A 111,993-nucleotide genomic window follows, 5' to 3' on the forward strand; every position below is an offset into this window, starting at 1 on the left:
CTGCTCAAGGAGGCAGGCCAGGAGAAGCTCGAGCTCACCCTGACGATCCCGAACTTCTACGGAACGACCGTGCCGAAGGTGCTGATCTCCGACTTCGCGAAGGTCGGCGTCACTCTCGACGTGAACTCCGTCGAGTTCCCCGCCTGGCTCGAGGACGTCTACACGAACCACGACTACGACCTCAGCTTCGTGCTGCACGTCGAGCCGCGCGACTTCGGCAACTTCGCGAACCCCGACTACTACTTCGGCTACGACAACGCCAAGGTGCAGGACCTCTACGCCCAGGCGCTGAAGGAGGTCGACGCCGACAAGTCCGCGAAGCTCCTCGAGCAGGCCGCTCGCATCGTGTCCGAGGACCACGCCGCCGACTGGCTCTACAACGGCGCCACCATCACCGCCGTGAGCCCGCAGGTCTCGGGCTTCCCGAAGGACTCGATCAACTCGCGCATCGACCTCAGCGGCGTGACCGTCGCGACCGAGAAGTGACGGCGGCCTCCGCTCCGTGATCCGCTATGCGCTCGTCCGAGGAGCCCTGCTCATCGCAGGGCTCCTCGTGTCGAGCGTGCTCATCTTCCTGACGCTGCGGGTCTTCCCCGGCGACGTCGCCCAGCTCATCGCCGGCACCCAGGCATCGCCCGCCGAGGTCGAGGCCCTGCGTGAGTCTCTGGGCCTCAACCGCCCGCTGCCGGCCCAGTACGTCGAGTGGATCGGCGGCATCCTCCGCGGCGATCTCGGCACGTCGCTGCTCTCCGGCGCCTCCGTGGGCGAGGAGCTGGCACTCAAGGCCCAGGTCACGGTCCCCCTCGGCCTCATGGCCCTGTCCATCGCCGTCCTGATCGCCCTGCCGTTCGGCGTGCTCTCCGCGCTGCAGCGAGGCCGCCGCGGCGGCACCGCCCTGAGCGTCGGGGCGCAGGCGCTGGCCGCGGTCCCCGTGGTCTGGGCGGGCATGATGCTCATCGTCGTGTTCTCGGTGTGGCTGGGGTGGCTGCCCCCTCAGGGCTTCCCCCGCACCGGCTGGTCGACCCCCGGCAAGGCGATCGAGTCACTGCTCCTCCCCGCGCTCACGATCGGCATCGTCGAGGGCGCGATGCTCATGAGGTTCGTCCGCAGCGCCACCCTCCAGGCCGCGGGGCAGGATTTCGTCCGCACCGCGGCAGCCAAGGGCCTCACCCGCACGCGCGCCCTGATTCAGCACGGCATCCCTGCTGTCGGCCTCTCCATCATCACGGTCCTCGGCCTGCAGGTCGCCGGCATCATCGTGGGCTCCGTCGTCATCGAGCAGCTGTTCACCCTCCCCGGGATCGGGCGGATGCTCGTCGCCGACGTCGGCACTCGGGATCTGGTGAAGGTGCAGAGCGAGCTGCTCGTGCTCACCGGCTTCGTGCTGGTCGTCGGCTTCCTCGTCGACCTCGCCCACCGTGCGATCGATCCTCGGCAGCGGGAGGCCGCATGACCCCGCAGTGGCTCCGCAGACTCTGGAGAACCTCCACGGGACGCTTCGGGCTCGTCGTCGTGGCCGTCGTCGCGCTCCTCGCGCTCGTCTCGCTGTTCTGGACGCCTTTCGACCCCCAGGCCTCGGAGATCAGAGACCGATGGATGCCACCGGGTTGGCCGCACCTGCTCGGCACAGACGACACGGGGCGGGACATCCTGAGCCTGATCATGGCCGGGGCGCGCACGACGGTGTTCGTGAGCGTCGGCGCCGGACTCGTGGCGACGTTCGTGGGCGTCGCCCTCGCGGCCCTCGGCGCGCTCACCGCGCGCTGGCTCCGCGAGACCGTCGCCGTCTTCGTCGACATCCTCATCGCCTTCCCCGTGCTGCTGATCGCGATGATGATCTCGTCGGTGTGGGGCGGCTCGCTGTGGGTCGTGATCTGGTCGGTGGGCATCGGCTTCGGGGTCAACATCGCCCGCGTCACCCGCCCGGAGCTGCGCCGTGTGCAGCAGAGCGACTTCGTGCTCGCGGCCAGAGCATCCGGGCTCACGACGGGGCAGAACCTCGTGCGGCACCTGCTGCCGAGCGTCGCTCCCGTGTTCATCGTGCAGCTGTCGTGGTCGATGGCCGTCGCCGTGCTCGCCGAGGCGGGGCTGTCGTATCTCGGCTTCGGCGCCTCCGTCGTCGAGCCGAGCTGGGGCATCCTGCTGTCCGACCTGCAGCGCTACATCGGCGTGCATCCGCTCTCGGTCATCTGGCCGGGTCTCGCGATCACCATCACCGTGCTGGCGCTGAACCTCCTGGGCGACGGGCTCCGCGAGGCCACCGATCCGACGCTGCGTCACCGCGCGGCCGAGGTCCACACCCCGGCGGTGGTCGCATGAGCCTGAGCGTCGACGGCCTCGTCGTCGAGATCGATGGTCGCCGCGTCGTCGACGGCGTGTCCTTCGAGGTCCCCGACGGATCGCGTCTGGGGCTGATCGGCGAATCCGGCTCGGGCAAGTCGCTCACCGCCCTGGCGATCCTCGGTCTGCTCCCCGACGGGGCGACGGCATCGGGCAGCATCCGCTGGAACGGCGTCGAGCTGATCGGGATGCCCGACAGGGACCTCGCACGGCTTCGCGGGGATGAGGTCGGCATCGTCTTCCAGGAGCCGCGCACCGCTCTCAACCCCATCCGCACCGTCGGACGGCAGATCGCCGAGTCGATCCGCATCCACGAGCGCATCGGTCGCCGCGAGGCCAGGGAGCGTGCGATCGCCGAGGCGGCCCGAGTGCGGCTGCCCGATCCGGAGACGATCGTCGACCGCTATCCGCACCAGCTCTCCGGAGGGCAGCGCCAGCGCGTCGCGATCGCGATGGCCCTCGCCTGCCGACCGCGTCTGCTGATCGCCGACGAACCCACCACCGCCCTGGACGTCACCATCCAGGCCGAGATCCTCTCCCTCCTCCTCGACCTCGTCGAGGAGGAAGGCATGTCGTTGGTCTTCATCACGCACGACCTCGCGGTCCTCGCACAGGTCGCCGTCGACGGCGTGGTGCTCGAACACGGCCGCGTGGTGGAGTCCGCCCCGGTGGCGACCCTGCTCAGCGCACCGCGCTCGCCGATCACGCAGGGGCTGCTGCGCGATGCGACCGCGACGCTCTGGCGACCGGACGGAGCAGCATCGTGAGCCTCATCGAAGCACGCGCGCTCCGCCGCGACTTCGTGGTGCCGAAGAGGTCCGCGTTCGAACGCACGCGCACCCAGACGGCGCTCCAGCCCACCGACCTCGACGTCGTGGAAGGTTCCTCCGTCGGCATCATCGGGGAGTCCGGCTCCGGCAAGTCCACCCTGATCCGCCTGCTGCTCGGCCTCGATCGCGCCACGTCGGGCACGGTCGCCGTCGACGGACGCGCCGTGGATGCCACGGCATCCGCCACCTCGCTGCACTGGCTGCGGCGACAGACCGGGCTCGTCTTCCAGGACCCCTACGCGTCCCTCGACCCGCGGATGACCGCAGGGCGCATCATCGGCGAGCCGCTGTGGGCTCTCGGCATCGAGGGCGACCGCCGCGCGAGGGTGCACGAGGTGCTGGAGCAGGTGGGGCTCGAAACCGACATGGCCGACCGGTACCCGCACGAGTTCTCCGGAGGCCAGCGTCAGCGCATCGCCCTGGCACGCGCGATCGTCCACCGCCCGCGCATCCTCGTGGGAGACGAGCCGCTGTCGGCGCTCGACGTGACCGTGCGCGCGCAGATCCTCGAGCTCCTCGTCGAACTCCGGCGCACGACGTCGCTGACGCTCATCACTGTCTCGCACGACATCGGCGTCGTGCAGAACCTGTGCGACACGGTCGTCGTCATGAAGGACGGAGCCGTCGTCGAGCGCGGCACCACGGCGGAGGTGCTGCTGTCGCCGACGCAGGAGTACACCAGGACCCTACTGGCGGCCATACCGGTGATCCCGCACCCCGACCGCTGACCGGCGCTGCGCCGCTGCTCAGCGTCCGAACAGACGCCGTCGCCCCGTCGGCGTGAGCGCCTTCTTCATGTACACCGTGCCCAGATCGCGGCCGAACTTGTGACCGACCCGCCCCATCCGTCCGGCTTCGACGAAGCCGAGCTTCGCGTGCAGCCTGATCGACGCCTCCGCCTTGCTGTCGCTGATCACGGCGACCATCTCACGGATGCCGAGCTGCTGGCAGGCGTCGATCAGCGCCTGCAGGAGCACACCGCCGAGCCCCTTGCCGCCCGCCCCAGGGCCGAGGTAGATCGAGTCCTCGACGGTGTAGCGGTAGGCGTTCTTGCCCGCCCAGGGCTGAGCGAGGGCGTACCCGAGGACCACGCCCGACGGCGACACCGCGACGAGGAACGGCAGCCCGAGCCTCGTCAGCATGGCGAACTTCTCGCGCCAGTACGGGATGGAGCTGCGCCGCTCGTCGAGAGTGACGACCGAGTTGCTCACGAAGTGGTTGTAGATCTCCCTGACGTGCGGGAGATCCGAGGCGCGTGCGGGGCGGATCGAGTACGAGAACACTTCGGGGGCCGGAGTCGGACGCAGGTGGCGCGGCAGCACGCGTCTGCGGTCACCCGGTTCGAACTGCATGCGCTCAGCCTAGAGGCTGCTCTCCGTCGACGCGCCAGTCGACGGCATCCGCCCCCTGCTCCTCCAGCAGGGCATTCGCACGGGAGAACGGGCGGGAGCCGAAGAAGCCCCGGCTCGCCGACAACGGAGACGGGTGCGCCGACGCGATCACCGGCGTGCTGCCGAGGAGCGGCTGCAGGTTAGCGGCGTCCCGTCCCCAGAGGATCGCGACGAGCGGGCGGTCCCTGGCGACGAGAGCGCGGATGGCGAGCTCTGTGACCTTCTCCCAGCCCCAGCCCCGATGGGATGCGGCGAGGCCCGGCCGCACGGTGAGCACCCTGTTCAGCAGCAGCACGCCCTGATCGCTCCAGGCCGTGAGGTCGCCGTGCGGGGCCGGCGGGATGCCGAGGTCGCTCTCGCGCTCCTTGTAGATGTTGCCGAGGCTCCTGGGCAGCGGACGGACGTCGCGGTCGACCGCGAAGGAGAGCCCGATGGGATGTCCGGGGGTCGGGTAGGGGTCCTGACCCGTGATGAGCACGCGCACCTCGCTCAGCGGGCGGCGGAAGGCGCGCAGCACGTTCGCCCCCGCGGGGAGGTATCCGTGGCCGGCGGCCTGCTCCGCGCGCAGCCGCTCCCCCAGCTCCGTGATCACGTCCTGCGCGGGCGACAGCGCCTCGGCCCAGCCAGAGTCGATCTCGCCGTCGACGGCGAGCTGCGCGAGGGTCCGCCCCGGCATCAGTCGTCCGTGCGCACGCGCAGCGGGCCGCGTGCGAGCAGGTGGTTCGCAGACTGGGCCACGGGGCGCATCGTGATGAGGTCGAGGTTGACGTGCCCAGGAGCATCGAGCGCGTAGGCGATCACGTCGGCGACGTCGCTCGCGGCGAGCGGCGAGACGACTCCGGAGTAGACGGCCTCCGCGGCGACGGCGTCACCGCCGAGACGGTTCAGCGCGAACTCCTCGGTCTGCACCATGCCCGGCGCCACCTCGGAGACGCGGATCGGCTCGCCGTTCAGCTCCAGGCGCAGCGCGTGCACCAGCATCGCCTCCGCTGCCTTCGCGGCGTTGTAGCCGCCTCCGCCGGCATAGGCGAGCTGCGCCGCCGTCGACGTGACGAACACCGTGTCGGCGTGCCCGTCGGCCGCAGCGGCTCGCCGCAGGAGCGGCAGCAGACCCTTGACCAGGCGCTGGGTGGACAGCACGTTCGCGTCGTACATCCACTGCCAGTCCTCGGTCGAGGCGTCCTCGATGCGGTTGGTGCCCCTGGCGCCGCCCGCGACCTGCACGAGGGCATGCACGGGGCCGCTCGCCTCGACATCCGCGACGAGCGCGGCCACGGCATCCGCATCGGTGAGGTCGCACGGGATCACCTGCGCACCGGTCTCCGCGGCGAGCGCCGCCAGCCGGTCAGCGCGTCGCGCCACGCCGACGACGTCCCAGCCCCGAGCGCGGAGCACACGCACCGTCGCCTCGCCGATCCCCGAACTCGCACCCGTCACCACTGCACGTCTGCCTGTCATGCCTCCACCGTATCCGGGTCGCGCGGATCGCGCGGCAGGACCCTCAGACCGTGTCTCCCTGCCGTCACTGAGCACCGGGAGGGGAGGACGCTCCCCTGCCCTCTTCCACGGCGGCGCCGATCTGCGGCAGTCCGATGATGGATGCAGTCTCCACCCGAGGGCCACCGGGGTGTTACGTCACATTTCCCCGTCCTTGTTGACAACGGCCGATATTCCGTACTGTCTCAGCAACGGCATTCGCCACAGACCTCTTCAACAGTTCCAGGGGGAACACATGTCCGCACCCGAGACCTGGCGTTTCGAGACCAAGCAGATCCACTCCGGCGCCGCACCCGACCCCGTCACCAAGGCCCGGGCCACGCCGATCTACCAGACCACGTCCTACGTGTTCGACAGCGCGGACCACGCAGCCAACCTCTTCGCCCTGGCCGAGTTCGGCAACATCTACACCCGCATCCAGAACCCGACCCAGGACGTCCTGGAGCAGCGCCTCGCGGCCCTCGAAGGGGGCACCGGCGCCCTCGTGCTCTCCAGCGGCCAGGCGGCGTCGACCTTCGCCATCCTGAACATCGCCGAGGCGGGCGACCACTTCGTCGCCTCCAGCTCGATCTACGGCGGCACCTACAACCTCTTCAAGTACACGCTCGCCAAGCTCGGCATCGAGGTCACCTTCGTCGAGAACCAGGACGACCCCGAGGAGTGGCGTCGCGCTGTCCGCCCGAACACCAAGCTGTTCTTCGCGGAGACGATCGGCAACCCGCAGATCAACATCCTCGACATCCGCGCCGTCGCCGACATCGCGCACGAGAGCGGAGTGCCGCTGATCGTCGACAACACGATCGCCACGCCGTACCTGATCCGCCCGTTCGAGCACGGTGCGGACATCGTCATCCACTCGGTGACGAAGTTCCTCGGCGGCCACGGCACCACCATCGGCGGCGTCATCGTCGACGGCGGCAAGTTCGAGTGGTCGAAGAACGTCGAGAAGTTCCCCGGCCTCACGGTTCCCGACCCCTCGTACCACGGTGCGAGCTACACGGCCGCGGTCGGCGACGCCCTCGCCTACATCATCAAGGCCCGTGTGCAACTGCTCCGCGACCTCGGCTCGGCCATCGCCCCGCAGAGCGCCTGGAACCTCATCCAGGGCGTCGAGACGCTGTCGCTGCGCATCGAGCGCCACGTGCAGAACGCACAGGAGATCGCCGAGTGGCTCGACAACCGCGATGACGTCGCGACCGTCAACTACTCGGGGCTGCCGTCGTCGCCCTGGTACGCCAAGGCGAACGAGTACGCCCCCAAGGGCGTCGGCGCCGTGCTCTCCTTCGAGCTGAAGGGCGGCGTGGAGGCCGGTCGCGAGTTCGTGAACAGCCTGTCCCTGTTCAGCCACCTCGCCAACATCGGCGACGTGCGCTCGCTCGTCATCCACCCCGCATCGACCACGCACGCGCAGCTCACCCCCGAGCAGCAGCTCACCGCAGGCGTCACGCCGGGTCTGGTGCGCCTGTCGGTCGGCATCGAGAACATCGACGACCTGAAGGCCGATCTCGACCAGGCCCTCGCCGCGGCTCGCCGCGTGTCGGAGGCCGCACGCGCCTGATCGCCTCCGCAGACGCAGAGATGCCCCGGGCTTCGGCTCGGGGCATCTCTGCGCGCGGCCGCGCCGACGTCTGCTCGGCGGGCGCACAGGCGGGCCCGACGAGAATGGAAGGCCCTGCCGTGAGGAGCACATGATCGACGCCGACACCCGGACCGCCGTGGTCCGGAGACCCCGGACGCGGGCCGCGCGGCCCCTCGCCGTCGCCGGCTTCCTCCTGCTCGTCGCCGTCGTGTGCACGTGGATTCCCGGGCCGATCGGCACGGCCGGAGCCGCCGCGCTGCCGTGGCTCGGCGCGGCGCTGCTCGTCGTGGCGGTGCTGGCGCTGCTGCTCGCCCGCCGTGTGCTCCTCGTCCTGCTCGTCCCCGTCGTCGTCTGGGCCATGGCGATGGCGCCCGCCCTTCCCTCCGTCGGGGCCGCCGGCACTCCCGCCCTCACCATCGTGAGCCAGAACGTCCGTGCGCACTCCGGCGGCGCCGCGGCATCCGCCGACGAGCTCGCCGACACCGGCGCCGACGTGATCGCACTGGTCGAGCTCGACGGCGACAGCCTCGCCGTCGCCGAGGGCGCGCTCGCCGAACGCTATCCGCACTCCTACGCGGTGGGCACCGTGGGGATCTGGAGCAGGTATCCGCTCGCGGATGCCGAACCCCTCACCCTCGGTCTCGGATGGAAGCGGGCGATCAGGGTCACGGTCGAGGCTCCGGATGCCGCCACCGAGGTCTACGTGCTGCACGCTGCGTCCGTGCGACCGGGGCATCAGGACGCCCGCGACACCATGCTGTCGGGGCTGGCGGCGACCGTCGCTGCGGACTCTGCAGAATCCCTCGTCGTCGTCGGCGACTTCAACGCGGCGTCGACGGATCCCGCACTGAACCCCCTGCGGGGAGAGCTGGACTGGGTGCGACCCACCGATGCGAGCCTGGGGCTGACCTGGCCCGCCGCCTTCCCCCTCACCCGCATCGATCAGGTCTTCACCCGGGGACTGAGCACGATCTCGTCCACGACACTCCCGGCCGGCAACAGCGATCACCTCGCCACGAAGACCGTTCTCGGCCGTTAGCCGCGATTCTTCCGCGTAACCTTCGCCGCGGGGCCCGCCGCCCGGGCGAGAATGGAACCATGGACTGGCAGACGACCTCTGAGGACACGGTGCCGTCGGCGCCGGTGACGGAGGCCGACGTCCGCCTTCTGCGCGCGCGCCCCCCGGCGACCGGGGCCTGGCGCGACGGCGACGCGATCGGCGGACGCAGGTTCGCGTCCTTCGGCGCGTTCGGCACGGAGAGCGGCGTGGAGCTGCCCGGCATCCGACTCGCCTTCGAGACCTGGGGCGAGCTGAACGCCGCGCGCAGCAACGCGATCCTCGTGCTGCACGCCCTCACCGGAGACAGCCACCTCCGCGGCGACGCGGGGGCAGGGCATCCGACCGCCGGCTGGTGGGAGGACATCGTCGGTCCCGGCGCCCCCCTCGACACCGACGAGTGGTTCGTGATCGCTCCCAACATGCTCGGCGGATGCCAGGGCTCGACGGGCCCGGCGAGCATCGCCCCCGACGGCTACGAATGGGCCTCGCGGTTCCCGTACCTGACGATCCGCGACCAGGTGGCGGCGCAGGTGCGCCTCGCCGACGCGTTCGGCATCGACACCTGGGCTGCGGTCATCGGCGGCTCGATGGGCGGGATGCACGCGCTCGAATGGGCGATCTCCCACCCCGAGCGCGTCGATCGCCTCGCCGTGCTCTCCTCCCCTCCAGTCACCACAGCCGACCAGATCGCACTGAACACGGTCCAGCTCGAGACCGTGCGGATTGATCCGCGGTTCCAGGGCGGCGAGTACTACGACCTCGCAGACGGCGACGGCCCGCACAGGGGCCTCGCCCTCGCCCGCCGCATGGCTCTGCTGAACTACCGCAGCCCGATCGAGCTCAACCAGCGCTTCCAGCGCTCGTGGCAGTCCGACGTGTCGCCGCTCGGCCACGGCGGACGTTTCGCCGTGGAGTCGTACCTCGACTTCCACGGCAACAAGTTCACGCGCCGCTTCGACGCGAACAGCTACATCACGCTCGTCGAGGCCATGAACTCGCACGACGTCGGTCGCGACCGCGGCGGTGTCGAGGAGGCTCTCCGCACGGTCACCGCGACGACGCTCGTCCTCGGGATCGACAGCGACCGGCTGTTCCCCGTCGACGGGCAGCACCGCATCGCCCGCAGCATCCCGAACACGCTCGACGGGAACGACGCCGTCGTGCTCACCAGCGACTTCGGCCACGACGGCTTCCTCATCGAGACGGATGCCGTCGGCCGCCACCTACGACGGCTGCTCGGCAGTTAGGGTCCAGGGCAGCGTCCTGGTCTCGAGGGCGAGCCCGTCCCACCGGAACGCCGACCCCTCGATCCGGGTGCGGTAGAACGCGACCTCCGCGGTCGTGATCGCCTCCGTGGCTCGTGCGAACCCGAGCAGCCCGTGGAGCGTCATCCACGTCGGAGGGAACAGCGACCACTCCCCCGCGCCGTGCCGCGCGAGCGCGTCCGCCGGTCGCACCCAGGCCACGTCCGCGACCTCGGCGGCAGAGGGCCGCACCGCATCGTCGAGGGACGTGGCGAGGAAGAACCAGGTGCGGAAGCGCTTCGGGGCCTCGGCGGGCGGCGTCCAGCACGAGAGCGCCGTCAGATCGTCGATGACGACCCCGACCTCCTCGAACGCCTCGCGGGCGGCCGCCCTGCGCGCGTCCTCCTGCTCCGTCGCGCCGGGTGCCCGATCAGATGCCTCGACCGCTCCACCGGGGAACACCCACGCACCGGCGAACGAGCCGCGGTCAGGGCGGCGCATGAGCAGCGTCTCCGGACCGGCATCGGTGTCGCGCAGCAGCACGACGGTGCCGGCGACGGGAAGGTCTTCGGGGGCGTCCACCCCCACACTCTACGACCGGACGATCGCCGTCTTCCGCGACTCCACGCGGAAGGAGAGCAGTGCGATCAGCAGTCCGGCCACCGCGAGCGCCGCGCCGGTCCAAGACGGCGCGGTGAAGCCCCAGCCCGCGGCGATCACGAGGCCACCGAGGAACGCCCCCATGCTGTTGCCGATGTTGAGCGCCGAGTGGTTGAGCGCCGCGGCGATCGACTGGTTGTCTTCGGCGACGTCCATCAGGCGGGTCTGGATCGTCGGAGCGAGGACCGAGGACACGAACCCGACGACGAAGACGAGCACGGCGAGAGACACGATCCAGAACGAGAGCGCGGCGAGCAGCGCGAACACGGCCGCCATGATCGCGAGTCCGAACAGCAGGGTGCGCCGGAGGTCGATGTCGGCGAGGTGGCCCCCGACGATGTTGCCCCCGGTCATGCCGAGCCCCATCAGGACGAGCACGATGGGCACGACCCACTCCGGCGAACCGGCGACCTCCGTGACGAGCGGGGCGATGTAGCTGTAGACCGCGAAGAATCCGCCGAAGCCGATGGCGCCGACGCCGAGGGCGAACCACACCTGAGGGATGCGGAACACCCGCAGCTCGGAGCGCATCGTGCGCCCCGGCTCGCCCGGGTGCTCCGGCACGAAGAACGAGATGCACAGCGTCGCGAGGGCGAAGACCAGGGCGACCACGCCGAACGCGGCGCGCCAGCCCCACTGCTGGCCGAGGAAGGTCCCGAGCGGCACGCCCACGACGTTCGCGACCGTGAGGCCGGTCAGGATGAAGGCGACGCCCTTGGCCCTGTTGCCCGGGCCCATGACGTCGGCCGCCACGAGAGCGCCGATGCCGAAATAGGCTCCGTGCGGGAGGCCTGCGAGGAAGCGCGAGGCCCCGACGAGCTCGAACGTCGGCAGCACCACGGTGAGGGCGTTGAAGACGGTGAGGGCCAGGGCGAGGCCGATCATGACACGGTGCCGAGGGAAGCGGGCCACGAACCCGGCGATCGTCGGCGCGCCCACCACCACCCCGAGCGCGTAGAGCGAGATCAGCCAGCCGGCCTGGCTCAGCGCGTCCTCCGGGCTCGATGCCCACAGGGTCGGCAGAAGGTCGCCGGCGATGTCAGGGAGCAGGCCCATCACGACGAACTCGGTCATGCCGATGCCGAAACTGCCGATGGCGAGAGAGAGGAGCGCCCTCTTCGCCGCACCCCTCGTGTCAGTCGAGGGATTCACCCGTAAAGACTACCGGTCGGGCGCGATCACTCGGGCAGCCAGCCGCGATAGATGAGCTCCGCGCCGTCGTGGCCGCGAGCGGCGTCCCACAGATCCAGCCAGCGGCGCCTCGTCCCTGCGGGCCCCCACGGAGCGGGACGCAGCTCGCTCGGGATCAGCGGGTCGTCTCGGAGCGCGAGCTCCAGCGCATCAGCCAGGCGGAGCTGGCGGGCGACCGGCGACAACCCCGGAGGCAGGGCCAGGATCGCGCGATCGAGCTCCGCGTACGCGGCGAGGGTGGGCTGCGCCGGCCACAGCGACTCCACGATCTCCTGCGGATCCGTGATCCCCCTCATCGTGAGGTCGCCGGATGCGGCTGTCACGAGATACGGACCGGCGCCGGCCGGAAGGAACGCGGTCAGGTCGTGCGGCGTCACGTACAGGCCCGTCGAGAAGGGAGCGGCCCCGAGACTCACGACGTCCCTGCGGAACGCGTCGCGGATCGCACGGTGCGACTCCGGCGCGCTGATGCCGAGGAGCCGCCAGAATCCGTCCCAGGGCGCCTCTCCCGCGTCCTGGGCGAAGGCCAGCCGGACCGCGATCCGGTCGATGTCCAGCCGTGCTCGTCCGGACTCCGTGAGCTCGACGACTCCCGCACGTCCGCGACCGCGCTGCTCGACCTCGCCGGCGGAGATGAGGCGCCTGAGCGCCAGCCTCACGGGCTGGTCCTCGATCCCCAGCTCGTTGGCGGTGGCGTAGATCAGAGCGAGGTCGACCTCGCCGGCGAACGGCAGGTGCGCTTCGATCAGGGTGCGCGGCGAGATCTGGTCGGTCATGAAGACAGCTCCTTGGTCAGCACCGTGTATCGATCGAAACCGTACACGAACCCCAGCAGCCCCAGAGCGCCCGACTCGATCGGCACGAAGCCGCGACGCATGTACAGCGCGCGGGCGCGGGGGTTGCTGTCGACCACCGACAGCCGCACGGACGTCGCACCCCTGTTCCGGGCATGACGCTCTGCGGCATCGAGAAGCGAGGTGCCGATGCCTGCACCGCGCTGGTCGGCGTCGACGCAGATCCCGTCGAGCACGAGCGATCCAGGATGCTCTTCGCGAGCGAGCACGCTGAGGACGAGGGCCGCACGCAGCGCTCCCCCGGTCGAGAGGTGGCCGCGCAGGGACTTCATGCTCAGGTCCACGGCGCCGGTGCCATCCGCGTGGAAGCCGCACACGCCGACGACGCCTCCCTCGGATCGCGCGACGAGCATCCGATCTGAGCGCATCGCCGCGCGGATCACGCGGAGCCCCACGGCATCGTCACCGAAGGCGGGACGCAGCTTCCTCCGGAACGCCTCCCAATACAGCGCGCCGATGCGCTCCCGCTCGGACTCGTCGAATCCGAGGTCGATCTGCACAGCGTTCATGGTTCAGTTCTATCAGATAGGCTACGTTCGTGCGTAATTCGAACTCTTGGCGAAAGCCCGTCATCATCGTCGGCATCGCCCTCGCCGTGGTGCTCGCCGCCGCGGGTGGGGTGCTCCTCGGAAACGACTACCGTTTCACCCAGACCGCAGTGCAGATCCCGACCCCCGACGGTCAGCTCGACGGCGTGCTCACCATGCCGCGCACCGACTCGCCCCGAGGCCTCGTCGTCATGGTGCACGGAGACAGCGCCGTGGACGCGACGCAGGATGGCCTGTACTCACCCTGGTTCGAGGGCGCGGCCGACGCAGGATTCGCAACCCTGTCCTGGAGCAAACCGGGAGTCGGCGGATCGACCGGCGACTGGCTGGACCAGTCGATGGACGATCGCGCCGCCGAGGTGAGCGTCGCCATCGACTGGGCCCTGGGCCAGACCGGCATCCCGACCGAGCGGATCATCCTGTGGGGAGCCAGCCAGGCGGGGTGGGTCATGCCGAAGGTCGTCGCCACGCGCGACGACATCGACGGCGTGGTGGCCGCGGGGACGGCGATCAACTGGCTCACGCAGGGCCGATTCAACCTCCTCGCCGACCTCGACCACGAGAACGCGACCGAAGCAGCCCGCGCGCAGGCCGTCGCCGAGAGCGATGCCGTGCGTGGGCTCCTCGACCGCGGCGCCTCGTACGAGGAGTATCGCGAGATCACCACCGACGATCCGCCGATGACCGCCGCGCGATGGGCGTTCGTCGCCCGCAACATGCACGCCGATGCCACCGCGGACCTCCGCGCCTCCGCGGTGCGGGAGATCCCGATCCTCCTCCTCATCGGCGAGCATGACCGCAACGTCGACGTCGATGAGACCGAGCGCGTCTACCGCGACGTCTTCGGCTCGGCCTTGAGCGTGCGTCGGGTCGACTCGGCGCACTCCCTGGCGCGTCCGGTCGTCGAAGACAGCGCGCTCGTCGGAGCGCTGATCGGCACGGTGTGGCCGAGGGCTCTCCTCGCTCCGGGCGTGATCGACGCCTACACGGACTATCTCCGCGCCATCGACTGAGATTCCGAGACCGCTCGGGGCACTGCGTCTGGCGGGCTGCTATTCGGCGGACTCGTCGATCGCCGCCTCCAGGCGCTCGATCTTGGCGTCGAGCTCGCCGGAGTAGCCGGGGCGGATGTCCGCCTTCAGCACGAGCGAGACGCGGGAGCCGAACGGCATCACCGCCTCGGTGGCGCGCTTCACGACATCCATCACGGAGTCCCAGTCCGGGCCCTCGATCTCGGTGAACATGCTCGTGGTGCGGTGCGGGAGTCCCGACTCGCGGACGACGCGGACGGCGGCGGCGACCGCGTCGTGCACCGACGCGTCGTCGCGTTCGGATCCTCCGGACGGTGTGCCGCTCGGGGCGACGGAGAAGGCGATGAGCATGTTCACTCCCTGGTGTTCGATGTGAGGCGGGCCGGCACCCGCAGCAGCGCGCGGATGCCGAGGACGAGGAGGACGACGAGGAGGACGTTGCGCAGCGACAGCACGATGACGGGCAGCAGCTCTGCGCGCAGCAGGGCGTCGTAGTTCAGCGGGTACACGAGGCAGGTCAGCAACGCGAGAGTCAGCACGACCCCCGCTGGGGCCTTCGCTCTGACGCGATCGAGCACGAGCCAGAGGATGACCGGCGCGAGCAGCCAGGTCTGGAACTGCGGAGACCCCACCTTGTTCATCACGATCAGCGTCGTCGCCAGCGACAGCGCGAGCGGCGGGAACAGCCGGGAGAAATCCGCCCCGCGTATGGCCTTGACGGCGCCGATCGCGGCGATGACGAGGACGACGAGCGCCATCAGCGGGGTGAGCGCGGCGCCGACGGCATCCGCCCCCTGCGCCGAGATCTGGAACGTGAGGATGTCGTAGCTGTACTCGATGCGCGCCGATCCGGCGACGGCGAGCCAGAGGAACGGCGTCGCCGCCACCGCCTCGATCTGCAGGCCGCGGCCCGTCTGCTCGGTGAGGAACCCGAGGATCTCCTGCCCGGCGCCGAGCAGGTACAGCGCGACGATCACCGCGGCGGTGACGGATGCTGCGGCGAGGAGCATCCGCACCCGCGCCCTGAACGCCACGACGGCCGCGAGCAGCAGGGCTCCCGGCCAGATCTTGATCCACGCGCCGACCGTCAGCAGCGCGGCGGCGAGCGCGGGGCGACGGGTGAGCCAGAGCCCGGCGATCACCACGAGCGGCACGGTCACGGCATCGATGCGGTACAGCGCGATGGGGCCGAGAAGGAGCAGGGCCAGGATCCAGAACCACGCGGCGATGCGGCGCGGTCGTGCCGGAGAGCGCCCGAGCAGCACGCCGAAGGCGATCGCGTCGAGGGCCGTCACCATCGCCGCCCACGCGAGGAGATAGGCGCTCGATGCGCCGAGAGCCGGGATGAGCGGCAGCGACAGCGCCTTGGCCAGCAGCATGGGCAGGAGCGCGAGCTGCGGATACACCCAGGTCTCCGTGACGCCCACGATCGGTCCACCCGACAGGGCGGATGCCGCCCACGGCTCGTACACGAGCACCACGTCGCCCATGGGCTGGCTCGGGTACACCCAGCCCACGACGACCGTGAACAGGTGCACGAGCAGGAAGGCCGTCCAGAGCCCGACCAGCCGGACGTCCCCGGAGCGATTCACGAGAGCAGGTCCCCGATCGCACGAGGAAGCGCGGCGGCGACGTCCAGGGCGACGATCGGGTGCCCCTGACCGGCCACCTCCGTGCCGATGACTCCCGCGGCGAGCCTGCCCGCGCGGCCGTGCAGCCAGGCGCCGGCGGCGGCGATCTCCGCGACCGGAGCCTCAGGACACGCGGCGAGCAGTGCGCCGATGACCCCCGCGAGGACGTCGCCGGTGCCCGCCGTGGCGAGCCAGCCGGTGCTCTCGCGGACGCTCAGGACGACCCCGTCGCGATCGGCGACGAGCGTGCGGGCGCCTTTGAGCAGCACGGTGCCACCGAGCGCCGCGGCGACCTCGGCGGCCGCCGATTCAGGGCTCTGATCTGCCGGGCGCAGCCGCAGACTCTCCCGAAGACGCGCGAACTCCCCCGCGTGCGGGGTGACCACGAAGGGCGCCGCCGCGCCGAGAGCGAGATCGAGAGCACCCGCGTCGACCACGACGGGCGCGGCGTCCGCGAGGATCTCCCGCAGCGCGGTCGTCTCCTCCTCGGTGCGCAGAGCGGCATCGGTGCCGGACCCGATCACCCACGCGCCCACGCGCGAACGACCGGCATCCTGGGCGATCACCGTCTCCGGGCGGCGCGCGAGCACGGCATCCGCCGCCCGGCCCGAACCGACGTACCGCACGAAGCCGGCCCCCGCCCGCCACGCAGCCTCGACGCCCAGCACGGCCGCGCCAGGGTAGGCGTCCGACCCCGTGCGCAGGGCGACGACGCCGCGCGAGTACTTGTCGTCGGCGTCCGAGGGCGCCCTCAGGAAGCGCGCGGTATCGCTCCGCGACCACTCTCGGACATCGACCATGACTCCACGTTAGTGCGACGACCCTCGGTACCTCCCGCAGCGGCTAGCGTCGGAGGAGTGAGCATCCTCTTCTCTCCCCTGAGCGTCCGATCCGTCACCCTCCGCAACCGGCTCTGGGTCTCACCCATGTGCATGTACAGCGCGGTCGACGGCGTCGTGCAGGAGTGGCACCACACGCACCTCGCCCAGTTCGCGTCCGGCGGGGCCGGACTCATCATCGCCGAGGCGACGTCGGTCGTCCCCGAGGGTCGGATCTCGCCGCGCGACGCCGGCCTGTGGAACGACGAGCAGCGCGATGCGTGGGCGCCGATCGTGCAGGCGATCCACGACCGCGGCGCCGCCGCCGGAATCCAGCTCGCCCACGCCGGACGCAAGGCGTCGACGTGGTGGCCGTGGGCCGCGGAGCGCGGTTCGGTGCCCGCCGCGGAGGGAGGCTGGACCACTGTCGCGCCCTCCGCGGTGGCCTTCGACGGCTTCGCCGAGCCCCGCGCTCTGGATGGCGCCGGGATCGACGCGGTGGTCGAGGCCTTCGCGGCATCCGCTCGTCGCGCGCTCGACGCCGGGTTCGACGTGCTCGAGATCCACGGCGCGCACGGCTACCTGCTGCACCAGTTCCTCTCCCCCCTCTCGAACCTCCGGGAGGACGAGTACGGCGGCTCGCTGGAGAACAGGGCCAGACTACTGCTCCGCGTCATCGACGCCGTCCGCGCCGAGGCGGGGGCCGACGTGCCCGTGTTCGTGCGGATCTCGGCGACCGACCACGCCGACGGAGGCTTCACCGCCGAGGAGGCGACGACCGTCGGCACGTGGTCCTCCGAGCACGGCGCCGACCTCATCGACGTCTCCAGCGGCGGGCTCGTCGCTCATCAGCGGATCGACGTCTTCCCCGGCTACCAGGTCGCGCTGGCCGAGACCGTGCGCCGAGGCGGGAGGGTCCCCGTCTCGGCGGTCGGACTGATCACCGCGGCCGAGCAGGCGGAGCAGGTGCTCGTCGACGGTGCGGCCGATGCGATCTTCGCCGGCCGGGAGTGGCTGCGCGATCCGCACTTCGGGCTCCGCGCCGCGCACGAGCTCGACGCGCAGACGACCTGGCCGCCGCAGTACGAGCGCGCCCGCTGGCGCTGAGCCCCGGAGGGCGCGCGGTCAGTGACCGCGCACCCTCCTGGTCGCGTCCTGGACCTCGCCGACGAGTTCCTCGAGGATGTCCTCGAGGAACAGCACGGCGGTGGTCTCGCCCTCCGCGTTCCGCACCTTCGCCAGGTGGCGTCCGGCGCGGCGCATCACGGCGAGCGCATCCTCGAGATCCGTGTCCTCCTGCACCGGCACCATGTGGTGGATGCGCTTCGCCGGCAGCGGCTCGGCCATCCTCACCTCGGCGTTCGGCCCCTCGGACGCACGCAGGATGTCCTTGAGATGGACGTACCCGATCGGGGTGTCCTCGGCGTCGACGATCACGTAGCGGGAGAACCCGTAGCGGGCGACCGCCTTCTCGATGTCGTCGGGCGTCGTCGACTGCGGCAGCGTCACCAGATCGCTCAGCGGCACGGCGACGTCACGCGCCTTCTTGTCGGTGAACTCAACGGCGGCCGCCACGGTGCCCGCCGAGTCGGCCAGCACGCCCTCGCGGCGGGACTGGTCGACGATCGTCGCCACCTCGCCCAGGGTGAACGTCGATGCGGCTTCGTTCTTCGGCTCCACACGGAACAGCCGCAGCACGCCGTTCGCGGCGGCGTTGAGCACCCAGATGACCGGCATGAAGATCTTCGACACCCAGACCAGCGGCGGGGCGAGCAGCAGCACGGCGCGGTCCGGCAGCGAGAACGCGAGGTTCTTCGGCACCATCTCGCCGAACACCACGTGCAGGAACGACACGATCAGCAGCGTGATCGTGAAGGACACGGCGTCGACGACGGCATCCGTCCACCCGAACGCGTGCAGCGGAGCAGCGAGCAGATGGTGGATCGCCGGCTCGGAGACGTTAAGGATCAGCAGCGAGCAGATCGTGATGCCGAGCTGGGACGTCGCGAGCATGAGCGTCGCGTGCTCCATCGCGTACAGCGCCGTCTTGGCCGAGCGGGAGCCCTGCTCCGCGCGCGGCTCGATCTGCGAACGACGAGCCGAGATGACGGCGAACTCGGCGCCGACGAAGAAAGCGTTGCCGATGAGCAGCACCACGAGCCAGACGATTCCCGCCCAATCGCTCATCGGGTCACCTCCTCATCCGCGTCCTCGGATCTCGGGACGTAGCGGATGCGGTCGACACGGCGACCGTCCATGCGCACGACCTGGAGCACACCCGATTCGAGAGGCACCTCGTCGCCCACCGCGGGCACGCGCTCGAGGACGCTCATGACGTAGCCGGCGACGGTGTCGTAGACATCGCCCTCCGGCACCTCGACGCCCGCACGGCTGCGCAGCTCGTCCGGTCGCAGTTCGCCGGGGAACGTCACGCCGTCCCGTCCGACGATGACGCCCGCGCGGGTGCGATCGTGCTCGTCGGACACCTCGCCGACGATCTCCTCGATGAGGTCCTCGAGGGTGACCAGACCCGCCGTGCCGCCGTACTCGTCGACGACGACGGCGAGCTGATAGCCGCGGGCCCGCAGCTCGGAGATGAGGCCGTCGATGTGCACCGTCTCCGGCACGCGCAGCGGCTCGGTGGCGAGCGCGCCCACCGGCACCTCGGAGCGTCGGTCGCGCGGCACCGAGATGGCGGCCTTCAGGTGGACCACGCCGGTGATGTCGTCGAGGTCGTCGTCGTACACGGGGAAGCGGCTGTGCCCGGTGCGCCGAGCGAGCTGGATGACGTCATCGGCCGAATCGCCCGCGGCGATCGCGTGCATGCTGGGTCGTGCCGTCATGACGTCGGCGGCGGTGAGCCGCGCGAAGGTCAGAGTGCGGTCGAGCAGCGTCGCGGTGTCCTCTTCGAGCAGACCGGCCATGGCGGAACGGCGGACGAGCGAGGAGAGCTCCTCGGCGGTCCTGGCGCCGGAGAGCTCCTCCTTGGGCTCGACGCCCATGCTGCGCAGCACGCCGTTCGCGCTCCCGTTGAGCACGACCACGGCCGGCTTGAACACGGTCGTGAACGCCACCTGGAAGGGGATGACCATCTTCGCCGTCGCCAGCGGCAGCGCGAGGGCGAAGTTCTTGGGGACCAGCTCGCCGAGGATCATCGACAGCGAGGTCGCCACGACCATCGCCACGACGGTCGAGATCGGCGCGATCGCCGCCTCCGGGATGCTCCACGCGACGAAGGTCGGACGCAGGAGGTTCGACAGCGCAGGCTCCATCGTGTATCCGGTCAGGAGCGTCGTCAGCGTGATGCCGAGCTGCGCCGCCGACAGGTGCGTCGACGTGTGCCTGAGCGCACGGATCGTGAGGGAGAGCCGGGTCTCGCCGCGAGCCTGACGCGCTTCGAGTTCGGCACGGTCGAGGTTGACCAGCGCGAACTCGCTCGCGACGAACAGGCCGGTCCCGACTGTGAGCAGGAGCCCCACGCCCAACAGGATGTAATCCATCAGAGGTTCCTCTCGCTATCGAGAGGCGGGCGGTGGGGCGATGTACTGCAACTGGGAGGGTCGTCCATGGTGAGCACGATTGTACAGAATCCGGCTGAGGGTCAGGCGCGCCCGTGACGGCCCTCTTGTCTGAGGCTCTCGCGCCGACTCTCTTGCCTCCGGCGCACGGCATCCCCGTCCGACGCCTTCCTCGTCGCGCTGTTCCTCTCTGCAGGAGCAGTCCTTCCGCAGATTGCGCTGCTCTTCGCTGCACATGCGGCAGAAGCTTCGGCGGCGCGTGCAGAGAAGAGCAGCGCAATCTGAGCGTGGCATCGGGTCATGAACGATGTGGGGCGCGCGGTCGCGGCAGCGTGGACGGAAGCCCGTCGCCTGTGAGGATGTCGTAGAGCAGCGCCGGATCCCGGTGGGCCGGAGTCCGCCATCTCGACAGCGCCGACACCTGCCTGCGCAGCGCGTCCGCTCGATCCTTCTCCTCCAGCAGCGCCTGCCGTGGCGTCCGTCCTTCGAGGATGTTCGGTTCGAAGTACTTGCCGGTTCCGTCGAACTCTGCGGCGTGATCGAACTGTTCGAAGTAGTAGTCGGGTCGAGCGGTTCCCCCTCCGGGAAGCCGGAACACCTTCTGCAGGACAGGCGCCGGGAATCCCAGCCGGTCGAGCAGCACCCGCCCCTCTGATTCCCGAACGGAGTCCGAAAGGTGCGTGCCGAACTCGACCGCTCCGGGGACACGAGCGAAACCACGGCGCCAGTTGCCGTCGATCAGCCCGTGCAGTTCCTCCATCCGTGCGAGTGGACCTCCGACTCGCCGCGCCCACAACGCCTGGTCGACAGCGATCACCCCTGAGGTGAAGTCGGACGACGCGGCGAGATCGAGCGCGGTCTGCGCGGGCGAGGTCACCAGATGCCCGCGCCATTCGAGGAGTTCCACTCCGTCAAAGCCGAGCGCGAATCGGCGGACGGCACCCGAGGATCGACCGCCGGTCGTCTTCGGGATGCGCACCGTCACCGCGACCGGCCAGGGACCGATGCGATCCATGCCGTGCACCGCCGCCGCGGAGCTGTGGGTAATGACGAGGGGCGAGCGTGCCCGATCAGCCACCTCGAACACTCGCACCAGATGCCGGTCCATCGCAGTGAGAGCGTTCCACTCGTCCTGTCGCGCGTAGCTTCCTGCGACGACCCGATGGAATCTGCCGCTGGCGACCGCGGTGCGAAGCCGCCGGTCGTTGGCCTGCCCCACTCCCTGTTCGCGGAGTCGATGTATCGGAATCGGATGCTCTGTGCGCGGTGTCATCATCGAAGGCTGTCATGCGGAGAACCGCGATCGGAATCTTCCACAGGCATCTCGGTTCGGACTCCGCACACGCTCGATTGTGAGCGAACAGTGCGCTGCCGGCATCCGCGGACCCCCGCAACTTCGCGCTGCTCCTTCCCACACGCGCTGCCCCTTGCCGCCCACGTTCTCTTCACCGCACACGCTGCCCTTCGCCGCACACGCTGTCTTTCGCCGCACGCGCTGCCCTTCGCTGTACGCGCTGCCGCAGTGTCTGTAGCGCGTTCAGCGAAGGACCGCGCGACCGCCGAAACGAGAGCACGTACGCCGACAGGGCAGCACCTACGCCGAAAGGGCAGCGCGAGCATCGAAGCGTCAGCGCGCCCGGTGCAAGACCTCACACGACCGAGTGCGGCTCGGGCGCAGCACCCCGCGCGACGGGGGTTCTCGCGGCGCGACTACCAGCTGACGGGCAGGGCCTTGCCCTCTTCGTAGCCGGCCGCCGACTGAAGACCCACGAGCGCGCGGTCATGGAACTCCGGCACAGACGACGCACCGGCGTAGGTGAACGAGGAGCGGACGCCGGAGGTGATCATGTCGAGCAGATCCTCGACGCCCGGACGCAGCGGGTCGAGGTAGATCTTCGACGAGGAGATGCCCTCGGCGAAGAGCTCCTTGCGCGCGCGCTCATAGGCGTCCAGCCGACCGAATCGGGCCTGGACGGCCTTGGTCGACGCCATGCCCCAGGACTCCTTGAAGATCCGTCCGTCCGCATCGTGCTGCAGCTCACCCGGCGCCTCGATCGTGCCGGCGAACCAGGAGCCGACCATGACCGATGCGGCCCCCGCGGCGAGCGCCAGCGCCACATCGCGCGGGTATCGCACTCCCCCGTCGGCCCAGACATGGGCGCCGAGCGACCGCGCTGCTTCCGCGGTCTCGAGCACGGCGGAGAACTGCGGACGCCCGACGGCGGTCATCATGCGCGTCGTGCACATCGCGCCGGGGCCGACCCCGACCTTCAGGATCGTCGCTCCGGCGTCGACCAGGTCGCGCACGCCGTCGGCGGTGACGATGTTGCCGGCGACGATCGGCAGTCCGAGGTCGAGCGACGACACCTCGCGCAGCGCGCGCAGCATCCCCTCCTGGTGCCCGTGCGCGGTGTCGACGACGAGCACGTCCACACCGGCCGCGGCCAGCGCACGGGCCTTGGACGCCACGTCGCCGTTGATGCCGACGGCCGCGGCGACCGCGAGACGGCCGTCCGCGTCGAGGGCGGGGCGGTACAGGGTCGACCGCAGCGCGCTGCGAGCGCTGAGGGTGCCGACCAGGTGTCCGTGGCGGACGATCGTCACCATCTCGACACCGGCATCGGTGATCACGTCGAACGCGTGCCGCTCGGAGCCGATGTCGTCCGCGTCGAGCGAGGGCGTGCCCGTGTGCACGAGATCCCCGAGCTGAGCATCCGTCAGCGCGGTCGCAAGGCGTGCGGCGGGCAGGATGCCGAGGATCTGCTCGACCGTGTAGGGGGCCGTCCCCTTCGCCACGACGATGCCGTGCCCCGCGGTCGCGGGGAGCAGTCGGAGCGCCTCGGAGACGGATGCCGTCGGCGGGAGCACGAGGGGCGTGTCCCAGAGCACCGGCTGGTCCTTGACGTCGCGGATCGCGGCATCCAGATCCTGCAGCGGCATGTCCTGCGGAAGCACCCCGAGCCCACCGCGTCGCGCGAGCACCGCGGCGAGCCGCGGCCCCGTCACGGAGTTCATGTTCGAGGCGACCAGCGGCAGCGTCGCCGGGGTGCCGTCGTTCGGGGCGAGATCGACCTGCAGACGGCTCGTCACGCCGGATCGGCGCGGCACGAGGAACACGTCCGAATAGGTCAGATCGACGGTGGGCTGCTTGCCTGCGAACTCCATGACTCCACGGTACCGAGATCATCGGCATCTTGGCGCGCCGCGACGACGAATCCCCGGGGGAAACACGTTAGGCTTGTGGGTCGAGAGTGTGCAGACCCGGGCGCATCCTGCGTCCTTGTGAGCACACGTTGAGATTCAGCGATGAAAGAGGGCGATCGAGCGTGTCGAACCAGGTGACCGGCGTCGGGGGCGACGGGGGGTTCGGAGCCAATTCCTGGCTCGTCGAAGAGCTCTACGAGCAGTTCAAGGTGAACCGCGACTCCGTCGACAAGGAGTGGTGGCCGATCCTGGAGAAGTACCAGTCGGATGCCGCGACCGGCACCGCCGCAGTCGCACCTCCTCAGCCCGCTCAGCCCGCGCACCCCGTGACGGCTCCGATCCCCGTCATCGGAGCGCAGCCCGTCGCACGCACCACGGCCAAGCCCGCAGCAGCCGCCCCGATCCCCGCCCAGGCGCCGAAGCCCGAGGCGAAGGAGGCGGCAGCCGACGCGGCCGAAGAGGACAAGGTCACCCCGCTGCGCGGACTACCCAAGACCCTCGCCGCGAACATGGACGAGTCGCTCACGGTTCCGACCGCCACCAGCGTCCGCACCGTTCCCGCGAAGCTGATGATCGACAACCGCATCGTCATCAACAACCACATGGCTCGCACCCGCGGCGGCAAGATCAGCTTCACGCACCTCATCGGCTGGGCGCTCATCCGCACGCTCGACGAGTTCCGCAGCCAGAACGTCTTCTACGCCGAGATCGACGGCAAGCCCTCGGTCGTCGCCCCCGCGCACGTCAACCTCGGCATCGCGATCGACCTCCCCAAGCCCGACGGCACCCGCGCCCTCATGGTGCCGAGCATCAAGCGCGCCGACACGATGACGTTCAGCGAGTACCTCGTCGCGTACGAGGACCTCGTCACCCGCGCTCGCAACAACAAGCTCACCGCCGCCGACTTCCAGGGCACGACGGTCTCGCTCACGAACCCCGGCGGCATCGGCACCGTGCACTCCGTGCCGCGTCTGATGAAGGGCCAGGGCTGCATCATCGGCGCCGGCGCGCTCGAGTACCCGGCCGAGTTCCAGGGCGCGAGCGACAAGACGCTGAACGAGCTGGCGATCGGCAAGACGATCACCCTCACCAGCACCTACGACCACCGCGTGATCCAGGGTGCCGGATCCGGCGAGTTCCTGAAGAAGGTGCACGAGCTGCTCATCGGGCAGCGCGGCTTCTACGACGACATCTTCGCCGCCCTGCGCATCCCCTACGCGCCGATCCGCTGGAACGCCGACATCGCGGTGGACCTCGCCGAGCGCGTCGACAAGCAGGCTCGCGTGCAGGAGCTCATCAACTCGTTCCGCGTCCGCGGACACCTGATGGCCGACATCGACCCCCTCGAGTACGTGCAGCGCTCGCACCCCGACCTCGAGATCGAGAACCACGGTCTCACCTTCTGGGACCTCGACCGCGAGTTCGTCACCGGCGGATTCGGCGGACGTCGCATCGCGAAGCTGCGCGACATCCTCGGCGTGCTGCGCGACTCGTACTGCCGCACGCTGGGCATCGAGTACATGCACATCCAGGACCCGGAGCAGCGCCGCTGGTTCCAGGAGAAGGTGGAGGTCAAGTACCAGAAGCCCGGTCACGACGAGCAGCTCCGCGTCCTCCGCAAGCTCAACGAGGCCGAGGCGTTCGAGACCTTCCTGCAGACCAAGTTCGTCGGCCAGAAGCGCTTCTCCCTCGAGGGCGGCGAGTCCCTCGTCCCCCTGCTCGACGAGATCCTCCAGGGCGCCGCGAACGCGGGACTCGAGGGTGCAGCGATCGGCATGGCCCACCGCGGCCGCCTGAACGTCCTCACCAACATCGCCGGCAAGACCTACGGCCAAGTGTTCCAGGAGTTCGAGGGACACCAGACCCCGGGCAACCAGCGCGGCTCCGGCGACGTGAAGTACCACCTCGGCACCGAGGGCACCTTCATCGCCGAGGACGGCGCTCAGCTGCCCGTCTACCTCGCGGCGAACCCCTCGCACCTGGAGACCGTGGACGGAGTGCTCGAGGGCATCACCCGCGCGAAGCAGGACCGCAAGCCCATCGGCACCTTCACCTGGCTGCCGATCCTCGTGCACGGCGACGCCGCGTTCGCCGGACAGGGCGTCGTCGTCGAGACGCTGCAGATGTCGCAGCTGCGCGGCTACCGCACGGGCGGCACCATCCACGTCGTCGTGAACAACCAGGTCGGCTTCACCACGACACCGAACGACGGCCGCACGTCGGTGTACTCCACCGACGTCGCCAAGACGATCCAGGCGCCGGTCTTCCACGTGAACGGCGACGACCCCGAGGCCGTCATCCACGTCGCACAGCTGGCGTTCGAGTACCGCGAGCGGTTCCACCGCGACGTCGTCATCGACCTGGTCTGCTACCGCCGCCGCGGCCACAACGAGGGAGACGACCCCTCGATGACGCAGCCGCTGATGACCGACCTCATCCAGGCGAAGCGCTCGGTGCGCAAGCTCTACACCGAGTCCCTCGTCGGACGCGGCGACATCACCGAGGAGGAGTACGACCAGGCGAAGGCCGACTTCCAGAACCGTCTGGAGATCGCGTTCGCCGAGACGCACGCCGCCGAGACCGGTGCGACCCCGATCGCCCCCGACCTGCTGCCCGTCGACGAGCAGATCGGCGCGCCCGAGGTCACCGGCGTCGCGAAGGAGGTCATCCAGCTCATCGGCGATGCCTTCGTGAACAAGCCCGAGGGCTTCACGGTGCACCCGAAGATCCAGCAGCTGCTCGACAAGCGTCTCGACATGAGCCGCAACGGCGGCATCGACTGGGGCTTCGGCGAACTGCTCGCCTTCGGCTCCCTGCTCGTGGAGGGCACTCCGGTGCGTCTCGCTGGTCAGGACTCCCGTCGCGGCACGTTCGTGCAGCGCCACGCGACCTTGCACGACCGCGCGAACGGCCAGGAGTGGCTGCCGCTGTCGAACCTCTCCGACGCCCAGGGCCGCTTCTTCGTCTACGACTCGCTGCTCAGCGAGTACGCCGCCCTCGGCTTCGAGTACGGCTACTCCGTCGAGGCGCCCGAGGCGCTCGTGCTGTGGGAGGCGCAGTTCGGCGACTTCGTCAACGGCGCCCAGTCCGTCATCGACGAGTACATCTCCGCCGCGGAGCAGAAGTGGGGCCAGCAGTCCAGTGTGACCCTGCTGCTCCCGCACGGCTACGAGGGCCAGGGACCCGACCACTCGTCGGCGCGCATCGAGCGCTTCCTGCAGCTGTGCGCGCAGGAGAACATGATCGTAGCCCGCCCGTCGACCCCCGCCTCGCACTTCCACCTGCTGCGCCGTCAGGCCTACGCACGTCCGCGCAAGCCGCTGATCGTGTTCACGCCGAAGGCGATGCTGCGTCTGCGCGGCGCCACCAGCCCCGTCGAGGCGTTCACCAGCGGGCGCTTCGAGCCGGTCATCGACGACGACCGCGGTCTCGACCGCAGTGCTGTCAAGCGGGTGCTCGTGCACTCGGGCAAGGTCCACTGGGACCTCCGCGCCGACCTCGAGAAGAACCCGAACCCGGAGGTCGCGCTCGTCCGTCTCGAGCAGCTGTACCCGACCCCGATCGACGAGCTGAAGGCGATCACCGACTCCTACCCGAACGCCGAGCTGGTGTGGGTGCAGGAGGAGCCGGAGAACCAGGGAGCCTGGCCGTTCCTGGCTCTGGCCTTCGCCGACGTCCCCGGAGACCGCACGTTCCGCCCGGTCGCCCGCGCGGCGTCGGCCTCCCCCGCGACCGGCTCGTCGAAGGTCCACGCGGCCGAGCAGGCGACACTGATCCGCGAGGCGCTCACCGTCTGAGCATGTGAGAAGGGCGCCCCGACGTCGGTCGGGGCGCCCTTTCGCGTCTCTCTCCGGATTCAGCGGAGGGATGCCGTAGCCGGCATCCGCTGCGCGAAGCGCTCGTCCGTGCTGAGTCCGGTGCTCGCCCGTGCGAGTGCTGCGGCATCCGCTCCCGCGTCGCCGAGGGCGAGCAGGGCGGCTCCGAGCACCGGCGGGGCGTCGACGATCGACAGTCTCGCGAACGGGACCCGCGCGGCGAGCCCTTCGGTGATGCCCGCCAGCAGGAGCGGGTCGCGCGCTCTCGCGACGCCTCCGCCGAAGACGACGGGGACGTCGGCATCGAGGAGTCCGAGCCGGTCGATGCACGCGGCCACGTACGCGACGACCTCCTCCGCTTGACGCTGCACGACGGAGCGGGCCACGGCGTCGCCGGTGTGAGCGGCCTGGAAGATGAGCGGCGCCAGTCGGGCGAAGCCCTCGTCGGCCCGGCGGCCGAGGTGGACGTCCTCGATCAGCGCGCTCACGCTCGGCGCATCGACCGCGTCGAGCAGCAGCGGAAGCAGCGCGGTCGCGGGCCCGCGTCCGTCTTCGGCGCGTGCCGCATGCCACACCACGGCGTCGCCCAGCTCGCTCCCGCCGCCCCAGTCGCCGGACAGCGGGCCCAGCGCGGGGAACCGCACCGCGGCGCCGTCCGCCCGCACCCCGATCGCGTTCATACCCGTCCCGCAGATCACCGCGACCGCGTCGCCCGAGTCGGTGCCCGCCCTCAACAGGGCGTGCAGGTCGTTCTCGGCGATGACCGAGCCCGCCGCCCAAGGCAGAGGGGCGATCGCCGACCGGAAGGCCTCGATCTCATCGGTCAGGTCGAGCCCGGAGAGGTACAGGCCGACATGGACGAGCCGCTGCGGATCTCGATCGCCGAGGGCCTTCACGACGAGCTCGTCGATGATCCTCACGGACTCGTGGAGGCCTTCGAGCTGCGGACTCGAGCCGTGGCCGCGCTCCCAGGCGATCACGGCGCCGGACACGTCGAGCAGCACGACATCCGTCTTGGAGCCTCCTCCGTCGACGGCGAGGACCAGATCGGATGCCGCGGTCACGCCCACTCCAGGAACCGGGAGTTCGCCGCCAGCAGCAGATCGGTGAGCTTCTCCGCTCTGTCGTGCTGCAGGACCAGCGGGTGCGCGCGCATCGCGCGGAGCACTCGATCGCGGCCCCCGTGGACCGCGGCGTCGAGGGCGAGGCGCTCGTACCCCGCGACGGCGCTGATCAGTCCGCTGATGTCGTCGGGAAGCGGGGCGACCGGCTCGGCGACGAATCGTCCCTCGATGTGCCTGGCTGGCACCTCGATCACATGGTCGTCGGGGAGGAAGGGCAGCACGCCGTCGTTCCGGAGATTGACGACCCTCGGCAGCTCGGTGCCACCGCGGATCGCGATGAGCAGCTCGATCGCCGCCTCCGAGTAGAACGCGCCGCCGCGCTTCTCCAGGATCTCGGGCTTGGTGTCGACGGCGTCGTCGGCGTAGATGCCCAGCAGCTCCTGTTCGATCGCGCGCACCTCCTGCGCCCTGGTGGACGCGTGCAGCTGTTCGTGCAGCACCTCGTCGTGCGCGTAGTAGTAGCGCAGATAGTACGAGGGGATGACGCCGAGCTGCGAGAGCAGCGCGGGTGCGAGCTCGACGTCCTCTGCGAGCTCGCCCAGACGCGTCTCGAGCGCATTCGGCAGCATGTCGACGCCGTCGACGAACACTCCGCGCTCCCAGGTGAGGTGGTTCAGCCCGACGTGCGCGAGAGCGACACGGTCGGGGGCGACCCCGGCCTCCGAGGCGAAACGGCGCTGGAAGCCGATGGCCACGTTGCACAGACCGACGGCGCGGTGCCCCGCCTGGAGCAGCGCACGGGTGACGATGCCCACCGGGTTCGTGAAGTCGACGATCCAGGCGTCGGGCTTCGCGTGCGTGCGGACGACCTCGGCGATCCGCAGCACGATCGGAACCGTGCGCAGCGCCTTCGCGAGTCCCCCGGGGCCTGTCGTCTCCTGGCCGATGCAGTCCACGTCGTGCGGCCAGGACTCGTCCTGCTCACGGGCATCCTGGCCCCCGACGCGCAGCTGGATCAGCACGGCATCCGCGTCGGACACGCCCGCGACGAGGTCGTCCGTCGTCGTGAGGCGGGCAGGGTGTCCTCCTCGGAGCAGCATGCGACGTGACATGCCTCCGACGAGCTCGAGCCTCGTGCGGTCGGTGTCGACGAGCACGAGCTCCTCGATGGGCAGTTCCCTCTGAAGTCGGATGAAGCCGTCGATCAGCTCCGGGGTGTAAGTCGATCCACCGCCGACGATGGCGAGTTTCATCTGCTCTCCTTGTGCTTTCTTCTGTGCGCCCGTGCGGGTCACTGTGTGGGGATTCGGTCTTCGAGCCGGCTGCGGATCTGCTCGACGAGCAGACGCCGGGCTCCGGCGAGAACGGCGCTGTCGCCGGTCGTGCTGAGTCGGACGGAGGGAGTCGGCCGCTCCTCGCTGAGGACGATCTCGCCGACGAGCTCGGCGAGGCGATCCCCGCCCGCGAGCGAGGTCGGACCGCCCAGCACGACGAGCTGCGGATCGAGCACAGCGAGCACGGGCTCGATGGTCACGGCTATGCGCGCGGCGATCTCCCGCAGTGCCCGCTCGTCCGCTGCGATCGCGGCGACGCCCTGCGGATAGCGTGCCGTCGACGGCGCTCCGGCGAGGTTCATGACGTACGCGGAGCCGAGCAGGGCTGTGGTCACGGCACCCGGCTCCCCTGGTCTGCCGGCCACGGTCAGGTAGCCGATCTCACCGGCTCCGCCATGAGCGCCCCGATGGATGGAGCCACCGAGGTCGACCCCGATGCCGAGTCCGACGCCGATCCAGAGGAGAGCGAAGCTGCCGGCATCCTGAGCGACCCCGAAGGCCCGCTCGGCCATGGTGGCGAGATTGACGTCGTTCTCCAGGGTCGCCGACACGCCGAGGCTCGATTCGATCCGTTCTCGGGACCCCTCCGACGGCCAGCCGGGCAGCGTATCGGTCAGGGACAGCGTGTCGGAGCCGCTGCTGACGGCGGCCTGCAGTCCGACGGTCACGGCCTCGACCGTGCTCCGTTCGGCGCCGGACGCCGCGCACGCCGCCTCGATGGCCCGGCCGACATCGCTCTCCGGCGACCGCTCCACGCCGTGGACCGGCAGCTCGATGATCGGATGCGGTGTGCCGAGGGCATCGACGAGAACGGCCTGGATGCCGTCGTCGAGCATGTTGACGGCGACTCCGTTGATCCGGTCGTTGCGGACGCCCCAGCTCACGGCGCTCGGACCTCTGCTGCCGGCGACCTCGCCGACCGGGGCGACGAGGTCGGCGCGCTCCAGACGGGCGATCATCTGCGTCGCCGTCGGCTTCGACATGCCCGAGAGCTCTCCGAGGCGCGTGCGTGTGAGCGCGCCGTGCTCGAGGAACAGACGAAGGGCTTCTCGGTCGTTCCTGGTGCGCAACCAGGACGAGGTGCCCGGGTCGATCTGTGACATGGATGCTCCTTTCGCTGATCGGGATGGTCGTTCGGGTCGCCGGATCCGCCTCCCCGCTCGTGCGGGGTGGCAGGCCGTGCGAACGGTGTTAGTGGATGCCGAGCTCGGCGCGGACCTCGTCGCGGAGCCGACCGAGGTTGTCGGGTTCGGGGGCGGCGGCGAGGAGGGTGCGGGTGTACTCGTGCTGAGGGTGCAGGATCACGTCGTCCGCGGGACCGCGTTCCACGACATCTCCCTTGTAGAGCACCATGATCTCGTCGCTGAAGTGGCGGGCCGTCGCGAGGTCGTGCGTGATGTACAGCACGCCGAGGTTCTCCTCCCGCTGCAGATCCGCGAGCAGGTTGAGGACTCCGAGCCGGATCGACACGTCCAGCATGCTCACCGGCTCATCCGCGACGATGAACCGGGCGCCGGGGGCGAGGGCGCGGGCGATCGCGACGCGCTGCCGCTGCCCGCCCGACAGCTCGTGCGGGCGCCGCTCCACGTAGTCCGCGGCGGGCGACAGGCGCACGCGATCCAGCAGCCCGAGCACACGCTCCCGCACCTGCGCCGACGACAGACCGGGGTGGTGCAGCCGGATCGGCCGCTCCAGGTGGTGACCGATCGTGTGGAACGGGTTCAACGATGCGAACGGATCCTGGAACACCATCTGCACGTCCGACCGGTACGCGGCCAGAGCCCGTCCCCTGGTGGGCGTCTCGACCCCGTCGATCAGGATGCTCCCCGACGTCGGCGTCTCCAGCTTCATCAGCATCCGCGCGATCGTGGACTTCCCCGATCCCGACTCCCCCACCAGAGCGACGGTCCGCCCGGCCTCGACGGTGAACGACACGTCCTTCACCGCGTGGAGGACGGTCGAGCGGAACCCCGATCGCAGATGGAAGTCCTTGCTGAGATTCCGCGCCTCCAGCGACGCCACCGCTTCCCCGCTCATCGGACACCCTCCTGGCTCGCGCCTGTGCGCACGAAGTCCCCGCGCTCACCCGTCAGCGACGGGAAGCTCGACAGCAGCCGCTTCGTGTACTCGTGCTGCGGAGACCGGTAGATGTCCTCCGCGGTCCCCTCCTCCACGATCTGCCCCTGCAGCATCACCGCGATCCGATCGCTGATCTCGATCAGCATCGGCAGGTCGTGCGTGATGAAGATCACCGCGAACCCCAGCCGCTCGCGCAGCCGCATGATCTCCCGGATGATGCCCCGCTGCACGACCACGTCCAGCGCCGTCGTCGGCTCGTCCATGATCATCACCTGCGGGTCCAGCGCCAGAGCCATCGCGATCATCATGCGCTGCCGCATGCCGCCGCTCAGCTCGTGCGGAAAGGAGGTCAGACGCGCGGGATCCACACCCACCAGGGTGAGCAGCTCCTCCGCGCGCGCCTGCTTGTCCCGCCGCGCCATCCCCGGGCGATGCGTGTCGAAGATGTCGAAGATCTGCGCCCGCACGTCGATCACCGGGTTCAGGGAGTTCATCGCGCCCTGGAACACCATCGAGATCTTGTCCCACCGGAACGCCCTGAGCCCCTCCCCGTCGAGTGCCACGATGTCGATGTCGCGACCGTCGCGGTCGTGGAACACGATCTCGCCGCTCGTCATCAGCGCCGGAGCCTTCAGCAGCCGGTTCAGTCCGTACGCGAGAGTGGTCTTGCCACACCCCGACTCCCCCGCGAGCCCCAGGATCTCCCCGCGGTTCAGCGTGAGCGACACATCCCGCACCGCCCGCACCGGCGGATCGACCTCGTACTCGATCGACACGTTGCGCGCCGACAGCACCGGAACACTCATGCGACAGCTCCCTCTCCGCCGATGCCGCGGCCGGAACGGCGTGCGCGGCGCTGACGCCGCGCAGCGGCCGGGGCCAGTCGCAGCTTCGGGTTCACGATCTCGTCGATCGCGAAGTTGATCAACGACAGTCCGGTGCCGATCAGGGCGATGATCGCGCCCGGCGGCACGAACCACCACCACGCACCGCTGCCGACGGCCTGGCCCGTCTGGGCGTCGTTGAGCACGGTCCCCAGCGTGATCGATCCCGTCGGCCCCAGACCGAGATAGGAAAGACCCGCCTCCCCCAGCACTGCGAAGATGACGCCGAAGATGAGCTGGGCCGCCAGCAGCGGCACGAGGTTGGGAAGGATCTCGACGAAGATCACGCGCATCGGCCGCTCCCCGGCGACCACAGCGGCGGCGACGTAGTCGCGCGTCCGCAGCGAGCGTGCGGTGCCCCGAAGCACCACGGCGGATCCTGCCCACCCGGTGACCCCGAGCACGAGGGCCACGAGCAGCGAGCTGCGCGCGAGCGCCCCGAGGCCCTCGGTGTGCTGCACGTAGGCCGCGATGACCATCACGAGCGGCAGACCGGGGATCACGAGCATGATGTTCGTCAGCAGCATCAGCGTCTCGTCGAGGATGCCGCCGAAGTAGCCGGCGAGCACGCCGAAGACGAGGGCGAGCACGAGCGACACGACGCCGGCGACGACGCCGACGAACAGCGACCCCTGCGTGCCCGTGGCGACCTGCGCGAGCACGTCGTAGCCGAGCTTCGTCGTGCCGAACGGATGCTCCAGGCTGGGCGGGAGCAGCGGATCGAAGTCGGCGTTCCTCGGGTCTCCCGTGAAGAGCGGCCCGAGCAGGCCGAACAGGACGATCGCGACGATGATGACGATGCCCGAGAGCAGCTTGCCCGAGAGCTTCGGGAACACGCGGCGCGGGCGGTCCGCCCGGGAGACCGCGACGGCATGGGTGGAGTCGGCGACGGGCGCCTCGATCAGATCAGCCATTGCGACGCACCCTCGGGTCGATGAAGCCGTACAGAAGGTCGATGAGGAAGTTCGCCGCCAGCACCGTGAGGGTGATCACGAGGAACACTCCCTGCATGAGGGCGTAGTCGAGGCTCTGCACCGACTGGATCATCAGCTTGCCGATGCCCGGGTAGCTGAAGACCTGCTCGGTCACGATGGAGCCGGCGACGACGAAGCCCAGCGCGATCCCGAAGCCCGCGAGGCTGGGGATCGACGCGTTGCGGGCCGCGTAGGCGCCGCGGATGCGGGAGGGACGCAGTCCCTTCGCCTCCGCCGTGAGCACGTAGTCCTCCGCCATGGTCTGCACCATCATGTTGCGCATGCCGAGCAGCCAGCCGCCGACCGAGGAGATGACGATCGTCGCGGCGGGGAGCAGCGCATGCACGAAGACGCTCCCGAAGAACGGCAGGCTCCATTCGGGGCCTCCGGGGTACTCGAAGACGTCGTAGGCGCCGATGATCGGCAGTATCCCCAGCTGCACCGAGAACACGGCGACGAGCACGAGGGCGAGCCAGAAGTACGGGATCGACTGCAGGAAGGTCGTGATCGGCACAAGCTGGTCGACCCAGGTGCCGCGGAACCATCCGACCCATGCGCCCCCGATGATGCCGAGCACGAAGGAGATGACGGTGGCCGCCCCGACGAGCGTCACCGTCCACGGCAGCGCCGCGGCGATGAGGTCGCTCACCGGGACCGGATACTTGGTCAGGGAGACACCGAGGTCTCCGTGCAGCATCCGGCCCCAGTAGGCGATGTATTGGTCCCACAGGCTCGATCCCTTGTCACCGCCGAGGAGAGCGGTGACGGCGTCGACCGTCTCCTGCGACAGCTGACGTCCGCCGCGGCGGAGCTTGCCCAGCATGATCGCGACAGGGTCGCCCGGAAGCATCCGGGGCAACAGGAAGTTGAGGGAGACGGCTGCCCAGAGCGTCACGACGTAGAACACGATGCGGCGGATCCAGAACTTCACGCCGTCCTCCTCTCGCAGGATCGAACCATGGAACCGGCCTTACTTCTTGACCGGACGCAGGTGCGTCAGGATGACCGCGGATGCCGTGGACAGGTACGGCAGCGGCGCCGCGAACATGTCGCTCTCGGTCGGCCAGCCCGTGAAGTCCGCCGTGTTGAAGAACGACTGCGAGGCGTTCAGCACCACGGGGATGTAGGGCAGATCCTTCGCGATCTCGGTCTGGATCGTGGCGTAGGCCTGCTGCTTCGTCGCCTCGTCGAGCGTGCTTCCGGCCTGGAGCACCGCGGCGTCGACCGTCGCGTTGCTGTAACGGGCGTAGTTCTGCCCCTTCGTCGGCGTCTCGCCGACCTTGGCCGTGGCGGGAGTGGCGAAGTACTGGTCGTAGTTCGAGAAGGGATCGGCGACGAGCGACTGGGTGAGGCCGTACAGCGCGAGCTGGAACTGGCCGTTCGCGACCTGGCTCCAGTACTCGGTCTCCGAGACGGTGCGGGCGGTCACGCGGATTCCGGCCTTCGCGGCCTGAGAGCTGATCAGCTTCGCGGCGTCGTTGTAGTCGGTCCAGCCGTCCGGCGAGAACAGGTCGAGCTCGATCGGCGTGCCGTCCTTGCCGTAGAAGCCGTCGCTGTCCTTCGTGTAGCCGGCCGCTTCGAGGATCTCCGCCGCCGATGCGGCGTCGGGCTTCTGCGGGCTGGTCGCGAGCTCGGGGTCGCCGAGCCACTTCTCGTCGCGCGGAAGCAGCGCGAAGCTCGGGGACGCCTCACCGGCGAGTCCCGCGAAGGCCTTCGAGGTGATGGCGCTGCGGTCGATGGCGAGGTTCAGCGCCTGACGCACTGCGGGGTCGGTCTGGGCGCCCTCGCAGCCAAGGGACACGTCGGAGCAGGTGGTGATCACCGTCGGGTCCTGCTGCTGGTTCATGGTGCTGATCCGCCCATTCGACGTGACGCCGTCGGGGTTCGCGATGAACTGGCCGACCCAGTCGAGCTTGCCGGTCTTGAGCAGGTCCTCGGCCGACTGGTTCGAGTCGATGCCGATGTCCTGCACCTCCTTGACGTCGGGCGCGCCCTCGCGGAAGAGCGGATTCGCCTCGAGGGTGTAGGCGGCGTCGGTGAACGACTTGAGCGTGTACGGCCCTGAGCCGACCGGGTCCGTGTTGGTCTCGGTCATGTAGTCGGTGATGTCCGACCAGATGTGCTTCGGGATGATCCACGTCGATCCGAGGATCATGGAGGTCGCGGTGAACTTGGGCGTCGAGTACGTCACGACGACGGTCGTGGCGTCCGGAGCCTCGGCCGACACCATGTCGGGGTCGAGGTTGGAGGCGTATCCCAGGCTGAAGGCGACGTCCTCTGACGTGAGGTCCTTGTCGTCCGACCACTTGAGGTCGGGCTTGATCTTGATGGTGAGGACGGTGCCGTCCTCGTTGAACTCGTACGAGTCGCCGATCAATCCGACGGGTGCGTCCGCCGAGAGCTGGTTGAAGAAGAACAGCGGCTCGTAGATCGCACCGTAGGTCATGTGCGTGGCGGTGTCGACGGCGAACGGGTTGAAGTTGTTGGTGATCGGCGTCATCGATCCGGACCACATCCGCAGCGGGCGGTCACCGGCTGAGGTGGATCCAGCCGGCGCGCACCCGCCCAGGGTGATGGCGAGTGCGGCGGCGCCGGCGACAAGAGGAAGTGCTTTCCTCCAGCGGTTGTCGTGCATGGGAACCTCGTCTCAAGGGCTTCTTTGGCTTGTCGAGCAGAGCGGAAGGGGGATCCGCCCTCGAAGCGAGGTTATAGTAAAGGTCCTTTCCGGTAAAGACCTTTCCAATTATTTTGTGAAGATTCTTTCCGATTGACGACGGCGAGCGACCGCCACGCCCTCGATCACAGGGATCGACGGCGAGCGGACCACTCGTGAGGGGTCAGTACCAGATGTCGAGAGCAGGCACGGGGAACGAAGCGAAGGCCCGATCCAGACGCTCTGCGACGTCGGCATCGGCCGCGATCAGCCCCGCCCCGTGGAGCGTCGAGACGCGCACTCCCCCGGCGTACAGCGTGGACAGCACGGCGACGTCCATCGTCGCGTCGACCTCGGCGGCGGACGCAGGCTCGACGGTCGCGACTCCCGACTCGGCGACACGAAGACGCCAGTCCCCCGACGCGAAGCCCAGTGCGTCCTCGATGCGCAGCACGACGTCGAGCGGCGCGGAGAAGCGCCGCGCCGACAGCGCGGCTGCGACGTCGAGGATCCTCAGCCAGCCGTGGTCGTGGACCGTCTGCACGACGCCGCGCGGGTCCGCGACCAGCCAGGGAAGAGGATCGTCGAGGGGACGCAGTTCCGCGGTGACCTCGTCGACCAGGTCGTGCTGCAGGGCGAACCGCCAGAGCGCGGCCGTCGCATCCGGAGTCTCCGCGACGAGCATCCTCACGTGCAGTCCGAAGCGGAAGGTGCCGCCCTTCTCGCCGAGCGTGTAGACGAGGACGCCGCGGACCGCGCCACCCTCATCGAGGTAGCGGACGCCGCGGACCTTGTCGCGCTCGGAATCGGACGGCGACACGCCTGCGAAGCCCTCCCAGCGCGTGCGCCAGCCCGAGACCTGGCCGGGACGGGTGCGCCGCACGCGGTCGTGCACGACGCCGAGATCGTCGGCGAGCTCCTCGCGTTCGCGGTACTGGATGCGCCCTGCGGGAGATGGCCCCGCCCAGCCGGCACGGCGCGTGTCGACCTCGAAGCGCGACATCGGGATGGCCGAGCCGAATCCATAGCGCCCGTAGATCGTCGCCTCGGAGACGGTGAGACCGGCCATCGGCGCCCCCGCGGACGCCGCGGCGCGGAGCTCCCCCTCGAGCAGCGCTCTGGCGATGCCACGACGTCGGTGTGTCGCGGCCACCGTGACGACGCTGATCGACCACATGTCGATCTCGGAGCCGCCCGGCACGGTGAGCGGGGCGACCCAGGAGTTCACGGTCGCGACGGGGAACTCCGCCGTCGGCGAGGCGGGGTCGAACACCGCCGTGTTGCGCCGCGTCTCGAACGGGGTCTTCCCGTACGCGAGCGCCTCGGCCGTGGGCTCTCCGCCCAGGAAGCCGCGGGACACGGCGCGCTGATAGGTCTTCGCGACGCTCTCATCTGCGAAGTCGACGAGACGGTACTCGAGCCCTGCGGCGGCGAGTCGTTCTGCGGAGATCGGTTCGGTCGGGACGTCTCGGGCATCGAGGGTGGTCATGCCTCTACCGTAGCCGGGGGTTCCGACGCGGGGATCGGCCGAAGCGGTCAGATGTCGACACGGCCTCGATCAGATCAGTGCGCGCTCGCCTGCACCTCGCGGAGACGCGCGAACACCTGATCGCGCAGCTCCTCCGGAGCGGTCTCCTTGCAGGCGCGGGCCACGACCTCGGTGAGCGTGGTCGCGACCAGAGCCTCATCGCGGCACGACGGGCAGTTCTCGAGATGCTCGCGGATCTCGGTGTGCTCGGTCTTGCACACCTCGTTGCGGAGGTACTCCTCCAGATCCTGACGGGCCTTGTCGCAGCCGCAGTCGCTCATTTCCTGCTCCTCGTGTCAGCCGCGGCGATGCCCCGCTCTGCGGCGTAGTCGGCCAACAGCTCCCGCAGCATCCGCCTGCCACGGTGCAGACGGCTCATCACGGTGCCGATGGGGGTCTTCATGATGTCGGCGATCTCCTGGTAGGCGAATCCCTCGACGTCGGCGAGGTAGACGGCCAGCCTGAAGTCCTCCGGCACCGCCTGCAGCGCGTCCTTGACGACGGATGCCGGCATGCGATCGATCGCCTCGGCCTCCGCCGACCGGCTGTGCGAAGCCGTGGTCGACTCCGCGCCGCCCAGCTGCCAGTCCTCGAGCTCGTCGATCGTGCCCTGGAACGGCTCGCGCTGCTTCTTGCGGTAGATGTTGATGTACGTGTTCGTGAGGATGCGGTAGAGCCACGCCTTGAGGTTCGTGCCCTGCGAGAAGGTCGCCCACGAGCCGTACGCCTTCACGAAGGTCTCCTGCACCAGGTCGGCGGCGTCGGCGGGGTTGCGGGTCATGCGCATGGCGGCGGCGTACAGCTGATCCATGAAGGGGATCGCCTGCTCCTCGAACTCGCGGCGAGGGTCGCTGACCGTGTCTGCGGTTGCGGTGTCATCCATCACGGGCCAGTCTAGGCCGCTGAGGTCGACGAACTCGCGCTCAAGCGTTGCGAGCATCCTCTCTCCTTCTCCCCGAATGCGGCTCCCGTTCGGTCGGGCGCACATCGGTGTTCACTAAAGTGGGAACCGATGAGCGCCAACAGGTATTCCCCTCCCCTCGTCCAGGGCTCTTACGCCGCGCCCGCCATCGACGGCTCCGTGCACGCCACGGTGACCATTCCCGGCTCGAAGTCGCTGACGAACCGCGAGCTGATCATCGCCGCGATCGCCGACGGACCAGGGCGTCTGATCGCCCCGCTGCACTCCGACGACTCCCGCCGCATGGTCGAGGCGCTGCGCGCTCTGGGCGTCGGCATCGAAGAGGAGGACACGGGCGGCGAGTTCGGCCCCGACCTCGTCGTGACCCCCGCGAAGCTCACCGGCGGCTCCACCATCGACTGCGGCCAGGCCGGCACCGTGATGCGTTTCGTCGCCCCGCTCGCCGGCCTCGCCCAGCACGACGTGCACCTCACCGCCCACGAGACGGCGCTGCACCGCCCCATGGGCGGACTCATCAGCGCACTGCGCGATCTCGGCGTCGACATCGACGACGAGGGCACCTGGGCGCTGCCCTTCACGATCCGCGGCCACGGCCGCATCCGCGGCGGCCGGGTCGAGATCGACGCCTCCGCGTCGAGCCAGTTCGTCTCGGGCCTCCTGCTCGCCGCCCCCCGTTTCGACGTCGGCCTGCACCTGGTCCACACCGGCACCCACCTGCCGAGCCTTCCGCACATCGACATGACGATCGAGGCGCTGAGCCGACGCGGCATCCGCATCGAGCGACCGGCCACCGGCGAATGGCTGGTGGAGGCCGGGGTGCCCCGTGCCAAGGAGATCGCGATCGAGCCGGATCTCTCCAACGCCGCGCCCTTCCTCGCCGCCGCCCTCGTCACGGGCGGATCCGTCTCCGTCACCGGCTGGCCGGTGCACTCGACGCAGCCGGGCCACCTGCTGCCCGAGATCCTCCAGGCGATGGGCGCCCACGTGGGCCGGCACAGCGGCACGCTGACGGTGCGCGCGGGCTCCGGCATCCGCGGCCTCGATCTCGACCTGTCGGCGGCGAGCGAGCTCACCCCGACCCTCGTCGGACTCGCCGCATTCGCGGACTCCCCCACGACGATCCGCGGCATCGGCCACATCCGCCTCCACGAGACCGATCGGATCGCCGCCCTGATCGGGAACGTCCGTGCTCTCGGCGGTCAGGCCGAAGAACTGCCCGACGGGCTGCGCATCATCCCGAGCGCGCTGCACGGCGGCGTCTGGGCCGCGCATCACGACCACCGCATGGCGACGACCGGAGCGCTCATCGGGCTCCGGGTGCCCGGAGTCGAGATCGACGACATCGGCACGACGGCCAAGACGCTCCCCGAGTTCACCGCGCTGTGGGAGCGGATGCTGCGGGGCGACTCCGCGTGAGCTGGCTCTCCGACGACGACGACCTCGAGGACGACTTCGAGGACTACGACGAGAGCAGCATCCGCACACGTCCCAACCCCAAGGGCAACCGTCCGCGGACCAAACGCCGGCCGGCGCACGACGACGCGCAGATCGGACGGGTGCTCGGCGTCGACCGCGGCCGCTATTCGGTGCTGATGGGCGAGGACACTCCGGAGGAGCGCGCGATCACCGCGACCAGGGCGCGTGAGCTGCGGCGCACCCCCATCGTCACGGGCGACCGGGCACGCGTCGTCGGCGACACCTCCGGAGACGAGGGGACCCTCGCCAGGATGGTCGGCATCGTCGAGCGCACCTCGCTGCTGCGGCGCAGCGCGGACGACACCGATCAGGTCGAACGGGTGATCGTCGCCAACGCCGACCAGATGCTCGTCGTCGTCGCCGCCGCCGATCCGGAGCCGCGCGCGCGGCTGGTGGACAGGTATCTCGTCGCCGCTCTGGATGCCGGCATCCGGCCCCTGCTCGTCGTGACCAAGACCGACCTCGCCGACCCCACGGAGTTCCTCTCGCACTTCGACGGCCTCGACGACCTGCGCGTGTTCACGAGCGCCCAGGAGACCATGCCCGTCGAGGAGATCGGCGCGGCGCTCATCGGGCACTCGACCGTGTTCGTCGGCCACTCGGGCGTGGGCAAGTCGACGCTCGTCAACGCGCTCGTGCCGACCGCGGGCCGCGCCACCGGTCATGTGAACCAGGTGACCGGTCGCGGGCGGCACACGTCCTCGTCGACCGTGTCCCTGCGCTATCGGACTCCCGAGGGCAGCGGGTGGGTCATCGACACCCCCGGCGTGCGGTCGTTCGGCCTCGGGCACGTCGAGCCCGCGAACATCCTCGCGGCCTTCACCGAGCTCGCGCTGATCGCCGAGAACTGCCCCCGTGGATGCACGCACCTGGCCGATGCGCCGGACTGCGCCCTCATCGAGGCGGCGGAGCGCGGGGAGCTGGGCGAGACCGGCCGAGCTCGTCTAGATTCACTGCAGCGCCTGCTGCAGACGTTCGCCGACAAAGCGGAGCAGACGCCGGGACGGTGACGCCGTTCACGCCCACCGCGTGGACGCGTCATGCTGTCGCCTACCCGGTTCGCCGACGCGACGGCGGGTAGGCTGATCGGGTGACTGTGCGACTGGAACCCGGAACCGCTGCCCCTGACTTCTCCCTCCTCGACCAGGACGGCGAGACCGTGCGTCTCGCGGACCTCCGCGGCGAGAAGACCGTGCTCTACTTCTACCCGGCGGCGATGACCCCCGGCTGCACGACCCAGGCATGCGACTTCCGCGACAGCATCTCCTCCCTCCAGGGCGCCGGATACCGCGTCGTCGGCATCTCCCGCGACACCCCGGAGAAGCTCGCGGAGTTCCGCGAGCGCGATGGACTCACCTTCACGCTCCTGAGCGACCCCGACCACGCCGTCCACACCGCCTACGGCGTATGGGGCGAGAAGATGAACTACGGAAAGGTCATCGAGGGCGTCATCCGCTCGACCTTCGTGCTCGACGAGAACGGCACGATCACGCTCGCGCTCTACAACGTCAAGGCCACAGGGCACGTCGCCCGGCTGCGCAAGCTCCTCGGCGTCGACGCCTGATCGGATGCCGACGGCCGCCCCGGCGCCGCGAGCGCGGCGTCAGTCCTCCTGAGGGCGCCCGCCCTCGGCGCGCGCACTGGCGATGAGCAGTGCGAAGCCGATGAGTCCGGGCAGTCCAACGCCTGCGACGAAGGTCCACGAGATCGGCTGCACGGTGAGCGACGCCAGCGCGAGGGCGATGGCGAGCACCTGGATCACGACTCCCCCCGAGCGCGCCCAGGAGCGCCCCGCCCGCGCGCCGAAGGCGAACGCGATGAGGGCCACTGCGCCGATGAGCGTGAGGACGATGAGGGCGAGCGCGGTGGGGAGGGATGCCGCGTCCCCCGCGCCGAGACCGACCAGCTCGATCAGGGCGAACACGACGAGCGCGAGCCCCTCGACGGCGAGAACCGCAGCCGCGGCGAGAGCGAGTCCTGGTGCACGCACGATGTCTCCTGGGAATCGAATGAGAAGGAGGAAAACCCTTGATTTCGAAGGTTTCATGTAACAGAATAGACAAAGTCATGTGCTCCCACAGCGGCGTGGGGCGGGCTTCCTGCCCGCATCACAAACAGCGAGCATCCGCCCGCATCTGAACAGGGTAGCCGATCCCCGAATGGCCGCCCGAATCCGAGACGTCGCACTGCGACATCTCTTGAAATCCACACCGAGGAGCCCCCATGGACTGGCGCGACAAAGCCGCCTGCCTGACTGTCGACCCCGAGCTTTTCTTCCCCGTGGGGAACACCGGACCGGCCGTGGACCAGATCGAGAAGGCGAAGACCGTCTGCGCCACCTGCACCGTCACCGAGATCTGCCTGCAGTACGCCCTCGAGACCAGCCAGGACTCGGGCGTCTGGGGAGGCCTCTCCGAAGACGAGCGCCGCGCCCTCAAGCGTCGCGCCGCCCGCGCCCGCCGCGCGTCCTGAGACCGACGACGAAGCGGCCCGAGATCCCCTGGATCTCGGGCCGCTTCGTCGTGTCGCGGACTACTTCGTCAGCCAGCGCAGCGGGATGTCGATGACCACTTCGGTCCCCTCCCCCTCGCTGCCGCGCCACTCGATGGTGCCGCCGAGCTCGCCCTGGATGAGCGTGCGGATGATCTGCGTGCCGAGGCCCTGACCGATCCGCCCCTCCGGAAGCCCGTGTCCCGTGTCCCGGACGGTCACCCTCAGATTCTCCTCCGTGCGGCTGGCGTCGATCGTCACGATGCCCTCCTGCCCGGCGAGACCGTGCTCGACCGCGTTCGTGACGACCTCGGTGAGCGCGAGCGCGAGCGGGGTCGCGTACTCGCTCGGCAGCACCCCGAACCGGCCCGTCGACTGGGTGCGGGCGCGCGTGTTCGGCGCCGAGGCGACCTCGGCGACGAGCTTCAGCACCCGATGGAAGACCTCGTCGAAATCGACCTTCTGGGTGAGCCCCTGGGCGAGCGTGTCGTGCACGACGGCGATCGAGTCGACGCGGCGCATGGCCTGGGTCAGCGCGTCCCTCGCCTCGTCCGAATGGGTGCGACGCGCCTGGATGCGCAGCAGGGAGGCGACGGTCTGCAGGTTGTTCTTCACCCGATGATGGATCTCGCGGATCGTCGCATCCTTGGTGATGAGCTCCTGCTCCTGGTGGCGCAGCTCGGAGACGTCGCGGCACAGCACGATGGCGCCGATGCGGGTGCCGTGGTCCTTGAGCGGGATCGCCCGCAACGACACGGTGACGCCGCGCGCCTCGATGTCGGTGCGCCACGGCGCTCGGCCGGTGACGACCACGGGCAGCGACTCGTCGACCTGACGCGAAGGCGGGACCAGGCGCGTCGTGACCTCCGCGAGCGACTCGCCCTCGAGCTCGTCGTCGAAGCCCATGCGATTGAAGGCCGACAGCGCGTTGGGGCTCGCGAACGTCGTGATGCCGTCGACGTCGATCCTGATCAGCCCGTCGGACGCACGCGGCGCCCCTCGGCGCGGCGACGTGGGTGCGGCCAGGTCGGGGAAGCTCCCGTCGGCGATCATGCGGAACAGATCGTTCGCGCATTCGTCGAACGTGATCTGCTGACGCGAGGGGGTGCGCGCCTCCCCGAGGTTGGTGTGCCTGGTCACGACGCCGATGACGGATGTCGAACGCTCCGCACCACGGCGGTCGTTCAGGATCGGCACCGCGCGGACGCGGGTCGGCGTCTCCTCGAACCAGTCGGGAGAGGAAGAGTCGACGATCTCCCCCGACTCGAACGCGCCCTGCACCTGGGTGCGCCACTGCGGCCTCACCCGCTCGCCGACGATGTCACGGTAGAAGAGGGTGGCCGCGCCGCTCGGACGGGCGTGCGCGACGGCCATGAAAGAGCCGTCCTCCGTCTGGATCCACACGACGATGTCGGCGGAGGCGAGGTCCGCGAGGAGCTGACCGTCGCCGGCGAGGCGGTGAAGCCATTCGACGTCGTTGTCGGTCAGGCGGCCCTGCGCTTGGGCGAGATCACTGAGGGTTGACACCCCCCAAGCCTACTGGGGCCGCGCCTCGTACCCGGCAGGTCAGAGCACGGCGAGGGAGGTGGCTCGCCAGCGCCGATCCACCCCGTCGAGGCGGATGGCCACGGCGCGCGTGCGCCCGGGGCCCGCCACGACCACGACGGCCTCCACGACGCCGTCGACCGGCTCGGCGGTGCGGATCGATCGGATGTCGAAGGTCGGGCGCGCAGGCGAAACCCCCCTCGCGCTGCGCGCCCTTGCCGACAGATTCGCCCTGGCCACCAGGCTCCGGAATGCGTCTTCGCTGAACCAGCGGGCGAGCTGATCGACCTCTCTGACCCCGGCGAGGACCTCGAGGACGCCCTGGGTGAGACTGCGCAGCAGCGGAACGGGGTCCGGCAGCTCGGCGCGGGGCGTCGGCTGCGGTGCGAAGTACTCGTGAAGCGTCATCGTCGTGCTCTCGATCGGGGAAAGACTGCGGCAAGTAGAGCACGGCGGCGGCGGCCTCCACCCCGTGTCTCCTGATGAATGTGGATAACTCGTACGCACTTCTGACGGGTCGTTTAATCTCGGTCAGATGCACTGGGACAGACTGTTCGACGACCTCGAAGGCCAGCTCGCCGCGGAGTGGGAGGCGGAGCGGGCGACGCTCGATGCGGAATCGGAACGGCTGCGGATCTCCCGCCTCGATCTGCGCAGCCGGCTGCGGCTGCTGTGCGCGGAAGGGTCCGCGGTGACCCTGGACCTCCCCGGCATCGGCCGATGCGGTCTACTGCTGCGCTCGCTGGGAGCGGATTGGACGGCGGCGACCGTCACGGCCGCGGACGGCGCGTCTGCGGCGGCGACGGTGCGGATCGTTCCCCTGCATGCGATCCGCGGGCTCGCCACGGACCACGGTTCGCTGCTCGGAAGCCTTGACGACTCGGCCGGACAGGAGCGATCGATGCGAGAGCGGATGACTCTGGGCTTCATCCTCCGCGATCTCGCCCGTCGTCGGGTGCCCGTGCACCTCACGACGATCGACGGCGAGCGGCTGCATGGCACCGTGGATCGAGCCGGCTCAGACCATCTCGATCTCGCCGTGCATGATCGCGGGGCCGCCAGACGAGCGAGCGCCGTGCACGGATTCCGCATCGTGCCCTTCACGGCGCTCTCCGCCGTGGATCTCTCAGGGGATCAGCTGCCCTGAGCGGACGACGTCCCCCAGACCTCAGGGAAGCTCGCTTCGTTCGACTGACGCCACAGGGCCATGCGCCTGGCCTCCTCCGACTGCTCGGCGAGATACTCGGCGAGGCTCGGCTCCTCGACGCGCCAGCGCGCGGGCGAGCCCAGCTGCGACCCCCGCAGTCTCCCCGCGTAGATCAGCGCGACCACCTCATCGACCTCGATGCTCAACAGCTCCGCCACCTGGGCGGGCGCCAGGAAGCGCGGCGCGGGAGCATCGGAGTCGACCATGCGTCCATTCTCCACCGGACCGAGGAGGAACCTCCCCTCGACATCGACCTGTGGAGAACTTTCGAGGCTCTCGTCCGGATTCTGTGACCATATGGCCATGACATCCCTGACACGATCCCGCCGCGCCTTCTGGGGCGACGTGCGTTTCCTGATCGGCATAGCGCTCGTCGTGATCTCCATCGCGGGGGTCTGGGCGATCGTGTCCTCGTCCGGGCGCACAACACCGGTGCTCCAGGCCCATCGCACCATCGTCGAGGGCGAGGCGCTGTCCTCCGCAGACTTCCAGGCGGTGGACGTGAGTCTGGGAGCCCTCACCGATGACTACCTCGCGCCGCAGGATCTGAAGCCCGGCGAGGTGGCGGCACGGACACTCGCCGAGGGAGAGCTCGTCCCCGCCACCGCGATCGCCACGGCCGAGAGCAGCCGACGCACGACGATCGTGGTCGAGAGCGGCACCGGCATCCCCGAAGACGTCTCGGCCGGAACCCTCGTCGACCTCTGGCAGGCGCCTCCGCTTCCTGACGGTCGGGGTTTCGACGTCCCGCGCATCCTCGTCTCCGACGTCGTCATCGGCACGGTCGTCGAAGCGGAGGGGATGCTGGCCTCGGACACGGCGATGGTGGAGGTCGTCATCGATCGCGCCGACGTGGCCGACGTCCTCGCCGCGATCACGGGCGGTGCGGCGTTGTCCGTCGTACCCATCGGAGCGACGCCGTGAGCACGGTGGTCGTCGCGATCGCCGAGCCCAGGGCGAGCGTCCTCGCGGCCGAGCTCGAGCTCGAGGGCGTGCGTGTCGCCGCGGTGACCGAGCCGGGAGCGATCCTGCCCCTGCCCGATGGCGTCATCGCCGTGATCGCTCCCGGCACGCGGGCGGTGCTCAGCCCCGCTCTCATCGCCGCATGCGACCGGGCCGGAGTGCGCATCATCCCCGTGGGAGACGGCGACGATCGTGTGCTCTCCCGTTACGGTCTGCCACCCGCGCTCCCGGCGGCCTCCGCCGGCTGGGAGATCGCGGAAGCACTCGCCGCCGATGCTCCGGAAGTCGTTCCGCGCCCCGCAGAACGTCCGCGTCGAGTCATCACGATCTGGGGTCCTGCCGGGGCGCCCGGCCGCTCGACCCTGGCGGTGCAGCTCGCCGTCGAGATCTCGCGCACGGGGCGCCGCACCGCCCTCATCGACGCGGACACCGTCGCGCCGTCGATCGCGCTCCAGCTCGGGCTCGGCGACGATGCTCCCGGCATCGCCGCCGCATGTCGCCGTGCGGAGCTCGGAGCCCTCGACGGCGCCGAGCTGACCAGACTGTGCAGCACCATCGAGACGAGCGGCGGGGAGATCGACGTCCTGTCCGGCATCAACCGCCCCAGCCGATGGCCGGAGCTCTCCGCTCCGCGCCTTCGCGCGGCGCTGCAGGCATGCCGCGGTTGGGCCGACGAGACGATCGTCGACGTGGCCGCCGCCTTCGACGCCGATGAGGAGGCGACCTACGACCTCGTCGGGCCGCGTCGCCACGCCGCCACCATGGCCGCGCTCCAGGAGGCCGATGCGATCGTCGCCGTCGCCGCGGCCGACCCGCTCGGAATCAGCCGCTTCCTGCGAGAGCATGCCGAGCTGCGTCGACTCACGTCGCCCACGTCCGTCACGGTCGTCGTCAACCAGGTGCGACCCGGCCCTCTGGGCATCGATGCTCGTGGACAGATCCGGCGCACGCTCGACCGCTTCGCCGGGATCACCGACGTCTCGTTCCTGCCGTTCGATCGGCGCTCCACCGACGCCGCGCTGCTCCACGCGGGACCCGTCGCCGACGTCGTCCCCCGTTCGACGCTCGTCGCCGCCGTCCGCCGCCTCGCGACGTCGCTCTCCCCGTCAGCGGCGACTACTGCCGATAGCTCGAGAGGAAGTTCCCCAGCCGCTCGACCGCTTCGGCGAGCACGCGCGGCTCGGGAAGCGTGACCACCCTGAGGTGATCGGGCGTCGGCCAGTTGAAGCCCGTGCCCTGCACGAGCAGGATGTGCTCCGAGACCAGCAGATCGTAGATGAGCTTGGCGTCGTCGCGGATCTCGTGCACGTTCGGATCGAGTCGAGGGAAGGCGTAGAGGGCCCCCTGAGGCTTCACGCAGGAGACCCCGGGGATCGACTCCAGCCCCTCCCACGCGACGTCGCGCTGCTCGTGCAGGCGCCCGGTCGGCGCGATCAGCGCGTCGATCGACTGCACTCCGGAGAGCGCCGCCTGCACCGCGTACTGCGAGGGGACGTTGGGGCACAGCCGCGTGGAGGCGAGGAGCGTGATGCCCTCGATGAACCCCTTGGCGTGCGACTTCGGTCCGGTGATCACCATCCATCCCGAGCGATAGCCGGCCACGCGGTACGTCTTGGACAGCCCGTTGAACGTGAGGCAGAGAAGGTCCGGCGCGAGCGTGGCCGTGGGGATGTGCACGGCGTCGTCGAACAGGATGCGGTCGTAGATCTCGTCCGACAGCAGCAGCAGTTCGTGCTCGCGCGCGATCTGCACCATTCCCTCGAGGATCTCCTTCGAGTACACGACGCCGGTCGGGTTGTTCGGATTGATGATGACCAGCGCCTTGGTCTGCGGCGTGATCTTCGAGCGGATGTCCTCGAGCGACGGCTGCCACTCGTCGTCCTCGTCGCACAGATAGTGCACCGGGGTGCCGCCGGCCAGGCTGGTCATCGCGGTCCACAGCGGGTAGTCCGGGGCCGGGATCAGCACCTCGTCGCCCTCGTCGAGGAGAGCCTGCATGGTCATGGTGATGAGTTCGGAGACCCCGTTGCCGAGGTAGACGTCATCCGGATCGAAACGCGGGAAGCCCTCGATCTCCTCGTACCGGCTGACGACCGCACGACGGGCCGAGACGATGCCCTTGCTGTCGCTGTAGCCGTGGGCGGTGGGAAGCGCCGCGAGCATGTCGCGGACGATCTGGTGCGGAGCCTCGAACCCGAAGATCGCGGGGTTGCCCGTGTTGAGCTTGAGGACCCGATGGCCCTCCGCCTCGAGCCGCGCCGCCTCGACGAGGGCGTTTCCGCGGATCTCGTACAGGACGTTCTTGAGCTTCGACGACTGGTCGAAGTGGCGCGATGGTGTCATCGCCCAAGCCTAGCGCCGCTTCGAGACCTCCTCGTCACGCTCGCGGGGCCGCGCTGCGCAGCGCGGACTCATGCGCCTCTCGCTCGCGTCGGCTGGTGTCGATGTGAGCGAGAGCCAGTGCGCTCGCCCGCTCGCCGTCCCGGGCACTGATCGCCTGGAACAGAGCCTCGTGCTCATCGGTGACGTGCACGAGGTCGTCGTGCTGGGAGAGTCCCCAGCGCAGCCTGCTGCGCATGCTCCGCATCAGGTCCTGCAGCAGGCGGTTCTCGGCCAGCGCCGTGACGACCTCGTGGAAGTCCGCGGCGGCGCGCCGCGACGTGATCCGATCCTCGACGATGGCGCTGCTCTTCTCCGCCTCGAGCGCCCTCCGCAGCTCCTCGAGTCCGTCTCGGCGATGGCGCTCCGCGGCGAGACGGAAGGCCAGCGGTTCGAGCACCGCACGCACCTCGTCGAGATCCGTCATGTCGGCGGAGGTGAACTCGCGAACCACCGCCCAGGTGCGGGGCCGCAGGATGACGAGCCCCTCCCCCTCGAGCACCTTCAGAGCATCGCGGACAGGCACGCGGCTCACGCCGAACTCCGCAGCGAGGTCGCGCTCGATGAGCCTGCTTCCCGGTTCGCGCACGCCGTCGAGGATGGCTCCGCGGATCCAGTCCGCGACTCTGGTCGATTCGAGGACGCGCTCTTCTGCAGTGCTCACCCCGTCATTCTTCCACCGGGTTCCGCCGAGACCCGATCAGCGATGCGCGGGTCCTCCACTCAGCCCGATGCCATCGTCGAGCCTCGAAGCGACCCCGGCGCGGATCCCCCGCGCCCTCCCACGACGAAGGGGCCGATCCGTGCGGATCGACCCCTTCGTCATCGCGGGCTACTTCTTCTTCTTGCCCTGCGCCCTGCGCTGCTCGCGGTTGCCCGCGGCCGGCGCCGGGGCGGCGGCATCCGTCTTCTGGCCGAAGGCGCCGCGCGGGGCCTCGGCCTCCGCCTCGGGCTGCTCCGCCGCTGCACGTGCGGCAGCGGCCTGGCGGAGACGCTCGGTCGCGGCCTGCTGGACCTGGCCTCGATCGTTGCGCACCTCGACCTCGCCGGCGTCGTTCGCCGCGGAGTACTCGAGTCGCTGCTCGCCGCCGCCCTCGGAGAGACCCTTGGCCTCGACCTCTGCGGTCTCGGCGTCTCCCGCGCGACGGACCTCGACCTCGAGGTTGTAGAGGTAGCCGACCGACTCCTCCTTGATCTGCCCCATCATGGACTGGAACATCGCGTAGCCCTCACGCTGATACTCGATCAGCGGGTCGCGCTGCGCCATCGCCCTGAGGCCGATGCCGTCCTTGAGGTAGTCCATCTCGTAGAGGTGGTCGCGCCAGCGGCGGTCGAGCACCTGCAGCACGACGCGGCGCTCGAGCTCGCGGGTCGCCGCCTCGCCGAGGGACTCCTCCCGCTTCTCGTAGGCGATCGTCGCGTCGGACAGCAGCTCACGGGTGAGGCCGTCTGCGGAGATGCCGCCCTTGCGGCCCTGGGCTTCGGCGACGACCTCGTCGATCGTCACGCCCACCGGGTAGAGCGTCTTCAGCTCGGTCCAGAGCGCGTCGAAGTCCCAGCTCTCGTTGTGGCCCTCGCCGGTGTGGTCGTTCACGACTCCGGTGATCGCGTCCTCGATGAAGTGCTGCACGCGGTCGGCGATGTCATCGCCCTGCAGGATGTGGCGGCGGTCGGCGTAGATCGCCTCGCGCTGACGGTTGAGCACGTCGTCGTACTTGAGGACGTTCTTGCGCATCTCGGCGTTGCGCGCCTCGACCTGCGACTGCGCGCTGCGGATCGCGCGCGACACCAGGCCGGACTCGATCGGCACGTCGTCGGGGAAGTTGGTGCGGTTGAGGATCGCCTCCGCCGCCCCCGACTGGAACAGGCGCATGAGGTCGTCGGTGAGGCTCAGGTAGAAGCGGCTCTCACCGGGGTCGCCCTGACGACCGGAGCGGCCTCGGAGCTGGTTGTCGATCCGTCGCGACTCGTGACGCTCGGTGCCGAGGACGTAGAGCCCGCCGGCCTCGATGACCTTCTCGGCCTCCTCGGCGACGACGGACTTGGTCGCGGCGTACGCCTCGTCCCAGGCGACCTCGTACTCCTCGGGGGTCTCGACCGGGTCGAGCCCCTTGGACTTGAGCTCCTGCACGGCGAGGAACTCCGCGTTGCCGCCGAGCATGATGTCGGTACCGCGACCGGCCATGTTCGTGGCGACGGTGACGGCGCCCAGACGACCGGCGCGGGCGACGATCTCGGCCTCGCGAGCGTGGTTCTTCGCGTTGAGGACCTCGTGCTTGACGCCCTTCTTGGCGAGCAGGCGGGAGAGGTACTCGCTCTTCTCGACGCTCACCGTGCCGACCAGCACCGGCTGACCGCCGGCGTGGCGCTCTGCGATGTCCTCGACGACCTGCGCGAACTTCGCGGTCTCGTTCTTGTAGACGAGATCGGCCTGGTCCTTGCGGATCATCGGCCTGTTGGTCGGGATCGGGATGACGCCGAGCTTATAGGTCGACATGAACTCCGCCGCCTCGGTCTCGGCGGTACCGGTCATGCCTGCGAGCTTGTCGTAGAGGCGGAAGTAGTTCTGCAGCGTCACCGTGGCGAGGGTCTGGTTCTCCGCCTTGACGGGGACGCCCTCCTTGGCCTCGATGGCCTGGTGGATGCCCTCGTTGTAACGGCGTCCGACCAGGATGCGGCCGGTGTGCTCGTCGACGATCATGACCTCGTCGTTCATGACGACGTAGTCGGTGTCCTTCTTGAACAGGGCCAGGGCCTTGATCGAGTTGTTCAGGAACGAGATCAGCGGGGTGTTCGCGGACTCGTACAGGTTGTCGATGCCAAGGTAGTCCTCGACCTTCTCGATGCCGGGCTCCAGGACGCCGACGGTGCGCTTCTTCTCGTCGACCTCGTAGTCCTCGCCGACCTCGAGGGTCCGGGCGATCTTCGCGAACTCGGCGAACCAGCGGTTCGCCTCCCCCGACGACGGACCGGAGATGATCAGCGGCGTGCGCGCCTCGTCGATGAGGATCGAGTCGACCTCGTCGACGATCGCGAAGTAGTGCTCGCGCTGCACGAGGTCTTCCTTGCGCCACGCCATGTTGTCGCGCAGGTAGTCGAAGCCGAACTCGTTGTTCGTGCCGTAGGTGATGTCGGCGGCGTACTGCTCGCGGCGCACGGCGGGCGTCTGCCCGGAGACGATGATGCCCGTCGTCATCCCGAGCGCGCGGTACACGCGGCCCATGAGCTCGGCCTGGTAGGAGGCGAGGAAGTCGTTCACCGTGATGACGTGCACGCCCTCGCCGGCGATCGCGTTCAGGTAGGCGGGGAACGTGGCGACGAGGGTCTTGCCCTCACCGGTCTTCATCTCGGCGATGTTGCCGAGGTGGAGGGCCGCGCCGCCCATGATCTGCACGTCGTACGCGCGCATGCCGAGTGTGCGCTTGGCCGCCTCACGGACGGCGGCGAACGCCTCGGGCATGAGCTGGTCGAGGGTCTCGCCTGCCGCGTACCGCTCGCGCAGCACGGTCGTCTCGTCGCGCAGCTCGTCATCGGTGAGCTTGGAGATGTCCTCTTCCAGCGCATTCACCGCCTTGACGACCTGGTTCAGACGACGGATGACCCGCCCTTCACCGGCGCGCAGCAGCTTCTCAAGAGGATTGGCCACGGATGTCATCTCCCTGTCAGTGGGTGAACAGCCCGCTCGCCGCACGGCGAACAGCAGGCATACGTGCTCATGTTACCGGTCTGTGACCTGCAGATCGTCTGCACGCCGTCTCATCGGCCTGCGCGATACCCCGGATGCACGTCGCGATCGACCCCGTGGGCCTCGGCGAGCTTGCCCAGGAGCTCCGCGAGTGTCGCGCGCTCCTGCTCCGTCAGCACCTCGATCGTCGCCGCTTCATGCGCCGCGCCGACCGTGCGCATCTCGGCGAGGACCTCTCGCCCTCGGGCGTCCAGCTCGAGCCGCTGGACCCGCCGATCGGACTGGCTGCGCACCCTCCGCACGAGCCCCTTCTCCTGCAGGGAGTCGATCAGCGCCACCACGCGGCTCGGCACGACGCCGAGCTGGCCGGCGAGCTCCTGCTGACTGAGCCCGTCCGACTGCGCGATGAGGCGCAGGATGCCGAGATCGCTCGGCTGCACGCCCAGCGGCGCCACCCGCTCGGCGAATCGCTGGCCGACGGCGGATCCCACCTGGGAGAGCAGGAACGCGATGCGTCGGAACGGCGGGGTGGAGGGTGCGGGCATGTCGACAGTTTATCCACCCACGGTAATCATTCTGTGCTATGAATGATTCATGACTACGACTGAACCATCGACGGCATCCACCCGTCGCCAGCCCGGCCCGCCTCTCGCACCGATCGGCATCGTCACCATGGCGCTGTTCATGATGTCCCTCACGATCCCGCTGCTCCTCGCGGGCACGACCTACCCCTCCCCGTTCGGCGAGGATCGGGCGATCCTGGACTACTTCCGCCAGAACACCACCGCCACGACCATCACCGCCCTCCTGCAGTTCGCCGCCGCCCTGCCCCTCGCCATCTACGCCGCCGTCTCGACGACGCGGCTGAACCGTCTCGGGATCCGCGCGCCGGGGGTCTCGATCGCCTTCGCCGGCGGCATCCTCTCCTCCGCGGCCATGACGATCTCGGCGTTCGCATCCTGGGGTCTCACACGACCGGCGACCCTCGCGGACGACGCTCTCGTGCGCACACTCCACGACCTCGCGTTCATCTCCGGCGGGCCAGGCGCCGTCGTCCCTCTGGGTCTTCTCGTGGCAGGCATCGCCGTTCCGGGGCTGCTCGCAGGACTGCTCCCCCGCTGGCTCGCGATCACCGGTCTCGTCCTCGCGGGGATCGCCGTCCTCGGCACGCTCGCCGTCGCCGTGCCCGCTCTCGCCGTGCTCCTGCCCATCGCCCGGTTCCCCTCGATGGTGTGGTTGATCATCGCCGCGCTCCGACTCCCGAAAGACCGCGCACCGCGGAACCGCACGTCCTGAGGACGCGGGGGTTCCCCTGCATACCCGGTATCCATATACTCGGTATGCCCGCATCACGCACAGGGAGGTCCCCCATGTCGGTTCGTCAGAGCCTGCTCGCCATCCTCGATCAGGGCGCCTGCTACGGCTACCAGCTCCGCCATGAGTTCGACCGTCGCACCGGGTCGACCTGGCCGCTGAACGTCGGTCAGATCTACAACACCCTGGAGAGGCTCGAACGCGACGGCCTCGTCGAACGCGGCGACGCCGACGAGCAGGGGCACATCTACTGGCAGATCACCGAGGCGGGCTCGGCGGAGGTCGCCGACTGGTTGTCCTCCCCGGTCGTGCGCGCACAAGCCACGAGGGACGAACTCGCGATCAAGCTGGCCGTCGCCGCCACCCTGCCCGGGGTCGACGTCGCCGGCGTGATCCAGACCCAGCGCACCGCATCGCTCACGCAGCTGCAGACTCTGCAGCGCGCGAAGTACGCCGGCGGCGACCCCGAAGGACCGGAGGAGCTGTCCTGGGCTCTCGTCATCGACTCGATGATCTTCGCGGCAGAGGCGGAGGTGCGCTGGTTGGACCACACCGAGCAGCGGCTCGCGCTGCACCCGCGGCACACCATGGGACTCGAGCTCACCGCTGATCGGCCCAAGCGAGGCCGTCCGGCGAAGACGGATGCCGCACTCGCCGGCGCCGAGCAGAGCTGATGACCGAGACGGTGCTCCGACTCGTCGGAGTGACCCAGCAGTATGGCCAGGGAGCGACCGCGGTGTCGGCCCTGTCCGGCGTCGATCTCGACGTATCCCGCGGCGAGCTCGTCGCGGTCATGGGCGCCTCCGGATCGGGGAAGTCGACTCTTCTCTCGATCGCAGGGGGCCTGGCGAAGCCGACGACCGGAGAGGTCATCATCGAGGGTGCGTACCTCAGCGAGCAGTCGCCGAAGGAGCTCGCGCAGCTCCGTCGCCGGTCGCTCGGCTTCGTCTTCCAGGACTTCAACCTCATCCCCACCCTCTCCGCGATCGAGAACGTGACGCTTCCGCTCGAGCTCGACAGATTCCGCAACGGCGTGGCCAGGCGGGCCGCGGAGGAGGCGCTGCTCTCCGTCGGCCTCGCCGACAGGATCGACGCCTATCCCGACGACCTCTCCGGAGGTCAGCAGCAGCGGGTCGCGATCGCCAGGGCCGTCGTCGGAGGACGCCGGCTGATCCTCGCCGACGAGCCCACCGGCGCCCTCGACTCGGTCACCGGCGAGCTGGTGCTGAGGATGCTGCGGGAGAGGATCGACGCTGGCGCCGCCGGCATCCTCGTGACCCACGAGGCCCGCCACGCGGCGTTCGCCGACAGGATCGTGTTCCTCCGGGACGGACGCATCGTGGACGAGACCAGACGTCAGGGCGCGGAGGTCCTGCTCGCGGGCAGCGGGAGATGACCCGCGGCGGATCCGGTGCACGCTGGCGCGTCGCCGCGCGACTGGCCCGACGTCAGGTGCGCAGGGCGATGCTGTCGAGCATCCTCATCGGGGTGCTCATCATGCTGCCGATCGCCGCGATGACCGCGTACGCGATCATCGCGGCCAGCACGATCGCCACCCCCCAGGAGCGCGTCACCAGCGAGCTGGGGCGCACCGAGGCCTGGATCGCGGTGAAAGGGCTCCCCGGCGACGGCTTCTGGCAGTCGCCGACGCAGCCGGACTGGACCGGCTACTCGTCGGATCTCGTCGACGCCCCGTCCGGGACCGCCGTCGCCGACCCGATGGCTCTCCTGCCGGAGGGAACCGCCGCCATCCCCCTCGTCGAGGGCACGGTGCGCGTCGTCACCCCCGACGGCGTGACCGGGATGCCCGCCTGGTCCGGGGAGTCCTGGGATCCGCGACTGTCGGGGCGGTTCGACCTCGTCGACGGACGGAGGCCGCGCGGCGCCCAGGAGGCTCTCGCGACACCGGCGACGATGACGCGGCTGCAGATATCCGTCGGAGACGCCGTCACCCTCGCGGAGAGCGGATCGAGGTTCACGGTCGTCGGGACGATGAGCGCTGCTCCTCTCGCAGACGATGTCCCCGCTCTCTTCCTGCCACCGTCCGACGCTCTCGCCGGAGAGAAGCGCTGGTACCTCCCCGAGCACGAACTGGGCTGGAGCGACGTCACGTTCTTGAACGAGCAGGGGATCGTCGCCTTCTCCCGCGCGGTGGTGCTGGATCCGCCCGACCTCCGCGGCACGGACGCGGAGCTCCCCTACGACGAGTACTGGTCTGCGCGGTACTCGATGCTCATCATCCTCTCCGCCGCCGGGGTGTTCGCCGCCTACGTGGTGGTCATGCTCGCGGGTGCCGCGTTCGCCGTGTCCGCCCGGCGCCAGCAGCATGCGCTCGCGGTCGCGGCGAGCGTCGGCGCCTCGTCGGGCGACCTGCGCAGGATCGTGCTCCTGCAGGGCACGACGCTCGGGTCGATCGGGGGTGTCGTCGGGGCGGTCCTCGGCGTCGGCGCGGCCGCCCTGATCCTGCGGATGCTCGACGACGGATCAGCGACCGCGTTCCCCGGGTTCCACCTCCCCTGGGAGTTCCTCCTCGCGATCCTCGTGTTCGCCGTCATCGTGGGAACGGTGTCTGCCGCGACTCCTGCGCACACCGTGGCGCGCTCCGACGTCCTGGGCGCGCTGCGCGGCTCGCGCCGCCCTCAGACGCCCCGAGCATCCCGACCGGTGCTCGGGTCCGCGCTCATGCTCCTCGGCGTCGCCGTCACGATCGGCTCGGCACTCGCGGTCGTCGCGGTGACCTCCTCGGCTCTCCCGTGGGACTCGCCGCTGCGCACGATCCCGCCGGTCGGCATCGTGGTCGGCCCGATCGTCGCGCAGATCGGCATCCTGCTCTCCGGGCGCTGGCTGCTGTGGATCACCGCACGCGCGATGTCCCGGATCGGGCTGGCCGCCCGTCTCGCCGCGCGGGACGCCTCGACGAACGCCTCCCGCACCGTTCCGGCGTTCGCTGCCATCGCCGCGACCGTGTTCATCGGCGTCTTCGCGCTCGGCGCGTACTCGATGCAGAATGCGCAGTCCGCGCGGAACTGGTTCTACCAGGCGCCCGTCGGGAGCATGTCCGTCGCCTTCCAGCCTTCGGACACGGCCGGTCCCTTCGCGCTCACCACGGAACAGGCCGCCGATGCCGAGACGGCGGCCAGAGAGCTCGCGCACGCGGCGAGCGCCACCGGAATCGCGACCATCGGCGCCCAGGTGCCCATCTGGATCTACCCGTCAGCCGACGACGTACCCGACGACGTCGTCTCGGCGATCGCCCTGCTGCCCGACGAGCATCTCATCGACCCCACGGAACAGGACTCCTACACGTCTCGCGGACAGGATCCGTCGAACCCGCTCTCGGTGATCGCGCCGGAGGAGATCGAGACGGCTCTCGGAGTCCGACTGACCCCGCAGCAGCTGCGGGACTACCGCGAGGGCGCCGCGCTCTCCGCCGATCCGCGCTTCGTCACCGACGGTTCCGTCGAGATCGCCGCGTGGACGGGCGCGCAGGCGTACGAGGGAGGGATGCCGGACAACATCTGGATCTCCGCGGAATCCGTCGATCACGCCCCTGTCTGGCAGAAGACGATCCCGGCGATCTCGGTGCCGCTCCCCCTCCAGCCGACCCTGATCGCGATCGCACCCGACACCGCGGCGTCCCTCGGCATCGCCTGGCAGCCGCGATCTCTCGTCGCGTCCTTCGACTCGCCGCCGTCGGCCGAGACCCGCGACCGCATCATGTCGGAGGCTGACACCCTCAGCACCTCCTCCTGGACGCTCACCGCCGGATGGGAGCAGGGTCCCCCCGACGATGCGATGTGGATGGCGCCGATCATCGCCGCCGTCGCGACGCTGGTCCTCGGCGCCAGTGCGGTGGCGCTCAGCCTCGCGCGGGTCGAACGCCGGCCCGATGACGCCACGCTCTCCGCTGTGGGAGGGACGGCGGGCCTGCGCCGCCGCATCGGATTCTGGCAGGGCCTGATCATCGCCGGGTTCGGCACGATCGCCGGAGCGGCGGCCGGGGTGCTCCCGCCGATCGGGTTCGCCATCCAGTCGCGCGGCGACCTTCTCCTGGCTGACGCGCCCTGGACCGTGCTCGCGCTCTTCGTGCTCGCTCTGCCGGTGGGCATCGCGCTGGTGAGCTGGCTCGTGCCTCCCCGCAGACCCGAGCTGATCCGGCGAACCTCGATCGCCTGACCACACGCTGTGAGCGAACCGGCACGCTCTCAGGCGGATGCACAGCCTGCGCATTCACACGGATTACTAGGATCGGATCATGGCTGGAATTTGGGGCAGACGCAAGCGCGAGCAGGAAGAGCTGGCGGCTCAGGACGCCGATCTCGCACGGCGGGCGGAACAGGCACTGGTCGCGACAGACGAGCGGATCCGTTCGACCTCCGATGAGCTGTCGTTCGCGGAGGCAGAGCTCGGCGAGTCGCTGACCGTCGACCTCAAGGCGGCGCTGACAGCCGTGCGCACCCACCTGCGCGAGGCGTTCCAGCTGCACCAGCTCAACCACGACGAGATCCCGGACACTCCAGAGGAGCTGCGCACACGCAACGCGCGCATCGCACAGCTGTGCGACTGGGCTCAGGATCTCCTCGACGAGAAGACGTCCGTGCTGGCGGAGTCCATCGCCAAAGTGCGGCGAGCTCCCGAGGTGATCGCGCAGGTGCGCGCGGATGCCGCCGCCCTCAGCGCCCGTATCCCGCAGACGAACGACACGGTCAACCGCCTGAACTCCCGGTACGCCGATTCGGCGATGAACCAGATCACCGCGAGCGCGGCCGAGGCGGAGCAGCTCATCGCGTTCGCCACCCACGGCGCCGATGTGTCGGAGCGACGCCGCGCGTCGAAGCAGAACGAAGAGGCCAACCTCGCGCTGGAGACGGCGACCGAGGCCACCCGGCGCGCGTCCGCTCTGCTCGACGCGGTCGAGGACTTCGAGATCGAGGCCCTTCGCGCCGAGTCGACGCTGGCCGAGGTCGTCGCCGATTCCCGCTCCGACCTCATCGCAGCACGCACGGCCCCTCAGGTCCCCGCGGTGGCCTCCGCCGTCACCGCGCTTCAGAGGGCCCTGGACGCGCTCACCCCCGCCGGCACCCCCGGCGACCCGTTCGGCGAGCTATCCCAGCTCCGCGCCGCCAACACGGCGCTCGACGAGGCCATCGCCAAGGCACGGTACCGCGCGGAGAACCCGCTCCCCAGCATCCAGCAGGTGCAGCACGCCATCGATGACGCCGATCGTCAGCTCGGCGTCGCCCGGGGTCTCATCTCCGGACACCGCGGCTGGATCGGCGCGGACGCACGCACACGGCTCGCCGAAGCCGAGCGTCTGCGCGTCGATCTCTCCGACCTGCTCCCCGCCGAAGAGACGCGCGAGGAGGCGCTCACCGGCGCCCGCCGCGTGGCTCACCTGGCGTCAGAGGCACTGCAGCTCGCTCAGCGCGACATCGACTCCTCACGCCCGCAGGATCAGGGCTGGGGCGGCGGCGGATGGGGCGGTGGACCCCGCGGCGGCAGTCGGGGCGGCGGGGGCGACATCGCCTCCGGCATCCTCGGCGGACTCGTGATCGGCAGCATCCTCGACGGGATCTTCGACTGACACGGCGACGCGTCTTCTCACGCCGAAAGGCCCGGCCCCTGTGGAGGGACCGGGCCTTTCGCATTCCTCTCAGGAGGCGAGTGCCTCGGACGGCGGCGCCTGGGTGCTCAGCGCGATGACGCCGTAGTCCCATCCCTTGCGGCGATACACGACGCTCGGGTGGTCGGTGCGCACATCGACGAACAGGAAGAAGTCGTGTCCGACCAGCTCCATGCGGTCGACCGCCTCCTCCACCGTCATCCATTCGGCGTCGAAGCTCTTGGTGCGGATGACGACGGGCGAGTAGACGTCTTCTTCCTCGCTCTGCACCGGGACGCTCCCGGTGGCGACGGCGTGCAGGACGTCGACGGATGCCGGCTGCACGTCGATTCCCTCCAGGGCTCCGCTGCCCTTCTCGAAGTGCGCGCCTCGTGGGTGCTGGCGCCCGTCGACCCTCTTCTCCTTCGCCCGACGCAGCTGCTCGGACATCTTGTCGACCGCGAGGTCGAGGGCGACGAACTTGTCGCCGTCCGTGGCCTCGGCACGGACCACGGGTCCCTTGCCGACCAGCGTCAGCTCGACGGTCTCGTCAGGTACGTGCCCGTTCCGATACACACGGTGGGTGACCTTCACGTCCAGCCGCTGCGCTCGGGACGCGAGCATCTGGATCCTGGCGATCTTCTCTTCGACAACGGTTCGGAAGCGATCGGTGATACCCACTCCGACGCCAACGATGCTTGTTTCCATTGCTGCCTCCTTGTCCCGGTCCACCCGGCCAAGGGCGGACCGTGGTCGCCTTGTTCTGCCCAACCGTAGTCCGCTCGTCGGCCGTTGTCACCACTCAATTGCTCCGTGTCGTCGGTGCGTCTCCTCTGAGCCCGCTGTGACGCACCGTCGCCGCGAGCGCCACGGCCGCGACGACCTCGAATCCCGCCCGACCGAGCACTCTCGCGGCCTCGTCGAACGTCGCCCCCGTCGTGACGACGTCGTCGACCAGCACGACGCGCGCGCCCTCACCCCGCCTCCGAGCGCGCATGCTCCCCCGCACGTTCTGCGCGCGCTCCGCCCTCCCCAGCCCGCGCTGGTCGGCGCGTGCACCGGCGTGCCTCAGCACGCACCACGGAGCGACACCGGCACGCGCGAGCAGCATGTCGGGCACCCGGTACCCCCGACGGCGGAAGGCCGCGCGCGAGGTCGGGATCGGCGACGCACGGATGCCCTCGTCGAGCTCATCGAGGAGAGCGCCGGACAGCGCGGTGCCGAGTGGGCGCGCGAGCACCGTTGTGCCCTCTCCCTTCAGGCTGCGAATGCAGCGCGCCGCCACCCCCTCGAACGGCAACGCCGCGCGTACTCGGAGTCCGGCCGGGGTCCGGAGCTCGCGTGGAGCGGGCGTCAGCGCTCCGCGGCATCCCTCGCAGAGGAAGACGCCCGGCAGATCGCAGCCGGCGCACGATGCGGCGAGCAGGAACGCCCCGATCTCGGCGCCGATCTCGCGCCAGTGTGGAGGATGCATCGATCGATCCTGCCGCCCTTCAGCACGAGGACGACGTGAGAGGGGTCGTGGTCACCGGGATCGGTGGAGACTCTGCATCCCGCTTCACTCTGGGGAGGAGAGGTCTCTCAGCGCCCTGCGCGCGTCGCGAGCAGCAGGATGCCCGTGGTCGACTCCCGCCAGGCGGACCCGCTGCGCGCGAAGAGCGAGCCGCTCGAGGCGAGCACCCGCATACCCGATGAACCCTTCGCACCCGCGATCGATGCCGCGCCGGCCGGCGCGGTCTCCAAGGTCCCCGGGCCACCCACGATCTGCGTCAGGATCTTGGGCCCATCCGCCTCCGTCAGGATGCCGAGGCGATCGGAACCGAGCCACACCACGTCGTTCGCGGGTCCGTCGAGCTGAGCGACCTGCAGGGCGTCGCCGAGACTCGTCGGCATCCCGCTGCCGTCCCGCACCACCGCGGAGACGACGACCCACCTCTCCCCGCCGACCACCACGATCGCGGCCACGCGAGCCCCGTCGGAGGAGACCCGGATCGCCGACACCTCGGACGCGCCGGGCCAGGCGTCGGCGACATCGTGACGCACGACGTCGTCACCCACGGCGACGAGCTGTCCCGGCGTGCTCGCCGGCACAGACCACGTGTACCCATAGGGGTCGAGAGACGGCGCGATCAGGCCCGGCCTCGCGTCGAGCTCGTCGAGACCGCCGCCCCCGGCGAGGAACACCTTTCCGTCCGCGAGCCGGATGGCCGCGTGGGACTCGTCCACCGACACGTCTATCGCCGTCGCGGGCAGCGGGAGGCCGAGGACCGCTCCGCTGATCCCGGCGAGAGGGGTGATCTCCGTGCCCACGATTGTCCCGAACGCGCCGTCCTTCAGCACGATGCTCCCCACATCCGCAGGCTCTTCGACGACCTTCACCACTCCGGCGTTGAGGGTGCGTCCGTCGATGGTGAACCGCACCTGACTGACGTGGATGCCCGCCGCTTTGAGCGTCGCCTGGAGCTGCGTGCGCATGCGCGAGAGCGTCGTCGGATCGAGTCCCTGCGCGTCCCGGTTCAATGCGACGTCCGCGACCAGTTCGGGGTCGATGAACACGGCATCGCGGGCGAGCTTGACATCGGACGGGAACGCGCTCTGGACCGCCGGCTCCAGCCACGGGCTGGGTGCGCCCTCGATCAGGGTCTGCGTGACCGCCGTCGCGATGCTCTCGCGTCGAGGAAGCCAGCGCACGTCGGGGACCAGCCGCGACCAGCCCTCGTCGAAGTACTGCAGCGGATAGTCGCCGAACACCTGCGGGAAGCGCGACTGGTCGATGACGATGCCGTTCGGGGCCTTCGAGATGCGCCATTCGCCCTCGGTCTTGACGACGGAGAAGGTGAGGGACGAGATGCCCGTGGCCGCCGAGTACGCGCCTGTTCCGTCCACGCTCGCGACCATGTCGATCCCGACCTGGATCTCCACGGTGTCGCCGTTCTTCGCGTCGGAGACGTCCTCCGCATCGGAGACGAACGTCCGCGAGGACGAGCTCTCGTCGATCGAGACGCCCTCACTGGGACGCCAGGTCGCCGCGAGTTCCGGCGTGAGGAACTTCCTCGCCACGGCCCAGACGTCAGTCGGCGTCACCGCGGCCTCGAGGAAGTCGTCGACGATCTTCCTCGGACTCGCACCGGGAAGCGGATCCGACGCGAGCAGGAGGATCTCGGGGACCTCGGACGACTCCCCCAGCGCAAGCCCCTGCTTCGGGTCTCCGCTGGTCGGCAGGCCGGTGCACGACGAGAGCAAGAGCACGGCCGCCGCCGCAGCGGCGATCGTGCGCAGGATGCGTGAGGTGCGCCGCGCCATCAGAGGCTCCCCTCGTCGAACAGATGCGGGGGCAGATCGGCGAGCTCGATCGGCTGGGTCGCATCGGTGAGCTCGGCCAGGGGCTCCTGCGGTTCCAGCGGCACCGGGGACGGTCCGTCGATCACTCCCTGATGACGGGGCAGCGTGAGGACGAAGTTGGTGCCCACGCCGATCTCCGACCACACCGCGAGGGTGCCGCCGTGCAGCATCGCGTCGCCCAGCGCGATCGACAGGCCGAGACCCGTCCCGCCGATCGTGCGCTGGCGCGAGGGGTCGGCCCGCCAGAACCGGTCGAACACGCGCTCGGCGTCGTCCGCCTCCATCCCGAGGCCGGAGTCCCTGACCCCGACGGCGACGGCGTGCTGATTGCTGTCCACCGTGATGACCACGGGGCGCCCTTCGCCGTGCTCGATCGCGTTCCCGATGAGGTTGCGCAGCACGCGCCGCACCCTCCGCGGATCCATATCCACGGGAGAGTATCCGCCGGGGGCGACGAGACGCAGTTCGGTGTCGTGCCCCTCGGCGAGCGGCCTCATCTGATCGATCATGTCCTCGGCGAGGTGCGCGAGACTCGTCGCCTCCAGTTCCAGCTGCACGGAGCCCGCGTCATAGCGGCTGATCTCGAGCAGGTCGGAGAGCAGGGTCTCGAACCGCTGCACCTGGGTGTGCAGCAACTCGGTCGTCCGCGACATCACGGGGTCGAACTCGTCACGCTGGTCGTTGAGCATGTCGGCGGCGAGGCGGATCGTGGTCAACGGCGTCCTCAGCTCGTGCGACACGTCGGACACGAACCGCTGCTGCACGAGCGAGAGCTCACCGAGCTCCTTGATCTGCGCCTCGATGCTGTCCGCCATGGCGTTGAACGAGCGGCCGAGCGTCGCCAGCTCGTCTTCGCCTCGCACCTCGAGGCGGACGCCGAGATCACCGGAGGCGAGCCGAGCACTCGTCTCCGCGGCCTCGACGATCGGCGTCGACACGGTCCTGAGCACGACGAAGGAGATCGCGGCGACGATCGCGACGAGGCCGATCCCGGCGATCCACAGCGTCCGCTGCACGAAGGACAGCGTCTGATCGGCGTCGGAGAGATCGTAGGAGAAGTACATCTGGAACGGACCGGCCTGAGGCACCTTGATCTGCTGGCCGACGATGATCCCCGGCACCTCCCTGCCCGACACCGTCAGAGCCACGGACTGCCAGGTCTGCCTGTCGTCGAACTCGACGACGCGGAAGCGCAGCGCCTGCGTGATGAGGTTCTCGCTCAGTCCCGCCGTGAACCCGTTCAGGCGCACGGCGGCCGTGTCCGTCCCGGCCTTCGCGTTGATCCGGATGCCCGCGATCCCCTCTGCGGTCGAGTTGCGTGCGAGGTCTCTCTGTACGCTGTCCCACAGCTCGGACAGCGCAGCGGGGTCGTCGCTGATCGCCGCGGAGTCGAGCACGGCCTGGGCCTGATCGACCGCTCTGCGCGCGTCCTCCAGCACCTCGTTCTTCCGCGAGTCGAAGAGATCCCCCTGGATGACGAGCGCCATCGTGACGCAGGTGACGAGGATCGCCAGCGACGTCAGCAGAAGAGTGACGGTCAGGGTCCGGAACCTCAGGGAGCGCCGCCAGAGCAGGCTCAGGGAGGACGGCCAGCCGCGCCAGTCGCGAAGGACAGCGACCGCCGTGGTGGTCGCTGTCGTCGCGGCCATGATGCGCCTAGCCGATGCTCCCGGCGCGGTAGCCGACGCCACGCACCGTCATGACGATCTTAGGGTTGTCCGGGTCGAGCTCGACCTTCGCGCGCAGTCGCTGCACGTGCACGTTCACCAGGCGGGTGTCTGCCTTGTAGTGGTAGCCCCACACCTGCTCCAGGAGCATCTCGCGCGAGAAGACCTGCTGCGGTTTGGAGGCGAGAGCGACCAGGAGCTGGAACTCCAGCGGAGTGAGGGCGATCGGAGCCGTTCCTCTGCGCACCTCGTGCGCGTCGACGTCGACGGTGAGGTCGCCGACGCGCAGCTGCTCACTGGTCTGCTGCGGGGCCGGACGGAGCCTCGTGCGGATGCGCGCGACGAGCTCCTTCGGATTGAAGGGCTTGACGATGTAGTCGTCTGCGCCGACCTCCAGCCCACGGACCACGTCGGCGGTGTCGCTGCGAGCCGTGAGCATGATCACCGGCACACCGGATTCTGCACGGATACGGGTGCAGATCTCGATCCCGTCCATACCCGGGAGCATGAGGTCGAGCAGCACGAGATCGGGGCGCTGAGTGCGCCATTCCTCGACCGCCCGCGCACCGTCGGCGCAGAACACCGGCTCGAAGCCCTCGGTGCGCAGCACGATGCCGATCATCTCTGCGAGCGCGGTGTCGTCGTCGACCACAAGAATGCGTGAGGTCATAACAGTTACCTTATGGCACTCGGTACCACCGATCCGGTGTCTGCGCATCTTGGACGTGTTGTGACACGATGGGAGCGCACGACGGAGGGAGTGCTGTGAGTGGTCAGACCTGGACCCCTGCCCCGAAGAAGGGGCTCATCCCCCTGCATCCGCTGACGTTCGGGATGCTGCTGGGGCGATCGTTCTCGGCACTGCGCCACAATCCGAAGGTGCTGTTCGGCTTCGGAGTCGTCGTGCAGCTGTTCGTCGTCGTGCTGAGCTCCGTCGTGATGGGCTACGTGTTCTTCACCACGTTCGTGCGCCTGCAGTCCGTGTCGATCTCGTCCCCCGACTTCGAGTCGATCTTCGCGGGGACCATCGCCATGAATCTCGTCGCCGGCATCGCGGTCGGGCTGGCCTCGGTGGCCTTCACCGCGATGATGCAGGGCGTCGTCGCGGCCGAGGTCGGATACGGCGCGGTCGGCGTGAAGGCGTCGCTGGGCACGCTGTGGCGCAGGATGGCGCCGTCCTTCTGGCGTCTCGCCGGCTTCTCGATGCTGGCCGTGCTCGCCGTCTTCGGCGTCATCGCCGTCGTGTTCGCCGTGATCGCCGGGATCATCGTCGCCGTGGGCGGCAACGGGACCGACCAGATCGGCATCATCGTGGCGGTCGTCATCATCCTGATCCTCGCGATGATCCCGCTCTCGGTCTGGCTGAGCACCAAGCTCCTGCTGGTGCCGTCCGTGCTCGTGCTCGAACGCGCGACCCTGCGTGGCGCCCTCGTGCGCTCCTGGCGACTCACGCGCGGGCGCTTCTGGGTCGCGTGGGGCGTGACGATCCTCATCGGCATCATCATGGGTGTGGCCACCCAGGTGGTGAGCATCCCCGTCTCCCTGTTCTCTGGCCTTCTGGGCGGAGTCATCATGCCCACGGGCAGCTCGGCCGATCCCGGCGCCGTGTTCGGCTTCGTGCTGGCTCTGCTGGTGCCGCAGATCCTCCTCCTGATCCTCCAGGCGATCACCCTGGTCGTGCAGAGCACGGCGGGCACGCTCGTCTACGTCGACAGTCGGATGCGCTACGAAGGCCTCGATCAGACACTGATCGCCCATGTCGAGAGGCGCGACCTCGGCTGGACAGAGGATCAGCTCGGCGATCCCTTCGTCGTCGACCCCGCGCGCGCCGTCACCGACGCTCCCCCGCCCGTGCAGCCGCCGGAGTGGGCGGTGGCGCAGGCCACCTATGCCGCGAGTCAGGGGTACCCCGCACAGGGGTACGCAGCGCAGTATCCCGTGCAGAGCAACCCCACCGCTCCGTACCCGGGTCAGGGATACCCGGCTCCGCAGCAGTACGCCCCGGCGCAGCCGTACCCGCAGACCAGCGCGACGACCCCGCAGCCGCCCGCATACGCACCGCAGCAGCCACCTGCCTACGCTCCGCAGCAACCGTATGCGCCGCAGCCGCCGGCGTACGCACCGCAGCCACCTGCTCCGACGTCGCAGCCTCCTGCGTATCCGACGCCCGCGGCGCCGCAGCCGCCCGCCGCGCCCGCACAGGAAGCAGCTCCGTCCGACCGCGCCCCGGAGGCCGGGTGGGCTGCTCCCGGTTCCGACGGGGCGGCATGATCCGTCCGTTCGACGACGTCGTCGTCCCCGATGGGGACGACGCGCGACAGTGGGCCGAGCAGGAGCTCTCGAACCCTCGCTACGCGGATGCGAAGCCGACGTGGTTCGACCTCATGGCGCGCGACATCGGCCGTTTCCTCGCCGACCTGTTCTCCTCCGACAACTCGAACGCCGTCGGTCCGAGCGCCCTCATCGTCGTGAGCGTCGTGATCTTCGGCGCACTCGTCGCCGCGCTGATCATCTGGGGCCGTCCGCAGCGCCCCCGAGCGGTGCGGCGCGCCCTGGGCGGACTGCTCGGAGCGGACGACGACCGCACCGCGGCGCAGTTGCGGGCCGACGCCGAGCGCAGCGCACGCGCCGGCGAATGGGACGACGCCACGGTCCTCCGGTTCCGGGCGCTCGCCCGCGGCCTCCTCGAACGCGACCTGATCGACCCCGCCCCCGGGGCGACGGCCCAGTCGATCGCGCGAGAGGTCGGCACGGTGTTCGCGTCCGAGTCCTCCGCCGTGCGGACAGCCGCCGGCTCCTTCGACGATGTCCGCTACCTGCGGCATCCGGCGACGGCAGACAGCTACGCCCAACTCGCCGCTGTGGACGAACGGCTCTGCGCGCTGCACCCCGAGGCGGTGACCGCATGAGCCTCGTCGCAGAGGACACCGCGACGGCGTATGCGGCGTCCACCGCGGAACGCCCACCACGTGGGCGCCGTCTTCGCACGCTGGGCGGCTGGGCCATCGTCGCGATCCTCGTGATCCTCGGGGCGTTCGTCGCGATCCAGGTGGGCGTGTCCATGCCGTCGTCACGCGGATCCCTCGACCCGGAGGGCGTCGGCGGCTCCGGAGCGATGGCGCTGGCTGAACTCCTCCGCGACCAGGGGGTCGAGGTCACCGTCGCCCGTTCCCGCGACGACGCCCGCGCCGCACTCGACGAGAACACGACTCTCGTCATGTCCAACCCTTACACCCTCACCGACGAAGGGCTGGAGCGCTTGATCGAGCCGGCCGACCGGGTCGTCTTCCTCTCGACGAGCTCGCACCTGCTCAGCGTGCTGGGGATCGGCACGAGCGCGAACAGCCTCTCCACCCCGATCTCCGCGGACTGCACCGTGCCCGAGTTCGCGAAGGTCGGCGACATCCGCCCCGACCGGATGTTCGCCCCCGCGGACGGCGTCGAGGGGTGCTTCGGCGACGCGGACGCCGCCGCCGTGCTGGTCGACGATGACGACGGCGTCCGTCGGACCGTCGTCGAGGCCGGCCGCCTCTTCAGCAACGCGTACCTCGCCGAGGACGGCAACGCGGCGCTCGGGCTCGCCCTGCTCGGCCAGAGCGAGAAGGTCGTCTGGTACGTGCCCTCCTTCGAGGACTCCGACATCCAGGGCGAGTCGCCCGACACCCTCGGATCCCTGACCCCCGGCTGGGTGACGCCGGCGATCCTGCTCCTCTTCCTCGCCGGCGCCGCGGCCGCCTGGTGGCGGGGCCAGCGCTTCGGCCCACTGGTGGCGGAGACCCTTCCCGTGACGGTGCGGGCGTCCGAGACCATGCACGGCCGCGCGCGGCTGACCGCCAAGGCAGCCGATTCCGCACACGCCGCCGAAGCGCTGCGCGACGGAAGTCGACGTCGGCTCGCCCGACGGCTCGGCCTCGCCGTGACCGCGACTCCGGACGAGATCGCGGACGCCGCATCCGACCGGCTGCGCATCCCCCGCGGCACGCTGCAGACCCTGCTGTCGGGACCGCTGCCCGCAGACGACCCATCGCTGATCCTGTTCGCGCGTCAGCTCGACGAGTTGGAGACCTCGGTCGACGACTCGACCCGCAGCCCGCGCACGCCGGAATGACCCTCTCCACACCGACGGAAGCCGAGGACGACACGTGACCGCTGAGAACTTCAACGACGCCGAGCTGCGGCAGGCGATGCATCGCGTGCGCGCGGAAGTGGACAAGGCCGTCGTCGGCCAGGCCGGCACGGTCACGGGCCTGCTCGTCTCACTGCTGGCCCGCGGGCACGTGCTCCTGGAGGGCGTGCCCGGCGTGGCGAAGACCCTGGTCGTGCGATCGTTCGCACGGGCCCTCGGCCTGGACACGAAGCGCGTGCAGTTCACCCCCGACCTGATGCCCGGCGATGTCACCGGCTCCCTCGTCTACGACGCCCGCACCGGCGAGTTCGACTTCCGCGCGGGCCCGGTGTTCACCAACATCCTCCTCGCGGACGAGATCAACCGCACTCCGCCCAAGACGCAGGCGGCGCTCCTGGAGGCCATGGAGGAGCGCCAGGTGTCCGCAGACGGCGTCAGCCGCGCCCTGCCCGACCCGTTCCTCGTCGCCGCGACGCAGAACCCGATCGAGCACGAGGGCACGTACTCGCTGCCCGAGGCGCAGCTCGACCGCTTCCTCATGAAGCTCGTGGTGGGCATGCCGGAGCGCGACGCGGAGGTCTCCGTCCTCCGCAGGCACGCCTCGGGCTTCTCGCCACGTGAGCTCACCGGCGTCGAGTCCGTCGTGACGGCCGACGAGATCCGCGCCGCTCAGGCGGCGGCCTCCCTCGTCGAGGTCACGGACGACGTGCTCGGCTACGTGGTCGACCTCGCCAGGGCGACCAGGCAGTCCCCGTCTGTCGAGCTCGGTGCGAGCCCTCGTGCATCCACCGGCCTGCTCGCGGCGGCGAAGGCGTGGGCCTGGCTGAACTCCTCCACCGCGGTCACCCCCGACCACATCCAGACCATGCTGGTGCCGGTCTGGCGGCACAGGCTCCAGCTGCGCCCGGACGCGCAGATGGAAGGCGTCTCGGCGGATGCCGTGCTCACCTCCGTCGTCCAGCAGACCAGGGTGCCGATCTAGGTGTTCGTCACCGGTCGCCTCGCCGTCGCTCTCGGCATCGGCATCATCCCGCTGGTCCTCGCCGGACTCGCGGGCTACTCGGGATACGCCGCGCTGGGCATCTGGGCGGGACTGTGCGCGGTTCTCGTCGCGGTCGACGTGCTCACGGCGGCGAGCCCCGCGAGAGCCGTGGTGACGCGCCGGGTGCCCGCGCGAGCACGACTGGGCGAACAGGTCCCGGTGAGCGTCGCGGTGCACAATCTCGGCTCCCGCACGCTGCACGCCCTCATCCGCGACGCCTGGCAGCCGACCGCCGGCGCCGGGCCGGAGCGGCAACGCCTGAGCATCCCTGCGGGCGAACGCCGCCGCGCGGACATCCCCCTGCTCCCCCGCCGGCGCGGCGAGCTCGTCAGCGAGTTCGTGGTGATCCGCTCGCGCGGCCCCCTCGGCCTCGCCGGCCGGCAGTCGAAGCACCGAGTTCGCGGTGCGATCCGCGTGCTGCCCGCGTTCTCCTCCCGCAAGCATCTGCCCTCGCGGCTCGCACGGCTGCGGGAGCTCGACGGCAACACGAGCATCCAGGTCCGAGGGCAGGGCACCGAGTTCGACTCGCTGCGTGAGTACGTCCGCGGCGATGACGTGCGCTCGATCGACTGGAGGGCGACCGCACGCGCGGGCACGACGATGCTGCGGACGTGGCGCCCCGAGCGCGATCGTCACGTCGTCATCATCATCGACACCGGCCGCACGGCCGCCGCACGCGTCGGCGACGGCACCAGGGTGGATGCGGCCCTCGAGGCCGCGCTTCTGCTCGCCGCCCTGGCGACGCGCGCCGGAGACCACGTGCACCTGCTCATGTACGACCGCGTCGTGCGCGCGAGAGTCACGGGCGTCGACGGCGCCGCGCTGCTCCCGGCGCTGACCGACGCGATGGCGCCCGTGCACGCGCGTCTCGTCGACACCGACTGGCCGAGCGCCTTCGCCGCCGTCCGCACGCTCACCACACGCCCCTCGCTGATCGTCGTGCTCACCGCACAGGATGCCGCGGAGTCGGCCCGAGGCTTCCTCGGCGCCTTCCCCGATGCGTCGCGGGCGACCTCCATCCTCGTCGGCTCGGTGACGGATGACGGCATCTCGGACCTCGCCAGGAGGCGCGACTCGCGCGAGGAGGTCTACCTCGCCGCAGCGGCCGAGCGCACCATGCGCGACGCCGAGAACGTGGCCGACGCGATCCGACGCGCCGGAGGCGAGGCGATCGCCTCCGATCCCGAGACGCTCCCCCCGCGCATCGCCGACCGCTACCTCGAGCTGAAGGCCGCCGGACGGCTCTGAGCCGCGCGTCCGCGCGTCGATCTCTCGCACGTCGGGGTCTTCGTCCGGCGCGCAGGAGTCGACTCAGCCGGCGACGAGCCGCGGAGTGCCGGCCTCGTACTCCACGAGGTCTCCGGTCTCGCCCCGACGGTAGGCGCGACCTCCGATGACGAGCATGTAGATGAGGAACACGGCGAGCGCTGCGGCGCCGATGCCGATCTTGACCGGCCAGGGCAGCGACCATCCCGTGACGAAACCCTCGATCAGTCCGGCGAGGAACAGCGCGAAGATCAGGCCGATCGCGACGGTCGCGAGAGACCGTCCCTCGGCGGCGAGGGACTCCCCCCTGGTCCGATGGCCCGGCGCGACCCACGCCCAGAACAGGTGCAGCCCGCCCGCGCCGGCCACGAAGATGCTCGTCATCTCCAGCATCCCGTGCGGCAGGATGTAGAGGATCATGACGTCGACCTGGTCGTGCGCGGCCATGACCGCGCCGGAGACGCCGAGGCCCATCGCATTCTGAACCATCGCGTAGACCGGCCAGATCCCCGTGATGCCGAACAGGACGCACTGCAGGGCGATCCAGAAGTTGTTCCACCACACCATGCCCATGAACACGGCAGCCGGGTTCTCGGTGTAGTACCCGGTGAAGCTCTCATCCGCGTACTGCTTCAGGTCGGCCGGAGTGCCGAGCGTCGCGATCAGGGCCGGGTCGCTGGAGATCCACACGGCGGTGCCGACGGCGATCGCGATGAACGACAGGGCGATCACGAGGGTCGTCCAGCGCAGCCGGTACAGCGCCGCGGGAAGCTGCCTGGCGAAGAAGCGGGCGGCGAGGGTCAGGACGTTGTCGGACGCTCCGGTCAGCCGCAGCCGCGCCCTGATCAGGATCGTCGACAGGTACGCGCCCTGCGGGGACTCTCCGACCGAGGTCTTGAGATCGGCGAGATCCGCGGATGCCGCCCGGTAGCGCACGATGAGCTCGTCGACGCCGGCGCCGTCCAGCCGCGCACGGCTCAGGTCGTCGAGTCGTTCCCACTCGGCGCGGCGTGCATCGGTCAGCGCATCGGCATCCACCTGATTTACTGTACTCATGTCCGTGCCGTTCGATACGTCAGATGAGATGCTCTCCGGCGAAGCCGTGGCGATCGATGTGCAGCCGATCGGCTTCGTGCTGCGGGCGGCCGGAGCCGTCATCGACATCCTCGTCAGCGTCGCGGTGTTCGTGATGTGGATCTTCCTGCGTCTGTGGCTGCTCGGCATCGGCGTGCTCGACGAGGCGACCGACACGATCGCCTCGATCATGGCGATCATCGTCAGCTTCGTGGTGCTGCCCCTCACGATGGAGGTCGTCCTGAAGGGACGCAGCCTCGGGAAGCTCGCCGTCGGAGGGCGCATCGTGCGCCTCGACGGCGGAGCGACCGGTTTCCGCCACGCCTTCATCCGCGCGCTGCTCGGCGTGCTGGAGATCTACATGACCCTCGGCGGCGTCGCCGTCCTCGCCGGCGCGTTCAGCGCTCGGTCGCAGCGCCTGGGCGACATGGTGGCCGGCACGTACAGTCAGCGCGTTCGCACCCCCCAGCTCGTCCCCCTGGCGCCCGTCCTTCCGCCGATGCTCGCGGGCTGGGCGCAGATCGCCGACGTCGCGCGTCTCCCCGATAGACTCGCCCGCCGCATCTCGCAGTTCCTGGTGAGCGCTCCGCGCCTCATGCCGTCCGCACGCGAGCGGGTCGCCAGGGAGCTGCTGGCCGAAGCCTCGCCGTTCGTCTCGCCGATCCCCGCCGCACCGCCCGAGGTCGTCCTCGTCGGCGTCACCGTGCTGCGCCGAGAGCGCGAGCGCCGCGCGCTGGAGAACGCCGGCGCGCGCGCCGAGAAGCTGACCGGTCGGCGCGTCGGCGTCTGAGCATCCCGCTCAGTAGCGGTAGTGCTCCAGCTTGTACGGCCCCTCGACGGGGACGCCGATGTAGGCGGCCTGCTCGTCGCTGAGTCGCGTGAGCTGCACGCCCAGAGCATCCAGGTGCAGACGGGCGACCTTCTCGTCGAGAGCCTTGGGCAGCGTGTAGACGCCGGTCGGATACGCCTCGATGTTCGTGAACAGCTCGAGCTGCGCCAGCACCTGGTTGGCGAAGGAGGCGCTCATCACGAAGGACGGGTGCCCCGTGGCGTTGCCGAGGTTCATCAGACGGCCCTCGCTGAGCACCAGCACGCTGCGTCCGTTCGGGAGGCGCCACTCGTGCACCTGCGGCTTGATCTCGACCTTCGAGACTCCGTCGAGCGCCTCGAGACCCGCCATGTCGATCTCGTTGTCGAAGTGACCGACGTTGGCCACGATCGCGAGGTGCTTGAGCGCCAGCAGATGCTCGGTCGTCACGACGTCGCGGTTGCCCGTGCCGGTCACGACGATGTCGACGGCGCCTGCGACGTCGATGAGACGCGCCACCTGGAAGCCGTCCATGGCGGCCTGCAGGGCGCAGATCGGGTCGACCTCGCTGACGATCACGCGGGCGCCCTGCCCGCGCAGGGCCTCCGCTGCCCCCTTGCCGACGTCGCCGTAGCCGCAGACGAACGCGACCTTGCCGCCCATCAGCACATCGGTCGCACGGTTCAGACCGTCGGGCAGCGAGTGGCGGATGCCGTACTTGTTGTCGAACTTGCTCTTGGTCACCGAGTCGTTGACGTTGATCGCCGGAAACAGGAGGTCGCCGGCCGCCGCGAGCTCGTACAGGCGGTGGACGCCGGTCGTCGTCTCCTCCGTCACGCCGATGAGTCCGGCGGCGATCTTCGTCCATCGGTCGGCCGACCCGGCGAGCGAGGCGCGGAGCAGGTCGAGGATGATCGTGTACTCGTGCGAGTCGGCATCCGTCGCAGCGGGCACGGCTCCGGCCTTCTCGAACTCGACGCCCTTGTGCACGAGGAGCGTCGCGTCTCCCCCGTCGTCGAGGATGAGGTTCGGTCCGTCGAATCCGGATGCCGACCAGTCGAAGATCCGCTCCGTGCAGGCCCAGTACTCGTCGAGCGTCTCGCCCTTCCACGCGAACACCGGCACACCGGCCGGGGCGTCGACGGTTCCCGTCGGGCCGACGACGACAGCAGCGGCGGCCTCGTCCTGCGTGGAGAAGATGTTGCAGCTCGCCCAGCGGACCTCGGCGCCGAGAGCGGTCAGGGTCTCGATCAGCACGGCGGTCTGCACGGTCATGTGCAGGGAACCCGCGATCCGCGCGCCCTTGAGCGGCTGCGCTGCGCCGAACTCGGCGCGCAGGGCCATGAGCCCCGGCATCTCGTTCTCTGCAAGCCGCAGCTGGTGGCGGCCGGCTTCGGCCAGGGACAGATCGGCGACGCGGTACTCGAGCTCGGGCATGCCCCTATTCTGTCATCCCGTCAGAACCGGATCGCATCGATGACCTTCACCCGCAGCGCGACGATCGCCGGGATGAATCCGGCCACGGCGCCGACCGCGACCGAGGCGATCAGGCCGATCATGGCCGCGCGCATCGGGAAGGGCGGGATGTCCTGGATCCCGTAGAACATCGAGGTGACCACCCAGTCCGATCGCAGGACGGCCACGACGATCGCGATCCCGATCACGCCGGCGACCGTCGTGGCGACCAGGCTCTCCAGCAGCACCGAGACGAACACCCGCCCCGAGGTCGCCCCGAACGCCCTGCGCACCCCGATCTCACGCACGCGCTGCCGCATGGCGACGAGCTGGATGTTGATCAGGCTCAGGGCGCCGAGCGCGAGGATGACCCCGGCGATGCCTCCGACGACCATCTCGAACGTCGCCATCGCGTTCACGTTCCCCGGCTGCGCGGCCCAGTCCGAACGCATCACCGTGATGGTCTGCCCCCCGGGGAGACCGGCGCGCAGATCCATCGCGAACACCGGCGCGATCTCGTCGACCCTGCTCTGCGAGACCCACACCTCGTACTGCACCTGGGCGCCTTCCGGGAGGGCGTCGACCCTCGCCCGGTAGGAGTCGAAGAGGAGGTCCACCCGCAGCGAGTCGTCCATGTAGCCCTGACGCGGGACGACACCGACCACCTGGTAGGTGCCGCCGGCCGGACCCGCGAGCGAGAGCGTCGGATGCTGTGCCAGGGGAACCCTGCCGATCCTCTCCCACAGTGCCTCCGTGATGATCACCGGTGGCGCGAGGGCCTCGACGTCCGTGTCGGCGAGCCACCGACCGTCGAGCAGCTCCTCTCGGTGGATCTGCGGGTACACGGGGTCGTACAGCCGCGCGTACACCTCGACGATGCCGTCGGGCAGCGCCACGGGCACACTGAGCCCCTGCACGACCCTCGCCGCGTGACTGAAGTCGAACCGCGCGGCGGCGCCGGCGACGCGTGCGTCGAAGGCGTCCAGGTCGACGGGTGCGCCGTCCTCGCTCATCTGGCTGACGACCAGGGTCGCTGCGCGCCCACCGGATCTGTCTGACTGCTCCGTCTGATACTGGCGCTGATACTCAGAGAACGCGAAGACCGCGGTGAGCGCCGCGACCGAGACGGCGATGCCGATCAGGCTGAGCAGCACCCGCAGCTTGTGAACCCTGATCTCCGCCCAGGCGTCGGCCAGGGCACCGAGGATGCCGGTCACGACGCCTCCTCCGGTTCGGAGGCGGATGACGGCACGGACGCCGCGAGCGTCGACGCCTCGAAGGCGAGACTGAGGTCGGCCGTCTCCAGGCGTCCGGCATCGAGTCGATAGTGCCGCCGCGCGCGTGCGGCGACGTGGAGATCGTGCGTGATCGTCACGAGCGCGGCATCCGTCTCGGTGGCGACCTCGTCGAGAAGCGCCATGACGGACGCCCCGGTGTCGATGTCGAGCGCGCCGGTGGGCTCGTCCGCGAGGATCAGCACGGGCCTGCGCACCAGCGCCCTGGCGATCGCCACCCGCTGCTGCTCGCCGCCGGAGAGCCGGTCGGCGATCTGTCCGGTGCGATGCCCGAGTCCGACGCGCTCGAGCATGTCGGCCGCGATCCGGCGGCGATTCCAGAACAGATGACCGCGTGCGTGCCCGAGCGGCATCATCACGTTGTCGAGCGCCGTCCGCCCCGGGAGCAGGTTGAACTGCTGGAACACGAAGCCGACGTTGTTCCCGCGCAGCCGGTCGAGCCTTCCCGCCCGCATGCGCCGGACCTCCGTGCCCTCGAAGGCGACCGTTCCCGTGGTCGGGGCGTCCAGCATCCCGAGGATGTTCAGGAGGGTCGACTTCCCCGAGCCGGAGCGCCCGACGATCGAGACGTGATCGCCCGCCCCGACCTCGAGGCTGATGCCGCGCAGGATCTCGAGCGTCGAGTCGTCGGCGAGCGTCACGCTCTTGGTGACGTCGTCGAGCCTGACGAGGGTCACCAGTTCGTCCCGCTGTCACACTGCTCCACCCCTGGTGCGACCTCGTAGCAGTTCTCCTGCACGGGGGCGACGAAGCCGGGGACGAACTGCCTGATCGACTCCCCCTCATCGAGACCCGAGACCACCTCGACGATGGTGCCGTCGTTGACGCCGAGCGTGACGGCGCGCTCCTCGGGGTCGGCGCCGTCTCCGGCATCCACCCACACGTTGCCGCTGCCCGCTCCGCCCTGCACCGCCGTCACCGGGATCACGAGGGCGTCATCGACCTTCCCGAGTGCGAGATCGAGCGTGGCCGGGAGCCCGGCGAACACGACCTGATCGGTCGGGATCGCGCATCGCACGCTCGCCGTGCCCTCTGGGCTCACTTCGACCCGCACTCCGGTGCAGGTGAAGGGCGCGGGTCCTCCGGTGATCGTGACGGATGCCTCGGTCGGCGCGTTCACGAGCCGGTAGAGCTGCACGGGCTCGACGGTGGCGAGCAGGTGATACCGGGCCGGGGTGATCTTGTAGATCTCGGTCCCGACGCTGGTGGGCTGTCCCTTCACGAGAGCGATCTCGGAGATCTCGCCCACCTCGGGCGCGAGGACGTCGATGTCCTTCTTCGGATCGTCCTGCTTGATCGTGAAGAGCTTCTGACCGGCGGCGACCGTCGCGCCCTCGCCGACGTGGACGGCGGTGACGGCCCCGGTGATCTCGCTGCGTACCGTGAACGCGTCGTCGCGCGCGACGTTGCCGCTGAGCGAGAGCTCGTTGACGACGGATCCCCGTTCGACCGCGATGACCGGATCGGTGATCGCCGCCTCGGGTACGACCGCCGCCACGGTCTGGTCAGGGAAGAACGCGATCTTCACCAGCGCCGCGGCGCTCGCGCCGAGCACGATGACGAGAAGGAGAGGGAAGATCCAGCGACGCCAGACGATCACGGCTGCCTTTCCGGCCACGCCACCATGGCGCGCCCGGAGTCAGCATAGCCAGAAAATAGTTTCCGGGTATAGAGAAATGTTCAGGCGCGAAGAGCCTCGTGCCTCACGACGAGCCAGCCGGCGGGGACCGAGAGCCTGTCCGCATGCGGCGCGCACAGGTCGTGGGCGTTGGCGTGGTGCGCGATGCCGAGCGGCCCCAGAGCCGCCATCTGATCGCCGTAGTCGTAGGTGAGCGTCGCCACCGCCTCGCGAGCGCAGCCGACCTTCGAGCAGAGTCTTCCGTCCATCACAGCCAGGCTACGTCCGGCGGACGTCGGTCGGGGGATGCCGCGCCGCATGCGGAGGCACACCGCCTAGACTTCTGAACATGCCCCGTCGTCGCGCCGATCGCGCCTCCGCCGCTCCGCGGAGGGGCGCCCGTCACGGCCGACACGGCCGCCTCGGCCGCAGTGAGGTGGTCCGGCCTCCCCTCGCCCCGCTCGACGGGCGGATCGACCGGTTCGACCTCACCGTCGGCACCGCGGTGGAGTTCCTGCGCGGCACGTGGACCGAACTGCAGGACGTGCGCTTCGAGATCGGCGCCATGCCGCTGTACGAGTCGGGAGACGAGGTGCCCCGCTGGTACCTCGACCGCGACAACCGGCGCATCGTTCTGTTCCGGCTGCCGATCGAGCGGCTGCTGCCGCCCGGTCACGACGACGCAGCCCATCGGCGCATGGCCATCGAAGGCGCCGTGTTCCGCGCAGCGGCGGAGTACGTCGGCCGCGAGCCCTGGGACCTCGGCCACGACCACTGAGCACGCGGCTCAGGGGTAGACGACGACGCTCTTCTCCGCCCCCGCAGGAGGCCACACGGGCCAGACCGCCAGCGCTCCGTCACCGGTCATGGAGACCGACGCGTGCACGGGAGCCGCGCTGCGAACCGAGTAGACGGTGCCGTCGGTCACATCGACCGATGCCGAAGAGCCAGCGGGCACGGTCACCTGCTTCTCCCCTCCGCCTCCGCCCACCGGGCCGACGGTGACCTGCACGTCCTCAGCCTCGTCATTCGTGAGGACGAGGACGGCGGCAGGGCCCGACGGCACGGCGACGAGAGTCTCTCCGGTGAACTCCGGTGCGGGCATCGCCCAGGCGAAGTCGCTGCCGGGACCTGCACCGTCCTGCACGCGCACACCGGCAAGGACCGCGGACTCCGCGTCGACCTGCACGGTGTAGAGGCCCGGGTCGAGGTCGGGGAGCCCGACATCGGTCGCGACCCCTGCGGGGATGTCCATCTGGAACACCGCCGACGCCTCGACGTCGCCGACCGCACGGATCGTGACGGTGGCCTGGGTCTCGGTCTCCGGCGAGAAGAGCCGCAGCATGTTGGCGGAGCTGTCGTCGCCCTCGTTCTGGAAGATCTGCACCCCGGGGATCACCGGATGCTGCTGCGGGGCGGAGACCGCGTCCTGGAGATCCACCCCGACCGGGTCGAGGGTCTGCATGAGCGACGACTGCAGCACCGCACGGACCGGCGACCCTGTCGCCGTGACATTGACCACGGGAGCAGCGGTGCCGCCGGCGATCGCCGCGAGCGGAAGCGCGACCTGGGCGCCTGCGGGGACGATCGACGTCGTCGACGTGCGCGTGGTCCCGTACACGGTGAGGGTCACGGTGGAGGGCACCGCACCGGGGTTCGTCAGAACGACGAGGTCCTCAGCGCCCGTCACGACGGCCCCGCCGATGAGCCAGGACTCCGTGCTCGCCTCGCGGCAGGGCGCCGCCGCGAATCCGGAGAGATCCTCCGCCCGGAGCGTCACCGACTCCGTCGCGCCGATGAGCGGCGCCTTCCGCCCCTCGACGGCCCCGGTCAGACGGCGCACCTCGCCGGCGCCCGCGAGGTCTCCCGCGGTCAGCGAGCCGATCTCCGGTTCGCCCTCCGTGCCCTCCATCGTGAAGCGGGGGCTCGCCGCCGAGTCCATGCGGAGCGGATCGGATGTGTCACGCCCGAGCGCGCGGAAGTCGCCATTGCAGACGAGGACGGTGTCGCCGGGCAGCGGCGTCACCTCCGCCTGCGCAGGTCGGGAGGACACCGACGGCCAGGGCGCGGTGATCGCCACGACCACCCCCGCCACGCAGGCCACGCAGGCCACGGCCCCTGTGAGAAGGCGGGCACTCGTCGCCACCACGCGGATCGTCTGGTTGCCGCTCATCGTTCCTCCTCCGGCGTCTCGGTGCGATCCCGCACCACCGGCTCGTCACCGGCATCCGTCGGCGCCGTCTCTGCACCGGTATCCGTCGGCTGCGGGTCATCGACCGGCTCCGGATCCTGAGTCGCGCGATCTTCGGGTGCGGGGTCGCCCACGGGGTAGGCATCCTCGAACTCCCTGTCCTCCGCGTGTCGCGGCAGAACCATCGGCTCGTCCGGCGTACGTCCCACGATGCGCGACTGCGCACGGGCCGCGCGGCGGGAGGAGCGCGTGGGGATGGAGAGCAGCAGTGCAGCGAAGACCAGCACCAGCTGCACCGTCGTGACGAGGCGCGCCGTCGCATGCTCGCCTGCGGAGAGCTCGGCCCGATCGGCGGCATCCGCTTCGAGGTGCCAGAGCACGCCGCGCGCGGTGTTGCCGGCCTGCACGAAACCCGCCCGCTGGTCGAGGGCGGTGACCGCCGACGTGCGAAGCGTGAGCGCGCGGTCCCCCTCCCCGTCTGCGACCTTCGCGAGAAGGACGTAGCCGATCCCGAGCTCGCCGAGCTTCCCCGCCGCGTCGAAGTCGCGTGCCGAGAGCAGATCCACGGAGAGCGTGGTGATGTCGGTTCCGCGGATGTCGGTCGCTGTGGTCAGCATCGTGCTCTGCGCTCCGAGTGTCTCGCTGACGCCCCAGGCGACCTCCGCCGCGAGGCCTCCGTCGTTCTGCGGAGTGAGGACGAGCGTTCCGACCGGCTTCTCGCCCTCCGCCTGCGCAGCCACGTAGGCGGGGAGCGTCGAGGAGGGACCGTCCGTGAGCACCGGCTTTTCGCCGAGGAAGCCGTGGAACGAGAGCAGCGACGGCACAGCGCAGACGAGGACGGCGAGGGCGGAGACGACCGCGGCGACGACACGCACGCGGGGCATGGTGAGCATGGTGTCGAGCGTGACGAGAGCGGCCCCGGTCAGGCCGATCCAGGCGAGGCTGAGTCCGGCCCCAGGCCAGATCGCGACGGGAGTCCCCTGGGCGAAGGAGACGGCGATGCCGACGGCCAGGAACGCGGTCGCAAGCCCCGTCAGCGAGACGACGAGCAGCGTGATCCCGGCCCGCCATCGAGGTGCCACGGCCGAGGCGAGCGCCAGGAGGGCGAGCGGGGCGAGCAGGACGCCCGCCCATGTGCCCAGCGGCGTGCCCACCACGGCGGTCCAGTCTCCGAACGATGCCGTGGGGAAGCCTGTGGCGAGGGCGAGGCGCCCTGCGGCGTCGGCGCCGGCCTGCGGACCAGCCCAGATCTGGCCGGGATCGCCGAGGAGAGCGAGGATGCTGCCGTGCCGGAGCTGCCAGACGACGATCGGCGCGAACAGTGCGATCGCGGGCACCGGCAGCCAGAGCAGCCGCACCGCGCCCCGGATGCGTGCGCCGCCGAGGGTGATGCCGATCGCGACCACCCAGAGCAGCAGCAGGGCCGGGGCGAGAGAGGGCGAGCAGGCGGCGACCGCTGCGAAGAGGAGGGATGCCGCGCCGGCTGCTCCCCAGGAGCGGTGCGCGACGACGGCGGAGTGGAAGAGCCAGGGAAGCAGCAGGTGGACCAGGACGCCGGTGGGACGCCCGTCCATGAGCGCGGCGAGGAAGGTGGGCGCGAGCGCCCAGACGACGCCGGCGAAGATCCGCAGCCCGGAGCGATCCGTCACCCGGGTCGCCGCGAACCAGCCGCCGAGGACGGCGAGCGGCAGAGCGAGGATCCACAGCAGCACGAGCGAGAAGGACGGTCCGGCCGGCCACAGGGAGCCGAGGACGGCGACGACGGCCGCGAACGGATCCGCCGGTCCGATCAGGTCGACGCCGACGCCGCGCAGACCCCACGCCGCATCCGCCCACAGCGCCGCGACCGTCGTGCGCAAGGGCAGCAGGGCGCCGCCGCCCAGCACGGGCCAGGCGAGGAGGGTCGTGAACGTCGCGATGCTCACCACGAGAGCTGCGAGCACGGCCCAGGCCCCACCACCCGAGAAGAAGCGGAGTTCGCTGACGGCGCCGCCCTCGCTTCCGTGGCCGTCGTCCAGCCTGCGCCGGAGGTCGCCACGGGTGACGCGGAGAGGGGCGACGCTCGCCCAGCTCGATGTGCGGAAGGAGCGGATGCCGCGCCGCGAGCGGCTGACGGCGCCGAAGCGGAACATCGCGGTCAGCGCTGCTCCCCACTCCGGAGCCACGGCTTCAGGGCGTTTTCCGATGAGATGGGTGATCGAGCGCCAGAGCGCGAGAGGAAGCAGGGTCAGCCAGTGGAGCGGGAGGGCGATCGCCGGCGCATAGGCGAGACGCCGATGCAGCTGGGCCGTCCTGGTCGCGTACGCGCGACGGGCGCCTCCTGCGGGCAGCGCGGCAGGACCGTCGGGTGAGACGGCGATGCGCGCGGAGGGCGTGAGGACGACACGGCCCCCGCCGAGACGCGCGCGCACGCCGAGGTCGAGGCCTTCGTCCGCCCCCGCGAGCGCGCGATCCGGCCGGAGGGCGTCGCGCACCTCCCCGCGGATCAGGATGCCGCGGATGTCGGCCCCCAGCGCATCGTCCTTGCCGTCGTGCTGCCCCTGATCCAGCTCGCCCGCGGCGAGTTCCACGGAGCGCCCGAGAGCGGTCATGCTCACGCCGAGCGAGACGATCTCCCGATCGTCGTCGGTCTGCACCAGTTTCGGCGCGATGATCGCCGCCGACGGCGAGCGCTCGAGACTGCCGACGAGGCGTTCGAGCGCACGGGGGTGGGGCGCGGTGTCCTGAGCGAGCAGCCAGATCGCGCTGCCCTCCATTACACGAGGACGTGCGAGCTCGACGGCATCGGCGAACGACGTGCCGCTGCGGGCCGCGATGATCCCCTCGACCGTGGCGGCGACGACCTCGCTCTGACGGATGGATCCCGCGTCGCCGCACACGACGAGCGTGATCGCCGCGGGCGGGGTCGACTGAGCGCGCAGTGCGTCCAGGGTGCGGAGCAGTTGGGCACGGGCCGATGATCCGGGGCGCGCGACGATGATGGCGTGTACTCGGGCTGGCATGACGTGGTCAGCCTAAGCGCGCACAAGGGGCGGCTGGAGCAGCGGGTGCGGCGCGCCCGCGAAGCGGTGGTGCGGGATGCGGCGGATCAGCTGGCGCGGCGCTTGAGCTTCCGGCGCTCGCGCTCGGAGAGTCCGCCCCAGATGCCGAAGCGCTCATCGTTGTTGAGCGCATACTCGAGGCATTCGCCGCGGACGTCGCAGGAGGTGCAGATCCTCTTCGCGTCACGCGTGGATCCGCCCTTCTCGGGGAAGAACGCCTCGGGGTCGGTCTGCGCGCACAGTGCGTCGCTTTGCCAGGCGAGGGCGTTGTCGTCGTCGGCCTGGACACTGCGAACCCCTGGAACGCCGAGGTTGACCGGGTCGACGAACCAGTTCTCCGGTACCTCGGAACGGTATCCCGTCATGTCGATCCCTCCAACCCTTGTCTCCGCCCCCCGGCGGGCCGTGCTCAACTAATTACACCCGTGTCATTCGCTGCGGTCAAGTCGCGGATGGTAAACCCTCAATCAGATCTTGAAGGTTCTTGACGGCGCATCGGCGTGTCGCGATCAGCGCCCGGGGGTCGCGATGAAGGCCTCACCATCGCCCGAGATCGTCAGGGCGGTCTCCTCGACGCCTGCGAATGCCACGGTGCCGACCGCGACGTCGACGCTCTCCCCGTCCGCCGTGCTCGCCGACACCCGGCCGCCGGTCGCGAGCACCATCGTCGGACCCGACACCTCGACGCGCACCGGGGTTCCGCTCAGCACGACACGACGCAGGGCGAAGTCCGGCACGTCGACCGGGTAGTCGGTGATCGCTCCGTCGGATGCGGGACGAAGCACGGGCACCTCCCCCGGCGTCGTGTCGAGGACGGACAGCAGCTCGGCGACGTCGATGTGCTTGGGCGTGAGGCCGCCGCGCAGGACGTTGTCGCTCGCGGCCATGATCTCGACGCCGAGGCCAGAGACGTACGCGTGCAGGAGCCCCGCTCTCAGGAAGAGACCCTCGCCCCTGGACAGCACGACGTGATTCATCAGCAGTGCGACGACCACACCGGGGTCACCGGGGTAGCTGTCGGCGATCCCGGCGATCGCACGCAGTCCCTCGGCCCACTCCCCCGTGCTCGTCGCGGCGGCGTCGCGCACCGCAGCGATGATCTCGTCCACTTCGATGCGCGCGTCACCCGACAGCAGCCATCCGATCGCATCGCGCAGCACGTCGCCCTCGGCGAGGAGCCGATCCCGAAGCGCGGAGACGCCGGGCGGGTCGCCGAGCAGCGCGAGCAGCCGCAGCGTGTCACCCACCGGACGCAGCCCGCTCAGCGACTCGAAACGCTCGCTCAGCGCGACGATCAGCTCCGGCTTGTGGTTGTCGTCACGGTAGTTGCGTCGCGGGTCGGCGACATCCATCCCGGCCTCCCTCGCCCACCCCGCCTGCGCCTGCGCGATCGTGGGGTGCACCTGGATGGACAGCGGCGAAGCCGCGGCCAGTAGTTTCAGCAGATAGGGCAGCGAGCCGCCGGTCACGGAATCGAGCGTCCCTCCGCCTGCCATGTCGGCGGGGTCGCCGGGGTGGTCGCCGAACCACACCTCGGCCTCGGGACCCGCAGCGGGGTCACGGCCTTCGAGAGCGGCGAGGAGGGTGCGGGATCCCCAGGCGTAGTCGCGGGGCGTGTTCGACAGGCTCAGCAGCATGCCCCCAGCGTAGAGCCACGGATGCCGCTCGCGAGAAAGGACGCCGCGCTCAGGTGAGAGTCCAGCCCGGGGCGGTAGCCTGAACGCGATGGCGCAGTACACGAAGCACCCGATCTCCGCCCCGCCCACCGCGCCAGAGCGCGAGTCGACGGGGCATCTCCTGCTGCGCGGCTACATCATCCTCGTGATGTTCGCGACCTTCGCGCACTCCGCGGTGTACAACCTCCTCGGCATGGAGGGAGCGGGCATCACGCTGGGCGTGTTCCTCGTCGCGACGCTCGCGATCGGCATCCCGATGCTCGCGAGGAATCGTCCGCAGACGTTCGCCTGGCGACGTCTCCCGTGGTCGGCGATCGGCTACACCGTGCTCGCCCTGGCCTCGCTCGCGTGGTCGCGCTGGCCCTTCGCGACGGCGATCACCTGGGTCCTGCTCGCCACGGTGACGGTGAACGCCCTCTTCATCGCCCATGTCCTGACCTGGCGCGAGATCATCCGTGCGATGGCGTCCGCCTTCAAGTGGATCCTCGGGCTGTCGCTCCTCCTGGAGCTCTGGGTGTCGCTGGTCGTCAAGGCTCCGCTTCTCCCCAACTTCGCCGACCTGCCGGAGGGCAAGCTCGACCCGCAGTGGTACTGGGTGCGCGGCAACCTCTTCGACGGCGGGCGCCTCCAGGGCATCGTCGGCAACGCGAACCTGCTGGGAATCATCAGCCTGTTCGCCCTGCTCACCTTCGGCGTCCTGTTCGCCGCCCGGGCCCGCTGGCGCACCACGCTCGCGCTGTGGATGCTGCTGGCCGCGTTCTTCCTGCTCCGCGCCTCGTCCGCGACGGCATTCGCCTGCGCCGCTGCCGCAGCCGTGGTCCTCGTCGTCGCCCTTCTGATGCGTCGTGCGAAGTCCCCCGGCGCCCGCACCCGGCTCTACGTGGTCTTCCTCGGCGGCGGGGCCATCGCGGCGGCCGCGGTCTGGTTCCTCCAGAAGCCCCTGCTCGCCCTCCTCGGCCGCGACTCCGACCTCACCGGACGCTCGAACAAGATCTGGACCGCCGTCATCGAGCGCGCGTCCGAGCATCCGGTCTTCGGCAACGGCTTCTCGACCCCCTGGCTCCCCACCGATCCCGCGTTCGCGGGGTGGATCGAAGACCACGACATCACCGTGTTCCACGCCCACAACATGTGGCTCGACGTGTTCATGCAGCTCGGCGTCGTCGGTCTCGTCCTCGTGGCGATCGCGTTCCTCAGCCTGCTCTGGCGCTCCTGGTTCTTCGCGATCGACCGCCCGCGGTGGGATCTCGCGTCCGACCGCGAGTACTCTCCGCTGACGCTGCTGCCGAGCCTGCTCACCGTCGCGCTGCTCGTGCAGGGCCTCACCGAGTCGACCCCGATCATGCTCTGGGGGTGGATGCTGCTCATCCTGCTGTCGTTCAAGATCAAGACCACGCCGCTCGTCGGCATCGGCGAGCGGGAGCACGTGATCGAGCGGGGCGAGCGGCGCCGGCGGGTGCCGTGACGCCGGGTCAGCGCTTGAGGCGGCTGCTCACCTCCGCCGAGATGGCCAGGGCCTTCACGATCGCGGTGCTCGCCGCCGTGTTCTCGGCGTTCACGATCGAGCGGATGTCGTCGCCGGTGACCCAGGCGACGATCCTCGCCGTGCTGTGCGCGATCGGCGCGGCCATCCTCTGGGAGCGGAGAGAGGAGCTGTCGCTGCTGCGACTCGCCCCCACCTCCCTCCTCGTCTTCCTCGCCTGGGCGCTCGTCAGCGTCCTCTGGACCACTGACCGGTCAGACACGCTGTTCGGCTGGATGGCGCTCTTCGGATACGGCTTCCTCGCCATCACGGTCGGGCATATCCGGGACACCCTGCAGACCGTGCGGGCACTCGGAGACACGCTGCGCGTGCTGCTGCTCATCTCGCTCGGGCTGGAGATCCTGTCGGGGGTCCTCCTCGACATCCCGTTCACTTTCCTCGGCATCCAGGGCGACCTCGCCAGCGGCGGCCCGGTGCAGGGCATCTTCGGCAGCCGCAACATGCTGGGCTTCGTCACGGTCATCGCTCTGATCACCTTCGTGATCGAATGGCGCTCCCAATCCCTCACCTCCCGCATCGCGATCCCCTCCATCGCCCTCGCCGCCATGCTGGCCATCCTCTCGGCCTCCCCCACCGTGCTGGTCCTCGCCCTCGCCGTCGGAGTGGTCACCGTCGCGCTCACGATCGTGCGGCACGCTCCCGCAGAGCGACGCAACATCGTGCAGTGGGTGCTCGGCGTCCTCGTCGCGCTGGCGCTCGCCGCCGCGTTCGCGCTGCGGCATCCGATCATCGCGCTGATGGACGCCGGCTCCGACTTCTCCATCCGGGCGACGCTGTGGAACACGATCCTCGATTTCAGCGCGGTGAAGCCGATCCAGGGCTGGGGATGGTTCGGCTCCTGGGCGCGCGGCGAGTACCCCTTCACGTACATCAACTTCCAACTCGACGACCACCACCAGAGCGCTCTGAACTCCTACTTCGACGTGCTGCTGCAGCTCGGCGCCGCCGGTCTGGTGCTGTTCCTGCTGCTCGGCGGAGTCGCCCTGGTGCGCTCCTGGCTCGTGGCCAGCGTGCGTCGTTCGGTCGTGTACGCCTGGACGCCCCTCATGCTGGTCACACTGGCGGTCGAGTCCATGTTCGAGAGCTTCACGATCGTCGGGGCCGGCTGGTTCATGCTCGTCCTGTGCGCGCTGCGCGCGGGGCAGTCGCGCTCCTGGCGAGAGAACATCGACGCCGCCCAGACCGGCGTGATCCCCACCCTGCGCGCCGAGGGCTGAGTGCACCGCCGCGCCCTCGGGGGATTCCGAACTGCGCCGGGTAGGCTTGAGGTCGCTCGCGGCGTCCTGCGGGCCGAAAGCTTTCGGAGATCCCACTCGTGACCAACGTCCCCTTCGACCCGGCATCCGCGACGATCGTCATCGTCACGTTCAACCGCTCGCACCTCCTCACCGGCCTGCTCGAGAGCATCATCACGATGGATCCGAAGCCCGGCCACGTCGTGATCATCGACAACGCCTCGTCCGATGACACCACCGAGGTCGTCGACTCCTTCCGTCCGCGGCTGGGCACCGAACTGGTCTATCGCCGTCTCGACACGAACACCGGAGGGTCCGGCGGATTCAGCGAGGGCATGCGCACCGCGTATGAACTCGGGTCCGAATGGATCTGGATGATGGATGACGACGTCGAGGTCCTGCCGGACGGCCTGGCGAAGATGGGCAAGTGGGCGCCTCGGTTCAAGAGCATCCAGGGACGCCGCTACGACTACGACGGCAGCGAGTTCTACTGGCAGTACCGCATCGCCGAGCGGATGGGCATCCCTATCCCGTTCGCACCCTCCGGATTCGACGGCTCCGGCTTCAAGGAGATGAACAGCGGCTGCTTCGAGGGCATGTTCATCCACCGTTCGATCGTGACGCAGATCGGACTCCCCGACCCCCGGTTCTTCATCTACTGGGATGACCAGATGTACGGCTGGCTCGCTTCCCGCAAGACCACTGCCGTCATCGTCGACGAGTTCGTCCTGCGCCGCACCCGCGAGATCAAGCAGTGGGACATGGGCATCCGCCACATGAACGCCTCGAGCAACGCGTACCGCTTCTACATCATGCGCAACCGCGCGTACATCAAGAAGTACTATCGCGTGCACGGCAACTACAACCCCGTGCTCTTCGGTCTCGGCACCTCGATGACGTTCGCGAAGGAGCTCATCCGCCTCTTCTTCGTCGAGCGCACGGTGCGCGGAACCAGCAACCTCTTCCGCGGGCTGAAGGAGGGCGGCCGGCTCAGCCGCGATCGCTCCTGGCAGCCCATGGCACCCCTGGAGGCATGACGATGAGCGAAGAACCGCAGCCCGAGCTCCGCTGGGCGCCGATCCCGCCCAAGCCGTCCCGCAAGGGACGCGTGTGGCTCGTGATCGGTCTCGTCGTCGCCGCTCTCCTGATCGTCGGCGTTCTGTTGTTCTTCCTCCTCCCCCGCGGCGAGAATCCTGAACCGGGTTCCTCCGCTTCTCCGAGCCCGTCGTCGAGCACGACCCCGACACCGTCCGGATCCCCGACCGCCTCCCCGTCGCCCTCCTCGGAGCCGACGGCCCCGATCGAGACCGTGCCGCCGGTCACCGACCCCACGATCCCTGCTTTCCGGGGGCAGGTGAGCGGGTGGCTCGGAGATGCGGGCCGAGGCCTCGACATCGTCGCCGGAGCGACAGGGCAGGATGCGCTGCCGGTCATCGACACGCTGCAGGAGGACGCGCAGCGTCTGTCCGACGCCCAGCCGCCCGCGTCGATCGATCAGAAGTGGCGCGACGGCGTCTCGGCGTACTCACAGAGCCTCGACGCTCTGCGATCTGCGGTGAGCGCCGGCTCAGGAGTGTCGTCAGCCGTGGATGCCGCGCGCGGGTCCGTTCAGAACCTGAAATCGCTCGTCGGTCTCTGAGCGCCGGCCGCGACGCACAGGGCGACGGCATCAGCCGGCGTTGTAGTCCTTGTTGTAACGGTCGAGCACCTCTGCGATGGGCGCATCGAGGACGAGCGCGCCCTTGTCGAGGTAGAGCCCCCTGGTGCAGAAGCGACGCAGATCCCGCTCGTTATGGCTGACGAAGAAGAGCGTGCGGCCCTCGGCAAGCAGCTCGTCGATGCGCTTGTAGCACTTCTCACGGAACGCCTTGTCGCCGACCGCGAGCACCTCGTCGACGAGGAGGATCGGCTCGTCGAGCTGCGACACCACGGAGAACGCGAGGCGCACCTTCATGCCGTTGGAGAGGTGCTTGTACGGCGTGTCCTCGAAGCCTGCGAGCTCCGCGAACTGGATGATCCCGTCGTACCGACGGGACACCTCGTCACGGGACATGCCGTGCAGGCCTGCCGTCAGGCGTACGTTCTCACGGACGCTGAGGTCGCCGACGAAGCCGCCGGTGATCTCGATCAGGGGCGCCACTCCCCCGTTGACCGTGACCGTGCCCTCATCCGGCAGGAGGACGCCGGCGACGAGGCGGAGCAGCGTGGACTTGCCCTGGCCGTTGCGGCCGACCACGCCGATCGATTCCCCCGGCTGCACGGAGAACGAGACGCCGCGCAGCGCCCAGAACTCACCTGGGCGCGACCGGCGCGCCGCCCCGGCGAACAGATCCTTGAAGCTGCGACGTCCACGACGGTTCCGTCGGAAGCGGACACCGAGGTCCTGGACTTCGATCGCCGCCGGCATCACAGCTCCTTCAGGACGGGTCGCTCGAGCCGGCGGAACACCCACGCGCCGAGAGCGAGGAACGCCAGGCTCATCCCGACGCTGATGGCGAGGGTGAACGGATTCCACTGCTCGGGGAAGAACGGCATCCGATAGAGCATGAAGATGCCGGCGAGCGGGTTGAAGGCTCCGAGGATCTGGGCGATGCCCGGCAGGTCCGTCACGTTGTAGATGATCGGCGTCGCGTAGAACATCGCACGGAGGATGAGCGCCGTCGTGCGCTCCAGATCCACGTACATGACGCACAGCGGGGCGATGAGAAGGCCGAGTCCGACGAGCAGCACGGTCTGCAGCAGCATCGCCACCGGCACCCAGAGCACGCCCCAGCCGACCTGGACGACCTGGTCGGGGTTCTTCTCCACGAGCAGGTTGACGACGACGAAGAGCACGAGGACGGGCAGCGAGAACAGGTACTCCATGCCCTTGCTCAGCACGATGCGGTTGACCCAGATCGACCGAGGGATGGCGGTCGAGCGCACGAGTCTGGCGTCCTTCTTGAACGCTCTCGTGAAGTCGGAGACGGACGCGTTGAACCAGACCCAGGGCAGCAGCGCGCTGATGAGGAACACGATGTACGGCTCTTCCCCGACATCCCGGTGGAAGACCTGAGTGAACACGAACCAGTAGATGGCGCTCATCACGAGCGGGTCGAGCACCGACCAGAGGTATCCGAGGACGCTGGTGGAGTAGCGGACCTTGAGGTCTCTGGCCGAGAGCAGCCACAGTGAATGCAGGTATCTCCGGGGCGTCCCCGGGGCCCCGACCGCAGTGTGACTCACAGTGTCGAGTCTACGAGAGGGTGTTGTTCCACAGCGACAGCGCCGAGCCGATCGCCATGTGCATGTCGAGGTACTGGTAGGTGCCGAGACGCCCGCCGAAGTGGACGTCCTTCTCCCCCTTGGCGAGTTCCCGGTAGACCAGCAGTCCCTCGCGATCGCTGGAGGTGTTCACCGGATAGTACGGCTCGTCCTCACGCTCGGCGAAGCGGGAGAACTCGCGCATGATGACCGTCTTGTCCGACTCGTAGACGTCCTTGCGCTCCGGATGGAAGTGCTTGAACTCGTGGATGCGGGTGTACGGCACATCCATGTCGGGATAGTTCATGACGCTCGTGCCCTGGAAGTCGCGGACGTTCAGGACCTCCTGCTCGAAGTCGAGGGTGCGCCAGCTGAGCGCTCCCTCGGAATAGTCGAAGTAGCGGTCCACCGGTCCGGTGTACACGACCGGGAGCTGCCCGACGGTCGCCTTCCTGTTCAGCGGCTGCGACTCGTCGAAGTAGTCGACGTCCAGCTTCACCTCGATGTTGGGGTGATCGGCCATCCGCTCGAGCCAGGCGGTGTAGCCGTCGGCCGGCAGCCCCTCCCAGGTGTCGTTGAAGTAGCGGTTGTCGTACGTGTACCGCACAGGGAGCCGGCTGATGATGTCACCGGAGAGCTTCTGCGGGTCGGTCTGCCACTGCTTGGCCGTGTAGTCGCGGAAGAACGCCTCGAACAGCGGGCGACCGACGAGGGCGATGCCCTTCTCCTCGAAGTTCGTCGCGGTCTTCGCGTCGAACTCCCCCGCCTGCTCGCGGACGAGCGCACGAGCCTGGTCGGGCGTGTAGGCGGACTGGAAGAACTGGTTGATCGTGCCGAGGTTCACCGGCATCGGGAACACGGTGCCCTTGTGCGTCGTGTACACGCGGTGCACATAGCTCGTGAAGGAGGTGAAGCGGTTCACGTACTCCCACACGGCGGGGTTCGACGTGTGGAAGAGGTGTGCGCCGTAGCGGTGCACCTCGATCCCGGTCTCCGGCTCGGCCTCGCTGTAGGCGTTGCCGCCGATGTGGTGGCGACGGTCGATGACAGTGACCTTGCGGCCGGCGTTCGCCGCTCGCTCTGCGATGGTGAGGCCGAAGAACCCGGAGCCTACGACGAGGAGATCCATAGAGCTCACCGTCCGTTCGGGCCGACGGGGCGGTTCACCGCGTCGCCCGATCGATCGAGATCAGCACGCCGCCTTGGCGCGCAGAGTCCAGTGCGGACTCCACGACCTCGAGCGTGTGGACCGCCTCCTCCATCGTGGAGAGCTCGGTCTCCGCACCGAGCACCGCATCACGGAAGGCCTCGAGCTCGCCGCGGAGGGGCTCGCGTTTCGCGAACGCGAACCTGGTCGTGTCCCCTTCGGACACACCACGGAAAGTGGAGACCGAATCCCATTCGAGCGGTTCGGTGCCGTTCGCGTGGAATGTGAGGTCACCTGTCGCGGTGTCGGCGACGAATGTGCCCCGCTCGCCCGTCACCACCGTGACGCGCTCCTTCATCGGGCTGAGCCAGTTGATGAGGTGGCTGGTGATGACCCCGCTCGCAAGCCGTCCGGTCATCGAGATCATGTCCTCGAACGCCCGTCCGCTCTTGAACGCCGTCTGCGCGCTGATCGACGAGTACACGGACTGGGCTACCCAGGCCGTCAGGTCGATGTCGTGGGTGCCGAGGTCCTTGGCCACCCCCACGTCGCCGATCCGCCCGGGGAAGGTGCTCTGGCGACGCGTGGCGATCTGGTACACCGAACCGGCGTCTCCTGCGGCGAGCCTCATTCTGAGCTGCTGCAGGGCGGGATTGAAACGCTCGACGTGTCCGACGGCGCCGACGAGCCCACGAGCGCGGAACGCCTCGCTGACCTCGTGTCCGAGCGCGCTGTCATCCGCAATGGGCTTCTCGACGAGCGTATGGACGCCCGCGTCGGCCAGCGTCAGCGCTGCATCCGCATGGAACTTCGTGGGGATGGCGACCACGGCGATGTCGATCCCCGCCGCGACGAGTTCTGAGACGCCGGAGAGGAGCGGCACGTTGCCGGCGACACGGAAGGGATCCCCTCCGGGGTCCGCGATGGCGACGAGCTCGACGCCTTCGATGTCGCGAAGGATGCGGGCGTGATGCCGCCCCATCGAACCGACTCCGAGGAGTCCCGCGCGCAGCGAAGCCATCAGCGTCCCGCCCCGGCGAGGGCGTTCACCGCGGCGACGATCCGCTCGAGGTCATCTGCGGACAGCGAGGGGTGGATCGGCAGAGAGACAGCCTCTCGTGCCGCCTTCTCGGTCTCGGGCAGCTCGAGACCCGGCGCGAACTTTTCCAGCGAGGGAAGCCTGTGGTTCGGGATCGGGTAATAGACACCGCTTCCGATCGAGTACTCCTCCTTGAGCGCCCGGACGAATCCGTCGCGATCGTCTTCGACGCGGATGGTGTACTGGTGATAGACGTGAGTTGCGCCGTCCGCGACAGGCGGCACGATCACACCACGCAGGTTCGCATCGAGGAATGCCGCGTTCGCCTGGCGCGTGGCCGTCCATCCGTCGACCTTGCGCAGCTGAACGCGTCCGATGGCGGCATGGATGTCCGTCATACGCGCGTTGAAGCCGATCACCTCGTTCTCGTACTGACGCTCCATCCCCTGGTTGCGCAGCAGACGCACTCGGCGAGCCGTGGCGTCGTCGTGGGCGATGACCATGCCGCCTTCGCCGCTCGTCATGTTCTTCGTCGGGTAGAGCGAGAACATCGTGACCTCGCCGAAAGTACCGACCGGACGCCCGTCGAGTGCGGCCCCATGCGCCTGCGCCGCGTCTTCATAGATAGACAGTCCACGGGCCGTCGCGAGAGCGGTGAGCTCGGTCATCCGCGCAGGGTGACCGTAGAGGTGAACCGGAAGGACTCCGCGCGTGCGCTCCGTCACCGCCGCCTCGACGGCACGCGGGTCGAGGGTGAACGTCTCGGGCTCGATATCGGCGAACACGGGCGTCGCACCGGTGAGCGCCACCGCGTTGGCCGTCGCGGCGAAGGTGAACGACGGCACGATGACCTCGTCACCAGGTCCGACGCCCGCAGCGAGAAGGCCGAGGTGCAGACCGGAGGTGCCCGAATTGACGGCGACCACCGGTAGCCCCTCGACGAAGTGCTCAGAGAACTCACGTTCGAAGGCAGCGACCTCCGGACCCTGCGCGACCATGCCGCTCAGCAGCACGCGATCCACTGCGGCGCGCTCGTCGTCGCCGATGAGCGGCTTCGCCGCGGGGATGAATTCCGTCATTGTTCCTCCAATGCGAGAACGCCTTCTGTCTCGAGGTAGCGGGAACCGGTGAGCGGGCACAGCCACACACCGGGTTCAGACTCCGTCAGCGGCACTCCTGCCTTGCCGACCCATCCGATCCGTCGCGCCGGAACTCCGACGACGAGCGCATAGTCGGGGATGTCCTTGACGACCACGGCCCCTGCCGCAACTGTCGCCCATGTGCCGATGGTCACGGGTGCGACGCAGGTCGCTCGCGCACCGATGGACGCACCGTCGCCGATGACGACCCCGACAGGGGTCCAGTCGTGCGCGGACTTCAGCTGCCCATCGGGCGTGACCGCCCGCGGATACGTGTCATTGGTGAGGACCACGGCGGGTCCGATGAACACGCCGTCGCCGAGGACTGCCGGCTCGTACACGAGCGCGTAGTTCTGGATCTTGCAGTTGTCTCCCATGCGCACGCCGGTGCCGATGTACGCACCACGCCCGACAACGCAGTTCTCGCCGAGGCTCGCCCTCTCTCTGACTTGCGCCAGATGCCAGATCGAGCTCCCGCTTCCGATGGTCGCAGCCGGGGAGACATCGGCGCTGTCGGCGATCCGCGTTCCGGCCGCGACAGGCGCTGTCGGGTCATCGTGTGGAGAGGGTGTCACAAGGAACCACCCTACCCTCCCCCGCCCAGGAACCCTGTGTGAGCGCGCCCTGCCGAGAGCCCACCCCAGACCCTCCGAGTATCATTGCGGCGGCGCAGGATCCAGTGTGCTCACGCGCTGCGACCGTGCAGGGCATGTGAAAGAAGTCAGGAGTACCAGCAGATGGCTGAGAGCGAATCAGCGGTCGAACCGCGTCCGGAGACTCCCGGGATGCGCTCTCATGTTCGCACTCACGCCAAGGCGCTGATGGCGGTCGGCGTCGCCAGCGTGCTCGGCATCGTCGCCTCATTCGCGTTCCAGCTCGTCAGCGCACGGTTCATCTCTCCTGCGGATCTCGGTCTCCTCGCCGCGTTCCTCGTGATCGTCAACGTCGCGGCGATCGGTAGCGCATCGCTGCAGAGCACCGTCACCGTTCAGACGGCTCAGGCTCTGACGGAATCGGACGACGCGGTGAAACGGCAACGGCGCTGGCCGGTCGACGCGATCGTCCTCGGCCTCGGTGGCGGAGCCGTCGTCGCGATTCTCTCCCCCTGGCTCGCGACAACCCTGAACACCACGCTCCCTGTCATCCTTGTCGCCGCAGCGACGATCCCACTGAGCTTCGTCTTCGCCGACGCGATGGGACTGCTCCAGGGGGCAGGCAAAGTCGCTCACGCGGTATGGTGGTCGACCTTCTCCCAGGTCGCGCGCGTGATCTTCGCCGTCCTCGCGATCGCGATCGGGACCGGCCTCGGTGGGATCATGGGGGCGGTTCTCGCTGCGCTCGTCGTCGCGGTCGTCGGGGGCCTCTGGACAGCGCGAAAGGTGCCGCGCCCGCGTAACGGCGTCTTCACCTCCTCCGGAATCGCAATCGTCGTCCTCAGCGTCGCATTCGCCTGGTTGACGAGCTCCGACGTCATCTTCCTGCGCGCCGGCGCTCCCGAAGATCTGGCAGGTTTCTACGCCTCGGCGATCGTCCTCGTGAAGACGGGGTTCCTTCTGCCCTCGACGCTGTCCCTGTACCTGCTTCCACGCTTCGTGAAGCACCGCGACAACCCGGAACTCTCTCGCATCGGCGTTCTCGCGACCCTCGGCCTCTCCCTTGCGACGAGCATCGCGATGATCCTCGTGTTCCTCGTGCTCGGCGACTGGATCATCGGCCTCATCTACAAGCCTGACTATGCCCCGGCGGCTGACCTGCTCGTGCCGACCGCACTCGCGTATCTCCCCTGGATCGCGGCTCAGGGGATGATGATCAAGATGACCAGTTCCGCATCGCGCGGCGCCGCTGCCATACTCGTCGCTGCTGCCGTGGCGCAGTGGATCGCCTTCGCCATCACGATTCCGAACCTGACTGCGATGCTGATCTCCTATGCCGTGATCGGCACCGTGGTTCTGATCGCATTCTTCGCGATCGACATGCGCAACGCTCGACGCCTCAGGCGCGCGCTCCTCGCCTAGGGCTCAGACCGCCGGCTTCGCGAGGCCGCGGTCGATGAGGTCCGCGACGATGATGTCGGACGGCGACGCACCAGGGTCGACGTCGACGACCCGATAGTCGTCGGCGCTCACCAGGAAGTCTGCGACGGCTTTCTGCTCCCAGCCCGACAGGACCGCACTGGTGCCGATGCCCTCCCGGCTCTCGGAAACCTTGCGGTGGACGAGGGTCGGGATCCCGAACACCGCTGCCTCCTGCTGGATCCCGCCGGAGTCGGTCACGACGAAGCTGGCGGAGCGGAGCGCTGCGACGAACTGACTGTGCTCGAGTTTGGGCATCACCGTGAACTTGGTGAGACCGAGGTCGCGTATCGTCTGTTCGATCGCGTCTCGCGAGTATGCATCGACGATGAGGCGCAGCGGCAGAGGAGTGTTCGCGTCCAACGTCTGCAGCGTCTCGGTGACGAGCGCCGCGTTGGAGATGAACTCGAAACGATGCAGAAGGACCAGTCCGTAAGGCTCGATCTCGGCCGCGGTCTGCCCTGCCGCATCGCGCACCGCGTCCTTTGCGGTGTTGCCGTGCGTCAGTACGACGTTGCGCTGCTTCGCGAGGTTGTTCGCAGCCTCTTCGGTCGGCACATAGTGGATCTGAGCGAATCGCCCGACGATACGGCGATCGAGCTCCTCCGGGAACGGATGGCGCCAGTTGCCGGAACGCAGACCTGCTTCGACATGAGCCACCGGGACCTTGAGGCGACGTCCGATGAACGTGCCCAGAACCGTGGTCATCGTGTCGCCATGCACGATCACGACGGAGCCGGGCGGGAGGTTCTTCCGTATGCGGCGCACATTGCGCAGTGACCACCAGGTCACGTCGAAGATCCAGCTGATCATCTGGATGGGGGATTTGAGCGGCTTGCCCCGATAGCCGTTGGCGATCACCTGGTCGGGAGCGGTGAATCCGAGTTCGGGAATCGCCTTACGGAGGGACTCCGTGTGCTGTTGGGTCACCCAGTGCTGATAGGGAATGCCCTTGGCGTTCAGGCGGCGGATCACCGGTGCGATCTTGATGGCTTCGGCCGTCGTCCCGTAGATGAAGATGATCATGAGTTCGCCTTTCCGGCAGAGGGGCGCTGAGTCCTTGTTCGGTCTGTGAACGCGCGGCGATGCAGCACGACACCGCGAGCAAGGCCGCTCCAGAACGGGAGGAGGAAGACGGGCAGGTAGCACACGTACGAGAGCAGTCCCCGGCTGGGGCAGCGATTCAGCGCGGCGGGTATGACCGGCGCGAGCAGAAGCACGACGATCGCGACGAGAACGATGAGCACGACCGGCCACGCGCCCACAGCGAGCAACCACACCAGCGCCGCGACCACGAGGAGCGGCGCCACGACGAGGAGGACGAGAACGGCCGAACGCAACGGCGATGTACCGGCGTAGCTGTCCACGAAGAGAGTTCCCCTGTCGCGGGAATGGCGGACGAAACCGCCGACGCTCGTCCGAGGACGGTAGATCGCGGCAAAGCCCGGATCAAGCCGGATTCCACCATGCTCGGCGATCCAGCGGAGGATCTTGGTGTCATCGGAGATCAGCTTCGCGTCGCCTTCAGGCCAGGCCTGGCGGAACGCGTCCATGAGAACGCTTCGTCGCGCGAGGAACGCGCCGGTCCCCTTGGGCGCGGAGTCGAATGTCTCCGGGGTCAGATCGTACGGACGAGGACGACGCAGATAGTCGCCCCAGAAGATGAATGTCGGCACCTCCCAGAAACGCCCGACCAGTGGTGACTCATCGTCCGTATGGACGTGAGCGTTCCAGCCTGCGGGCGACGGATCTGCCGCGGACGAGGCGAGCACATGAGCCAGAGCATCGGACCGGAGTATCACGCGCGAATCGAGCAGCAGCACGCGCTCAGCGCGCGCGCGTTCGATTCCGGCCCAGCGAGCGAGGAAGCGACCGCTGTTGCCCTGAGTGACGACGGAGAGGTCACCGGGGAAACCCTCCGCAATGCGTGCGACGACTTCAGCGGATCCGTCATCGCTGCCGTCATCGACGACGATGACCTCGACCTCGACGTCCGCCTCCTTCACCGCCACGGCGAGAGCTTCCAGCGTGGACGGCAACCAGGCCGCCGAATTGTAGGAGGGAATGACGACGCTGAGGATCGGGGCGCCGGTCATGCCTCCCGCTCCCCCTGATGCGGCGGCGTCGATCCCGATGCCTGGCGCACGCGCGGATAGGATGAGGTTCGGTGAAGACGCACCACCCAAGGATACCTTCGACCTCTCCGACCCATGAACGCGTCCTGTGAGAGTCGTCGCCAGCAATCGAGGAGAACCCCCTGCGATGACCCGCCGGACTCGACAGATCATCGCAGCGGTGATCATTCCTATCGCCCTGCTCCTGGCTCTGCTCGCCTGGGGTGCGTCCTCTCCGCCCGGATCGAGTCCCGACGAGGACTACCACATGGGCAGCATCTGGTGCGCCAATGGCATCATCGAGGATCGCTGCGAACCCGGCGTCGATGACACGGAGCGCAGTGTGCCCACCGAGGTGGCGATAGCGGCGAAGTGCTTCGCATTCATTCCCGAGCAGTCCGCGAGTTGCCCGCTGTTCGAGGGGACCATGAAGTCCACCCCTCGCGGCAATTGGTTCGACAACGGCTACCCGCCGGTGTTCTACGGCGCCATGAGCGTCTTCGTGACCCCTGATCTCTCGGTGTCCATCGTGATGATGAGAGTGTTCAACGCTGTTCTCTACGTCGGCGTCCTCACCGCGTTGTTCTTCCTCCTTCCGCTGCGAATGCGCTCTTTCCTGATCTGGGGAGCGGTCCTGACAGCGGTACCGCTCGGGATGTTCCTCATCCCGAGCGTCAATCCCAGCTCATGGGCGATCCTCCAGGCGACAGGACTGTGGCTCGCTGTCTGGGGGTTCTTCGAACAGGTGGGCGTACGGAAGATCGGTCTCGGCGCGCTCTCCGCGCTGCTGATGGTGCTCGGTGCCGGCGCGAGAAGCGACTCCGCCGCCTACGGCGTACTCGCGGTCATGGTGGCGATCGTCCTCGGGTTCCGCAAGGATCGCCGCTTCCTCATCGAACTCCTGCTTCCCCTCCTGCTCGTCGTGATCGCCGGTTCCCTCTTCCTCACGAGCGGGCAGTCGGGTGTTCTCACGGCGACGACGTCGGGACAGAAGGACAGCGTCTTCTCCTTGATCTTCATGAACCTCAAGCAGCTGCCGCAGCTGTGGATCGGTGCCCTGGGCCTGTGGGGTCTGGGCTGGCTCGACACGCAGATGCCGACGGTGGTCTGGGCGACCACGGTGACCGTGCTCGCCGGTGTCGCGTTCTGGGGGCTGCGGACGGGAGATCTGCGCAAGTGGCTCTCGGTGATCGCCCTCTCGGGTGCGATCATCGTCGTACCGCTGTACATCCTCGTCCGGGAGGGCATCCTCGTCGGCTCCGGTGTTCAGCCACGCTATGTGTACCCGCTGATGATCGTCTTCGCCGGAGTGATCCTGCTCGGCCTCCGTCGCGCCGATCTGGGCCTCGGCCGAGTACAGCTCCTGGTGATCGCCATCGGCCTCACCGTGGCGAACAGCCTTGCCCTGCACACCAACATGCGCCGCTACATCACGGGCGTCGACGGGCGAGGGATCAACCTCAACCGCGGGATCGAGTGGTGGTGGAACGCGCCGATCACCCCGATGGCGATGTGGGTGCTCGGGTCCGTGGCGTTCGCCGCGCTGCTGGCGACCCTCCTGTGGCAGGTATGGCCTGCGCGTCGGGCCGCCACGGTCGCAGCCTCCCCCGCCTTCCCCGGTTGACGGCGAGTTCCGTCCTCGTCGACACGTGCCCACAACCGTGGGAAGTCGAGGTTCGAGCTCGGAGCAGGAGCGTCCGCCGACGCCAGTCTGGAGAAGGTCAGTCTTCGCGCTGGTCAGCCCGACGCTGAAGCGCCTCGACCTCCGCGCGCAGGATCGCGACCTCCTCGGCGACCCGACGGGTCTCATCCTCAGCGGTGGACAGCTCCCAGGACTGATGGAGCGTGACGCCCACGAGGAGCGCCAGCGCGCCGACGAAGAGGAGGTTGGCGGGCACCTGCACGCCCAGCGACTGCGCCAGGAGCGTGAGGAGGTCGGGGAAGACCGTGAGGACCAGCATCGCGACGCCGATGACCAGCCACAGGATCGCGTACTTCTCCCGGAGCCGGTGGCTGAGGAGCATCCACACGATCATCGCCAGGATGAACAGGGCGAAGATGATTCCGACGATGACGATCATGACGTGGCCTTCCGTCGGCCTCGCATCAAGGCCAGTCCGAGGGCGAAGACGGATCGGAACAGATAGACGGTGGATCCGATCGGTCCCTGCGAGGGGTTCCCGTGCGCACGCGGACGCATGGCCACCGGCACCTGCGTGACGCTCAGGCCTGCGTGTGCTGCCGCGACGAGTGAGTCGATAGTGTCACCGAGATACTCGGCCGGGTAGTACTGCACGTACTGATCGATCGCGCGCCGGTTCGCCGCGCGGAAGCCGCTCGTGACGTCGGTGAGACGGGTCTTCGCGACGCGCGACACCACACCCGCGAGGAACAGCATGGCCCAGCGACGCGGCCCCCGGACGGAGTAGTCGCCGACCTCAGCGAATCGGGCGCCGATCGAGATGTCCGCGTGTTCCAGGCCACCGAGCACTTCCGCGATGTTCGCAGGATTGTGCTGTCCGTCCGCGTCGACCTGAATGGCCGAGGCATAACCGTGCCGCTGCGCATAGGTGTAACCGGTCTTCATCGCACCGCCCACGCCGAGGTTGAACGGCAGGACGAGCACCGTGGCGCCCGCGTCCCTTGCGGCGGCGGCCGTGCCGTCGGTCGAACCGTCATCGACGACGACGACGTCGTAGCGGCTGTCCGCAGCGAGGATCTCCCGGATCGTATTGGCGACGTTCGCCTCTTCATTCCATGCGGGCACGATAACCAGCACGCGGTGCGAATCTTCAGCCATGATCGCCAATTCTATCCGTGTCGTGTGAACGGACCGGCACAGACGAGGCCGGAACCAGAGGGAATGAAAGGCCGTGCTCAGTCGACGTAGGTCGAGACCTGGCGGAATCGGATGCCGTCGATCGCCCCTCGAACCGCCGCTCCGATCTTGCTCCCCCGGTCGCGCTCACAGAGGAGCACCTTGATCCACGACTTCGATGCGTAGGCGGCGTCCTCCCAGAACCAGCGTCCGATGCCATAGCGGCGGATCATGATCACTCTGTTGCGCGTCATGTAGTACTGCCTCATCGGCGAATAGTTCGACAGGTAGATGCGACGCCCGAAGAAGGTCGCCGGAGCGGAGGCGCCGAAGCGGTGGTCGAGCACCGTGTCGAACACCTTCACGACCGCGAAGCCCGCGGCCCTGGCCCTGAGCGAGATGTCGTGGTCCACATAGTCGATGAAGAGGCGCTCGTCGTGGAGGCCGATCTTCTCCAGAGCCGCGCGGGAGAACAACGCACCGGAAGAGATGAGCGTCTGGAGTTCGCCGATGCCTTCTCCACGATCGGCGTCATAGAGGAATCCCGTCTCCTCTGCACGCAGTGCGGGTCCTGCCATCGCGACAGGGGAATCCCACCCCGAGAACGCGCTCTTCAACTGCTCCAGCATCCCGTCGGCGACGGTGCTGTCCTGGTCGAAGATCCACACGTACTCGAAGTCGTCAGCCAGCGCACGACGCATGCCGGCGTTGAAACCGGCGGCGACGCCGACGTTCTTCACCTGGTCGATCACGACGACACCGCTGTCGGACGAAAGGGAGCCGAGAACCTGCGCCGTGCCTTCGTCGTCGGGAGAGTTGTTCACGACATACACGCGTCCGACCTGCTCCCGCAGGCGGGCGATGTTCGACAGGATGCTCGAATCGGGACGAAAGGCGAGGACCACTCCCGCCGTGTCCCCGATCATGCCGCCTCCGCTCCGCCGCTGACGGTGATCTCCGCGGAGACGGTGCCCATGGTCGTGTTGTCGGTGCGGACTCGGAGCACGGCGCCTCTCATCAGCCCGTGGCTGCTCGGCTCGCTCACCCCTGCGGCGTTCGCATTGACGAAATAGTCCCCCGGCCCGAAGCTGGCCTCCGCGATTCGCAGATCCACACGCGTGCGGCCGGTGATCGGGTCGAGGCGAACCCCCAGGATCTCGGTGTTCGATGCCATGACCATCTGCCCGAGCGGGGTGTCCATGCTGAAACCGATCTCCCAGCGCTCGATCGGACGCAGGGAGTCGACGTGCACCCTGATCGTGAACGGCGAGCCGCTGCCGATCTCCTTGATCTGCTCTCCCTCGTCGTCGAGGAGCTCGATGCCCTTCACCTGGATCGGGTGGGTCGTCTCCTCGGGGGGAGCCTCGCCGACGGCGCGATCGTCGAGGACGTCGCGGAGGCCGTCGACGGCTCCGTTGATGTCGCCGTCGAACACGAGCTTCCCGTGGTGGAGCAGGATTCCCCGGTCGCACAGCTCCTGCACCTGCTGCGCCGAGTGGCTCACCAGGATGATCGTGCGCCCCTCGTTGCGGAACTGGTGGATGCGGTCCATGCACTTGCGCTGGAAGGCCTCGTCACCGACCGCCAGCACCTCGTCCACGAGGAGCACGTCAGGGTCGGTGTGCACGGCGACCGCGAAGGCTAGGCGCACGTACATGCCAGAGGAGTAGAACTTGACGGCCGTGTCGATGAACTCGCCGATGCCGCTGAACTCGAGGATCTCATCGAACCGCGCGTCGATCTGCTCACGGCTCAGTCCGAGGATCGCACCGTTGAGGTAGACGTTCTCCCGGCCGGAGAGGTCAGGGTGGAAGCCGGCGCCGAGCTCGAGCAGAGCGGCGACGCGGCCACGACTCTGCACGGTTCCCGTTGAGGGGGCGACGATGCCTCCGATGAGCTTGAGGAGGGTGCTCTTCCCCGACCCGTTCTGGCCGAGGAGCCCGACGGTCGTTCCCGCCTCGATGCTCAGGGAGAGCTCGTCCACCGCGGTGAACTCCTCGCGGTAGGCCTTGCCCAGCCGTCCGAAATGGACAATGCGGTCCTTGAGACTGTTGTCCTTGCGGACGGTGAAGTGCTTGCTGACGCCGTTCAGCCGGATGATGTCCGGTCGCGTCTCGAGGTCTGTGTTGTCGATCGTCATGTCACAGCTCCTGCGCGAAGTTGCCCTGCATGCGGGTGAACGACCGATGCGCGAACCAGAGGAAGGCGGCGCCGATGACACACATCACCAGCATCCGGAGGCCGAGGTTCGGCGGATAGTCGGCGTCGGTTCCTGAGCCCCAGAACGCGCGGTGGAATCCCATCACCCCGATGGTGAGCGGATTCGCCAGGTAGACCTGGAGAATCCACTCGGGCAGCGAGTACTTCGCGACGACGTCCTGCACCATCTTCCAGGAGTAGACGATGGGAGAAGCCCACATGGCGAGCATCATGACGACCTCGGTGAGGTACTGGATGTCGCGCAGATAGACGTTCAGCGCCGCGAGCAGGAGTCCGAGCGCGACCCCCCAGATCAGCACCATGCCGAGAGCCGGGAAGAACCACAGCATCTGGACCGGAGCGGGCAGCGCATTGAGGATGACGGCCGCGACGAGCAGCACCCCCAGCTGGACGAGGAACATGAAGGCGGCTGCGCCGATGCTCCCCAGCGGGAAGATCTCGCGCGGAAGGTAGATCTTCTTCACCAGCCCCGCGTTGCCGATGATCGAACCGGTCGAGCCGAAGATCACGTCGGCGAAGAAGGTGTAGAGCGTGAAGCCGGCGAAGAGGTAGATCGCGAAGTTGTCGATCCCTCTGGCCGCGCCCAGGATCTGGCCGAGCACGAAGTAGTAGACCAGGAACTGCATGAGCGGTCTGATCACCGTCCACAGGAACCCCAGGAAGCTGTCCCGATAGCGCGCCTGCAGATCGCGCCGGATCAGCATCATCAGCAGTTCTCGACGACGATACAGCTCTCCGAGCTTGCCTCCACGACCGCCGTCGCGCATGCCGCGCGAGTCGATGGTGGTGAACGGCTCGGCGGCAAGCCGAGTGAATCTATCCACTGGGGTAGTCCTTTACGGGGGGTTCGGGTCGACTCAGCCTATCTTCGGCGACGGCCACGGGCCGTCAATGACGGTTCAGCGTCGTCTCGGGAGTCGTCGACGGATTCCGGAGCTCACGCGCACGCGGAGCGCCCTGAGCCGATTGCCCGCACCGGGGTGGTTTCGTCGCATGTACATCCGGATGAAGTCGCGGAGCTTGCCCTCCCCCACGTGGCCGATGCCCCGGAGGAAGGCGATCTGCTCGTGGGTGCGACCGGGCACCGTCGCCGACATCTCATCGAAGTTGAAGTCCAGGGTCGTGTAGCTGACCGCGGCGTACTCCGCATCCATGATCGTGCGTGTGTGGTAGCCGAGCTCGGCTGCCGCGTAGCTCGGCACACGTTCGAGCACGTGCGCGAGTCCACCGTCCTGGTACGCCTCCGCACCGCCGAAGTCGCTGTAGGACCACGGCTGCTCGACGAGCAGTCGCAGTGCCTCGGGACGGGCGATGAACATCGACCCGTACGGGGCGAGCGGGGAGATGTCGTCGAGAGGGACCATGATCCCCATCTGCGCGGCGAGCGTCTCGAAGCCGGGCTTGTTCGCCCACCATGCGCGCCCCATCGTGGGGTATCCGATGTGCACCATCGGCGGGTAGACGATCCCGAGCCCCGGCTCCCTCTGGAAGAGCGCGAGCACGTTCGCCGTGTACCCCGAGCTGGAGAGCAGATTCATGAACTGCTGGTCCTTGAACGCGCGGCCGACGTTGAAGCCGTCCTGGGGCGTCTTCTTGGAATGCAGCTTGACGACGAGGTCGTACCCGCCGTCGAGCAGGACGTCACGGCATCCGACGAGGAATGCGCTCTGATCGCGGCCGTCGTTCGAGGCGACGACGCGCACGTCGACGGAACGCCCGTCACGAGGACGGGCATCGATGATCTCGCGGATCGCCGCGGCCCGCTCCTCGTCCTGCGTCGTGACGACGAGATCGTAGGAGACGGGCAGCGTGTCGATGCGGTCGAGCATCTCGTCGGTCATGTCGACGTAGAAGATGTGCAGGATCGCGACCACTCGCAGCGGCGCCGTCGGATCGTACGAGACGTCGACGTCGCCGAGGACATCGTTGAGACCGAGATCGACGTTGAGGTCCTTCGGCGCCACGTTGCGGGCGAGATTCGCGTAGAGGTGCTCGATCGGGTACCCGTGCGACGCCATGTCCTCGGCGATCCATCGTCCGATGACGGCATGCCTGTCCATGTAGGGCGGCCAGTGGAAGAAGGGACGACGCTTCACCAGCGGACACCCATCGGCGATCAGCAGATCGGGGTTGAAGAGAGCAGGGTGCTTGGACGGGTAGTTCGCTGCGGGGAACGCGGCCGCAGAGGAGAATCCCGCCTCCGTGAAGCGTTGCGTGAACGTCACCTCGTGATTCAGGACCGCGTCGAAGTAGCCGGCCATGGGCGGCAGATCCCGCCAGTAGTCGCGCCAGGCCTCCGAGAGGAACATGTTGCGACGCACCGCGATCCAGAAGGACTGCAGATGATCGGGGACCCGGGCGGTTCCCGTCGAGGGGTCCTTCATGCGAACGTTGTCGGTCATGCCCCAGAAGTCGAGCTCCTGGGCGCCCATCCGCTCGAAGACCGCGCCGTACGGGCGCACGGGGCCGAACCAGGTGTCATTGGTCAGCACGACCTCGTCGAAGTCGGCGAGCCGCTCGCCGAGGTGGTCGAGCCCCGCCTTGTGGCCCCCGATGTCGAACCCCTCGTTGGGACGCACGAGGATCTCGTCCGTGACCGCCTCGAGACGTGCACGGCCTTCCTCCGTGAGGGCGCCGTTGACGACGGCGAGGATGTGCGCGGCGTCTCCGCGCATCTCACGCAGGGCGTACTCGACGTACTCCTCGACCATGCCACGACGATCGAAGACGACGTACACGACCGCTCTCCGGCTGTCCTTCGTGAGCGCCTGCGGCGTTCCGGTCGCCATCACAGCGCCTCCCCTTCGACGGCGCGCCCTCGACGCAGCACGGTCCGGACCAGATGCATGCCTCTACGGGCGATGCTGACGAAGGGACGCGCGACAGGAGCGAGCGCCGCCGCAGTCTTCGGGTGGTTCAGCCGCACGTACATGCGCGTCATGGCGACGATCCCGCCTGCTCCAGCCCATCCGGCACGGTGCAGCCACTGGATCTGCTCGAGCGGATATCCGGGCGGTGTGATCGAGAGCTGATCGAGCTTGTAGGCGAGATTCGCGTAGGCGATGCCTGCGTGCTCCTGGTTCATCACGGTGCGAACGTGATACCCCAGCTCACCCATCGCGAGCGTCACCATGCGCTCCTGGACTCTCGCCAGGTCGGCTCCCTCGCGCTTCCCGTTCTTCGGAACCTCGTACGAGCGGTAGTCCTGCTCGTCGTCGATGAGGATCTTCAGCGCCTCCGGACGGCCGATCCACATTCCGCCGAGCGGTGCGAGGGGCGTCGCTCCGTCCAAGGGGACGCGGATGCCGAGGCGTTCGCACATCTCCTCGGCAGGATCCCGGTAGTGCCCCCAGCCGCGCCCGGCGAGCGAGTAGCCGATGTGCATCATGGGCGAGAACACGGCACCGAGCCCCTGTTCGCGCTGGAACAGCGCCAGGAGCGCGGCGAACTGACCGGGCGAGGAGATCAGATTCTCGAGCTGGTAGCGACGGAAGTAGCGCGCGATGTTCGCCCCGCGCTTGCTGGGTGCTCGCGTATGGATCTTCACGACGAGATCGTAGGCGCCGGAGGTCAGGACATCGCGGCAGGCGATGAAGAATGCGCTCATATCCCTCCCGTGCTTCGATGGCACCACACGGACCTCGACCTCGGCCATTCCAGGGATCTCACGCCCGGAGAGCGCGTCGCGGATCTGGACGGCGGCGCCCTCCTCCACCGTCGTGACGACGAGGTCGAAGCCGGCGGGGATGTGGACGAGCCTGTTCAGCAGGTGATCGACCGTCCGTGGATCGGCGCAGTGGGCGACGACAGCGAGCCGGAAAGGCGCCGAACGGTCATAGCCTGTGTCGGCATCCGGGAGCACTTCGAGCATGCCCGCATCCGTGTTGAGCGTCTTGGGCTGCACGTTCCGTGCGAGGTTGCTCCACATCAGCTCGATCGGGTACCCGTACTTCGTGATCTCGGCGATCGTGCGTCGCCCGATCACCGCGTGCCTGTCGAGGAAGGGCGGATAGTGGAAGAACGGTCGCCTCTTGATGAGCGGGCACCCGTCGGCGAGCAGGAGATCGGCGTTGAAGAGCGCCGGATGCTCGGTGGGATAGTCGGACGACGCGAACGCCACGGAGTGCGAGTAACCCTGATCCGCGAAATGCTTCGTGAACTGGATCTCGTGCTTGAGCACGGCGTCGAAGTACGAGGGCATCTCGGGCAGGTCGCGCCAGTACGCACCCCATTCGGGCGAGAGGAACATCTCCTTCCGGACCGCGATCCAGAAGGACTGCAGGTGATACGGGAGCTCACCCTCATTGGTGAACTTGTTGAGAGGCTCCCAGTCGTGGTCGGTCATGCCCCAGAAGTGCACCTCCTGCTCCCCCATCCGCTCGAAGACAGGAGCGTACGGTCGCACAGGTCCGAACCACGTGTCGTTCGTGAGAAGCACCTCGTCGAACTCGGCGATACGGTCGCCCACGTGATCGAGCGCGTCCTTGTGCGCCCAGATGTCGAAGCCGTCGTTGGACCGCACCAGGATCTCGTCGGTGACGGTCTCCAGCAACGCCCTGCCCGCCGTGTCGAGTGATCCGTTGACGACGGCGAGGATGTGAGCCGCGTCGTCACGCAACCCCTGCAGCGCGTACCTCACGAACTCCTCGACCCCACCGCGGCGGTCGTAGACGACGTAGATCACGAGGCGCTTGCCTCCGTCAGGGAATCGTGCTGGCTTCTGCCCCGGCGTCGTCATCTGGTCCCTTCACAAGTCCCGGCGAACCGGGGCCGACTCACAAACGCTCGCCCCGCGCCATGCGCTGCGAACCCATCGAGCCTAGTCAGCGTCCCTGAGCGAGTGCCTTGAGCAGGTACTCCCCGTACCCGCTCTTGCGCAGCGGCTCGGCGCGCTCGCGCAGCTCGTCGTCGGTGAGGAAGCCCATACGCCACGCCACTTCCTCGGGGCAGCCGATGGACAGTCCCTGACGCTTCTCCACCGTGCGGATGAAGTCGGTCGCCTCGGCGAGTGAGTCGAATGTCCCGGTGTCGAGCCACGCCGTGCCGCGCGTGAGGAGCTGCACCTTGAGCTTTCCGCGCTCCAGGTACTCGCGGTTGACATCGGTGATCTCCAGCTCGCCGCGAGGCGACGGCTTGAGGTTCTTCGCGATCTCGATCACATCGTTGTCGTAGAAGTAGAGACCCGGGACCGCGTAGTTGCTCTTCGGCTGCGCCGGCTTCTCCTCGAGGGAGACGACCTTGCCCGCCTTGTCGAACTCCACGACGCCGTAGGCCGTCGCGTCATCGACCCAGTAGCCGAAGACCACACCGCCATCGAGCTCCGTGTACTGGCGGAGCTGGGTGCCCATGCCCTGACCGTAGAAGATGTTGTCGCCGAGGACGAGCGCGGCGGAGTCGGAGCCGATGTGCTCCTCGCCGAGGATGAACGCCTGCGCAAGGCCGTCTGGAGAGGGCTGCGTCTTGTACGTGATCGAGACGCCGAACTTCGATCCGTCGCCGAGCAGCCGCTGGAACGACTCCGCGTCGTGCGGCGTCGTGATCATCAGGATGTCGCGGATGCCCGCGAGGATGAGCGTCGACAGGGGGTAGTAGATCATCGGCTTGTCATAGACCGGGACCAGCTGCTTGGAGACGCCGAGGGTGATCGGGTGCAGCCGGGAGCCAGTGCCGCCGGCGAGAATGATGCCACGCATACCGACTAGTCTCCCTGATCGGCTTCACCTGAACAAACGCCCCGAGTCTCACGACGGGCTCCCACTACGCTGGATGCCATGCAGAAACTGCTCGTCACCGGCGGCGCCGGATTCATCGGCTCGAACTTCGTGCACCACGTGATCGCGAACACCGACGCACACGTCACTGTCCTCGACAAGCTGACCTACGCGGGCAACCGCGCGTCCCTCGACGGCCTTCCAGCCGACCGCCTGCGATTCGTCGAGGGCGACATCGCCGACGCCGAGCTGGTCGACGGTCTGTTCGCCGACGTCGATGCGGTCGTGCACTACGCCGCGGAGTCACACAACGACAACTCGTTGCACGACCCGAGGCCCTTCCTCGACACGAACATCATCGGCACGTACACGCTGCTGGAGGCTGCACGTCGTCACGATCGTCGCTTCCATCACATCTCGACCGATGAGGTCTACGGCGATCTCGAGCTCGACGACCCCGAGCGGTTCACCGAATCGACCCCATACAACCCCTCCTCCCCGTACTCGTCGACCAAGGCGGGCAGCGACCTCCTCGTTCGAGCGTGGGTCCGCTCCTTCGGCGTGCGGGCGACGATCTCGAACTGCTCCAACAACTACGGGCCCTACCAGCACGTCGAGAAGTTCATCCCGCGTCAGATCACCAACGTGATCCGCGGCATCCGTCCCAAGCTGTACGGCGCAGGGCTCAACGTCCGCGATTGGATCCACGCGGACGACCACTCCTCCGCTGTGCTGACCATCCTCGACAAGGGCGAGATCGGCGAGACGTATCTGATCGGCGCCGACGGCGAGAAGGACAACAAGTCCGTCGTCGAGCTCATCCTCACCGAGATGGGGCAGCCGGCCGACGCCTATGACCACGTCACGGATCGCGCAGGCCACGACCTCCGCTACGCGATCGACTCCACCAAGCTGCGCACGGAGCTCGGCTGGACGCCGACGTTCGGCGACTTCGAGTCCGGTCTCGCGTCGACCATCGCCTGGTACCGCGACAACGAGGCCTGGTGGGCCCCGTCGAAGGATGCCACCGAATCGTTCTACGCTTCCAAGGGCCAGTGATGACCGAGTTCGGCAAGGCGCTCTCGTTCACGGAGACCGCGATTCCCGGTCTCCTCATCGCCGAGCTCCCCGTCCACGGGGACTCCCGCGGCTGGTTCAAGGAGAACTGGCAGCGCGAGAAGATGATCGCCGCCGGCCTCCCCGACTTCGGTCCCGTGCAGAACAACATCTCGTTCAACGACGAGGTCGGCACCACCCGCGGCATCCACGCGGAACCGTGGGACAAGTGGGTGTCGGTCGCGACCGGTCGCATCTTCGGCGCCTGGGTCGATCTCCGTGAGGGACCGACGTTCGGCGCGGTGTTCACGGCCGAGATCGACCCGTCTCGGGCGATCTTCGTCCCCAGAGGCGTCGGCAACTCGTACCAGACCCTCGAATCCGACACGGCGTACGCCTACCTCGTGAACGACCACTGGTCGGCGGATGCCGAGTACTCCTTCCTCAACCTCGCCGATGAGACGGTCGACATCCAGTGGCCGATCCCCCTTTCCGAGGTGGAGATCTCCGCGAAGGATCTCGCCCACCCGCGCCTGGCGGATGTGACTCCGATCGCTCCGAAGAAGACCCTCATCGTCGGAGCGAACGGCCAACTCGGCCTCGCGCTGCGCGAGTCCTTCGGAGATTCCCCCCGCTACGACTATGCGGCACGCGACTCCATCGACCTGGCCGATCCCGCCTTCATCTCCTCTCGGCGCTGGCGCGACTACGACACCATCGTGAATGCCGCGGCTTACACCGCAGTGGACCTCGCCGAGACGCCCGACGGGCGCGCAGAGGCCTGGGCCTCGAACGTCACCGGGGTCGCCGCTCTCGCCCGCGTCGCGACGGAGCACGGCATCACCCTCGTGCACATCTCGAGCGACTACGTCTTCGACGGCTCGAAGGACGGCGCGTACACGGAAGAGGACGCCGTACGCCCTCTCGGCGTCTACGGACAGACCAAGGCCGCGGCCGACGCGATCGTCAGCACCGTCCCGCGCCACTACATCCTCCGCACCTCCTGGGTGATCGGCGAGGGCAAGAACTTCGTGCGCACCATGGCCTCCCTCGCAGAACGCGGGATCGATCCCCAGGTGGTCGACGACCAGATCGGGCGTCTGACGTTCACGGAGGACATCGTGGCGGCGATCGAGCATCTCCTCTCGGTCACCGCCCCATCGGGCATCTACAACGTGACATCCGGCGGCACGCCTCTGAGCTGGGCCGAGATCGCGGCCCAGGTCTTTGCGATCACCGGTCACGACTCCTCCCGAGTGTGCGGCGTGTCGACGCAGGAGTACTTCGCATCGAGTTCGGCCCCTGTGGCGCCTCGTCCGAGGAACAGCGTGCTCGACCTCTCTAAGCTGGCCTCGACGGGGTTGTCCCCGTCTGACATGCTCAGCCGTCTCCACGCCTATCTGGCCTGATCGGCCCGCACCGGAAGACGAATCGACGCGCCGCGGACTTTTCTCGTTCGGTCGTCCTGTCCGCCCGAACACGTAAGGATCTGTCCGAATGAGGAACCGCGAACTCGATGCGCTGCGCGGCCTGGCCGCGATCTCGGTGCTGCTCTACCACGTGCTCGCGCTCAACTGGCCGCCGCTCCAGAACGGCGTCTATCTGCAGCCTGCGGACCGGACCATCCACAACATCCTCATCTTCACGCCGATCCACGTGGCGTGGCTGGGAATGGAAGCCGTCTGGTTCTTCTTCGTGCTGTCGGGATTCGTCCTCACCAAGGCGGCCACGCGCGAGGGTTTCGCCTGGCAGGCGTACTACCCGAGCCGGATGGTCCGTATCTACGGCCCGGTTCTCTGCGCGATCTTGTTCGCGTGGCTCACTTATGTGCTGATCCCGCACGTCGTCGAACCGGGAGACAACCCGGCGATCGGCACGCTCCCCACGGGATACCCGTTCGCTGACATCCTCCGCGATGCAACGCTGCTGGGTGGGACGAGCACATCCATCGGAGTGCTCTGGTCCCTCCAATGGGAGATCGTGTTCTCGCTCGCTCTGCCGCTGTACATCTTCGCTGTCCGGCGACTGCCCAAGGTGGCCACCGCCATCGCTGTCGGCGCCTGCATCCTGGGCTGGCTCGTCAATGATCAGGTGACGATGTACATGCCGATGTTCTTCTTCGGAGCCCTCCTGGCCCAGTATTGGGCCCAGATCTGTGCGGCGTTCCGGTTCCTCGGCACAGGCGGCTGGACGGCGCACACCGCTGGAATCGCGCTGACGCTCGTCGCAGTATGCGGCATGACATCCTTCTTCCTGCTAGGACGTCAGTTCTCGGCTCTCGGGCTCCCCCCGAGAGCCGCCACACTGCCACTCGTTCTCGGCGGGATCGTGCTCCTCACAATCACCAGCGTGAACTGGCCGCCACTGAGCCGTCTGCTCTCCACGAGGGCCATGGTGTTCCTCGGCACGATCTCTTTCAGCCTCTACCTCGTGCACCGGCCCATCATCATCGCACTCGGGTTCCTCTTCGGTATCGGCGCGGTGCCCGCCATCCTCGGCATCGTGATCAGTGTAGGGATCGCCGTCGGTTTCTACTTCCTGTTGGAACGCCCGATCCACCGCTTGTCGCAGAGACTTAACCGGTCTCTCCAGAAGAGCGTCCCGGCGTGATCTGATGCTCGACTCAGGTCGGCATCAGCTCACTTGATGGTGACGGTGCGGCAGCCGAGGAACGCATGGCCCCCCGGCCCCGTGTTGATCGCATACACGCACACATTGTGCTGACCAGGCGACATCGCGATCCGC

The 111,993-nt window shown here is 68.9% G+C and carries 103 protein-coding genes (1 of these 103 running past the window's edge); 39 read left to right on the forward strand and 64 right to left on the reverse strand.

Annotation, left to right across the window (positions count from 1 at the left end; all coding sequences use genetic code 11):
* The 5 genes in view from ACFVRO_RS13875 to ACFVRO_RS13895 are tightly spaced (at most 16 nt apart) and all read left to right on the forward strand, a layout consistent with a single transcriptional unit that may run on beyond the window.
* On the forward strand, positions 1 to 486 hold the final stretch of the coding sequence (locus tag ACFVRO_RS13875; RefSeq protein WP_386953259.1) for an ABC transporter substrate-binding protein. The gene continues 1,035 nt to the left of window position 1, outside the view; only the last 486 of its 1,521 coding nucleotides appear in the window; its start codon lies off the left edge, out of view; its stop codon occupies positions 484 to 486.
* A gap of 16 nt (positions 487 to 502) precedes the next feature.
* On the forward strand, positions 503 to 1,453 hold the full coding sequence (locus ACFVRO_RS13880; protein ID WP_105676531.1) for an ABC transporter permease: 951 nt from the start codon (positions 503 to 505) through the stop codon (positions 1,451 to 1,453).
* On the forward strand, positions 1,450 to 2,319 hold the full coding sequence (locus ACFVRO_RS13885; RefSeq protein ID WP_386953261.1) for an ABC transporter permease: 870 nt from the start codon (positions 1,450 to 1,452) through the stop codon (positions 2,317 to 2,319). Before ACFVRO_RS13880 ends, ACFVRO_RS13885 begins: the two co-directional genes overlap by 4 nt.
* Positions 2,316 to 3,107: an ABC transporter ATP-binding protein gene (locus tag ACFVRO_RS13890; RefSeq protein WP_386953263.1), complete on the forward strand. Its 792-nt coding sequence runs from the start codon at positions 2,316 to 2,318 to the stop codon at positions 3,105 to 3,107. Before ACFVRO_RS13885 ends, ACFVRO_RS13890 begins: the two co-directional genes overlap by 4 nt.
* Complete coding sequence (locus ACFVRO_RS13895; protein WP_386953266.1) at positions 3,104 to 3,898, forward strand: ABC transporter ATP-binding protein; 795 nt, start codon at positions 3,104 to 3,106, stop codon at positions 3,896 to 3,898. Before ACFVRO_RS13890 ends, ACFVRO_RS13895 begins: the two co-directional genes overlap by 4 nt.
* 18 nt (positions 3,899 to 3,916) lie before the next feature.
* On the opposite strand, the gene ACFVRO_RS13900 is transcribed toward ACFVRO_RS13895, so the two are convergent.
* Genes ACFVRO_RS13900 through ACFVRO_RS13910 form a run of 3 tightly spaced genes read right to left on the reverse strand, consistent with a single transcriptional unit; the run spans position 3,917 to position 6,019 of the window.
* Positions 3,917 to 4,522 carry a GNAT family N-acetyltransferase gene (locus tag ACFVRO_RS13900; protein WP_105676526.1) on the reverse strand — a complete coding sequence of 202 codons (606 nt, stop codon included), beginning with the start codon at positions 4,520 to 4,522 and terminating at the stop codon, positions 3,917 to 3,919.
* Positions 4,523 to 4,526: 4 nt separating this feature from the next.
* Complete coding sequence (locus tag ACFVRO_RS13905; protein ID WP_223586663.1) at positions 4,527 to 5,237, reverse strand: uracil-DNA glycosylase; 711 nt, start codon at positions 5,235 to 5,237, stop codon at positions 4,527 to 4,529.
* Positions 5,237 to 6,019: an SDR family oxidoreductase gene (locus ACFVRO_RS13910; protein WP_386953269.1), complete on the reverse strand. Its 783-nt coding sequence runs from the start codon at positions 6,017 to 6,019 to the stop codon at positions 5,237 to 5,239. The genes ACFVRO_RS13905 and ACFVRO_RS13910 overlap by 1 nt, the downstream gene beginning before the upstream one ends.
* Before the next feature lie 274 nt (positions 6,020 to 6,293).
* Between ACFVRO_RS13910 and ACFVRO_RS13915 the strand changes: the two genes are divergently transcribed.
* The 3 genes from ACFVRO_RS13915 to ACFVRO_RS13925 all read left to right on the forward strand — a co-directional run bounded on the left by ACFVRO_RS13915 (position 6,294) and on the right by ACFVRO_RS13925 (position 9,944).
* Positions 6,294 to 7,616: a bifunctional o-acetylhomoserine/o-acetylserine sulfhydrylase gene (locus tag ACFVRO_RS13915; RefSeq protein ID WP_105676523.1), complete on the forward strand. Its 1,323-nt coding sequence runs from the start codon at positions 6,294 to 6,296 to the stop codon at positions 7,614 to 7,616.
* A 130-nt stretch (positions 7,617 to 7,746) separates the two neighbouring features.
* Positions 7,747 to 8,676, forward strand: a complete 930-nt coding sequence (locus ACFVRO_RS13920) for an endonuclease/exonuclease/phosphatase family protein (RefSeq protein ID WP_386953271.1) — start codon at positions 7,747 to 7,749, stop codon at positions 8,674 to 8,676.
* Between the two features lie 59 nt (positions 8,677 to 8,735).
* Complete coding sequence (locus ACFVRO_RS13925; RefSeq protein ID WP_386953274.1) at positions 8,736 to 9,944, forward strand: homoserine O-acetyltransferase; 1,209 nt, start codon at positions 8,736 to 8,738, stop codon at positions 9,942 to 9,944.
* Here ACFVRO_RS13925 and ACFVRO_RS13930 read toward each other — a convergent pair.
* Genes ACFVRO_RS13930 through ACFVRO_RS13945 form a run of 4 tightly spaced genes read right to left on the reverse strand, consistent with a single transcriptional unit; the run spans position 9,921 to position 13,155 of the window.
* Entirely contained in the window at positions 9,921 to 10,523 is a 603-nt protein-coding gene (locus ACFVRO_RS13930) for an NUDIX domain-containing protein (RefSeq protein ID WP_386953277.1), read from the reverse strand. The genes ACFVRO_RS13925 and ACFVRO_RS13930 overlap by 24 nt on opposite strands.
* 9 nt (positions 10,524 to 10,532) lie before the next feature.
* A complete protein-coding gene (locus tag ACFVRO_RS13935; protein ID WP_105676518.1) occupies positions 10,533 to 11,753 on the reverse strand; it encodes an MFS transporter in 1,221 nt (406 codons plus the stop codon).
* 26 nt (positions 11,754 to 11,779) lie between these two features.
* Positions 11,780 to 12,568, reverse strand: coding sequence for a PaaX family transcriptional regulator (locus ACFVRO_RS13940; RefSeq protein WP_386953279.1), 789 nt, complete (start codon positions 12,566 to 12,568; stop codon positions 11,780 to 11,782).
* Positions 12,565 to 13,155: a GNAT family N-acetyltransferase gene (locus tag ACFVRO_RS13945; RefSeq protein WP_386953282.1), complete on the reverse strand. Its 591-nt coding sequence runs from the start codon at positions 13,153 to 13,155 to the stop codon at positions 12,565 to 12,567. The genes ACFVRO_RS13940 and ACFVRO_RS13945 overlap by 4 nt, the downstream gene beginning before the upstream one ends.
* Positions 13,156 to 13,184: 29 nt before the next feature.
* On the opposite strand from ACFVRO_RS13945, the gene ACFVRO_RS13950 reads away from it, so the two are divergent.
* Entirely contained in the window at positions 13,185 to 14,207 is a 1,023-nt protein-coding gene (locus ACFVRO_RS13950; protein ID WP_386953285.1) for an alpha/beta hydrolase family protein, read from the forward strand.
* A 39-nt stretch (positions 14,208 to 14,246) separates the two neighbouring features.
* Here ACFVRO_RS13950 and ACFVRO_RS13955 read toward each other — a convergent pair whose 3' ends face one another.
* From ACFVRO_RS13955 to ACFVRO_RS13965, 3 genes are read right to left on the reverse strand one after another with little or no spacing between them, the layout of a single operon-like run.
* Positions 14,247 to 14,576, reverse strand: coding sequence for a thiamine-binding protein (locus ACFVRO_RS13955; protein ID WP_105676514.1), 330 nt, complete (start codon positions 14,574 to 14,576; stop codon positions 14,247 to 14,249).
* A gap of 2 nt (positions 14,577 to 14,578) precedes the next feature.
* The gene (locus ACFVRO_RS13960; protein ID WP_386953288.1) at positions 14,579 to 15,817 is read right to left on the reverse strand and encodes a hypothetical protein; all 1,239 of its coding nucleotides are present in this window, start codon (positions 15,815 to 15,817) and stop codon (positions 14,579 to 14,581) included.
* Positions 15,814 to 16,656, reverse strand: a complete 843-nt coding sequence (locus tag ACFVRO_RS13965) for an NAD(P)H-hydrate dehydratase (RefSeq protein ID WP_386953290.1) — start codon at positions 16,654 to 16,656, stop codon at positions 15,814 to 15,816. The genes ACFVRO_RS13960 and ACFVRO_RS13965 overlap by 4 nt, the downstream gene beginning before the upstream one ends.
* Before the next feature lie 57 nt (positions 16,657 to 16,713).
* On the opposite strand from ACFVRO_RS13965, the gene ACFVRO_RS13970 reads away from it, so the two are divergent.
* Positions 16,714 to 17,781: an NADH:flavin oxidoreductase/NADH oxidase gene (locus ACFVRO_RS13970; protein ID WP_386953292.1), complete on the forward strand. Its 1,068-nt coding sequence runs from the start codon at positions 16,714 to 16,716 to the stop codon at positions 17,779 to 17,781.
* 18 nt (positions 17,782 to 17,799) lie between these two features.
* Here ACFVRO_RS13970 and ACFVRO_RS13975 read toward each other — a convergent pair whose 3' ends face one another.
* The 4 genes from ACFVRO_RS13975 to ACFVRO_RS13990 form a co-directional block, all read right to left on the reverse strand.
* Positions 17,800 to 18,861, reverse strand: coding sequence for a hemolysin family protein (locus tag ACFVRO_RS13975; protein WP_386953295.1), 1,062 nt, complete (start codon positions 18,859 to 18,861; stop codon positions 17,800 to 17,802).
* Positions 18,858 to 20,174: a hemolysin family protein gene (locus ACFVRO_RS13980; protein WP_105676507.1), complete on the reverse strand. Its 1,317-nt coding sequence runs from the start codon at positions 20,172 to 20,174 to the stop codon at positions 18,858 to 18,860. The genes ACFVRO_RS13975 and ACFVRO_RS13980 overlap by 4 nt, the downstream gene beginning before the upstream one ends.
* A 316-nt stretch (positions 20,175 to 20,490) precedes the next feature.
* On the reverse strand, positions 20,491 to 21,207 hold the full coding sequence (locus tag ACFVRO_RS13985) for a hypothetical protein (RefSeq protein WP_386953296.1): 717 nt from the start codon (positions 21,205 to 21,207) through the stop codon (positions 20,491 to 20,493).
* A gap of 695 nt (positions 21,208 to 21,902) precedes the next feature.
* The gene (locus tag ACFVRO_RS13990; RefSeq protein WP_386953299.1) at positions 21,903 to 23,357 is read right to left on the reverse strand and encodes a GuaB1 family IMP dehydrogenase-related protein; all 1,455 of its coding nucleotides are present in this window, start codon (positions 23,355 to 23,357) and stop codon (positions 21,903 to 21,905) included.
* Between the two features lie 161 nt (positions 23,358 to 23,518).
* On the opposite strand from ACFVRO_RS13990, the gene ACFVRO_RS13995 reads away from it, so the two are divergent.
* On the forward strand, positions 23,519 to 27,193 hold the full coding sequence (locus ACFVRO_RS13995; protein ID WP_386953302.1) for a multifunctional oxoglutarate decarboxylase/oxoglutarate dehydrogenase thiamine pyrophosphate-binding subunit/dihydrolipoyllysine-residue succinyltransferase subunit: 3,675 nt from the start codon (positions 23,519 to 23,521) through the stop codon (positions 27,191 to 27,193).
* 59 nt (positions 27,194 to 27,252) lie between these two features.
* On the opposite strand, the gene ACFVRO_RS14000 is transcribed toward ACFVRO_RS13995, so the two are convergent.
* From ACFVRO_RS14000 to ACFVRO_RS14050, 11 genes are all read right to left on the reverse strand, one after another.
* Positions 27,253 to 28,275 (reverse strand): N-acetylglucosamine kinase, encoded by a 1,023-nt coding sequence (locus ACFVRO_RS14000; RefSeq protein WP_386953305.1) that lies wholly within the window; start codon positions 28,273 to 28,275, stop codon positions 27,253 to 27,255.
* Positions 28,272 to 29,528 (reverse strand): 6-phospho-beta-glucosidase, encoded by a 1,257-nt coding sequence (locus ACFVRO_RS14005; RefSeq protein ID WP_386953307.1) that lies wholly within the window; start codon positions 29,526 to 29,528, stop codon positions 28,272 to 28,274. The genes ACFVRO_RS14000 and ACFVRO_RS14005 overlap by 4 nt, the downstream gene beginning before the upstream one ends.
* 38 nt (positions 29,529 to 29,566) lie before the next feature.
* Positions 29,567 to 30,712: an ROK family protein gene (locus ACFVRO_RS14010; protein WP_386953309.1), complete on the reverse strand. Its 1,146-nt coding sequence runs from the start codon at positions 30,710 to 30,712 to the stop codon at positions 29,567 to 29,569.
* Positions 30,713 to 30,800: 88 nt separating this feature from the next.
* Positions 30,801 to 31,646: an ABC transporter ATP-binding protein gene (locus tag ACFVRO_RS14015; protein WP_386953312.1), complete on the reverse strand. Its 846-nt coding sequence runs from the start codon at positions 31,644 to 31,646 to the stop codon at positions 30,801 to 30,803.
* Positions 31,643 to 32,494 (reverse strand): ABC transporter ATP-binding protein, encoded by an 852-nt coding sequence (locus ACFVRO_RS14020; RefSeq protein WP_223586673.1) that lies wholly within the window; start codon positions 32,492 to 32,494, stop codon positions 31,643 to 31,645. The genes ACFVRO_RS14015 and ACFVRO_RS14020 overlap by 4 nt, the downstream gene beginning before the upstream one ends.
* Positions 32,491 to 33,486: an ABC transporter permease gene (locus ACFVRO_RS14025; RefSeq protein WP_386953314.1), complete on the reverse strand. Its 996-nt coding sequence runs from the start codon at positions 33,484 to 33,486 to the stop codon at positions 32,491 to 32,493. The genes ACFVRO_RS14020 and ACFVRO_RS14025 overlap by 4 nt, the downstream gene beginning before the upstream one ends.
* Positions 33,479 to 34,477, reverse strand: coding sequence for an ABC transporter permease (locus tag ACFVRO_RS14030; protein WP_105672435.1), 999 nt, complete (start codon positions 34,475 to 34,477; stop codon positions 33,479 to 33,481). Before ACFVRO_RS14030 ends, ACFVRO_RS14025 begins: the two co-directional genes overlap by 8 nt.
* Before the next feature lie 39 nt (positions 34,478 to 34,516).
* Positions 34,517 to 36,181, reverse strand: coding sequence for an ABC transporter substrate-binding protein (locus ACFVRO_RS14035; RefSeq protein WP_105672436.1), 1,665 nt, complete (start codon positions 36,179 to 36,181; stop codon positions 34,517 to 34,519).
* Positions 36,182 to 36,383: 202 nt separating this feature from the next.
* Positions 36,384 to 37,688, reverse strand: a complete 1,305-nt coding sequence (locus tag ACFVRO_RS14040; RefSeq protein WP_386953317.1) for a GNAT family N-acetyltransferase — start codon at positions 37,686 to 37,688, stop codon at positions 36,384 to 36,386.
* A gap of 74 nt (positions 37,689 to 37,762) precedes the next feature.
* Positions 37,763 to 38,008, reverse strand: coding sequence for a zf-HC2 domain-containing protein (locus ACFVRO_RS14045; protein ID WP_105672438.1), 246 nt, complete (start codon positions 38,006 to 38,008; stop codon positions 37,763 to 37,765).
* Positions 38,005 to 38,667: a sigma-70 family RNA polymerase sigma factor gene (locus ACFVRO_RS14050; RefSeq protein WP_341942498.1), complete on the reverse strand. Its 663-nt coding sequence runs from the start codon at positions 38,665 to 38,667 to the stop codon at positions 38,005 to 38,007. Before ACFVRO_RS14050 ends, ACFVRO_RS14045 begins: the two co-directional genes overlap by 4 nt.
* A gap of 72 nt (positions 38,668 to 38,739) precedes the next feature.
* Between ACFVRO_RS14050 and aroA the strand changes: the two genes are divergently transcribed.
* From aroA to bcp, 3 genes are all read left to right on the forward strand, one after another.
* Positions 38,740 to 40,065, forward strand: coding sequence for a 3-phosphoshikimate 1-carboxyvinyltransferase (aroA, locus tag ACFVRO_RS14055; protein WP_386953320.1), 1,326 nt, complete (start codon positions 38,740 to 38,742; stop codon positions 40,063 to 40,065).
* Positions 40,062 to 41,135 (forward strand): ribosome small subunit-dependent GTPase A, encoded by a 1,074-nt coding sequence (gene rsgA, locus ACFVRO_RS14060; protein WP_344010629.1) that lies wholly within the window; start codon positions 40,062 to 40,064, stop codon positions 41,133 to 41,135. The genes aroA and rsgA overlap by 4 nt, the downstream gene beginning before the upstream one ends.
* 80 nt (positions 41,136 to 41,215) lie before the next feature.
* Positions 41,216 to 41,689 (forward strand): thioredoxin-dependent thiol peroxidase, encoded by a 474-nt coding sequence (gene bcp / locus ACFVRO_RS14065; protein ID WP_344010631.1) that lies wholly within the window; start codon positions 41,216 to 41,218, stop codon positions 41,687 to 41,689.
* Between the two features lie 39 nt (positions 41,690 to 41,728).
* On the opposite strand, the gene ACFVRO_RS14070 is transcribed toward bcp, so the two are convergent.
* Positions 41,729 to 42,115 (reverse strand): hypothetical protein, encoded by a 387-nt coding sequence (locus ACFVRO_RS14070; protein WP_386953323.1) that lies wholly within the window; start codon positions 42,113 to 42,115, stop codon positions 41,729 to 41,731.
* 233 nt (positions 42,116 to 42,348) lie between these two features.
* On the opposite strand from ACFVRO_RS14070, the gene ACFVRO_RS14075 reads away from it, so the two are divergent.
* Positions 42,349 to 42,597: a WhiB family transcriptional regulator gene (locus ACFVRO_RS14075; RefSeq protein WP_017203224.1), complete on the forward strand. Its 249-nt coding sequence runs from the start codon at positions 42,349 to 42,351 to the stop codon at positions 42,595 to 42,597.
* 60 nt (positions 42,598 to 42,657) lie between these two features.
* Here the strand turns inward: ACFVRO_RS14075 and ACFVRO_RS14080 are convergent, their stop codons facing one another.
* Positions 42,658 to 44,142, reverse strand: coding sequence for a sensor histidine kinase (locus tag ACFVRO_RS14080; RefSeq protein WP_105672443.1), 1,485 nt, complete (start codon positions 44,140 to 44,142; stop codon positions 42,658 to 42,660).
* A 39-nt stretch (positions 44,143 to 44,181) separates the two neighbouring features.
* Positions 44,182 to 44,568: an Rv3235 family protein gene (locus ACFVRO_RS14085; RefSeq protein WP_105672444.1), complete on the reverse strand. Its 387-nt coding sequence runs from the start codon at positions 44,566 to 44,568 to the stop codon at positions 44,182 to 44,184.
* 127 nt (positions 44,569 to 44,695) lie between these two features.
* On the opposite strand from ACFVRO_RS14085, the gene ACFVRO_RS14090 reads away from it, so the two are divergent.
* Entirely contained in the window at positions 44,696 to 45,307 is a 612-nt protein-coding gene (locus ACFVRO_RS14090; RefSeq protein ID WP_386953326.1) for a hypothetical protein, read from the forward strand.
* Here the strand turns inward: ACFVRO_RS14090 and ACFVRO_RS14095 are convergent.
* Complete coding sequence (locus ACFVRO_RS14095) at positions 45,295 to 45,573, reverse strand: helix-turn-helix domain-containing protein (RefSeq protein ID WP_105672446.1); 279 nt, start codon at positions 45,571 to 45,573, stop codon at positions 45,295 to 45,297. The genes ACFVRO_RS14090 and ACFVRO_RS14095 overlap by 13 nt on opposite strands.
* A 97-nt stretch (positions 45,574 to 45,670) precedes the next feature.
* On the opposite strand from ACFVRO_RS14095, the gene ACFVRO_RS14100 reads away from it, so the two are divergent.
* Together ACFVRO_RS14100 and ACFVRO_RS14105 are read left to right on the forward strand one after the other, a co-directional pair.
* Positions 45,671 to 46,291, forward strand: coding sequence for an SAF domain-containing protein (locus ACFVRO_RS14100; RefSeq protein ID WP_386953328.1), 621 nt, complete (start codon positions 45,671 to 45,673; stop codon positions 46,289 to 46,291).
* Positions 46,288 to 47,523 carry a CpaE family protein gene (locus ACFVRO_RS14105; protein ID WP_386953330.1) on the forward strand — a complete coding sequence of 412 codons (1,236 nt, stop codon included), beginning with the start codon at positions 46,288 to 46,290 and terminating at the stop codon, positions 47,521 to 47,523. The genes ACFVRO_RS14100 and ACFVRO_RS14105 overlap by 4 nt, the downstream gene beginning before the upstream one ends.
* Here ACFVRO_RS14105 and ACFVRO_RS14110 read toward each other — a convergent pair.
* The 4 genes from ACFVRO_RS14110 to ACFVRO_RS14125 all read right to left on the reverse strand — a co-directional run bounded on the left by ACFVRO_RS14110 (position 47,447) and on the right by ACFVRO_RS14125 (position 52,939).
* Positions 47,447 to 48,673 (reverse strand): pyridoxal phosphate-dependent aminotransferase, encoded by a 1,227-nt coding sequence (locus tag ACFVRO_RS14110; protein WP_105672448.1) that lies wholly within the window; start codon positions 48,671 to 48,673, stop codon positions 47,447 to 47,449. The two genes, ACFVRO_RS14105 and ACFVRO_RS14110, sit on opposite strands and share 77 nt — an antisense overlap.
* A 34-nt stretch (positions 48,674 to 48,707) precedes the next feature.
* Entirely contained in the window at positions 48,708 to 49,373 is a 666-nt protein-coding gene (locus ACFVRO_RS14115; RefSeq protein WP_386953333.1) for a GntR family transcriptional regulator, read from the reverse strand.
* Between the two features lie 168 nt (positions 49,374 to 49,541).
* Entirely contained in the window at positions 49,542 to 52,355 is a 2,814-nt protein-coding gene (secA, locus tag ACFVRO_RS14120; RefSeq protein ID WP_386953335.1) for a preprotein translocase subunit SecA, read from the reverse strand.
* 110 nt (positions 52,356 to 52,465) lie between these two features.
* On the reverse strand, positions 52,466 to 52,939 hold the full coding sequence (locus ACFVRO_RS14125; RefSeq protein WP_344010642.1) for a MarR family transcriptional regulator: 474 nt from the start codon (positions 52,937 to 52,939) through the stop codon (positions 52,466 to 52,468).
* 49 nt (positions 52,940 to 52,988) lie between these two features.
* Between ACFVRO_RS14125 and ACFVRO_RS14130 the strand changes: the two genes are divergently transcribed.
* The 5 genes from ACFVRO_RS14130 to ACFVRO_RS14150 all read left to right on the forward strand — a co-directional run bounded on the left by ACFVRO_RS14130 (position 52,989) and on the right by ACFVRO_RS14150 (position 59,292).
* Complete coding sequence (locus tag ACFVRO_RS14130; RefSeq protein ID WP_386953338.1) at positions 52,989 to 53,690, forward strand: DUF4386 domain-containing protein; 702 nt, start codon at positions 52,989 to 52,991, stop codon at positions 53,688 to 53,690.
* 74 nt (positions 53,691 to 53,764) lie between these two features.
* On the forward strand, positions 53,765 to 54,382 hold the full coding sequence (locus tag ACFVRO_RS14135; protein WP_105672452.1) for a PadR family transcriptional regulator: 618 nt from the start codon (positions 53,765 to 53,767) through the stop codon (positions 54,380 to 54,382).
* Positions 54,382 to 55,104 (forward strand): ABC transporter ATP-binding protein, encoded by a 723-nt coding sequence (locus ACFVRO_RS14140; RefSeq protein ID WP_386953341.1) that lies wholly within the window; start codon positions 54,382 to 54,384, stop codon positions 55,102 to 55,104. The genes ACFVRO_RS14135 and ACFVRO_RS14140 overlap by 1 nt, the downstream gene beginning before the upstream one ends.
* The gene (locus ACFVRO_RS14145) at positions 55,101 to 57,884 is read left to right on the forward strand and encodes an FtsX-like permease family protein (RefSeq protein WP_386953343.1); all 2,784 of its coding nucleotides are present in this window, start codon (positions 55,101 to 55,103) and stop codon (positions 57,882 to 57,884) included. Before ACFVRO_RS14140 ends, ACFVRO_RS14145 begins: the two co-directional genes overlap by 4 nt.
* A 79-nt stretch (positions 57,885 to 57,963) precedes the next feature.
* Entirely contained in the window at positions 57,964 to 59,292 is a 1,329-nt protein-coding gene (locus ACFVRO_RS14150) for a hypothetical protein (protein WP_386953346.1), read from the forward strand.
* 69 nt (positions 59,293 to 59,361) lie between these two features.
* Here the strand turns inward: ACFVRO_RS14150 and hpf are convergent, their stop codons facing one another.
* From hpf to mtrA, 5 genes are all read right to left on the reverse strand, one after another.
* The gene (hpf, locus tag ACFVRO_RS14155; protein WP_105672456.1) at positions 59,362 to 60,018 is read right to left on the reverse strand and encodes a ribosome hibernation-promoting factor, HPF/YfiA family; all 657 of its coding nucleotides are present in this window, start codon (positions 60,016 to 60,018) and stop codon (positions 59,362 to 59,364) included.
* 94 nt (positions 60,019 to 60,112) lie between these two features.
* Positions 60,113 to 60,784 carry a ComF family protein gene (locus ACFVRO_RS14160; RefSeq protein ID WP_386953349.1) on the reverse strand — a complete coding sequence of 224 codons (672 nt, stop codon included), beginning with the start codon at positions 60,782 to 60,784 and terminating at the stop codon, positions 60,113 to 60,115.
* A gap of 107 nt (positions 60,785 to 60,891) precedes the next feature.
* Complete coding sequence (locus ACFVRO_RS14165) at positions 60,892 to 62,613, reverse strand: LpqB family beta-propeller domain-containing protein (RefSeq protein ID WP_386953352.1); 1,722 nt, start codon at positions 62,611 to 62,613, stop codon at positions 60,892 to 60,894.
* Complete coding sequence (gene mtrB / locus ACFVRO_RS14170; RefSeq protein ID WP_386953354.1) at positions 62,613 to 64,301, reverse strand: MtrAB system histidine kinase MtrB; 1,689 nt, start codon at positions 64,299 to 64,301, stop codon at positions 62,613 to 62,615. Before mtrB ends, ACFVRO_RS14165 begins: the two co-directional genes overlap by 1 nt.
* A 7-nt stretch (positions 64,302 to 64,308) precedes the next feature.
* Positions 64,309 to 64,989 carry an MtrAB system response regulator MtrA gene (mtrA, locus tag ACFVRO_RS14175; RefSeq protein ID WP_386953357.1) on the reverse strand — a complete coding sequence of 227 codons (681 nt, stop codon included), beginning with the start codon at positions 64,987 to 64,989 and terminating at the stop codon, positions 64,309 to 64,311.
* A gap of 95 nt (positions 64,990 to 65,084) precedes the next feature.
* Between mtrA and ACFVRO_RS14180 the strand changes: the two genes are divergently transcribed.
* From ACFVRO_RS14180 to ACFVRO_RS14200, 5 genes are all read left to right on the forward strand, one after another.
* Positions 65,085 to 66,590: a hypothetical protein gene (locus tag ACFVRO_RS14180; RefSeq protein WP_386953360.1), complete on the forward strand. Its 1,506-nt coding sequence runs from the start codon at positions 65,085 to 65,087 to the stop codon at positions 66,588 to 66,590.
* A complete protein-coding gene (locus ACFVRO_RS14185) occupies positions 66,587 to 67,228 on the forward strand; it encodes a DUF4129 domain-containing protein (RefSeq protein WP_223586690.1) in 642 nt (213 codons plus the stop codon). Before ACFVRO_RS14180 ends, ACFVRO_RS14185 begins: the two co-directional genes overlap by 4 nt.
* On the forward strand, positions 67,225 to 68,427 hold the full coding sequence (locus ACFVRO_RS14190) for a DUF4350 domain-containing protein (protein WP_386953362.1): 1,203 nt from the start codon (positions 67,225 to 67,227) through the stop codon (positions 68,425 to 68,427). Before ACFVRO_RS14185 ends, ACFVRO_RS14190 begins: the two co-directional genes overlap by 4 nt.
* Before the next feature lie 76 nt (positions 68,428 to 68,503).
* The gene (locus ACFVRO_RS14195) at positions 68,504 to 69,427 is read left to right on the forward strand and encodes a MoxR family ATPase (protein ID WP_341942582.1); all 924 of its coding nucleotides are present in this window, start codon (positions 68,504 to 68,506) and stop codon (positions 69,425 to 69,427) included.
* Positions 69,428 to 70,735 (forward strand): DUF58 domain-containing protein, encoded by a 1,308-nt coding sequence (locus ACFVRO_RS14200; protein ID WP_105672465.1) that lies wholly within the window; start codon positions 69,428 to 69,430, stop codon positions 70,733 to 70,735.
* Positions 70,736 to 70,798: 63 nt separating this feature from the next.
* On the opposite strand, the gene ACFVRO_RS14205 is transcribed toward ACFVRO_RS14200, so the two are convergent.
* Positions 70,799 to 71,791 carry a stage II sporulation protein M gene (locus ACFVRO_RS14205; RefSeq protein ID WP_386954477.1) on the reverse strand — a complete coding sequence of 331 codons (993 nt, stop codon included), beginning with the start codon at positions 71,789 to 71,791 and terminating at the stop codon, positions 70,799 to 70,801.
* A 16-nt stretch (positions 71,792 to 71,807) separates the two neighbouring features.
* On the opposite strand from ACFVRO_RS14205, the gene ACFVRO_RS14210 reads away from it, so the two are divergent.
* Positions 71,808 to 72,617 carry an RDD family protein gene (locus tag ACFVRO_RS14210; protein ID WP_386953364.1) on the forward strand — a complete coding sequence of 270 codons (810 nt, stop codon included), beginning with the start codon at positions 71,808 to 71,810 and terminating at the stop codon, positions 72,615 to 72,617.
* A 9-nt stretch (positions 72,618 to 72,626) separates the two neighbouring features.
* Here the strand turns inward: ACFVRO_RS14210 and ahcY are convergent, their stop codons facing one another.
* From ahcY to ACFVRO_RS14235, 5 genes are all read right to left on the reverse strand, one after another.
* Positions 72,627 to 74,072, reverse strand: coding sequence for an adenosylhomocysteinase (gene ahcY, locus ACFVRO_RS14215; protein ID WP_386953366.1), 1,446 nt, complete (start codon positions 74,070 to 74,072; stop codon positions 72,627 to 72,629).
* A gap of 20 nt (positions 74,073 to 74,092) precedes the next feature.
* Positions 74,093 to 75,307 carry an ABC transporter permease gene (locus tag ACFVRO_RS14220; protein ID WP_386953369.1) on the reverse strand — a complete coding sequence of 405 codons (1,215 nt, stop codon included), beginning with the start codon at positions 75,305 to 75,307 and terminating at the stop codon, positions 74,093 to 74,095.
* The gene (locus ACFVRO_RS14225) at positions 75,304 to 76,062 is read right to left on the reverse strand and encodes an ABC transporter ATP-binding protein (RefSeq protein WP_344010662.1); all 759 of its coding nucleotides are present in this window, start codon (positions 76,060 to 76,062) and stop codon (positions 75,304 to 75,306) included. Before ACFVRO_RS14225 ends, ACFVRO_RS14220 begins: the two co-directional genes overlap by 4 nt.
* Positions 76,059 to 77,003 carry an efflux RND transporter periplasmic adaptor subunit gene (locus tag ACFVRO_RS14230; RefSeq protein ID WP_386953371.1) on the reverse strand — a complete coding sequence of 315 codons (945 nt, stop codon included), beginning with the start codon at positions 77,001 to 77,003 and terminating at the stop codon, positions 76,059 to 76,061. Before ACFVRO_RS14230 ends, ACFVRO_RS14225 begins: the two co-directional genes overlap by 4 nt.
* 62 nt (positions 77,004 to 77,065) lie before the next feature.
* Entirely contained in the window at positions 77,066 to 77,272 is a 207-nt protein-coding gene (locus ACFVRO_RS14235; RefSeq protein WP_105672472.1) for a DUF3499 family protein, read from the reverse strand.
* An 80-nt stretch (positions 77,273 to 77,352) separates the two neighbouring features.
* Here ACFVRO_RS14235 and ACFVRO_RS14240 point away from each other — a divergent pair, with 80 nt between their 5' ends.
* Entirely contained in the window at positions 77,353 to 77,781 is a 429-nt protein-coding gene (locus ACFVRO_RS14240; RefSeq protein WP_223586695.1) for a hypothetical protein, read from the forward strand.
* Between the two features lie 9 nt (positions 77,782 to 77,790).
* Here ACFVRO_RS14240 and ACFVRO_RS14245 read toward each other — a convergent pair whose 3' ends face one another.
* The 4 genes from ACFVRO_RS14245 to manA form a co-directional block, all read right to left on the reverse strand.
* Positions 77,791 to 79,176, reverse strand: coding sequence for a DUF5719 family protein (locus ACFVRO_RS14245; RefSeq protein ID WP_386953374.1), 1,386 nt, complete (start codon positions 79,174 to 79,176; stop codon positions 77,791 to 77,793).
* Positions 79,173 to 82,196 (reverse strand): glycosyltransferase, encoded by a 3,024-nt coding sequence (locus ACFVRO_RS14250; RefSeq protein ID WP_386953377.1) that lies wholly within the window; start codon positions 82,194 to 82,196, stop codon positions 79,173 to 79,175. Before ACFVRO_RS14250 ends, ACFVRO_RS14245 begins: the two co-directional genes overlap by 4 nt.
* An 86-nt stretch (positions 82,197 to 82,282) precedes the next feature.
* On the reverse strand, positions 82,283 to 82,600 hold the full coding sequence (locus tag ACFVRO_RS14255; RefSeq protein WP_105672476.1) for a WhiB family transcriptional regulator: 318 nt from the start codon (positions 82,598 to 82,600) through the stop codon (positions 82,283 to 82,285).
* Positions 82,601 to 82,744: 144 nt separating this feature from the next.
* On the reverse strand, positions 82,745 to 83,872 hold the full coding sequence (gene manA / locus ACFVRO_RS14260; protein ID WP_386953380.1) for a mannose-6-phosphate isomerase, class I: 1,128 nt from the start codon (positions 83,870 to 83,872) through the stop codon (positions 82,745 to 82,747).
* Between the two features lie 88 nt (positions 83,873 to 83,960).
* Between manA and ACFVRO_RS14265 the strand changes: the two genes are divergently transcribed.
* The 4 genes from ACFVRO_RS14265 (at position 83,961) to ACFVRO_RS14280 (ending at position 88,328) form a co-directional block, all read left to right on the forward strand.
* A complete protein-coding gene (locus ACFVRO_RS14265) occupies positions 83,961 to 85,376 on the forward strand; it encodes an O-antigen ligase family protein (protein ID WP_386953383.1) in 1,416 nt (471 codons plus the stop codon).
* A gap of 14 nt (positions 85,377 to 85,390) precedes the next feature.
* Positions 85,391 to 86,671 carry an O-antigen ligase family protein gene (locus ACFVRO_RS14270; RefSeq protein WP_386953385.1) on the forward strand — a complete coding sequence of 427 codons (1,281 nt, stop codon included), beginning with the start codon at positions 85,391 to 85,393 and terminating at the stop codon, positions 86,669 to 86,671.
* A gap of 98 nt (positions 86,672 to 86,769) precedes the next feature.
* The gene (locus ACFVRO_RS14275; protein ID WP_105672480.1) at positions 86,770 to 87,726 is read left to right on the forward strand and encodes a glycosyltransferase family 2 protein; all 957 of its coding nucleotides are present in this window, start codon (positions 86,770 to 86,772) and stop codon (positions 87,724 to 87,726) included.
* Between the two features lie 2 nt (positions 87,727 to 87,728).
* On the forward strand, positions 87,729 to 88,328 hold the full coding sequence (locus tag ACFVRO_RS14280; protein WP_386953387.1) for a hypothetical protein: 600 nt from the start codon (positions 87,729 to 87,731) through the stop codon (positions 88,326 to 88,328).
* 30 nt (positions 88,329 to 88,358) lie between these two features.
* On the opposite strand, the gene ACFVRO_RS14285 is transcribed toward ACFVRO_RS14280, so the two are convergent.
* From ACFVRO_RS14285 to ACFVRO_RS14310, 6 genes are read right to left on the reverse strand one after another with little or no spacing between them, the layout of a single operon-like run.
* Positions 88,359 to 89,096, reverse strand: a complete 738-nt coding sequence (locus tag ACFVRO_RS14285; protein WP_386953390.1) for an ABC transporter ATP-binding protein — start codon at positions 89,094 to 89,096, stop codon at positions 88,359 to 88,361.
* On the reverse strand, positions 89,096 to 89,914 hold the full coding sequence (locus ACFVRO_RS14290) for an ABC transporter permease (protein WP_341942534.1): 819 nt from the start codon (positions 89,912 to 89,914) through the stop codon (positions 89,096 to 89,098). The genes ACFVRO_RS14285 and ACFVRO_RS14290 overlap by 1 nt, the downstream gene beginning before the upstream one ends.
* Before the next feature lie 10 nt (positions 89,915 to 89,924).
* On the reverse strand, positions 89,925 to 91,061 hold the full coding sequence (gene glf / locus ACFVRO_RS14295) for a UDP-galactopyranose mutase (protein ID WP_386953392.1): 1,137 nt from the start codon (positions 91,059 to 91,061) through the stop codon (positions 89,925 to 89,927).
* A 34-nt stretch (positions 91,062 to 91,095) separates the two neighbouring features.
* Positions 91,096 to 92,100 carry a Gfo/Idh/MocA family oxidoreductase gene (locus tag ACFVRO_RS14300; RefSeq protein ID WP_386953394.1) on the reverse strand — a complete coding sequence of 335 codons (1,005 nt, stop codon included), beginning with the start codon at positions 92,098 to 92,100 and terminating at the stop codon, positions 91,096 to 91,098.
* Positions 92,100 to 93,197, reverse strand: a complete 1,098-nt coding sequence (locus ACFVRO_RS14305) for a DegT/DnrJ/EryC1/StrS family aminotransferase (protein ID WP_386953397.1) — start codon at positions 93,195 to 93,197, stop codon at positions 92,100 to 92,102. The genes ACFVRO_RS14300 and ACFVRO_RS14305 overlap by 1 nt, the downstream gene beginning before the upstream one ends.
* Positions 93,194 to 93,778, reverse strand: a complete 585-nt coding sequence (locus ACFVRO_RS14310; protein ID WP_386954480.1) for an acyltransferase — start codon at positions 93,776 to 93,778, stop codon at positions 93,194 to 93,196. Before ACFVRO_RS14310 ends, ACFVRO_RS14305 begins: the two co-directional genes overlap by 4 nt.
* A 264-nt stretch (positions 93,779 to 94,042) precedes the next feature.
* Between ACFVRO_RS14310 and ACFVRO_RS14315 the strand changes: the two genes are divergently transcribed.
* Entirely contained in the window at positions 94,043 to 95,272 is a 1,230-nt protein-coding gene (locus ACFVRO_RS14315; protein WP_386953400.1) for an oligosaccharide flippase family protein, read from the forward strand.
* A 3-nt stretch (positions 95,273 to 95,275) separates the two neighbouring features.
* Here the strand turns inward: ACFVRO_RS14315 and ACFVRO_RS14320 are convergent, their stop codons facing one another.
* Together ACFVRO_RS14320 and ACFVRO_RS14325 are read right to left on the reverse strand one after the other, a co-directional pair.
* Positions 95,276 to 96,355 (reverse strand): UDP-N-acetylglucosamine 2-epimerase, encoded by a 1,080-nt coding sequence (locus ACFVRO_RS14320; RefSeq protein ID WP_386953403.1) that lies wholly within the window; start codon positions 96,353 to 96,355, stop codon positions 95,276 to 95,278.
* Complete coding sequence (locus ACFVRO_RS14325; protein ID WP_386953406.1) at positions 96,352 to 97,425, reverse strand: glycosyltransferase family A protein; 1,074 nt, start codon at positions 97,423 to 97,425, stop codon at positions 96,352 to 96,354. The genes ACFVRO_RS14320 and ACFVRO_RS14325 overlap by 4 nt, the downstream gene beginning before the upstream one ends.
* Before the next feature lie 199 nt (positions 97,426 to 97,624).
* On the opposite strand from ACFVRO_RS14325, the gene ACFVRO_RS14330 reads away from it, so the two are divergent.
* Entirely contained in the window at positions 97,625 to 99,067 is a 1,443-nt protein-coding gene (locus ACFVRO_RS14330; protein WP_386953408.1) for a DUF2142 domain-containing protein, read from the forward strand.
* A 97-nt stretch (positions 99,068 to 99,164) separates the two neighbouring features.
* On the opposite strand, the gene ACFVRO_RS14335 is transcribed toward ACFVRO_RS14330, so the two are convergent.
* The 8 genes from ACFVRO_RS14335 to rfbA all read right to left on the reverse strand — a co-directional run bounded on the left by ACFVRO_RS14335 (position 99,165) and on the right by rfbA (position 108,174).
* Positions 99,165 to 99,524 (reverse strand): DUF2304 domain-containing protein, encoded by a 360-nt coding sequence (locus ACFVRO_RS14335; RefSeq protein WP_386953411.1) that lies wholly within the window; start codon positions 99,522 to 99,524, stop codon positions 99,165 to 99,167.
* Complete coding sequence (locus tag ACFVRO_RS14340) at positions 99,521 to 100,243, reverse strand: glycosyltransferase family 2 protein (RefSeq protein WP_386953413.1); 723 nt, start codon at positions 100,241 to 100,243, stop codon at positions 99,521 to 99,523. Before ACFVRO_RS14340 ends, ACFVRO_RS14335 begins: the two co-directional genes overlap by 4 nt.
* 77 nt (positions 100,244 to 100,320) lie before the next feature.
* Complete coding sequence (locus ACFVRO_RS14345; RefSeq protein ID WP_386953415.1) at positions 100,321 to 101,187, reverse strand: glycosyltransferase family 2 protein; 867 nt, start codon at positions 101,185 to 101,187, stop codon at positions 100,321 to 100,323.
* A complete protein-coding gene (locus ACFVRO_RS14350) occupies positions 101,184 to 102,401 on the reverse strand; it encodes an ABC transporter ATP-binding protein (RefSeq protein WP_386953418.1) in 1,218 nt (405 codons plus the stop codon). Before ACFVRO_RS14350 ends, ACFVRO_RS14345 begins: the two co-directional genes overlap by 4 nt.
* Position 102,402: 1 nt before the next feature.
* The gene (locus tag ACFVRO_RS14355; RefSeq protein WP_386953421.1) at positions 102,403 to 103,305 is read right to left on the reverse strand and encodes an ABC transporter permease; all 903 of its coding nucleotides are present in this window, start codon (positions 103,303 to 103,305) and stop codon (positions 102,403 to 102,405) included.
* 75 nt (positions 103,306 to 103,380) lie between these two features.
* Complete coding sequence (locus tag ACFVRO_RS14360) at positions 103,381 to 105,270, reverse strand: rhamnan synthesis F family protein (protein WP_386953424.1); 1,890 nt, start codon at positions 105,268 to 105,270, stop codon at positions 103,381 to 103,383.
* Positions 105,270 to 107,219 (reverse strand): rhamnan synthesis F family protein, encoded by a 1,950-nt coding sequence (locus ACFVRO_RS14365; protein ID WP_386953427.1) that lies wholly within the window; start codon positions 107,217 to 107,219, stop codon positions 105,270 to 105,272. The genes ACFVRO_RS14360 and ACFVRO_RS14365 overlap by 1 nt, the downstream gene beginning before the upstream one ends.
* Before the next feature lie 85 nt (positions 107,220 to 107,304).
* Complete coding sequence (gene rfbA, locus ACFVRO_RS14370) at positions 107,305 to 108,174, reverse strand: glucose-1-phosphate thymidylyltransferase RfbA (protein ID WP_105672495.1); 870 nt, start codon at positions 108,172 to 108,174, stop codon at positions 107,305 to 107,307.
* A 78-nt stretch (positions 108,175 to 108,252) separates the two neighbouring features.
* Here rfbA and rfbB point away from each other — a divergent pair, with 78 nt between their 5' ends.
* The 3 genes from rfbB to ACFVRO_RS14385 all read left to right on the forward strand — a co-directional run bounded on the left by rfbB (position 108,253) and on the right by ACFVRO_RS14385 (position 111,858).
* Positions 108,253 to 109,251, forward strand: coding sequence for a dTDP-glucose 4,6-dehydratase (rfbB, locus tag ACFVRO_RS14375; protein ID WP_386953430.1), 999 nt, complete (start codon positions 108,253 to 108,255; stop codon positions 109,249 to 109,251).
* Complete coding sequence (locus ACFVRO_RS14380) at positions 109,251 to 110,657, forward strand: sugar nucleotide-binding protein (protein ID WP_386953432.1); 1,407 nt, start codon at positions 109,251 to 109,253, stop codon at positions 110,655 to 110,657. Before rfbB ends, ACFVRO_RS14380 begins: the two co-directional genes overlap by 1 nt.
* Before the next feature lie 88 nt (positions 110,658 to 110,745).
* The gene (locus ACFVRO_RS14385; RefSeq protein WP_386953435.1) at positions 110,746 to 111,858 is read left to right on the forward strand and encodes an acyltransferase family protein; all 1,113 of its coding nucleotides are present in this window, start codon (positions 110,746 to 110,748) and stop codon (positions 111,856 to 111,858) included.
* The last annotated feature ends 135 nt before the right edge of the window (positions 111,859 to 111,993 follow it).

This window comes from Microbacterium sp. NPDC057944 (assembly GCF_042887445.1).
Lineage (GTDB): Bacteria > Actinomycetota > Actinomycetes > Actinomycetales > Microbacteriaceae > Microbacterium > Microbacterium natoriense.

Bases quoted from the DNA above. Each gene is read 5' to 3' on its own strand.
- ACFVRO_RS13885 (WP_386953261.1), top strand. From the start codon at position 1,450: ATGACCCCGCAGTGGCTCCGCAGACTCTGGAGAACCTCCACGGGACGC.
- ACFVRO_RS13890 (WP_386953263.1), top strand. From the start codon at position 2,316: ATGAGCCTGAGCGTCGACGGCCTCGTCGTCGAGATCGATGGTCGCCGC.
- ACFVRO_RS13900 (WP_105676526.1), bottom strand. From the start codon at position 4,522: ATGCAGTTCGAACCGGGTGACCGCAGACGCGTGCTGCCGCGCCACCTG.
- ACFVRO_RS13905 (WP_223586663.1), bottom strand. From the start codon at position 5,237: ATGCCGGGGCGGACCCTCGCGCAGCTCGCCGTCGACGGCGAGATCGAC.
- ACFVRO_RS13910 (WP_386953269.1), bottom strand. From the start codon at position 6,019: ATGACAGGCAGACGTGCAGTGGTGACGGGTGCGAGTTCGGGGATCGGC.
- ACFVRO_RS13915 (WP_105676523.1), top strand. From the start codon at position 6,294: ATGTCCGCACCCGAGACCTGGCGTTTCGAGACCAAGCAGATCCACTCC.
- ACFVRO_RS13920 (WP_386953271.1), top strand. From the start codon at position 7,747: ATGATCGACGCCGACACCCGGACCGCCGTGGTCCGGAGACCCCGGACG.
- ACFVRO_RS13925 (WP_386953274.1), top strand. From the start codon at position 8,736: ATGGACTGGCAGACGACCTCTGAGGACACGGTGCCGTCGGCGCCGGTG.
- ACFVRO_RS13940 (WP_386953279.1), bottom strand. From the start codon at position 12,568: ATGACCGACCAGATCTCGCCGCGCACCCTGATCGAAGCGCACCTGCCG.
- ACFVRO_RS13945 (WP_386953282.1), bottom strand. From the start codon at position 13,155: ATGAACGCTGTGCAGATCGACCTCGGATTCGACGAGTCCGAGCGGGAG.
- ACFVRO_RS13955 (WP_105676514.1), bottom strand. From the start codon at position 14,576: ATGCTCATCGCCTTCTCCGTCGCCCCGAGCGGCACACCGTCCGGAGGA.
- ACFVRO_RS13965 (WP_386953290.1), bottom strand. From the start codon at position 16,656: ATGGTCGATGTCCGAGAGTGGTCGCGGAGCGATACCGCGCGCTTCCTG.
- ACFVRO_RS13975 (WP_386953295.1), bottom strand. From the start codon at position 18,861: ATGAGCGATTGGGCGGGAATCGTCTGGCTCGTGGTGCTGCTCATCGGC.
- ACFVRO_RS13980 (WP_105676507.1), bottom strand. From the start codon at position 20,174: ATGGATTACATCCTGTTGGGCGTGGGGCTCCTGCTCACAGTCGGGACC.
- ACFVRO_RS13985 (WP_386953296.1), bottom strand. From the start codon at position 21,207: ATGGATCGCATCGGTCCCTGGCCGGTCGCGGTGACGGTGCGCATCCCG.
- ACFVRO_RS13990 (WP_386953299.1), bottom strand. From the start codon at position 23,357: ATGGAGTTCGCAGGCAAGCAGCCCACCGTCGATCTGACCTATTCGGAC.
- ACFVRO_RS14005 (WP_386953307.1), bottom strand. From the start codon at position 29,528: ATGAAACTCGCCATCGTCGGCGGTGGATCGACTTACACCCCGGAGCTG.
- ACFVRO_RS14010 (WP_386953309.1), bottom strand. From the start codon at position 30,712: ATGTCACAGATCGACCCGGGCACCTCGTCCTGGTTGCGCACCAGGAAC.
- ACFVRO_RS14015 (WP_386953312.1), bottom strand. From the start codon at position 31,646: ATGAGCGGGGAAGCGGTGGCGTCGCTGGAGGCGCGGAATCTCAGCAAG.
- ACFVRO_RS14020 (WP_223586673.1), bottom strand. From the start codon at position 32,494: ATGAGTGTTCCGGTGCTGTCGGCGCGCAACGTGTCGATCGAGTACGAG.
- ACFVRO_RS14025 (WP_386953314.1), bottom strand. From the start codon at position 33,486: ATGGCTGATCTGATCGAGGCGCCCGTCGCCGACTCCACCCATGCCGTC.
- ACFVRO_RS14035 (WP_105672436.1), bottom strand. From the start codon at position 36,181: ATGCACGACAACCGCTGGAGGAAAGCACTTCCTCTTGTCGCCGGCGCC.
- ACFVRO_RS14040 (WP_386953317.1), bottom strand. From the start codon at position 37,688: ATGACCACCCTCGATGCCCGAGACGTCCCGACCGAACCGATCTCCGCA.
- ACFVRO_RS14045 (WP_105672438.1), bottom strand. From the start codon at position 38,008: ATGAGCGACTGCGGCTGCGACAAGGCCCGTCAGGATCTGGAGGAGTAC.
- ACFVRO_RS14050 (WP_341942498.1), bottom strand. From the start codon at position 38,667: ATGCTCGCAACGCTTGAGCGCGAGTTCGTCGACCTCAGCGGCCTAGAC.
- aroA (WP_386953320.1), top strand. From the start codon at position 38,740: ATGAGCGCCAACAGGTATTCCCCTCCCCTCGTCCAGGGCTCTTACGCC.
- ACFVRO_RS14075 (WP_017203224.1), top strand. From the start codon at position 42,349: ATGGACTGGCGCGACAAAGCCGCCTGCCTGACTGTCGACCCCGAGCTT.
- ACFVRO_RS14085 (WP_105672444.1), bottom strand. From the start codon at position 44,568: ATGACGCTTCACGAGTACTTCGCACCGCAGCCGACGCCCCGCGCCGAG.
- ACFVRO_RS14090 (WP_386953326.1), top strand. From the start codon at position 44,696: ATGCACTGGGACAGACTGTTCGACGACCTCGAAGGCCAGCTCGCCGCG.
- ACFVRO_RS14095 (WP_105672446.1), bottom strand. From the start codon at position 45,573: ATGGTCGACTCCGATGCTCCCGCGCCGCGCTTCCTGGCGCCCGCCCAG.
- ACFVRO_RS14100 (WP_386953328.1), top strand. From the start codon at position 45,671: ATGACATCCCTGACACGATCCCGCCGCGCCTTCTGGGGCGACGTGCGT.
- ACFVRO_RS14110 (WP_105672448.1), bottom strand. From the start codon at position 48,673: ATGACACCATCGCGCCACTTCGACCAGTCGTCGAAGCTCAAGAACGTC.
- ACFVRO_RS14125 (WP_344010642.1), bottom strand. From the start codon at position 52,939: ATGCCCGCACCCTCCACCCCGCCGTTCCGACGCATCGCGTTCCTGCTC.
- ACFVRO_RS14130 (WP_386953338.1), top strand. From the start codon at position 52,989: ATGACTACGACTGAACCATCGACGGCATCCACCCGTCGCCAGCCCGGC.
- ACFVRO_RS14135 (WP_105672452.1), top strand. From the start codon at position 53,765: ATGTCGGTTCGTCAGAGCCTGCTCGCCATCCTCGATCAGGGCGCCTGC.
- ACFVRO_RS14140 (WP_386953341.1), top strand. From the start codon at position 54,382: ATGACCGAGACGGTGCTCCGACTCGTCGGAGTGACCCAGCAGTATGGC.
- ACFVRO_RS14145 (WP_386953343.1), top strand. From the start codon at position 55,101: ATGACCCGCGGCGGATCCGGTGCACGCTGGCGCGTCGCCGCGCGACTG.
- ACFVRO_RS14150 (WP_386953346.1), top strand. From the start codon at position 57,964: ATGGCTGGAATTTGGGGCAGACGCAAGCGCGAGCAGGAAGAGCTGGCG.
- hpf (WP_105672456.1), bottom strand. From the start codon at position 60,018: ATGGAAACAAGCATCGTTGGCGTCGGAGTGGGTATCACCGATCGCTTC.
- ACFVRO_RS14160 (WP_386953349.1), bottom strand. From the start codon at position 60,784: ATGCATCCTCCACACTGGCGCGAGATCGGCGCCGAGATCGGGGCGTTC.
- ACFVRO_RS14165 (WP_386953352.1), bottom strand. From the start codon at position 62,613: ATGGCGCGGCGCACCTCACGCATCCTGCGCACGATCGCCGCTGCGGCG.
- mtrB (WP_386953354.1), bottom strand. From the start codon at position 64,301: ATGGCCGCGACGACAGCGACCACCACGGCGGTCGCTGTCCTTCGCGAC.
- mtrA (WP_386953357.1), bottom strand. From the start codon at position 64,989: ATGACCTCACGCATTCTTGTGGTCGACGACGACACCGCGCTCGCAGAG.
- ACFVRO_RS14185 (WP_223586690.1), top strand. From the start codon at position 66,587: ATGATCCGTCCGTTCGACGACGTCGTCGTCCCCGATGGGGACGACGCG.
- ACFVRO_RS14190 (WP_386953362.1), top strand. From the start codon at position 67,225: ATGAGCCTCGTCGCAGAGGACACCGCGACGGCGTATGCGGCGTCCACC.
- ACFVRO_RS14195 (WP_341942582.1), top strand. From the start codon at position 68,504: ATGCATCGCGTGCGCGCGGAAGTGGACAAGGCCGTCGTCGGCCAGGCC.
- ACFVRO_RS14210 (WP_386953364.1), top strand. From the start codon at position 71,808: ATGTCCGTGCCGTTCGATACGTCAGATGAGATGCTCTCCGGCGAAGCC.
- ahcY (WP_386953366.1), bottom strand. From the start codon at position 74,072: ATGCCCGAGCTCGAGTACCGCGTCGCCGATCTGTCCCTGGCCGAAGCC.
- ACFVRO_RS14235 (WP_105672472.1), bottom strand. From the start codon at position 77,272: ATGGACGGAAGACTCTGCTCGAAGGTCGGCTGCGCTCGCGAGGCGGTG.
- ACFVRO_RS14240 (WP_223586695.1), top strand. From the start codon at position 77,353: ATGCCCCGTCGTCGCGCCGATCGCGCCTCCGCCGCTCCGCGGAGGGGC.
- ACFVRO_RS14245 (WP_386953374.1), bottom strand. From the start codon at position 79,176: ATGAGCGGCAACCAGACGATCCGCGTGGTGGCGACGAGTGCCCGCCTT.
- ACFVRO_RS14250 (WP_386953377.1), bottom strand. From the start codon at position 82,196: ATGCCAGCCCGAGTACACGCCATCATCGTCGCGCGCCCCGGATCATCG.
- ACFVRO_RS14255 (WP_105672476.1), bottom strand. From the start codon at position 82,600: ATGACGGGATACCGTTCCGAGGTACCGGAGAACTGGTTCGTCGACCCG.
- manA (WP_386953380.1), bottom strand. From the start codon at position 83,872: ATGCTGCTGAGCCTGTCGAACACGCCCCGCGACTACGCCTGGGGATCC.
- ACFVRO_RS14265 (WP_386953383.1), top strand. From the start codon at position 83,961: ATGGCGCAGTACACGAAGCACCCGATCTCCGCCCCGCCCACCGCGCCA.
- ACFVRO_RS14280 (WP_386953387.1), top strand. From the start codon at position 87,729: ATGAGCGAAGAACCGCAGCCCGAGCTCCGCTGGGCGCCGATCCCGCCC.
- ACFVRO_RS14285 (WP_386953390.1), bottom strand. From the start codon at position 89,096: ATGCCGGCGGCGATCGAAGTCCAGGACCTCGGTGTCCGCTTCCGACGG.
- glf (WP_386953392.1), bottom strand. From the start codon at position 91,061: ATGGATCTCCTCGTCGTAGGCTCCGGGTTCTTCGGCCTCACCATCGCA.
- ACFVRO_RS14300 (WP_386953394.1), bottom strand. From the start codon at position 92,100: ATGGCTTCGCTGCGCGCGGGACTCCTCGGAGTCGGTTCGATGGGGCGG.
- ACFVRO_RS14305 (WP_386953397.1), bottom strand. From the start codon at position 93,197: ATGACGGAATTCATCCCCGCGGCGAAGCCGCTCATCGGCGACGACGAG.
- ACFVRO_RS14315 (WP_386953400.1), top strand. From the start codon at position 94,043: ATGCGCTCTCATGTTCGCACTCACGCCAAGGCGCTGATGGCGGTCGGC.
- ACFVRO_RS14320 (WP_386953403.1), bottom strand. From the start codon at position 96,355: ATGATCATCTTCATCTACGGGACGACGGCCGAAGCCATCAAGATCGCA.
- ACFVRO_RS14325 (WP_386953406.1), bottom strand. From the start codon at position 97,425: ATGACCGGCGCCCCGATCCTCAGCGTCGTCATTCCCTCCTACAATTCG.
- ACFVRO_RS14335 (WP_386953411.1), bottom strand. From the start codon at position 99,524: ATGATCGTCATCGTCGGAATCATCTTCGCCCTGTTCATCCTGGCGATG.
- ACFVRO_RS14340 (WP_386953413.1), bottom strand. From the start codon at position 100,243: ATGGCTGAAGATTCGCACCGCGTGCTGGTTATCGTGCCCGCATGGAAT.
- ACFVRO_RS14345 (WP_386953415.1), bottom strand. From the start codon at position 101,187: ATGATCGGGGACACGGCGGGAGTGGTCCTCGCCTTTCGTCCCGATTCG.
- ACFVRO_RS14350 (WP_386953418.1), bottom strand. From the start codon at position 102,401: ATGACGATCGACAACACAGACCTCGAGACGCGACCGGACATCATCCGG.
- ACFVRO_RS14360 (WP_386953424.1), bottom strand. From the start codon at position 105,270: ATGGCGACCGGAACGCCGCAGGCGCTCACGAAGGACAGCCGGAGAGCG.
- ACFVRO_RS14365 (WP_386953427.1), bottom strand. From the start codon at position 107,219: ATGACGACGCCGGGGCAGAAGCCAGCACGATTCCCTGACGGAGGCAAG.
- rfbA (WP_105672495.1), bottom strand. From the start codon at position 108,174: ATGCGTGGCATCATTCTCGCCGGCGGCACTGGCTCCCGGCTGCACCCG.
- rfbB (WP_386953430.1), top strand. From the start codon at position 108,253: ATGCAGAAACTGCTCGTCACCGGCGGCGCCGGATTCATCGGCTCGAAC.
- ACFVRO_RS14380 (WP_386953432.1), top strand. From the start codon at position 109,251: ATGACCGAGTTCGGCAAGGCGCTCTCGTTCACGGAGACCGCGATTCCC.
- ACFVRO_RS14385 (WP_386953435.1), top strand. From the start codon at position 110,746: ATGAGGAACCGCGAACTCGATGCGCTGCGCGGCCTGGCCGCGATCTCG.